This window comes from [Clostridium] hylemonae DSM 15053, assembly GCF_008281175.1.
Lineage (GTDB): Bacteria > Bacillota > Clostridia > Lachnospirales > Lachnospiraceae > Extibacter > Extibacter hylemonae.
Genome location: NZ_CP036524.1, coordinates 1,726,000 through 1,841,342 on the forward strand (window position 1 = coordinate 1,726,000; position 115,343 = coordinate 1,841,342).

General features: G+C 49.6%; 104 protein-coding genes and 1 tRNA gene (2 of these 105 only partly in view). 97 read left to right on the plus strand and 8 right to left on the minus strand.

Annotation, left to right across the window (positions count from 1 at the left end):
- From LAJLEIBI_RS07910 to LAJLEIBI_RS07930, 5 genes are all read left to right on the plus strand, one after another.
- Positions 1-912, plus strand: the 3' portion of a protein-coding gene (locus tag LAJLEIBI_RS07910) for a hypothetical protein (protein ID WP_147570395.1). The gene continues 570 nt to the left of window position 1, outside the view; 912 of the gene's 1,482 nt are visible here — the last part of the coding sequence; the start codon falls outside the window, past its left edge; its stop codon occupies positions 910-912.
- 114 nt (positions 913-1,026) lie between these two features.
- Positions 1,027-1,743 carry a TrmB family transcriptional regulator gene (locus tag LAJLEIBI_RS07915; RefSeq protein WP_040435236.1) on the plus strand — a complete coding sequence of 239 codons (717 nt, stop codon included), beginning with the start codon at positions 1,027-1,029 and terminating at the stop codon, positions 1,741-1,743.
- The gene (locus LAJLEIBI_RS07920) at positions 1,740-3,017 is read left to right on the plus strand and encodes a diaminopimelate decarboxylase (RefSeq protein WP_006444158.1); all 1,278 of its coding nucleotides are present in this window, start codon (positions 1,740-1,742) and stop codon (positions 3,015-3,017) included. Before LAJLEIBI_RS07915 ends, LAJLEIBI_RS07920 begins: the two co-directional genes overlap by 4 nt.
- A gap of 65 nt (positions 3,018-3,082) precedes the next feature.
- Entirely contained in the window at positions 3,083-3,721 is a 639-nt protein-coding gene (locus LAJLEIBI_RS07925) for a hypothetical protein (RefSeq protein WP_227055195.1), read from the plus strand.
- Between the two features lie 65 nt (positions 3,722-3,786).
- A tRNA-Leu gene (locus LAJLEIBI_RS07930) sits at positions 3,787-3,869 on the plus strand.
- 250 nt (positions 3,870-4,119) lie between these two features.
- Here the strand turns inward: LAJLEIBI_RS07930 and LAJLEIBI_RS07935 are convergent.
- Positions 4,120-7,353, minus strand: a complete 3,234-nt coding sequence (locus LAJLEIBI_RS07935; RefSeq protein ID WP_006444161.1) for a DUF6273 domain-containing protein — start codon at positions 7,351-7,353, stop codon at positions 4,120-4,122.
- A 160-nt stretch (positions 7,354-7,513) separates the two neighbouring features.
- Between LAJLEIBI_RS07935 and LAJLEIBI_RS18685 the strand changes: the two genes are divergently transcribed.
- The 4 genes from LAJLEIBI_RS18685 to LAJLEIBI_RS07950 all read left to right on the plus strand — a co-directional run bounded on the left by LAJLEIBI_RS18685 (position 7,514) and on the right by LAJLEIBI_RS07950 (position 10,081).
- Positions 7,514-7,648 carry a hypothetical protein gene (locus LAJLEIBI_RS18685; protein WP_279230151.1) on the plus strand — a complete coding sequence of 45 codons (135 nt, stop codon included), beginning with the start codon at positions 7,514-7,516 and terminating at the stop codon, positions 7,646-7,648.
- 94 nt (positions 7,649-7,742) lie between these two features.
- Entirely contained in the window at positions 7,743-8,258 is a 516-nt protein-coding gene (locus tag LAJLEIBI_RS07940; protein WP_006444163.1) for a hypothetical protein, read from the plus strand.
- Between the two features lie 163 nt (positions 8,259-8,421).
- The gene (locus LAJLEIBI_RS18690; RefSeq protein ID WP_050765526.1) at positions 8,422-9,312 is read left to right on the plus strand and encodes a collagen-like domain-containing protein; all 891 of its coding nucleotides are present in this window, start codon (positions 8,422-8,424) and stop codon (positions 9,310-9,312) included.
- Between the two features lie 139 nt (positions 9,313-9,451).
- The gene (locus LAJLEIBI_RS07950) at positions 9,452-10,081 is read left to right on the plus strand and encodes a CatB-related O-acetyltransferase (RefSeq protein WP_006444165.1); all 630 of its coding nucleotides are present in this window, start codon (positions 9,452-9,454) and stop codon (positions 10,079-10,081) included.
- Positions 10,082-10,149: 68 nt separating this feature from the next.
- Here the strand turns inward: LAJLEIBI_RS07950 and LAJLEIBI_RS07955 are convergent, their stop codons facing one another.
- Positions 10,150-12,426, minus strand: coding sequence for a bifunctional diguanylate cyclase/phosphodiesterase (locus LAJLEIBI_RS07955; RefSeq protein ID WP_006444166.1), 2,277 nt, complete (start codon positions 12,424-12,426; stop codon positions 10,150-10,152).
- 252 nt (positions 12,427-12,678) lie between these two features.
- Here LAJLEIBI_RS07955 and polA point away from each other — a divergent pair, with 252 nt between their 5' ends.
- From polA to LAJLEIBI_RS07985, 6 genes are read left to right on the plus strand one after another with little or no spacing between them, the layout of a single operon-like run.
- Entirely contained in the window at positions 12,679-15,294 is a 2,616-nt protein-coding gene (gene polA / locus LAJLEIBI_RS07960) for a DNA polymerase I (RefSeq protein ID WP_006444168.1), read from the plus strand.
- A 15-nt stretch (positions 15,295-15,309) separates the two neighbouring features.
- On the plus strand, positions 15,310-15,903 hold the full coding sequence (gene coaE / locus LAJLEIBI_RS07965) for a dephospho-CoA kinase (RefSeq protein ID WP_006444169.1): 594 nt from the start codon (positions 15,310-15,312) through the stop codon (positions 15,901-15,903).
- A 51-nt stretch (positions 15,904-15,954) separates the two neighbouring features.
- On the plus strand, positions 15,955-16,752 hold the full coding sequence (locus LAJLEIBI_RS07970) for an MBL fold metallo-hydrolase (RefSeq protein ID WP_006444170.1): 798 nt from the start codon (positions 15,955-15,957) through the stop codon (positions 16,750-16,752).
- A gap of 18 nt (positions 16,753-16,770) precedes the next feature.
- On the plus strand, positions 16,771-17,043 hold the full coding sequence (locus tag LAJLEIBI_RS07975; protein ID WP_006444171.1) for an ACT domain-containing protein: 273 nt from the start codon (positions 16,771-16,773) through the stop codon (positions 17,041-17,043).
- A gap of 30 nt (positions 17,044-17,073) precedes the next feature.
- The gene (locus tag LAJLEIBI_RS07980) at positions 17,074-18,438 is read left to right on the plus strand and encodes a PFL family protein (RefSeq protein ID WP_006444172.1); all 1,365 of its coding nucleotides are present in this window, start codon (positions 17,074-17,076) and stop codon (positions 18,436-18,438) included.
- A gap of 12 nt (positions 18,439-18,450) precedes the next feature.
- Positions 18,451-19,302: a DegV family protein gene (locus tag LAJLEIBI_RS07985; RefSeq protein WP_006444173.1), complete on the plus strand. Its 852-nt coding sequence runs from the start codon at positions 18,451-18,453 to the stop codon at positions 19,300-19,302.
- A 751-nt stretch (positions 19,303-20,053) separates the two neighbouring features.
- Here LAJLEIBI_RS07985 and LAJLEIBI_RS07990 read toward each other — a convergent pair.
- Positions 20,054-21,337, minus strand: a complete 1,284-nt coding sequence (locus LAJLEIBI_RS07990; RefSeq protein ID WP_040435238.1) for a nucleotidyltransferase — start codon at positions 21,335-21,337, stop codon at positions 20,054-20,056.
- A gap of 195 nt (positions 21,338-21,532) precedes the next feature.
- On the opposite strand from LAJLEIBI_RS07990, the gene mgtE reads away from it, so the two are divergent.
- From mgtE to LAJLEIBI_RS08110, 24 genes are all read left to right on the plus strand, one after another.
- The gene (mgtE, locus tag LAJLEIBI_RS07995) at positions 21,533-22,888 is read left to right on the plus strand and encodes a magnesium transporter (protein WP_040435708.1); all 1,356 of its coding nucleotides are present in this window, start codon (positions 21,533-21,535) and stop codon (positions 22,886-22,888) included.
- A 165-nt stretch (positions 22,889-23,053) separates the two neighbouring features.
- Entirely contained in the window at positions 23,054-24,055 is a 1,002-nt protein-coding gene (pta, locus tag LAJLEIBI_RS08000) for a phosphate acetyltransferase (protein ID WP_040435240.1), read from the plus strand.
- Between the two features lie 35 nt (positions 24,056-24,090).
- Entirely contained in the window at positions 24,091-25,281 is a 1,191-nt protein-coding gene (locus tag LAJLEIBI_RS08005; protein ID WP_006444182.1) for an acetate kinase, read from the plus strand.
- A 103-nt stretch (positions 25,282-25,384) separates the two neighbouring features.
- Entirely contained in the window at positions 25,385-25,918 is a 534-nt protein-coding gene (locus tag LAJLEIBI_RS08010) for a YceD family protein (RefSeq protein WP_040435242.1), read from the plus strand.
- Positions 25,919-25,921: 3 nt separating this feature from the next.
- Complete coding sequence (rpmF, locus tag LAJLEIBI_RS08015) at positions 25,922-26,101, plus strand: 50S ribosomal protein L32 (RefSeq protein WP_005332600.1); 180 nt, start codon at positions 25,922-25,924, stop codon at positions 26,099-26,101.
- 326 nt (positions 26,102-26,427) lie between these two features.
- Positions 26,428-26,505: a potassium-transporting ATPase subunit F gene (locus tag LAJLEIBI_RS19755; RefSeq protein ID WP_083790643.1), complete on the plus strand. Its 78-nt coding sequence runs from the start codon at positions 26,428-26,430 to the stop codon at positions 26,503-26,505.
- 43 nt (positions 26,506-26,548) lie between these two features.
- Positions 26,549-28,276, plus strand: a complete 1,728-nt coding sequence (kdpA, locus tag LAJLEIBI_RS08025; RefSeq protein WP_040435246.1) for a potassium-transporting ATPase subunit KdpA — start codon at positions 26,549-26,551, stop codon at positions 28,274-28,276.
- A gap of 27 nt (positions 28,277-28,303) precedes the next feature.
- A complete protein-coding gene (gene kdpB / locus LAJLEIBI_RS08030) occupies positions 28,304-30,370 on the plus strand; it encodes a potassium-transporting ATPase subunit KdpB (RefSeq protein WP_006444185.1) in 2,067 nt (688 codons plus the stop codon).
- Between the two features lie 12 nt (positions 30,371-30,382).
- Positions 30,383-31,030: a K(+)-transporting ATPase subunit C gene (kdpC, locus tag LAJLEIBI_RS08035; protein ID WP_006444186.1), complete on the plus strand. Its 648-nt coding sequence runs from the start codon at positions 30,383-30,385 to the stop codon at positions 31,028-31,030.
- Between the two features lie 99 nt (positions 31,031-31,129).
- Positions 31,130-33,169: a DUF4118 domain-containing protein gene (locus tag LAJLEIBI_RS08040; RefSeq protein WP_006444187.1), complete on the plus strand. Its 2,040-nt coding sequence runs from the start codon at positions 31,130-31,132 to the stop codon at positions 33,167-33,169.
- Between the two features lie 59 nt (positions 33,170-33,228).
- Positions 33,229-34,251: a phosphate acyltransferase PlsX gene (gene plsX, locus LAJLEIBI_RS08045; RefSeq protein ID WP_006444188.1), complete on the plus strand. Its 1,023-nt coding sequence runs from the start codon at positions 33,229-33,231 to the stop codon at positions 34,249-34,251.
- A gap of 35 nt (positions 34,252-34,286) precedes the next feature.
- The gene (acpP, locus tag LAJLEIBI_RS08050) at positions 34,287-34,520 is read left to right on the plus strand and encodes an acyl carrier protein (RefSeq protein ID WP_006444189.1); all 234 of its coding nucleotides are present in this window, start codon (positions 34,287-34,289) and stop codon (positions 34,518-34,520) included.
- A 59-nt stretch (positions 34,521-34,579) separates the two neighbouring features.
- A complete protein-coding gene (gene rnc, locus LAJLEIBI_RS08055; RefSeq protein ID WP_006444190.1) occupies positions 34,580-35,275 on the plus strand; it encodes a ribonuclease III in 696 nt (231 codons plus the stop codon).
- 7 nt (positions 35,276-35,282) lie between these two features.
- Positions 35,283-38,843 (plus strand): chromosome segregation protein SMC, encoded by a 3,561-nt coding sequence (gene smc / locus LAJLEIBI_RS08060; protein ID WP_149301910.1) that lies wholly within the window; start codon positions 35,283-35,285, stop codon positions 38,841-38,843.
- Between the two features lie 8 nt (positions 38,844-38,851).
- A complete protein-coding gene (gene ftsY / locus LAJLEIBI_RS08065) occupies positions 38,852-39,829 on the plus strand; it encodes a signal recognition particle-docking protein FtsY (RefSeq protein ID WP_006441287.1) in 978 nt (325 codons plus the stop codon).
- A 26-nt stretch (positions 39,830-39,855) separates the two neighbouring features.
- Positions 39,856-41,070 carry a threonine ammonia-lyase gene (gene ilvA, locus LAJLEIBI_RS08070; RefSeq protein WP_006441288.1) on the plus strand — a complete coding sequence of 405 codons (1,215 nt, stop codon included), beginning with the start codon at positions 39,856-39,858 and terminating at the stop codon, positions 41,068-41,070.
- Between the two features lie 18 nt (positions 41,071-41,088).
- Positions 41,089-41,553: a DUF1653 domain-containing protein gene (locus tag LAJLEIBI_RS08075; protein ID WP_040434506.1), complete on the plus strand. Its 465-nt coding sequence runs from the start codon at positions 41,089-41,091 to the stop codon at positions 41,551-41,553.
- Between the two features lie 116 nt (positions 41,554-41,669).
- Positions 41,670-42,098: a tetratricopeptide repeat protein gene (locus tag LAJLEIBI_RS08080; protein WP_242654891.1), complete on the plus strand. Its 429-nt coding sequence runs from the start codon at positions 41,670-41,672 to the stop codon at positions 42,096-42,098.
- Positions 42,099-42,177: 79 nt separating this feature from the next.
- Positions 42,178-44,847 (plus strand): sensor histidine kinase, encoded by a 2,670-nt coding sequence (locus tag LAJLEIBI_RS08085; RefSeq protein ID WP_006441291.1) that lies wholly within the window; start codon positions 42,178-42,180, stop codon positions 44,845-44,847.
- A complete protein-coding gene (locus LAJLEIBI_RS08090; RefSeq protein WP_006441292.1) occupies positions 44,844-45,554 on the plus strand; it encodes a response regulator in 711 nt (236 codons plus the stop codon). Before LAJLEIBI_RS08085 ends, LAJLEIBI_RS08090 begins: the two co-directional genes overlap by 4 nt.
- A 200-nt stretch (positions 45,555-45,754) precedes the next feature.
- A complete protein-coding gene (locus LAJLEIBI_RS08095) occupies positions 45,755-47,146 on the plus strand; it encodes a beta/alpha barrel domain-containing protein (RefSeq protein ID WP_040434512.1) in 1,392 nt (463 codons plus the stop codon).
- 23 nt (positions 47,147-47,169) lie between these two features.
- Positions 47,170-47,823 (plus strand): GntR family transcriptional regulator, encoded by a 654-nt coding sequence (locus LAJLEIBI_RS08100; RefSeq protein WP_006441294.1) that lies wholly within the window; start codon positions 47,170-47,172, stop codon positions 47,821-47,823.
- 23 nt (positions 47,824-47,846) lie between these two features.
- Entirely contained in the window at positions 47,847-49,046 is a 1,200-nt protein-coding gene (locus tag LAJLEIBI_RS08105) for an NADP-dependent isocitrate dehydrogenase (protein ID WP_006441295.1), read from the plus strand.
- 161 nt (positions 49,047-49,207) lie between these two features.
- The gene (locus LAJLEIBI_RS08110; protein ID WP_006441296.1) at positions 49,208-49,900 is read left to right on the plus strand and encodes a flavodoxin family protein; all 693 of its coding nucleotides are present in this window, start codon (positions 49,208-49,210) and stop codon (positions 49,898-49,900) included.
- Between the two features lie 54 nt (positions 49,901-49,954).
- Here the strand turns inward: LAJLEIBI_RS08110 and LAJLEIBI_RS08115 are convergent, their stop codons facing one another.
- Positions 49,955-50,815, minus strand: a complete 861-nt coding sequence (locus tag LAJLEIBI_RS08115) for a helix-turn-helix domain-containing protein (RefSeq protein WP_040434514.1) — start codon at positions 50,813-50,815, stop codon at positions 49,955-49,957.
- Between the two features lie 153 nt (positions 50,816-50,968).
- Positions 50,969-52,888 carry an ABC-F family ATP-binding cassette domain-containing protein gene (locus LAJLEIBI_RS08120; RefSeq protein WP_006441298.1) on the minus strand — a complete coding sequence of 640 codons (1,920 nt, stop codon included), beginning with the start codon at positions 52,886-52,888 and terminating at the stop codon, positions 50,969-50,971.
- Between the two features lie 153 nt (positions 52,889-53,041).
- Between LAJLEIBI_RS08120 and LAJLEIBI_RS08125 the strand changes: the two genes are divergently transcribed.
- From LAJLEIBI_RS08125 to rlmH, 18 genes are all read left to right on the plus strand, one after another.
- A complete protein-coding gene (locus LAJLEIBI_RS08125) occupies positions 53,042-53,692 on the plus strand; it encodes a redox-sensing transcriptional repressor Rex (RefSeq protein ID WP_040434516.1) in 651 nt (216 codons plus the stop codon).
- Between the two features lie 121 nt (positions 53,693-53,813).
- Positions 53,814-55,313 (plus strand): bifunctional ADP-dependent NAD(P)H-hydrate dehydratase/NAD(P)H-hydrate epimerase, encoded by a 1,500-nt coding sequence (locus LAJLEIBI_RS08130; RefSeq protein ID WP_006441300.1) that lies wholly within the window; start codon positions 53,814-53,816, stop codon positions 55,311-55,313.
- Complete coding sequence (gene alr / locus LAJLEIBI_RS08135; RefSeq protein ID WP_006441301.1) at positions 55,314-56,480, plus strand: alanine racemase; 1,167 nt, start codon at positions 55,314-55,316, stop codon at positions 56,478-56,480. It abuts the gene before it with no gap.
- Positions 56,481-56,567: 87 nt separating this feature from the next.
- On the plus strand, positions 56,568-56,915 hold the full coding sequence (locus LAJLEIBI_RS08140; protein ID WP_006441302.1) for a type II toxin-antitoxin system PemK/MazF family toxin: 348 nt from the start codon (positions 56,568-56,570) through the stop codon (positions 56,913-56,915).
- Between the two features lie 24 nt (positions 56,916-56,939).
- Positions 56,940-57,740, plus strand: coding sequence for a hemolysin family protein (locus LAJLEIBI_RS08145; protein ID WP_006441303.1), 801 nt, complete (start codon positions 56,940-56,942; stop codon positions 57,738-57,740).
- Positions 57,741-57,796: 56 nt separating this feature from the next.
- Entirely contained in the window at positions 57,797-58,528 is a 732-nt protein-coding gene (locus LAJLEIBI_RS08150; RefSeq protein WP_138263604.1) for a YebC/PmpR family DNA-binding transcriptional regulator, read from the plus strand.
- Between the two features lie 62 nt (positions 58,529-58,590).
- Positions 58,591-59,355 carry a CFI-box-CTERM domain-containing protein gene (locus tag LAJLEIBI_RS08155; RefSeq protein ID WP_040434519.1) on the plus strand — a complete coding sequence of 255 codons (765 nt, stop codon included), beginning with the start codon at positions 58,591-58,593 and terminating at the stop codon, positions 59,353-59,355.
- Between the two features lie 10 nt (positions 59,356-59,365).
- A complete protein-coding gene (locus tag LAJLEIBI_RS08160) occupies positions 59,366-60,646 on the plus strand; it encodes an O-acetylhomoserine aminocarboxypropyltransferase/cysteine synthase family protein (RefSeq protein WP_006441306.1) in 1,281 nt (426 codons plus the stop codon).
- Between the two features lie 52 nt (positions 60,647-60,698).
- Complete coding sequence (locus LAJLEIBI_RS08165) at positions 60,699-61,397, plus strand: ClpP family protease (protein WP_006441307.1); 699 nt, start codon at positions 60,699-60,701, stop codon at positions 61,395-61,397.
- A gap of 65 nt (positions 61,398-61,462) precedes the next feature.
- Positions 61,463-63,844, plus strand: a complete 2,382-nt coding sequence (locus tag LAJLEIBI_RS08170) for an FtsK/SpoIIIE family DNA translocase (protein WP_006441308.1) — start codon at positions 61,463-61,465, stop codon at positions 63,842-63,844.
- A gap of 35 nt (positions 63,845-63,879) precedes the next feature.
- Positions 63,880-65,550, plus strand: a complete 1,671-nt coding sequence (locus tag LAJLEIBI_RS08175; protein WP_006441309.1) for a formate--tetrahydrofolate ligase — start codon at positions 63,880-63,882, stop codon at positions 65,548-65,550.
- 13 nt (positions 65,551-65,563) lie between these two features.
- Positions 65,564-66,403 (plus strand): bifunctional methylenetetrahydrofolate dehydrogenase/methenyltetrahydrofolate cyclohydrolase FolD, encoded by an 840-nt coding sequence (gene folD, locus LAJLEIBI_RS08180; protein WP_006441310.1) that lies wholly within the window; start codon positions 65,564-65,566, stop codon positions 66,401-66,403.
- A gap of 15 nt (positions 66,404-66,418) precedes the next feature.
- Positions 66,419-67,708, plus strand: coding sequence for a DUF515 domain-containing protein (locus LAJLEIBI_RS08185; RefSeq protein ID WP_040434521.1), 1,290 nt, complete (start codon positions 66,419-66,421; stop codon positions 67,706-67,708).
- 198 nt (positions 67,709-67,906) lie between these two features.
- Entirely contained in the window at positions 67,907-69,088 is a 1,182-nt protein-coding gene (locus LAJLEIBI_RS08190) for an iron-containing alcohol dehydrogenase (protein WP_040434523.1), read from the plus strand.
- 141 nt (positions 69,089-69,229) lie between these two features.
- Positions 69,230-70,117, plus strand: coding sequence for a sulfide/dihydroorotate dehydrogenase-like FAD/NAD-binding protein (locus LAJLEIBI_RS08195; RefSeq protein ID WP_006441314.1), 888 nt, complete (start codon positions 69,230-69,232; stop codon positions 70,115-70,117).
- Positions 70,117-71,505 (plus strand): NADPH-dependent glutamate synthase, encoded by a 1,389-nt coding sequence (gene gltA / locus LAJLEIBI_RS08200; RefSeq protein ID WP_006441315.1) that lies wholly within the window; start codon positions 70,117-70,119, stop codon positions 71,503-71,505. Before LAJLEIBI_RS08195 ends, gltA begins: the two co-directional genes overlap by 1 nt.
- 150 nt (positions 71,506-71,655) lie before the next feature.
- Complete coding sequence (locus tag LAJLEIBI_RS08205; RefSeq protein ID WP_040435256.1) at positions 71,656-72,432, plus strand: ZIP family metal transporter; 777 nt, start codon at positions 71,656-71,658, stop codon at positions 72,430-72,432.
- 57 nt (positions 72,433-72,489) lie between these two features.
- Positions 72,490-72,969: a 23S rRNA (pseudouridine(1915)-N(3))-methyltransferase RlmH gene (rlmH, locus tag LAJLEIBI_RS08210; protein WP_040435258.1), complete on the plus strand. Its 480-nt coding sequence runs from the start codon at positions 72,490-72,492 to the stop codon at positions 72,967-72,969.
- On the opposite strand, the gene LAJLEIBI_RS08215 is transcribed toward rlmH, so the two are convergent.
- On the minus strand, positions 72,941-73,942 hold the full coding sequence (locus tag LAJLEIBI_RS08215) for a helix-turn-helix transcriptional regulator (RefSeq protein WP_006441319.1): 1,002 nt from the start codon (positions 73,940-73,942) through the stop codon (positions 72,941-72,943). The two genes, rlmH and LAJLEIBI_RS08215, sit on opposite strands and share 29 nt — an antisense overlap.
- A 366-nt stretch (positions 73,943-74,308) precedes the next feature.
- Between LAJLEIBI_RS08215 and LAJLEIBI_RS08220 the strand changes: the two genes are divergently transcribed.
- From LAJLEIBI_RS08220 to LAJLEIBI_RS08240, 5 genes are all read left to right on the plus strand, one after another.
- Positions 74,309-76,615 carry an ABC transporter permease gene (locus LAJLEIBI_RS08220; RefSeq protein ID WP_243132936.1) on the plus strand — a complete coding sequence of 769 codons (2,307 nt, stop codon included), beginning with the start codon at positions 74,309-74,311 and terminating at the stop codon, positions 76,613-76,615.
- Between the two features lie 12 nt (positions 76,616-76,627).
- Positions 76,628-77,398: an ABC transporter ATP-binding protein gene (locus LAJLEIBI_RS08225; RefSeq protein ID WP_006441322.1), complete on the plus strand. Its 771-nt coding sequence runs from the start codon at positions 76,628-76,630 to the stop codon at positions 77,396-77,398.
- 7 nt (positions 77,399-77,405) lie between these two features.
- On the plus strand, positions 77,406-78,083 hold the full coding sequence (locus LAJLEIBI_RS08230) for a response regulator transcription factor (protein ID WP_006441323.1): 678 nt from the start codon (positions 77,406-77,408) through the stop codon (positions 78,081-78,083).
- The gene (locus tag LAJLEIBI_RS08235) at positions 78,070-79,344 is read left to right on the plus strand and encodes a sensor histidine kinase (RefSeq protein WP_006441324.1); all 1,275 of its coding nucleotides are present in this window, start codon (positions 78,070-78,072) and stop codon (positions 79,342-79,344) included. The genes LAJLEIBI_RS08230 and LAJLEIBI_RS08235 overlap by 14 nt, the downstream gene beginning before the upstream one ends.
- A gap of 120 nt (positions 79,345-79,464) precedes the next feature.
- Positions 79,465-80,298, plus strand: coding sequence for a CAP domain-containing protein (locus tag LAJLEIBI_RS08240; protein WP_006441325.1), 834 nt, complete (start codon positions 79,465-79,467; stop codon positions 80,296-80,298).
- 122 nt (positions 80,299-80,420) lie between these two features.
- Here LAJLEIBI_RS08240 and LAJLEIBI_RS08245 read toward each other — a convergent pair whose 3' ends face one another.
- Positions 80,421-80,987 carry a ferritin-like domain-containing protein gene (locus tag LAJLEIBI_RS08245; protein WP_147570398.1) on the minus strand — a complete coding sequence of 189 codons (567 nt, stop codon included), beginning with the start codon at positions 80,985-80,987 and terminating at the stop codon, positions 80,421-80,423.
- Between the two features lie 171 nt (positions 80,988-81,158).
- Between LAJLEIBI_RS08245 and LAJLEIBI_RS08250 the strand changes: the two genes are divergently transcribed.
- From LAJLEIBI_RS08250 to LAJLEIBI_RS08415, 34 genes are all read left to right on the plus strand, one after another.
- Positions 81,159-82,598 (plus strand): phospholipase D family protein, encoded by a 1,440-nt coding sequence (locus LAJLEIBI_RS08250; protein WP_006441328.1) that lies wholly within the window; start codon positions 81,159-81,161, stop codon positions 82,596-82,598.
- 57 nt (positions 82,599-82,655) lie between these two features.
- The gene (locus tag LAJLEIBI_RS08255; protein ID WP_006441329.1) at positions 82,656-83,708 is read left to right on the plus strand and encodes an endonuclease/exonuclease/phosphatase family protein; all 1,053 of its coding nucleotides are present in this window, start codon (positions 82,656-82,658) and stop codon (positions 83,706-83,708) included.
- A gap of 138 nt (positions 83,709-83,846) precedes the next feature.
- Entirely contained in the window at positions 83,847-84,392 is a 546-nt protein-coding gene (locus tag LAJLEIBI_RS08260; RefSeq protein WP_006441330.1) for a DUF6323 family protein, read from the plus strand.
- 36 nt (positions 84,393-84,428) lie between these two features.
- Positions 84,429-85,262 (plus strand): DUF6179 domain-containing protein, encoded by an 834-nt coding sequence (locus LAJLEIBI_RS08265; RefSeq protein ID WP_006441331.1) that lies wholly within the window; start codon positions 84,429-84,431, stop codon positions 85,260-85,262.
- A 93-nt stretch (positions 85,263-85,355) separates the two neighbouring features.
- Entirely contained in the window at positions 85,356-85,661 is a 306-nt protein-coding gene (gene yqfC / locus LAJLEIBI_RS08270) for a sporulation protein YqfC (protein WP_040435259.1), read from the plus strand.
- A gap of 26 nt (positions 85,662-85,687) precedes the next feature.
- A complete protein-coding gene (locus tag LAJLEIBI_RS08275; protein WP_006441333.1) occupies positions 85,688-86,989 on the plus strand; it encodes a sporulation protein YqfD in 1,302 nt (433 codons plus the stop codon).
- A complete protein-coding gene (locus LAJLEIBI_RS08280) occupies positions 86,964-87,953 on the plus strand; it encodes a PhoH family protein (RefSeq protein ID WP_006441334.1) in 990 nt (329 codons plus the stop codon). The genes LAJLEIBI_RS08275 and LAJLEIBI_RS08280 overlap by 26 nt, the downstream gene beginning before the upstream one ends.
- Before the next feature lie 5 nt (positions 87,954-87,958).
- Positions 87,959-88,453, plus strand: a complete 495-nt coding sequence (gene ybeY, locus LAJLEIBI_RS08285; protein WP_040434534.1) for an rRNA maturation RNase YbeY — start codon at positions 87,959-87,961, stop codon at positions 88,451-88,453.
- 14 nt (positions 88,454-88,467) lie between these two features.
- Positions 88,468-90,138, plus strand: a complete 1,671-nt coding sequence (locus LAJLEIBI_RS08290) for a putative polysaccharide biosynthesis protein (protein WP_006441336.1) — start codon at positions 88,468-88,470, stop codon at positions 90,136-90,138.
- Positions 90,139-90,208: 70 nt separating this feature from the next.
- A complete protein-coding gene (locus LAJLEIBI_RS08295) occupies positions 90,209-90,592 on the plus strand; it encodes a hypothetical protein (RefSeq protein ID WP_006441337.1) in 384 nt (127 codons plus the stop codon).
- Between the two features lie 81 nt (positions 90,593-90,673).
- A complete protein-coding gene (locus LAJLEIBI_RS08300) occupies positions 90,674-90,895 on the plus strand; it encodes a DUF896 domain-containing protein (protein WP_040434536.1) in 222 nt (73 codons plus the stop codon).
- On the plus strand, positions 90,864-91,418 hold the full coding sequence (locus LAJLEIBI_RS08305) for a 5-formyltetrahydrofolate cyclo-ligase (protein ID WP_242654893.1): 555 nt from the start codon (positions 90,864-90,866) through the stop codon (positions 91,416-91,418). Before LAJLEIBI_RS08300 ends, LAJLEIBI_RS08305 begins: the two co-directional genes overlap by 32 nt.
- Before the next feature lie 21 nt (positions 91,419-91,439).
- Positions 91,440-91,622, plus strand: a complete 183-nt coding sequence (locus LAJLEIBI_RS08310) for a DUF4250 domain-containing protein (RefSeq protein ID WP_006441340.1) — start codon at positions 91,440-91,442, stop codon at positions 91,620-91,622.
- Complete coding sequence (miaB, locus tag LAJLEIBI_RS08315) at positions 91,597-93,030, plus strand: tRNA (N6-isopentenyl adenosine(37)-C2)-methylthiotransferase MiaB (protein ID WP_006441341.1); 1,434 nt, start codon at positions 91,597-91,599, stop codon at positions 93,028-93,030. The genes LAJLEIBI_RS08310 and miaB overlap by 26 nt, the downstream gene beginning before the upstream one ends.
- A gap of 77 nt (positions 93,031-93,107) precedes the next feature.
- Complete coding sequence (locus LAJLEIBI_RS08320; RefSeq protein ID WP_006441342.1) at positions 93,108-93,524, plus strand: putative ABC transporter permease; 417 nt, start codon at positions 93,108-93,110, stop codon at positions 93,522-93,524.
- A 79-nt stretch (positions 93,525-93,603) separates the two neighbouring features.
- On the plus strand, positions 93,604-96,249 hold the full coding sequence (gene mutS / locus LAJLEIBI_RS08325) for a DNA mismatch repair protein MutS (protein ID WP_330362711.1): 2,646 nt from the start codon (positions 93,604-93,606) through the stop codon (positions 96,247-96,249).
- Position 96,250: 1 nt separating this feature from the next.
- Positions 96,251-98,338 carry a DNA mismatch repair endonuclease MutL gene (gene mutL / locus LAJLEIBI_RS08330; protein ID WP_006441344.1) on the plus strand — a complete coding sequence of 696 codons (2,088 nt, stop codon included), beginning with the start codon at positions 96,251-96,253 and terminating at the stop codon, positions 98,336-98,338.
- A gap of 2 nt (positions 98,339-98,340) precedes the next feature.
- Positions 98,341-99,312: a tRNA (adenosine(37)-N6)-dimethylallyltransferase MiaA gene (gene miaA, locus LAJLEIBI_RS08335; RefSeq protein ID WP_006441345.1), complete on the plus strand. Its 972-nt coding sequence runs from the start codon at positions 98,341-98,343 to the stop codon at positions 99,310-99,312.
- Positions 99,276-99,587, plus strand: coding sequence for a hypothetical protein (locus tag LAJLEIBI_RS08340; protein WP_006441346.1), 312 nt, complete (start codon positions 99,276-99,278; stop codon positions 99,585-99,587). Before miaA ends, LAJLEIBI_RS08340 begins: the two co-directional genes overlap by 37 nt.
- A 1-nt stretch (position 99,588) precedes the next feature.
- Positions 99,589-100,872: a methionine gamma-lyase family protein gene (locus tag LAJLEIBI_RS08345; protein ID WP_040434540.1), complete on the plus strand. Its 1,284-nt coding sequence runs from the start codon at positions 99,589-99,591 to the stop codon at positions 100,870-100,872.
- 22 nt (positions 100,873-100,894) lie between these two features.
- Positions 100,895-102,124, plus strand: coding sequence for an aminoacetone oxidase family FAD-binding enzyme (locus LAJLEIBI_RS08350; RefSeq protein ID WP_006441348.1), 1,230 nt, complete (start codon positions 100,895-100,897; stop codon positions 102,122-102,124).
- Between the two features lie 85 nt (positions 102,125-102,209).
- The gene (locus LAJLEIBI_RS08355; RefSeq protein ID WP_006441349.1) at positions 102,210-103,859 is read left to right on the plus strand and encodes an NAD(P)/FAD-dependent oxidoreductase; all 1,650 of its coding nucleotides are present in this window, start codon (positions 102,210-102,212) and stop codon (positions 103,857-103,859) included.
- 81 nt (positions 103,860-103,940) lie between these two features.
- Entirely contained in the window at positions 103,941-104,201 is a 261-nt protein-coding gene (locus tag LAJLEIBI_RS08360) for a DUF4321 domain-containing protein (RefSeq protein ID WP_006441350.1), read from the plus strand.
- Between the two features lie 37 nt (positions 104,202-104,238).
- Complete coding sequence (radC, locus tag LAJLEIBI_RS08365) at positions 104,239-104,931, plus strand: RadC family protein (protein ID WP_006441351.1); 693 nt, start codon at positions 104,239-104,241, stop codon at positions 104,929-104,931.
- Between the two features lie 16 nt (positions 104,932-104,947).
- Entirely contained in the window at positions 104,948-105,970 is a 1,023-nt protein-coding gene (locus LAJLEIBI_RS08370; RefSeq protein ID WP_006441352.1) for a rod shape-determining protein, read from the plus strand.
- 1 nt (position 105,971) lies between these two features.
- Entirely contained in the window at positions 105,972-106,853 is an 882-nt protein-coding gene (gene mreC, locus LAJLEIBI_RS08375) for a rod shape-determining protein MreC (RefSeq protein ID WP_006441353.1), read from the plus strand.
- 2 nt (positions 106,854-106,855) lie between these two features.
- Positions 106,856-107,374: a rod shape-determining protein MreD gene (gene mreD, locus LAJLEIBI_RS08380; RefSeq protein WP_040434542.1), complete on the plus strand. Its 519-nt coding sequence runs from the start codon at positions 106,856-106,858 to the stop codon at positions 107,372-107,374.
- Positions 107,367-110,297 (plus strand): penicillin-binding transpeptidase domain-containing protein, encoded by a 2,931-nt coding sequence (locus tag LAJLEIBI_RS08385; RefSeq protein ID WP_040434547.1) that lies wholly within the window; start codon positions 107,367-107,369, stop codon positions 110,295-110,297. The genes mreD and LAJLEIBI_RS08385 overlap by 8 nt, the downstream gene beginning before the upstream one ends.
- Before the next feature lie 18 nt (positions 110,298-110,315).
- Positions 110,316-110,906, plus strand: a complete 591-nt coding sequence (locus tag LAJLEIBI_RS08390; protein ID WP_040435260.1) for a septum site-determining protein MinC — start codon at positions 110,316-110,318, stop codon at positions 110,904-110,906.
- Positions 110,888-111,679 (plus strand): septum site-determining protein MinD, encoded by a 792-nt coding sequence (minD, locus tag LAJLEIBI_RS08395; protein WP_006441357.1) that lies wholly within the window; start codon positions 110,888-110,890, stop codon positions 111,677-111,679. The genes LAJLEIBI_RS08390 and minD overlap by 19 nt, the downstream gene beginning before the upstream one ends.
- A gap of 12 nt (positions 111,680-111,691) precedes the next feature.
- A complete protein-coding gene (locus LAJLEIBI_RS08400; protein WP_006441358.1) occupies positions 111,692-111,904 on the plus strand; it encodes a cell division topological specificity factor MinE in 213 nt (70 codons plus the stop codon).
- Positions 111,901-113,025 (plus strand): FtsW/RodA/SpoVE family cell cycle protein, encoded by a 1,125-nt coding sequence (locus LAJLEIBI_RS08405; RefSeq protein WP_006441359.1) that lies wholly within the window; start codon positions 111,901-111,903, stop codon positions 113,023-113,025. The genes LAJLEIBI_RS08400 and LAJLEIBI_RS08405 overlap by 4 nt, the downstream gene beginning before the upstream one ends.
- A 12-nt stretch (positions 113,026-113,037) precedes the next feature.
- Entirely contained in the window at positions 113,038-113,433 is a 396-nt protein-coding gene (locus tag LAJLEIBI_RS08410) for a methylglyoxal synthase (protein ID WP_006441360.1), read from the plus strand.
- A gap of 25 nt (positions 113,434-113,458) precedes the next feature.
- Positions 113,459-114,394, plus strand: a complete 936-nt coding sequence (locus LAJLEIBI_RS08415) for a D-alanyl-D-alanine carboxypeptidase family protein (protein WP_006441361.1) — start codon at positions 113,459-113,461, stop codon at positions 114,392-114,394.
- A 39-nt stretch (positions 114,395-114,433) separates the two neighbouring features.
- On the opposite strand, the gene LAJLEIBI_RS08420 is transcribed toward LAJLEIBI_RS08415, so the two are convergent.
- On the minus strand, positions 114,434-114,646 hold the full coding sequence (locus tag LAJLEIBI_RS08420) for a DUF378 domain-containing protein (RefSeq protein ID WP_006441362.1): 213 nt from the start codon (positions 114,644-114,646) through the stop codon (positions 114,434-114,436).
- Positions 114,647-114,728: 82 nt separating this feature from the next.
- Between LAJLEIBI_RS08420 and mnmL the strand changes: the two genes are divergently transcribed.
- On the plus strand, positions 114,729-115,343 hold the 5' portion of the coding sequence (gene mnmL, locus LAJLEIBI_RS08425; RefSeq protein ID WP_006441364.1) for a tRNA modification radical SAM protein MnmL/YtqA. Its footprint extends 342 nt past the window's final position; only the first 615 of its 957 coding nucleotides appear in the window; its start codon is at positions 114,729-114,731; the stop codon falls past the right edge of the window.

Below are 115,343 nucleotides of genomic sequence, written 5' to 3' on the forward strand. Positions count from 1 at the left end.
AGGCAGAAAAATGATTGCAGACTGATCATGGATGTGGTCCGCAGTGAATTAGAACTGCGCATGTCGCAGGTGACAATGGAATGTCTGTATATCCCGTTTAAGCCCGAGTTCCCGACAGGATGCGCCATGTCAGCCAATAAGCGGAGCATATTGCTCAGCGGCGGCGCCGACATTTGTGAAGCGGCGGATTTCAGCATAAGCCCTGGGAGCCCGCTGAATGAGGAAATTGGATGGAAAGGGCACCTGGCTACGAGGATCAATGTGGATCCTATTACGAGAGACTCTTTATTTATTGAAGATGCTGTCGGTAAATCACTGATAGATAATGAAGCTTCAAATGCGCATTGGTATGCGAACCTATATGGGATACAGGAGGACAGGGTAAAAACGGAGCCGGACGCAAACATTAAGTCACTTATGCAGCCAAAACCGCAGTGTATCTTCAATAGACTGAGTTATGAGTTCAGATCAAATTACTTTAGAATGACAGGAATCAGGCCAGGAGAGTCATGGAAAATAGATTACTTAAGGAGTAGAGAAGGGCAGAAGAGAAAAAAGCTGGGCACACTTTATATACATATTACATCTGATTTCATGTTTGGTTATGACTTTAATAATACATCTTCGGGTGAGAGTTTTTTTGCATTTGATTTTTCCGATTTTCTGCGGGAAACAGCGGATTCTGTGATCGACGGACTGATACTGCAGCAACAGGCAGTTGCGGCATACCGCCGGGAGCAGGGGAGTTTTGGGATAGGAAAGCGGCACTCTGATTTAAAGACACAGATGAATAGACAGTATATTTTGAACACAAAGACAGAAGATTTTGCTGATTGCTCAGAAATATATCTGTTTGGGCTGGAGGATATCAGTCTGCCGGAGCCGGTTATGGAGCCGGAGGATATCTGTTAATAAGATTTTTATATGGAATCTTGTTTTTATATAAATTTTAATATTGACAGAAAAAATGGAATGTACTATAGTGTTCCTATGGAGAACTACTAGAAGAAAGTGAAGGACAAAATGATGGAAAGTACGACATTTGTGGAGCGTCTGCTGGAGTTTGGTCTTACGAGGCAGGAGGCCGCCATCTACCAGTGCCTTTTGGGCGAAGGCAAGACGACAGGGTATGAGGTGGCTAAGTTAATAGGAATTTCCAGATCCAATGCATATAATTCTCTGGCCAGCCTTACGGAGAAAGGCGGGGCGTATCTGGTGGAAGAAGGTACTACGAGAAAGTACGTGCCGGTGCCGCTCAGAGAGTTCTGTAAAAACCATCTGAGGATGCTTGAGGAATCCAGAAACTGGCTCATATCCCATCTGCCCACGGAAAAGAGCAGTGCGGAAGGATATATAACGATAGAAGGAGCCCGCCATATACTTGATAAGATGAAGAACCTGCTTGCCCAGGCGGAGAGCAGAGTGTACATATCATGTACGAGAAATTATCTGCTCCTTTTTGTGCGTGAACTGGAGGACCTTGTCGCTGCCCGCAGGAAGGTAGTGATCATCACGGACCGTCCGGTCCATCTTGCCAATGTGAAGGTATATCTCGGAGAGGACAGAGGGATGCAGATAGGACTTATTACAGATTCAAAGTATGTACTCACAGGAGAATATGGGGAAGGGAGCCTGAACACGTGCCTGTATTCCGGTCAGAAGAATTTTGTGGAGCTGTACAAGAGAGCTCTGGGAAATGAGATAAAATTACTTGCGTTACGGGAGGAGAACAGAGAATCATGAAAAAAGAAACATTTGTGACAAAAGAGCAGTTGGACGAGATCATCAAAGACTATCCGACGCCGTTTCATTTATATGATGAGAAAGGAATACGCAGGAATATGCAGGCACTGCGGGATGCGTTTTCATGGAATAAAGGATACAAAGAATATTTTGCCGTAAAGGCGACTCCAAATCCGTACCTTATCGATATACTCAGAGAGTATGGCTGCGGCTGCGACTGTTCCTCTTATACGGAACTTATGCTGTCTGAGGCGGTAGGAGCGACAGGGGACGACATCATGTTTTCCTCAAATGATACACCGGCGGAAGAGTTCATATACGCGGAGAAGCTGGGGGCGATCATCAACCTGGATGATATTACACATATAGAGTTTCTGGAGGAGACGATCGGTTATATCCCGAAGACGATCAGCTGCCGTTATAATCCGGGAGGACTGTTTAAGATCAGTAATGACATCATGGATAATCCGGGCGACTCCAAATACGGTATGACGACAGAGCAGCTGTTTGAAGCGTTTAAGATATTAAAGTCCAAAGGGGCCGAGGAATTTGGAATTCATGCATTTCTTGCCAGCAACACGGTGACGAACGAATATTATCCGATGCTTGCCAAGATATTATTTGAAGAAGCCGTCCGGCTTCAGAAGGAGACAGGCGTACACATTAAGTTCATCAACCTTTCGGGAGGAATCGGCATCCCCTACACGCCGGATCAGGAACCGAATGATATAAGGATCATCGGGGACGGTGTGCGGCGCGTATATGAAGAAGTCCTCGTCCCGGCAGGAATGGGAGATGTGGAGATATATACAGAACTCGGACGTTTTATGCTCGGTCCATATGGATGTCTTGTGACAGAGGCGATCCACGAAAAGCACACACACAAAGAGTACATCGGTGTGGATGCCTGCGCTGTGAATCTCATGCGCCCGGCAATGTACGGAGCATATCACCATGTAACTGTGATGGGCAGGGAGGACTGCCCATGTGACCACAAGTATGATGTTGTCGGTTCCCTCTGCGAGAATAATGATAAATTTGCGATCGACCGTATGCTCCCTAAAGTTGAGATGGGTGACATTCTCGTGATCCACGATACGGGGGCCCATGGCTTCTCCATGGGGTACAATTATAACGGCAAACTGAAATCAGCGGAACTTCTATTGAAAGAAGACGGGAGCGCGCAGCTTATAAGACGCGCAGAGACACCGGCCGATTACTTTGCAACCTTTGACTGCTTTGATATCGGTAAGAAACTGCTGAATATGAGATGAAAATTGCTTTTTCCGGGGTGCTGATATATAATGGTATCATTAATACTTTATGTAGGAGGGTAACAATGATGAAAACTAAGAAAAAGAGCCTGCTTGCGCTTTTGCTCGTACTTGTTATGGTATTACTGAGCGGCTGCCAGGGCATGTCCAAGGAAGATGCAAAGGCGTACGCCCAGTCGGTGCTGGACGCCCAATACAAAGGTGAGTTCAAAGCTTACATGGAGCAGACGGATACCACGGAGAAGGAAGCGAAAGAAATGTATGAGGGCAATCTGGACGAGCTCCTTGCAGACGCCGGGATTGATGAGTCTACCTTATCTGAGGACATGGTCAAAAATTACAGAGATCTTTTCCTTGAGGTCGGTAAGCAGGTGAATTATAAGCTTGGCGACGCCAAGGAAGCGGATGATGATTCCTTTACTGTCGATGTAAAGATTAAGCCGCTGAATGCGTTTGAAGGGCTTGACGATGAGGTGCTCAGCGCAGTGCAGGCAGAACTTGGCGATGCGGACGAGATTCCGAGCGAGGATAAGATCAATGAGATGGTCTATGGCAAGATGTACGATATTCTTTCAGAAAAAATCGCCAATCCGACTTACGGAGATGAGCAGGTCGTGACTATCCATGTGAAGCCGGACAAAGACGGTGTTTATTATATTCCGGACGATGATTTGACCGCATTGGACAATGCATCACTTTTATAAAAAAATTATTGTAATTATCGAAACAATATGATACAATAAATCTCGGCTTGGAAAAGCCGGGATGAGCGGATGTGGCGGAATGGCAGACGCACAAGACTCAAAATCTTGCGGGGGCGACCTCGTGTGGGTTCAAGTCCCACCATCCGCAGTTAACTTAAAACACCGGATACTGTGATACCAACGGTTTCCGGTGTTTTTTTGTTTGTCAGGCCCTGCGCCAGACAAACAAAAATGGGTGAAGGAATCTCATCCCTTCACCCTACAGCCGCAGAAAAAACCGTTGCTGAAGCCGGTAAATAAATCTTGCAGACGAAGTTGGGCACTTTCGTCTGACGCCTATATTCTGCCCGTGTGTATCCAAGACCAAAAGCTGGATACTTCATGTGCGCTCCTCCCTTTTAATCCTTTGTGTTTCTTTTCCGATAGAGCAGCAGGAGGGCGCAGCCTGCAAGGACCGACAGCATTGTCAGCAGCCAGGGCAGCAGATTCGCCGTATCGCCGGTCTGCGAAGCGGTGGAAGCGTTGATGGCGGCCGTACCGCTGGGCGGAACCGCCACCGCGAAGGGAGACAGGCTGAAAAATGAGCCTTTTGCCACGCCGTTCTCCACCTTGACAGTCCGGCGCTCCAGCACCTTGTCCTTGCAGTGGATCATCAACACTTCCCGGCCGTTGTGTTTGCTGCCCACGGGAATCTCCACAATGAGGCCGCCGATATATTTGCCGGAGGACAGGCTGATGTCGTGCAGCACGATCAGCCCGCCTCCGTTCTGTCTCTCGCGGATATCGCCGCACGCCGCGTAGGAGCCTTTTTCATGCAGGCTGCTCTTTTTCACTGCCAGAACCGCGTTGCTGGTGAAAGAGCCGCTCACCTTCACGCGTGTAATGGGATCCGTGAGCGTGCGGTAGGAATAGGTTGGGCCGCTGACCGGCGTCCACTTGGCGTACAGGGTCACATCGCCATTGATGGGCGTCGTTTTCGTATATTGGATGCCTGCTCCGTTTTGCCCGGTGAACCAGCCACCAAAGGTATTTCCGCTCTTGAAAGGGGTGTCGGGCCACTCGCTGCCTACTGTCTGGTTCGGCTGGATGCCGGGCACCTCCTTGACTGTCGTGCTGCCGCTGATAAAGGTGACGGTATAGGTGGCGGCAGGGGTGTTCTCCTTGACCGTAAGGGGAATATTCACCGGTCTGCTGGCGTAATCGGTCTTCTTACCGCCGCTTAACTGCTCATTGTACACCTGCAAGGTATAGAGCGCCGGCGGCAGGTCAGCGGGGATGGAAAGAAGAGCGCTGCCGCTTTCTTTGTCGGACAGCTTGGCATAGTGGGTCACCTTTCCGCTTTCGTCCGCCAGCACACAGGAAACCACCTTGCCGCCGCCGATTTTTGCGCCTGCAAAGGTAATCTCCACCGTATCGCCGGGGCTTACCGTCTTTTCCCCGGCGTCGGCGTTCGTCAGGCTCAGATTACCGGTATCATTGTCCAAAATCGTCAATTTCCAATCCCCTGCCGGCGCGCCTGCGTCTATGAAGCCGTCGCCCACGTTCACGGATTTGCCGCCCTCGGCGGCGGATGGGAAGAGTACAGAGGACAGCCTCAGCTTGAAAGCGGGGCGAATGGCGGTCGGAGAAGTCGTGATTTTGCTCCACCCCGTACCACCGTCTGCGTTCACCATATGGGCGAAGAGAGACGATTCACTCAGGGGCGTTCTCAGGCTCCATTCCGAACTGTCGGATGGTCTCGCATAAATGCGCGCGCGCCTGTCCGCATGCCCACTGGGGAAATACTTCTCATTCTCGGCTTCACTGCGGGAGAGCAGCCAGAAAAAGTCGCCGTCATTATCCGCTGTAACCGTTTCTGTTGCCACGCCATCTTTATCATATACTCTTTGCTTATTGATAGCCGAAAGCTCCGCTGCCGTGAAGTTGTTCAGAAATTCCCGGCTGGTAGACATAACAGCAGCATCACCGTTCAGCCAGCTCCGAATATCGGAGGTCGCATAATTATTACCGCCATCAGGATAAGTGAACATTCGATAAGCGGGAAAAAACTCCGGCATCATCATCAATTCCCCGTTACTGTTGTCAAGTACCCGCCACAGGATTTGATCGGTATACTCACCGTCCCGATTTCCGTGATCGTCTTTATCGGTTCTTTGAACATCTCCGAAGTAGATATGCTGGTAGGCGGTGGGGATCGCCACCTCCAGCGGAATATCCTTTGGCGTGCTGGCGTAATCGGTCTGTTTGTCGCCGCCTAATTGCTCGTTGTATACCCGCAGGGTATAGCTGCCTGCCGGCAGGTCGGCGGGAATGGTAATGGAGGCGCTGCCGCTTTCTTTGTCGGACAGCCTTGCATAGTGGGTCACATTTCCGTCACTGTCGAGCAACACACAGGAAACTACTTTATCGCCGCCGGTTTTCGCGCCTTCAAAGGTAATCTTCGCCGCAGTGCCGGGGATTACATTTTCCGTATCAACGTAGGCACGCGTCAGATTCAGGTTATCTGTATCACTGTCCAAAATCGTCAATTTCCAGTCCCCCGCCGGTGTGCCTGCGTCTATGAAACCGTCGCCCACATTCACGGATTTGCCGCCTACGGCGGCGGATGGGAAGAGCACAGAAGACAGCCTCAGCTTGAAGGCGGGACGAACGCCAAAGTAGTTGCTGATAGATTCGCCGTCATCATCGACGCCGCCGTCAAGGTTGACATACGCCGCATTGTTGTATTTGCTGCCGCCGGGCGAACGGAGCCACCAATTTGCACCCTTTGAAGGATCGGCATATACTGGAGCCCTCCTGTCCGCGTTACCACCGGAGAACCACGTGCCCTTAACTTCCTCACTGGAGGGCAGCCAGAAATAGTCGCCGGAAGCGTCGGACGTCACACTTGCCGCAGCCTCGCCGGTTCCGCTGTCGAAAGCCCGCTGCCTGTTAATAGCAGCCAACTCCGCATCTGTGAAGTTACCCAAAAACTCGCGGGTGTTGCCGGTTACGGTTCTGCCGGTCAGCCAGCGCCGGATGTCGGAATCCCGATAGTTATTATTGCCGGCAGCGGGCGCGAATCTTCTCCAGGCCGGATAATATTCCGCCAGCAGTACCATTTCACTGCTGCTGTTTTCCAGCACCCGCCACAGGATCTGGTCGGAATATTCGCCGTCTCTGTTACCGTTCATAACATCGGTTTTCACCACGCCGCCAAAATAGATGTGCCGGCAGGCGGGGGTCGTGCCACCTTCTGTCCCCTTCACACCGCCAGGGATTCCAATATCCGATGTCGGTGCGGCAGCATCGGCACTTACTGAGCACAAGTTGCAGCTATGGGTGCATGGGCTGCCGGCCACCGCCTTTGAAAAGCCGCATCCGCTGTCATGCACATGGGCCGCCTCCACCGCGCATGGCACGGCGTCCTGGGTCTTGTCCCAGCCGCAAGTGTCGTCGTGCTGGTGAGCAAAGGTGCAGGGCAGTGCGTCTTTTGCCTCCGCGTAGCCACAGGTGTCATCATGCGCCGTGTGCGCAGGACAGTGCGAGGGCGAGTCGTCCGTGCCTTCGGCAGACACGGCGGCCGGCATGAGCGGGTACAGCATCATCACCGCCAGCAGCAGTGCCCAAAAACTTTTCCTCATTTTTTTCATATAGATTCCCCCTTTGTTTGTACGTCCAAAACTGTTTCAATCTGCCGCGTCTCTCACAGGTAAAAAGCCGTCCCTGTGGAAGAACTGCCGGCGTCCTGCTGTATCCTGCTTGATAGATAAAAATAGTATATCACACCGAAATGGAAACTGGAACAGAGGAATGAATAAGAAAAAAGTTGACGCTTTTTTTCTCGTGTGTTATACGATTGTTGTGACGCTGTATGTGCAGATCAACGGAGGGATATCAGGAAACGGCGGTGCAGGAGAGCCTGGGAACAGGCTCTCTTTTTGGTAAAAATGATTTTGTGACAATATAGGATAAAGCGTGAATTAAAACTTTAAAGTTTTTTTAATTATGATAACCTTATTGATCATAGGAGGGAAAAACCATGTATTGTTATGATCATAAAAGGAAAGATATAAGATGTAATACGGGAATCTGTGTGAAGAAGATGAATGTAATCCAACGCGTGGGAGCAGCTTATGCAGGAATTGCCCGGAGTGTGCATTATAACACTCCGCGGGATGAGTCACATGTAAAGGGGAGTGCGTTATTAGATGACCGGATAAGAACTTCAGTCATACATCCGGAAAATTTGTATGATCATATTTCAGATAGCGGGGCAAATGGAGCAATGTTTTACTTCAGTATTTTGTGCACGGATCACGCAAATTATAATACTTTAGTGCAGGCAGTAAACAGGGCTCAGCAAGTCGCGGATGCGCACCGGGGAAATAAATTCTATCAAAGGCCATTGGAAGATGCGAGGGCGCGTTTGAGGGCGATAGTTAACCGCTATTTATCTATTCATGCATATGCAGACGTAGAATCAGGCGTATTGATACTTGACACTGCTTATATTAGTGATCGCCGGCCTTACGGGGGAAAAATATGGGGAATCTGACTGCGGCCAGAGCAGAAGTATATTAGGTGTTGTAAAATTCACAATTCACAGATTTCGCGGTATTTCATTTATTGAAAATATATGAAAAAAATTAAAAGTGTCCCTCTATGTCCCTGTGTGAACTGTTAAGATGCATTTACAAAAACATAAGGAGGAACACAAAATGGAAGAAAACAAGAATTTTATACCGGAGATCTATATCGGTGAAAACGGCAACTGGTTTATCAACAACTATGATACAGGAGTCAAAGCAAGAGGGGATGACGGCATTACGCCGCACATCGGGGCGAACGGCAACTGGTTTCTCGGTGACACTGACACAGGTGTAGAGGCCACCGGCCCCAAAGGAGACAAAGGTGATCCCGGTCCGGCAGGCCCTCAGGGTCTGACAGGAGCTGCAGGCCCACAGGGGGCTACGGGACCTCAGGGACTGACAGGCCCGCAGGGCCCGACAGGAGCCACAGGCCCGCAGGGCGCTACAGGTCCAAAAGGCGACACCGGAGCCGCCGGTCCTCAGGGGCCAATCGGGGCGGCAGGACCTAAAGGTGATCCGGGAGCCGCCGGTGTGCAGGGACCTGCAGGAGCAGCCGGCCCCCAGGGGCCAAAGGGAGAAAAAGGCGACACCGGAGCTGTCGGTCCGGCAGGCCCGAAAGGCGATAAAGGAGAGCAGGGCCCGGCAGGTCCGGTGCATATCGCAAACAACCTGATTACAGATACAGAAGGGTTTGCGCTTGACGCGCGGCAGGGCAGAGAGCTGAATGAAGAGCTGCAGGCCATAAGCGGCCGGGTGAACAGTGGTGTGCTTAATATCGGTTCCTATCTGAAGCCGTCTAATGATATTCTGGCGGAAGCGTTAAATACAGAATATATGTTTTCGCTCATTTCATCCGGAGAATTTACGACGAATGTACCGAATACGTATTACAGATACACGCTCGGTATTGTGCTGAGGCGCAAGAGTGACCAGATCACGGTCATTTTGTTTGGGCGTGACAATGGATTGGCCACAAACAGATGGGACGGCACGAGCTGGAGCGGCTGGAAAATAAGGTAATTATTTACATATATTGAGTTTCGGCGTCTCACGGTGTATAATTCTTTTATACTTAAAAAAGGGGTGTTTTCATTGAAGCGCTGTATTGCAATGACTGGAATAGTTTAAGAGGATACATTAAAATGAAGGAGGACTTCACATGACTATTCCAGAGAAACTCATATATCCACGTACGGGGGACAAAGCGACCATATATTTGAAGAATGTAATCAGCAGCCCCAATATAATGGTTGGAGATTACACGATGTACAATGATTTTGTCCAGGACCCGGTTCTGTTCGAGAAGAACAACGTTTTATACCACTATCCGATCAATCACGATAAGCTCGTGATCGGCAAGTTCTGTTCCATTGCGTGCGGCGCCCGCTTCCTTTTTAACAGCGCCAACCACAGAATGAATGCATTGTCAACGTATCCGTTTCCGCTCTTCTTTGAGGAGTGGGGACTGGACCAGAAAGATGTCACTGATTCGTGGGACAACAAAGGCGATATCGTTGTCGGAAATGATGTGTGGATCGGATATGAAGCTGTCATTCTGGCAGGCGTCACGATAGGCGACGGAGCGATCATCGGGACACGGGCGCTTGTGACGAAAGATGTGCCGCCCTACACGGTAGTAGGAGGCGTGCCCGCAAGACCGATAAAGAAGCGCTTTTCTGATGAAACAGTCTCTGAACTGCTGGAAATCAAGTGGTGGGACTGGCCGAAAGAGAAGATTGCAGATAATATAGAGGCAATTAAATCAGGCAGCATAGAAAAGTTGAGATGAACAGCATATGATGCCGGCAGATAATGTGACCCGGACCGTCTTCCCAGTATGGAAGACGGTCCGGGTTATTATGTTGCGGTATTATGCTGCGGACTGCCAATTTCGGATACAGTCTGTAAAAAAATGTCGGCCGGCACAGGCTTTGAAAAATAGTAACCTTGTCCAATGTCACAGGAGAGCGACTTTAAAAATTCAAGCTGTTGTTTTGTCTCGATCCCCTCAGCTACCGTTGCGGCGCAAAGATCCTTCGCCAGATGGATGACATTGCGGATGATCGCTTCGCCTCTTGTCGTATCTGACTGGGTGGAGAGGAATTCCCTGTCCAGCTTGATCTCATCAACATCCAGTTCCCTCAGTGTATTGAGGGAAGAGTAACCGCTTCCGAAATCGTCCATGGATATTTTGAATCCCATCCCGTGGAGTCTGGCGATCACATCTTTGATCTGCTCCAGGTTGTTCATGGCGACTGTTTCCGTCACCTCCAGAAGAATGAGAGAAGGGTCGATCTCGTAGTGGCGGACGATCTGTTCCAGCTTGTTCAGGTATTTTGCGTCGTAAAAAAAGATTCTCGACTGGTTTACCGCCACCGGTACGGCGGCATACCCCTTATCCCGCCAGCCGGCCAGACAGCGGCACGCTTCTTCCAGCATGTACATATCCAGTCTTGTAATGAACCCGTTCTGTTCAAACACCGGGATGAATTCGTCCGGATAAAGCATCTTCCCGTCGCCGGGCATCCAGCGCACGAGCGCCTCGGCACTGTGGAGAACGCCGTCTTTTAATGAAAACTTCGGCTGAAGGTACATGACAAATTCGCGGCGTTCCAACGCACTCCACATTCTGTTTTCTATTTCTGTTCTCCTGGCGGCTTTTTCGTGCAGAGCACTGTCATAGAAAGCGATGGAATCCATTTCATTTCCCTTCACGCTCTCAAGCGCGAGCAGCGCGCCGTTCATAACAGTGTCAAAATCTGCATTCACGTCGGACATACCGTTCTTTTCTATGATCATCACGCCGAAGTTGCAGAGAATGTGGTAGTCCTGATTGCTGTTCAGCCGGAATTTGTGGATCTGTTCCTGGATCATTTTAAGACGCACGCTTAACTTTTCCCGGCTGCGGTATTTCAGGAGCATGCCAAACTGGTCCGCATTATCGCGGTAGCACAGTTCGTGTTCCCGGACATTTTCTGCGAGCACTGCGGCAATATGGCGCAGGAGCATGTTGCCGGCATCGTAGCCATAGAATTCATTCACAAATTTAAAGCCGTTGATATTCAGAAGCACCATGGCATAATGGCCGGATTCTTTTATGAGCCGCTGCATTTCAAGAATGAATTTATTACGGTTGTCGGAGCCGGTGAGAACATCTGTGTAGGCAAGCCTGGCTATTTCCTCTCTGCTTTTTCTGATCACACGGTATATGTAGATAAAGAGAATGGTGAACAAGGCGGTGATACAGAGCATAATCACAGCAAAAACGGTCATAAGCGTGCCGAAATTTTCGCTCAGGTAGTCCTGTGGTACGACACAGAACAAGTTCCAGTCGTTGATTCCAAGCGGTACGATGGTAGTCCAGTATTTTTCATTTTTATACTCAAAGGTAGAGAAGGAGCTTCGGCCTGCTTTGGCAGACTTTTGTATGTATTCCTTATCCTCGGGCGAAACGGTCCCCTCATCAAAGATATTGCCGATATTATCCTGGATCACGGCATGGGAAGAGCGTATGACGAAATCGCCGTTGCTGCGGATAATGTGTGTATATGCGTTCCCTCCAAACAGCTTCTGTTCAATGATAGAAGAGAAACCAGATGCGCTTGTTGTGGCAGTCAAAGCACCGATGACAGCGCCGTCCTGATACACGGGGACACTGTAACAGTTGATCTTTGCATCTGAAAACCGGTCTGTCATCGTGTCAGATACAGAATCTTCCCCTGTAAGAGCTTTGCGGACAAAAGATTCGTTGCCCACATTGACATCATAATGCTCCGTTCCGTCTGTGTCGATAAAATATCCTGTCCCGTCCGCCGTTATATAACCCATCCGCAGAAAGTCATTCTGTCTGCTTTCCGATCTGAGATGGGCCAGTATCTGTTCACGGCTGATGTCCTCGCTTTTCTCGATAAAAGTAGACAGCGCCCGAAGAGTCTGGAGGTTGCCGTCGATTTTAATGCCTATCGCGTTCTTATATTGGGATACGACTTCGTTCAGATACTGCTTCGCCTCCTGCTCCTGTGTATGCTTAAGCCCTCTGTAGGAAAAGGTACTGATGACAGCCAGTATGACTGTGATGACAATACCGAGTATCCCGGCGGCAGTTATCTGTTTGTTCAGATTTTTGGAATTCATTTGTTTCAACGTGGATTCCCTTCTTTTAAGATGAATTTTTGTATCTTATCCGGACTGATATATAGTGGCGCTATCACTTTTTGAACCGGAAGGACTTGCAATTTAAATTATATAAGATTGTTGGAAATGTGACAAGCAGTTTAGGAAAAAGAACAAACCGGACAGATAAAAGAAATAAAAGGATATGCCTTTTAAAAAATAAGACTTTGGTGTATAGTATTAAAGTAGGTTTAGCAGATTGGAGAACTATATATGGCTGAAAAGATAGTATTGATAGACGGACACAGTATACTGAACAGGGCTTTTTACGGACTTCCCGACCTTACCAATTCGGAAGGCCTTCATACAAATGCCGTCTATGGATTTCTGAATATTATGTTTAAAATATTAGATGAAGAGGCGCCGGAGTATCTTACGGTTGCCTTTGATGTGCATGCTCCCACGTTCCGTCATGAGATGTACGCGGACTATAAGGGGACGAGAAAACCGATGGCGGAAGAGCTCAGACAGCAGGTGCCGGTCATCAAAGATGTCCTGAAGGCTATGGGCATCAACATTATAGAACAGGCGGGCCTCGAGGCGGATGATCTTCTCGGGACGATATCAAAGCGCTGCGGACGGCAGGGGATGGACGTGTCTGTCATAAGCGGCGACCGGGATCTTCTGCAGCTTGCGACGAAGCGCGTGAAGATCCGTATCCCAAAGACAAAGCAGGGGAGAACGGAGATAGAAGATTACTACGCGGAGGATGTGAAGGAACGGTATCAGGTGACTCCGGAGGAATTTATTGATCTGAAAGCGCTGATGGGCGATGCCTCAGATAATATTCCGGGTGTTCCGAGCATCGGAGAGAAGACTGCGACAAAAATCATAACAGAGTATCATTCCATTGAAAATGCATATGAGCATGTGGAGGAGCTGAAGCCGCCGAGAGCTGCCAAAGCGCTGAAGGAACATTGGGATATGGCGGTTATGAGCAGGAAGCTGGCAAAGATCAATGTAGACGCAGGCGTTGCATTCAGGCTAGACGAGGCGAAGCTTGGCAATGTATTTACAGAGGAAGCCTACGGATGGTTCCAGCGGCTTCAATTTAAGAACCTGCTCGGCAGGTTTGATGTGAAAGCGCCGTCAAACTCGGTGGAAGACTGCTTCAGGGAGATCGCGTCACCGGAGGAAGCCGGGAAGATACTGGCAGAGGCCAAAAAAGCAGCCCTTGCAGGGGCGGTCATCTTTAAGGATACGAAGAACACACTGCCGCTTTTTGCGGGACAGGCAGATATCGGCGGGATCGGCCTGTGCTATGGGGCAGACAAGATATTCTGTATCCGGGCGGACGGTGATATAACGGCAGAATATCTGCTCCGCGAATTGAAGGAGGTGTCCGGCAGCGTTCAGACATTTTCCATGTTTGATATAAAAGAGTCCATGCAGTATTTTACTGTCGCAGAACCTTCCGCCTGCTTTGATGTGACGATCGCGGCATACCTTCTGAATCCGCTGAAAAACGATTATACGTATGAGGATGTGGCGCGGGAGCAGCTCGGGCTCCTGCTTGAGGATAAAGTAGAAGATCATGTGAAAGTATGCTATGAGGCGTACACGGCATATGCGTCGGTGGAACCGCTCAGACAGAAGCTTAAAGAGACACAGATGGAGCATCTGTTCACAGATATAGAGATGCCCCTTGTGTTCACGTTGTACGATATGGAACAAAACGGCGTCAGGATCGAGGCCGAAGCGCTGAAGTTTTACGGGGAGCAGCTGGGGATCAAGATCGAGGAGCTGGAAAAAGAGATCTATGAGGCTGCAGGGGAAGAATTCAATATTAATTCTCCGAAACAGCTCGGGGTCATCTTATTTGACAAGATGGGGCTGAAAGGCGGCAAGAAGACGAAGACAGGTTATTCTACGGCGGCGGATGTACTTGACAAGCTGGCTCCGGATTATCCGGTCGTGGCGCAGATACTGGAATACCGGCAGCTTACAAAGCTCAAGTCCACTTATGCGGACGGACTGTCAAATTATATCAGCGGGGACGGAAGGATCCACGGGAAATTCAACCAGACGATCACAGCCACAGGGAGGATCAGCAGTACAGAGCCGAACCTGCAGAATATCCCGGTGCGCATGGAACTTGGCAGACTGATCCGCAAAGTATTTATCCCGGAGGACGGATATGTGTTTATCGATGCGGATTATTCCCAGATAGAGCTTCGTGTGCTTGCGCACTGCTCCGGCGATGAACAGCTCATCAATGCATATAAAGAGCAGAAGGATATTCACCGCATCACCGCCTCCCAGGTGTTCCACGTCCCGTTCGGGGAAGTGACGGATCTTCAGAGGAGGAACGCGAAAGCGGTCAATTTCGGTATTGTATATGGTATCAGTTCTTTTGGCCTGAGTCAGGATTTGAGTATCACGAGAAAAGAAGCGGCCAAATATATTGACGATTATTTTAAGACTTATCCCGGCATCAAGCTGTTTCTTGATGACACGGTGGCGCACGCAAAGGAGATGGGGTATGTAGTGACGCTTTTTGGCAGGCGGCGCCCTGTGCCGGAGCTTTCCTCAAGCAACTTTATGCAGCGTTCTTTCGGAGAGCGGGTAGCCATGAACTCTCCGATACAGGGGACGGCGGCGGATATCATAAAGATAGCGATGATAGGCGTGAACAGGCGTCTCAAGGAGAAGCATATGAGATCAAGACTCGTACTGCAGGTGCACGATGAACTGCTCATAGAGGCTTATGGGCCGGAGCTTGAAGAGGTGAAGGCGATCCTGAAGGATGAGATGGAGCATGCGGCATCCCTGGAGGTACCGCTTGAAATAGATATGCATACAGGAGATAACTGGTACGAAGCAAAATAACAGAGGGATAAAAATATGAAAATTATAGGCATCACAGGCGGCGTAGGGGCAGGAAAAACACAGATACTGGAATACTTGAACGACAAATACGGTGCCACCGTATGTCAGGCCGACGAGGTGGCAAAGAAGCTGCAGAAGAAAGGAACAGACTGCCACCGGGCTATTGTTGAGCATTTCGGCGCGGACATTCTGGATCCGAAAGGAGAGCTGAACAGGGAAAAACTGGCGCAGATCATATTTACCGATAAGGAAGAGCGTGCCGTTTTGAATGGAATCGTCCATCCGGCCGTAAAAGAGGAGATACGAAAGATCATAAAGAAAGAAGAGCGGAAGCATACGAGCCTTTTTCTCCTGGAGGCGGCCCTTCTCATAGATGACCATTACGAGCAGATCTGCGATGAGATATGGTATGTCTATGTGGAGGACGCCATCCGGAAAAAACGGCTCATCTATGCGAGAGGATACGACGCGGAAAAAGTGGACGACATTATTGCGTCCCAGCTCCCAAAGGACGTTTTTCTGCGAAACAGCGACAGAGTCATCGACAACAGCGGCATTTTTGAGGAGACAAAGATACAGCTGGATGAGATGATCCGAAATCTCTGGTGATCAGGACAGATGATGTACTAATATATATAATTGACAGGAGTGTATACATACATGAGACTATGCAGCATAGCAAGCGGAAGCAGCGGGAACTGTATCTATGTGGGAGATGACAACACACATCTGCTCGTAGATACAGGAATCAGTAAAAAGAGGATAGACCAGGGCTTACATACACTGGGGATCAAAGGGGAAGAGATCGAGGGTATCCTCATCACCCATGAACATATTGACCACATACAGGGACTCGGCGTATTCAGCAGAAAATACGAAGTGCCTATCTATGCCACCGGCGGAACGATCGAAGGGATCAAATGCACGAACAGCATCGGCAGAATGCCGGAAGGACTGCTCCATGAAATAGAGGTGGACGATGAGTTTCTGCTCGGCAGCCTGAAAATACAGCCGTTTGCCATTTCACATGATGCCCGGCAGCCGTCCGGTTACCGGATAGAAGGAGACAATAAAGCGGTTGCGGTCGCCACTGACCTGGGAAAATATGACGAATACACGGTAGAGCATCTGAGAGAGCTTGACGCAGTGCTTCTTGAGGCAAACCATGACATTCACATGCTGGAGGTAGGCCCTTACCCATATCCGCTGAAACGCAGGGTGATGGGGGAAAAGGGACATCTCTCGAATGAATTGTCAGGCAGACTTCTTTGTGATATACTACATGACAATCTCAAATACGTAATGCTCGGACATCTGAGTAAAGAAAACAATTACGAAGAGCTGGCTTACGAGACGGTCAAGCTTGAGGTCAGCCTCGGGGACAATCCTTATAAAGGAGAAGATATCCCGGTGATGGTGGCAAAAAGGGATACAGTATCAGAAATCATAACAGTGTAGGAAGACAGGAGGAAGAACATGAAGAAATGTATCATTACAGTAGTCGGAAAAGACACCGTCGGTATCATTGCCAGAGTATGTACCTATCTCGCAGAGACGAACATCAATGTGCTGGACATCTCACAGACGATCGTCAACGGATATTTTAATATGATGGCAGTGGTCGATGTGACAAACGCAACGAAAGAAATTGCTGCCGTTTCAAAAGAGCTTGAGGAAGTGGGGCTTGGGATCGGCGTGACGATCCACTGTCAGAGAGAAGAGATATTTGAAAAGATGCACCGTTTATAAGCAAAGACAGAAAGGACAGGAAGACAGCCCATGATCAATATATATGAAGTCAATGAGACAAACCAGATGATCGAACAGGAGAACCTGGATGTGAGGACGATAACACTTGGCATCAGCCTTATGGATTGTATCGACTCAGATCTGGACGCGCTCAATGAAAAGATATACAGGAAGATCACATCCATGGCGGAACATCTCGTCTCAACCGGCGAGCAGATCGAGAGAGAATACGGGATACCGATCGTAAATAAAAGGATATCCGTCACACCGGCAGCGCTGGTCGGCGGCGCCGCGTGCAAGACAGAGGAGGATTTTGTCACCATCGCCCGTACGTTTGACAAAGCGGCGAAGGAAGTCGGAGTCAACTTTATCGGCGGTTATTCCGCGCTCGTATCGAAAGCGATGACAAAGAGCGACGAGGCCCTCATACGGTCCATACCGCAGGCGCTGGCGTGTACGGAACGGGTGTGCAGTTCCGTCAATGTCGGTTCAACGAGGACCGGGATCAATATGGATGCGGTGCGGCTGTGCGGAGAGATCGTAAAACAGACAGCCGAGGCCACGAAGGAAGACGATTCCATTGGCTGCGCCAAGCTTGTCATCTTCTGCAATGCGCCGGACGATAATCCGTTTATGGCGGGAGCGTTTCTCGGAGTTACAGAGGGCGACGCCGTCATCAATGTCGGAGTCAGCGGTCCAGGCGTAGTGAAGCATGCCATTGAACAGGTGCGCGGAAAAGGATTTGAAGAATTGTGCGAGACGATAAAGAAGACGGCCTTCAAGGTGACCCGTGTCGGCCAGCTTGTGGCGGGAGAGGCATCCAGGAGAATGGGGGTTCCGTTCGGTATTGTCGATCTGTCCCTGGCCCCGACACCGTCTGTGGGGGACAGCGTGGCAGAGATCCTGGAGGAGATCGGCCTGGAGCGTACAGGCGCGCCCGGAACGACCGCTGCGCTCGCCATGCTGAACGATCAGGTCAAGAAAGGCGGCGTTATGGCATCGTCCTATGTAGGCGGCTTAAGCGGCGCTTTCATACCGGTCAGTGAAGACCAGGGGATGATCGATGCGGTAAATGCAGGCGCTCTTACGCTGGAGAAGCTGGAGGCCATGACATGCGTCTGCTCGGTGGGGCTTGACATGATAGCGATTCCCGGCAAGACGAAAGCATCTACTATTTCCGGGATCATCGCGGATGAGATGGCACTCGGAATGGTCAATCAGAAGACAACGGCGGTCCGTCTCATACCGGTCATCGGCAAAGATGTCGGTGATACGGCACAATTCGGCGGTCTGCTCGGTTATGCGCCGATCATGCCGGTCAATGAATTTGACTGCAGTGTGTTTGTGAACAGGAAAGGAAGAATTCCGGCTCCGATACACAGTTTTAAAAATTAGAGAGGTAAATAAATGGGAAAAGTAGCAGTTGTGACCGACAGCAACAGCGGGATCACACAGGAAGAAGGAAAAAAACTCGGCATACGCATACTGCCGATGCCGTTTTATATCAACGGAGAGCTGTTCTATGAGGACATAACACTCAGCCAGGAAGAGTTCTATCAGAAGCTTGGGGAGGACGCGGAGATATCTACTTCGCAGCCGTCCCCCGCAGATGTGATGGAGCTGTGGGAGGAACTGCTGTCCGAGTACGATGAAGTCATCCATATCCCCATGTCCAGCGGGCTGAGCAGCTCATGCCAGACGGCAAAGATGCTCTCCGCAGAATTTGACGGAAAAGTGCGTGTCATCGACAACCAGAGAGTCTCTGTCACACAGCGCCAGTCTGCCCTGGATGCCGTCGAGATGGTACGCCGCGGCATGACGGCGTCGGAGATAGAAGAGGTGCTGATGCAGGAAAGGCTGGAAGCGAGCATCTATATCACAGTGGATACGCTGAAGTATCTGAAGAAAGGCGGCCGCATCACTCCTGCGGCGGCAGCGCTCGGAACGGTGCTGAACTTAAAGCCTGTGCTCCAGATCCAGGGTGAAAAACTGGATGCCTTCGCCAAAGTGCGCGGCATAAAGGCGGCAAAGAGAACGATGCTGAATGCGATGGAAAAAGATATAGAAGAGCGGTTCAAAGGCAGGAGAGTGAACCTGGAAGCCGCCTATACGTGCACAGAGGAAGAAGCCCGAGCATGGAAGGAAGAGATAGAGGAAAGATTCCCCGGTTACGAGGTGCACATGGACAAGCTGTCCCTGAGCGTCGCCTGCCACATAGGCCCCGGAGCGCTGGCAGTCGCCTGCAGCAGGGAGATCTAAATGGGGGTTTTTGTTGGGAATGTTTGAGCTTGTTGGCGGTGGACGGCGGAGGGGCCGGGTGCGCGGGGGTGTAAAAGAGCGCTCCGGCAGCCGGGTATCCGTAACTGCAGAAAGAGCCGGAATCAGACAACCGAGCCTATTCGGTATGAAATCCTGAAAGGATTTCCTGCCTCAGAGGCTCTCGGGAATGTTATTTGTGATAACATTCCCGTGTCTGATTCCGGCTCTTTCTGCAGCAACGGCTCCCACGTCTGCCTCCGAACGCCCTTTTACACCCCCGCGCACCCGGCCCCTCTGCCTGTTCATCGCTCAGGATGATAAACATTCCAAGCAAAAGGAAGTTCCCAGGCCTTCTCAATGGATAGACTCTTATCCAGGAAACTACGGCCGCAGTGTAGATCCATTGTGGCTCGACCAGGGAATCCCACGCGTTGAAGAAATTTGAGCTTTGTGAGGGAACAGGCAGAGGAATGGCGGGAGGGGGATGTGGGGCGTTGGAGGGAGCTTTGTCAAGCAGTTAGGGAAGAAGCCGTGGCAGGGACAGACCAGAAACCGCACTACAAGTGCGGTTTCTGAGACAGCTGAAATAGGAAATCATCCAGATTTCCTATTGAATTCTGTCGGTGTCTGTTCCTGCCGCGGCTTCTTCCCTTACAGCTTGCAAGCGCACCGACCGTCCCACATCCCCCTCCCGCCGTTCCTCTGCCGTACGCTTACCACCCTCCCAAATTCCTCCAACAAAAATTCCCATTTATAAAATAACAATAGACTGCTGGTATTCGTTCACAAACGGAAGTTTAAACTTATTCGTTATGATCGCCTCATACAGGTTGGATGCAAATATGTCCTGCGTCAGCATCCGGGCTCCGGTTTCGCTCAGTGTATCTGTCTGTGTCAGCTTCGTGACAAGCGGCACGTTCGAGTGGGCTTTCAGATGAGACAGGACATGGGCCGCGTCTTTTCTGAAACCTAGGATATGTGCGTAATGACAGCAGCCGTCATCCCGGCAGGAGAGCATATCGTATTTAGTGATCCCGAGCAGGATGTGGAACAGGCTTCTGCTTATGCGGGTGTAAGTCATGTCTCTCGTTTTCAGCAGGTCACAGAACTGGTCAAATGTGATGAAGTCATTGGCGTGGTTTATGATCCGGTTTGCCAGGTCCTCGGTGATATCCACATATTTGACAAGTGTGTCCTTTGTCTCTGTCAGCAGCTTATACTTGAGCAGAAGCGAGAAATCGTTGGAATAGATCGGGTAGCGCGTGCGGTGTGTCTCCTCCAGAAGGCGTATGCAGGAAGGCGGAACCTGCCCTTCCAGCCTTGTGAGCACTTCCGACATGACCGGTTCGTCAAACATGCCTTCATCCTCCAGATGGATGGAGTTGCTCGCATAAGCGAGCAGCTTTCGGATGGCTGACGCGGAACTGTAGCTCTCGGAGAGGGATTCGTCGTGGTAGCCTGAGACCATACGCTTGATCGTATACGTCCTTATGGGGCTTTTCTTTAAGTACAGCGCTTTGATATATTCAATACCGAGAATATTGTTCGGCTGCTCCAGTATGGCATCGAGGGAATCGTCTTTAAAGTAAGCTTTCAGCGCCAGCTGCCGGGCCCGCGGAAAAGAAAGCCCTTTGCGGAGTCCTTCCTGAAGTGAGAACTTGTATTCCTCCGGTTCGTCCGCAACGACATGCGCGATCCGCTCCAGCACGCCGTGATCCCCGCATTCGCTTCCGAAGCAGATAGAATCGATGCAGCCGAGCTGTTCAAATAGAGAAATGGCGCCTGCCGCGAAGTATTCGGCGCTGCCGGTGGCAAAGCAGACAGGAAGTTCCATGACCACAGGAACGCCGGCTTCCAGTGCCACCTCGGCGCGCAGATGCTTCGGCATGATGGCGGGCGCTCCTCTCTGTACGTAATTTCCGCTCATGACGACGACCGCAGCGTCCGCTCCGGTTATCTCTTTCGCTTTCTCTATATGGTATAAATGCCCGTTGTGAAACGGGTTGTATTCCGTGATCAAACCTACTATTTTCATAAGAATCTCCTTGTATATCCTTCTGAAATTGATTATACTATAAAAAGACCGGGTGCGCAAAATGAATTGGGTCATTTGGGGAGAAAGCCTTGGGAGAGGAGGGGTACGATGGGTGAAGAGTTCAGCCGCAGCGATGCAGATTTATTGCATAATGCAGAGGACATCTGTGATCCGCCGCAGGAGACTGAAGATTACATGGAAGAGCGGGAAGAACTGACGGAAGAACGTATCCTTGAAATGCTGGAAAACCGCCAGTATAAAGAACTCAAGGAAGAACTTGAAAATAATATGTACCCTGTTGACCTGGCAGATATCCTGGCGGATTTTGAACAGAAGCAGCTTGTCATGGTGTTCCGGCTTCTGGCCAAGGAAGAGGCGGCGGAGACATTCACATATATGAACAGCGATCTGAGGGAACTTCTCATCAATGCTCTGACTGATTCCGAGCTGGAAGAAGTCATGGAAGAGATGTACCTGGACGATACGGTGGATGTTCTGGAGGAGATGCCCGCGAATGTGGTGGACAGGCTCCTCATGGCGACAGACGAGGAGACGAGACAGCAGATCAACGCCCTGCTCCAGTATCCGGAGGACAGCGCCGGCAGCGTGATGAACGTGGATTATATCGCGCTCAGAAAAGAGATGACGGTGGCGGAATCCATACTGAAGATCAGGCAGGTCGGTTTAAATAAAGAGACGATATATACGTGTTACGTGACAGAGAAACGCCGTCTGGTCGGCGTGGTGGATGTAAAAGAGCTTTTAACGACAAGTGAGTCGAAGACTGTGGAAGAGATCATGGATACGAATATGCTCTACGCCCACACGACGGACGACCAGGAAGAGGTGGCCCGGACAATTACGAAGTACGGTCTTATCGCGCTTCCCATCGTAGATCATGAGATGTGCATGGTAGGTATCGTCACGGTTGACGATGCCATGTACGTACTGCAGGAAGAGGTGACGGAAGATATCAGTATCATGGCCGGTGTAAGCCCCAATGAGGAGTCTTACTTTGGGACGGGCGTCATAAGCCATGTGAAGAACAGACTGCCGTGGCTTTTGTTTCTTATGCTGTCCGCAACGATCACGCAGATGATCATGAACCACTATGAATCTGCGCTTGCGGTCATGCCCCAGCTTGCAGGATTTATCCCGATGCTGATGGGGACGGGCGGAAACTGCGGTTCCCAGAGTTCTACACTTGTGATCCGCGGACTGGCAGTGGGAGAGATCGAATTCGGAGATATTGTAAAAGTGATCTTTAAAGAGATAAGAGTCGCGCTTCTTATAAGCGTCATACTGTCTACCGTAAATGGAATACGTATACTCGTTATGGGACAGGGGGATGTGATGATCGCGGTCACGATAGGGCTTACGATGGCCTGCACGATCATACTTGCCAAGATCGTGGGCTGCACACTTCCGCTCGTAGCCAAGAAGATAGGGCTCGACCCCGCCATAATGGCGACGCCGCTCATCTCTACACTCGTGGATATCAGCACGGTGACGGTGTATTTTGCGATCGTCAGTCTTGTGTTTTCCATCTAGCCTGGAGAACAGACGAATGTTTGGGCATATTTACCAAGATGTTAAAAAAATAACGGTTATTGTATTGAAAAATAGACATAAGATTACGGGAAGAGACCTTGTTTACGAGGTCTCTTTGTATTATAATAGAAATACTGAGAATAAATGGAAAGGAGTCTATTGATCATGGGATTTATAGATGAAATCAAGGCGAAAGCCAAGACAAGCAGAAAGACGATCGTGCTTCCGGAGACAGAGGATATCAGAACTTATGAGGCGGCAGAGGCAGTGATAAAAGAAGGCACAGCCAACGTGGTACTTGTAGGGAGCAAAGAGGAGATCGAGAAGAACAGAGGCTCTTTCGATGTCAGCGGAGCGACTGTCGTGGATCCGGCCACGAGTGAAAAGACGGACGGCTATATCGCCAAACTCGTTGAACTGAGACAGAAGAAAGGAATGACGGAAGAGCAGGCAAGAGAGCTGCTCCTTACGAACTATCTGTACTATGGGGTCATGATGGTCAAGATGAAGGATGCAGACGGCATGGTATCAGGAGCATGCCACTCTACGGCCGACACTTTGAGGCCATGCCTTCAGATACTGAAGACGAAACCGGGAACAAAGCTCGTGTCAGCGTTTTTCGTCATGGTAGTGCCGGACTGCGATATGGGTGCGGACGGAACATTTGTATTTGCAGACGCAGGACTTGAGCAGAATCCGGATCCGGAGAAGCTTGCGGCTATCGCGCTTTCCTCCGCAGATTCTTTCCGGCTTCTGACAGGAGAGGAGCCGGTGGTGGCGCTCCTTTCACACTCTACAAAGGGAAGTGCAAAGCACGCGGACGTGGACAAGGTAGTGGAAGCTGCGCGTATCGCAAAAGAAGCTGCGCCTGAGGGACTTATGATCGACGGTGAATTCCAGCTTGACGCAGCTATCGTTCCGGAGATCGGCGCGTCCAAAGCGCCGGGCAGCCCGGTGGCAGGGAAAGCAAACGTACTCGTATTTCCTGACCTGGATGCCGGAAATATCGGCTACAAGCTGGTGCAGAGGCTTGCAAAGGCAGAGGCATACGGACCGCTGACACAGGGGATCGCGGCTCCGGTCAATGACCTGTCACGCGGATGCAGCGCCAAAGATATCGAAGGCGTAGTGGCGATCACTGCAGTTCAGTGTATGGCTGAAAACTAGAACGTGAAAAAAGAATAAAAGAGAGGTAAATTCAAATGAATGTATTAGTAATCAACTGTGGCAGTTCATCTTTAAAGTTCCAGTTAATCAACTCCGATACAGAGCAGGTGCTGGCAAAGGGACTCTGCGAGAGGATCGGGATCGACGGAAGTCTTACTTATCAGCCGGAAGGCGGGGAGAAGGTAAAGTCAGACAAGCCTATGCCGACACATACGGAGGCGATCCAGTACGTCATTGACGCCCTCACAGATGCCGGTACAGGTGTTGTAAAGAGCCTGGACGAGATCGGTGCGGTGGGACACCGTGTCGTACATGGAGGCGAGAAGTTTGCAAGCTCTGTTGTGATCACAGATGAAGTGCTTCAGGCGATCGAGGAATGCAATGACCTGGCGCCGCTTCACAATCCGGCAAACTTGATCGGGATCAACGCGTGCCAGAAACTGATGCCGGGTACTCCGATGGTGGCAGTGTTTGACACAGCCTTCCATCAGACGATGCCGGAGGAAGCCTACATGTATGGGCTTCCGTACGAATATTATGAAAAATACAAAGTGAGACGTTACGGCTTCCACGGGACAAGCCACAGCTTTGTATCCAAAAGAGCAGCTGAGATCGTAGGGAAACCTTACGAAGAACTCCGCACGATCGTATGCCACCTTGGAAACGGTGCCAGCATCTGTGCCGTTAAAAACGGCAGATCTGTGGACACATCCATGGGTCTTACTCCTCTGGAGGGACTTGTGATGGGAACACGTTCCGGCGACATCGACCCGGCCATCATGGAGTTTATCGCAAAAAAAGAGGGACTTGACATTGCGGGACTTATGAACATGCTCAATAAAAAATCCGGCGTGCTCGGACTTTCCAACAATCTGTCCAGTGATTTCCGCGATCTGGATGCCGGAGCAAAAGAAGGCAATAAGCAGGCTGCTGTGGCGCTTAAAGTGTTTGCCTACAGAGTTGCCAAATATGTCGGCGCATATGCCGCCGCCATGAACGGTGTGGATGTCATCGCGTTCACAGCGGGAGTGGGAGAAAATTCCGGGCCGGTGCGCGCCGATGTCCTCGGCTATCTCGGCTATCTTGGGATCGAAGTGGATGAAGAGGCAAACAACACGCGCGGTGAGGAGATCACGATCTCAACACCGGATTCCAAAGTAAAAGTGATGGTGATTCCGACGAACGAAGAACTTGCGATCGCGCGGGAGACTGTTGCGCTTGTGTAGGCAGAAACGCGGCGGCACAATATCTATGAAAAATGACGAATTATAGGTTGACAAACCTCTTTTACACGGATATAATAGTCTAGGTATGAATAGGGGTGACTATATGTTGATTGACCTATCCGAAGTATTGTCTGAACCGCATAAGCCGCTGGATGTGACGGCAGCGTGTACGATGCGTACATTTCAGGGAAAGGCGGGCGTATATCCGGTCGTACCGGAAGAAGATGCCCACATAACCGCAGAGTACCGGGGAAGCGGAAAGCTTCTGATCAACGGTGAGTGCAGACTTAAAGTGCTTATCCCGTGCGACCGGTGTCTCAAAGAAATACCGGTGGAGTTTGACCTGAATTTTACGAAGCGTGTGCTGGTGTCTGAGCCGGAAGAGGACAGCGGACAGACAGAAGAGTATGACGAAGCAAATTATATTGACGGATATCATCTTGACGTAGATAAATTACTCTATAATGAGATATTAATAGGATGGCCGATGAAAGTTCTATGCTGTGAAGACTGTAAAGGGATGTGCAGCGTATGTGGTCAAAACCTAAATGAGGGGACCTGTGACTGTGAAGACCCAGGTCTTGACCCCAGAATGTCAGTTATCCGCGATGTGTTTAAGAATTTTAAGGAGGTGTAACCTATGTCAATTTGTCCAAAGAATAAATCTTCCAAAGCAAGAAGAGACAAAAGAAGAGCTAACTGGAAGATGAGCGCTCCAAACCTGGTAAAATGCAGCAAGTGCGGCGAATTAATGATGCCTCACAGAGTTTGCAAGGCTTGTGGCTCTTACAACAAAAAAGAAATTATCGCTCAGGACTAGTGAGTGGAAGCAAAGGCTTTCCGGGAAACCGGGAGGCCTTTTTCATTTGCGCAAAAAAGAAGCGTGATCTGATGTTTTAATACTGTTTTAATATGAACCTCCGTCTTTTAACACAGCTTTAAGACAGAGCGTGTTAGGATGAATTCAGCTTAATTGAAAAGGAGGTTACAGCTGTGATGGATATAGCGATGGCGGCAGTTCTGCTCGGATGCTTTGGACTCATGAAAGCGTTTACAGAATGGTGCTCGAGACAGGTAGATATAGATATCCATGAGAAGGGATAGGCAGAGGTACTGCCGGATCCAGGGAGAGAAAGGAGAAGCAGGATGATATTACTTGGAATTATCATATTGCTGATTGCAGCATATTTACTTTATGCTCTCGTTCACCCGGAGAAATTATAACATCGATCAAACTGAGAGCAGGAACAGGAGGACAAAAAAAGTCATGTTACAGATTGCGCTGACTTTAGCGATATTTATTTTGGCAGTGATACCGATGGGAAGGTACATGTACCATATAGCTGCCAATAAAAAAACGTTCGCGGACCCTTTATTTGACAGGGTTGACAACGGCATTTACAAAATATGCCGGATAGACAGAAAGGGAATGAACTGGAAGACCTATGCGTTAAGTCTTCTCATGACCAATGCGGTCATGATACTCGTTGGATATCTCGTGTTGAGACTCCAGCACTCATTGTTTTTAAATCCAAACGGAATCGAGGGGATGGAGCCAACCCTCTCATTCAACACGATCATCAGCTTTATGACAAATACAAACCTGCAGCATTACTCAGGAGAGTCAGGACTCTCTTATCTGAGTCAGATGCTTGTGATCATTTTCATGATGTTCACTTCAGCGGCATCCGGATATGCCGGGTGTATGGCGTTCTGCAGAGGACTTGCGGGCAGGAAGAAGGATCTGGGCAATTTTTATGAGGACATGGTGCGGATCACGACCCGTATCCTGATCCCGTGGTCTCTCATATTCGGCCTCGTACTTATTTGGCAGGGGTGTCCGGAGACATTCGGGGCCAACATAACTGTGGAAACGATTCAAGGAAAACTGCAGGACTTTGCGGTGGGCCCGGTGGCCGCGCTGGAGATCATAAAACATCTCGGGACGAACGGAGGAGGTTTTCTGGGCGCAAACTCGGCCACACCGTTTGAAAATCCGACGATAATAACGAACATGATCGAACTTATATCCATGATGATCCTTCCGGGGGCATGTGTGCTGACATTTGGTAAAATGTGTCAGGATCGGAAAAAAGAGGAAACAGCGGCCGCAGTAAAAGTAAAAGAGCCTCTGTTCGGCAGACAGGGCAGGACGATATTCGCAGCTATGTCCATCATATTCCTTGTGGGACTGACTACTTGCTTCCTGTCCGAAAAAGCCGGCAATCCGGTTCTTGAGGCGTCAGGGATCAGCCAGGACATGGGAAGCATGGAAGGAAAGGAAGTAAGGTTCGGCGCAGACCAGTCGGCGTTGTTCACAACGGTCACGACTTCATTTACTACGGGTACGGTCAATAATATGCACGATACCCTTACGCCTCTCGGGGGAATGGTGCCGCTCTTACATATGATGCTGAACTGCGTATTCGGCGGAAAAGGTGTAGGCCTTATGAACATGCTGATGTACGCCATCCTCGCCGTCTTTATATGCGGACTCATGGTAGGGCGGACACCGGAATATCTGGGAAAGAAAATAGAAGGGCGGGAGATGAAGCTGGTCGCACTCGTGCTGATCATACACCCGCTTCTGATCCTTGGATTTTCCGCGCTGGCAGTCTCAATACAGCCAGGACTGGACGGCATAACGAATGATGGATTCCATGGTCTGTCACAGGTGCTGTATGAATACTCATCTGCGTCGGCCAACAATGGTTCAGGCTTTGAAGGATTATCGGACAACACGTATTTCTGGAATATCACGACCGGGCTTGCCATGTTCTTCGGGCGGTATATTGCGATCATCGCCCAGCTGGCCGTTGCAGGTTCGCTGATGGCCAAGAAGCGTGTGAAAGCATCAGCGGGAACGATGCGCACTGATAATGTGATCTTTGCGGTGCTGCTCGTGTTTATCGTTTATATCTTTGCCGCGCTGACATTTTTCCCGGCGCTTGCACTGGGGCCGATCGCAGAACATCTGACCTTATGGTTTTCATAAAATGAAGAAAGGGATGTAAGAGAAGAAATGTCTAAGAAACAACAAAAAACAAAGTTCGTGACAAAGGATATTCTGAAAAGTTCCGTTATCGGAGCGTTTCAGAAGCTCAATCCGGTATACATGATAAAAAATCCGGTCATGTTCATCGTAGAGACAGGATTCGTACTGACACTTATTATGACGGCCGTTCCGACAATATTTGGAGATGACGCATCACTTGGTAATCTCAGGGTCTATAACGGGATTGTCTCTGTCATACTTTTTATTACCGTGCTGTTTGCAAATTTTGCCGAATCCGTCGCGGAAGGCCGGGGAAAAGCCCAGGCTGCGTCGCTTAAGAAGACTAAGCAGGATACGCAGTCGAGACTTATAGGGAGAGACAACACGGAACGCATCGTGAATGCCTCTCAACTTAAGAAGGATGATATTGTACTAGTAAAGGCAGGGGAAATAATCCCAAATGACGGTGAAGTCATCGAAGGCATCGCATCTGTGGATGAATCTGCCATAACAGGGGAGTCCGCGCCTGTCACACGGGAAGCCGGCACTGATTTTTCCTCTGTGACCGGGGGCACGACAGTCGTGAGCGACTGGCTGAAGATCCGTATCACATCCAGACCGGGCGAGTCTTTTCTTGACAAGATGATCGCTCTTGTGGAAGGGGCCTCACGGCAAAAGACGCCGAATGAGATCGCGCTGAACACCCTGCTCGTAGGATTGACTGTCATATTTCTCATCGTAGTCGTATGTCTGTATCCCTTTGCTACATATTCAGGCGTGCAGATACCAGTTTCTACCATGATAGCGCTGCTCATCTGCCTGATCCCGACGACGATCGGCGGGCTTCTGTCAGCGATCGGTATCGCCGGAATGGACCGGGTGACAAGATTCAATGTCATTGCCATGTCCGGGAAGGCTGTGGAGGCGTGCGGTGACGTAGATACGATGATTCTTGACAAGACGGGGACGATCACATTTGGAAACAGGCTGGCCGCAGAATTTTATCCGGTAAAAGGAAGAGAAAAAGAGGATCTGATCGACTATGCGGTAATGACGTCCCTCTGTGATCCGACGCCGGAAGGGAAGTCTACGGTAGAGCTCGCCCGGAGTATGGGGACGATGATCGATGAAAGTGCTGCCTCACAGATGGAATTTATCGAATTTACAGCGCAGTCCAAGATGTCAGGCGTGAATCTCCCGGATGGGACAAAGATAAGAAAAGGTGCGGCCGACGCCATAAAGGCAATGGTGACGGAACAGGGCGGCAGTATTCCCAAGGATCTGGACGGCCTTGTGGAAAAGATAGCCGGACTTGGGGGAACACCTCTTGTCGTGGCAGCCGGTAATGTGATCTGCGGGGTGATCTATCTGAAGGATACAGTGAAGCCGGGACTTGTGGAACGGTTCCAGAGACTTCGCGACATCGGCATCAAGACGATCATGTGTACCGGTGACAATCCTCTCACAGCGGCGACGATAGCAAAAGAAGCCGGTGTCGACGGATTTATCGCAGAGTGTAAGCCGGAAGATAAGATCGAGGCGATAAAGAGTGAGCAGGCCGAAGGAAAGCTGGTAGCCATGACCGGAGACGGCACAAATGACGCTCCGGCGCTGGCTCAGGCCGATGTGGGCCTTGCCATGAACTCCGGCACCTCGGCGGCAAAAGAGGCGGCCAATATGGTGGATCTCGATTCCGACCCGACCAAGATCCTGGAAGTGGTGGAGATAGGGAAACAACTCTTGATCACAAGAGGTTCGCTGACTACATTCAGTATAGCAAACGATGTGGCAAAATATTTTGCGATCATACCGGCCATGTTTACATTGGTCATACCGCAGATGCAGATGCTGAATATCATGCATCTTGCAACGCCTATGTCGGCAATACTCTCAGCCCTGATCTTCAACGCCGTCATCATACCGTGCCTGATTCCCATCGCCATGCGCGGCGTAAAGTATAAGCCTATGAGCGCAGAGCGGATGCTTCTGAAAAATATGGGAATATACGGGCTGGGCGGTATCATCGTGCCGTTTGCCGGAATTAAAATTATAGACTGTCTTGTGGCGCCGTTGTTGTCGGTGCTTGGTATATAGGAGGGAAGTAAGATGAAATCATTTTTAAAATATGTAAGATGCGCCGCTGTTTTAACCGTGCTTATGCTTGTTGTCTGCGGTCTTGCATATCCGGCCGCCCTGACAGGCCTTGGACAGGCGCTCTTTGCGCATCAGGCGAACGGAAGTCTCATTACGGCGGAAGGAGAAAAGACGACAGACCCCGACAAAGCGGTCGGCTCCGCCATAGCCGGACAGGACTTTTCCGGCAGCCCCGAATACGTTCAGAGCCGCGTGTCGGGAGTAAATTACAATACGTATACAAAGGAAGAGAAAGAGGACGGTTCGTATTCCGGTGTGGCATCCGGCGGATCAAATCTGGCCCCTTCAAGTGAAGAACTGAAGAAACGTGTAGAAGAATCGGTGGAGCAGTTTCTAAAGGAGCATCCAGACGTAGAGAAAGGGGATATACCCGCGGATCTTCTGACGGCGTCCGGTTCCGGCCTGGATCCCGATATTACACCGGAGGCGGCCAGGATACAGATACCGGCCATCGCGGCCGAGACAGGGCTCAGCGAACAGGAACTGGAAGAAATCGTCAGCCGCAGCACGGACGGTAAAGTGTTCGGGGTATTCGGACACGAGCGGGTAAATGTCCTGAAGTGCAACCTTGAGATCGCAGAAGCACTCGGCGAATTATAAGCCCGCGGAAAACACATCAAGATCATGAGACAGGGAACTGCCGGCAGCCATGGGATGGCCTGACGGCGGTTCCCTGTCCGTGCAAGAAGGAGAGATCTTATGGACAGAGATAAAAGGCCGGATCCCCGGGAAGTGCTTGAAAAGATTCAGGCAGAGGAGGATAAGATACGAAGAAAGGAATACGGAAAGCTCAAGATTTTTCTCGGGTACGCGGCAGGTACCGGTAAGACATATGCGATGCTTGAGGAGGCGTTAGAACTCAGGAAAAATAACATAGACGTGGTCGCGGGGTATATCGAGCCCCACGCGCGTCCGGAGACGGCTGCTCTCCAGGAGGGATTGGAGCACATTCCATTCCTCATGAAAGAGTACAAAGGCGTGAACATACGGGAATTTGATCTGGACGCCGCGCTGGCGCGCAGACCGAAGGTCCTTCTCGTAGATGAGCTGGCTCATACGAATGTGAAGGGATGCCGTCATGAAAAACGATATCAGGATATCGAGGAGCTGCTGGAACACGGGATCAACGTCTATACGACCGTAAATATACAGCATCTGGAGAGTCTGAACGACAATATCGCCGGCATCACGTCGATACAGATGAAGGAGAGGATCCCCGACAGCATCTTTGACAGGGCAGATCAGGTAAAGCTTGTGGACATTGAACCGGAAGAGCTGATCGAACGCATGAGAGAAGGGAAGATATACGGCGGGATACAGGCAGAGCGCGCCCTGCAGAATTTCTTTACAATGGATAAGCTGACGGCGCTGCGGGAAACAGCGCTGCGCCGTATGGCGGACAGAGTGAACCACCTTGCAAAGGAGGAAAAGAAGCTTTTGGGGAGAGGAGAATACTCTGCAGGAGAACATGTTCTCACCTGTATCTCTCCGGCTCCGTCAAACGCAAAAGTCATCCGTGCGGCGGCGCGCCTTGCATATGCGTTTCATGCAGAATTTACGGCTCTCTATGTAGAGACGAAAACGATTCAGAATGCGTCGGAGAAGGTGAAGAAAATGAGGGATGAGAACATCCGTCTGGCAAGAACACTCGGCGCAAAGATAACGACAGTCAGTGGTGAGGATGTGGCGAGGCAGATCGCGGAATATGCGAAAGTCAGCAATGTGACGAAGATCGTGATGGGCAGGACCGCACATAAAATCTTTTTCGGACAGACGAGAAAGACGCTCGTTGAGAGTCTGAATCACTATGCCCCGAATCTGGATGTCTATATCATACCTGACCTGCAGAGCGGCAACGGGCAGAAACCTCCGTCGTTCCTGAAGACAGAACATTGTCTGAAGGGGCTTAAGAAGACAGATGTTCTCATACTGCTTTTCATGCTGGCGCTTGGCACGGCGGCGGGTTTTGCCTTCAGTGCGTTTCATATGTCGGAAGCCAATATCATAATGGCGTATCTGCTCTGCGTTATGCTCACAGCCATCAATACAGAAGGGTATATCTGTTCCGTGCTCTCGTCGGTGTTCAGTGTGCTGCTGTTCAATTACTTTTTTATCAAACCGCTTCACAGTCTGCAGGCCTATGATACAGGGTATGTGTTTACCTTTGTCATGATGCTTTCCGTGAGCCTTCTGACGTCGTGGAATATGTCCAATATACAGAAGCAGAGCAAGGAGAATGCCAAGCGCGCATACCGGACGGAGATCCTGCTTATGAACAGCAAGAAACTGAGGCGTGTGAAGGGACGCAGAGATATTGGCGATGAGCTGGCTTCCCAGATACAGAAGTTGATGAACTTCACCGTAATCATATATATGAAAACAGGCGGTCGTATCCAGCAGCCGGATGTCTATTTGAGAGAGGGGATACGGAAAGAGAACAGGGCTTCGCTCATACAGGACTATACTTCCACAGAGGAGCGTGCCGTTGTCTCATGGGTGTTTGAAAACGGACACAGAGCCGGCTGTACGACACATACACTACCGTATGCGAAGGCTATCTATCTCCCGGTCATGGATGACGACAATGTATCGGCGGTCGTCGGGATGGTATTGGAGGAGAGGCGGGAGATCGCGGCCTTTGAATATGATTTGATAAATGCGATGCTCGGGGAGGCGGCCCTGGTGTTTGAGCGGTTTCAGAAAATGGAGGATAAGACGGGTGATTCTTTAACAAAATGATTGATTTTTACAGGAATGTCTAGTAGAATTAATCCTAGTAGTGCTGGGAGGAAGAAAGAATGACTGAAATTACAAGAGTAGCGCTGGATGCCATGGGCGGTGACAACGCCCCGGGCGAGATGGTAAAGGGTGCTGTTGACGCTGTGGCGAGAGAAAAAAGCATCAAGGTTTTTCTTGTCGGTAAGGAAGAGGCCATACGCAGGGAACTGGAAGGCTGTACTTACAACAGCGAACAGATTGAGATCGTGAACGCCACAGAGGTGATCGAGACGGCAGAACCTCCTGTCAATGCCATTCGGAGGAAGAAGGATTCCTCTATTGTCGTAGGCATGAAGATGGTGAAGGCCGGCGAGGCAGACGCGTTTGTGTCAGCGGGGAGTTCAGGGGCCATCCTTGTCGGAGGCCAGACGCTTGTAGGCAGGATCAAGGGTGTGGAGAGGCCGCCGCTCGCGCCGCTCATCCCGACCAAGACAGGAGTATCTCTTCTGGTAGACTGCGGAGCCAATGTTGACGCGAGAGCGTCCCATCTTGTTCAGTTTGCAAAGATGGGTTCCATATATATGGAGAATATCATGGGAGTAAAGAACCCCAGGGTCGGCATTGTCAATATCGGCGCAGAGGAAGAAAAAGGGAATGCGCTCGTCAAAGAGACGTTTCCGCTTTTAAAAGAGACAGAAGGAATCAATTTTATCGGCAGCGTAGAAGCGAGAGATATCCCTCACGGAGCAGCGGATGTCATCGTGTGCGAGGCGTTTGCGGGTAACATAATACTTAAGCTTTACGAAGGGGTCGGGGATGTCCTGATCAAAAAAGTAAAGGCGGGTATGATGACGAGTCTGCGCAGTAAGATCGGAGCGCTGCTTGTAAAGCCTGCTTTAAAGGAGACGCTGAAAGCTTTTGACGCCAGCGAGCACGGCGGAGCGCCGCTGCTTGGACTCAACGGGCTTGTGGTGAAGACACACGGAAGCTCAAGGTCCAAGGAAGTTACGAATACACTCATACAATGTGTGACATTTAAGCAGCAGAGAATTAATGAAAAGATCAAAAATTGTATTCAAACGGATGCTGCATCCGCTGAATAAAGATTACTCAATGGATTAAGAAAGGAAGAAATGGTATGGAATTTGAAAAGTTGCAGGAAATCATTGCAGATGTGTTGAATGTTGAGGCAGGGGACATTACAATGGAGACTACTTTTGTAGATGATTTGGGGGCTGATTCCTTAGATATTTTCCAGATAATTATGGGAATAGAAGAGACCTTTGATATCGAGATCGATAATGACGATGCTGAGAAGATCGTATCGGTAGGCGATGCGGTGGAACAGATTAAAAACGCGACAAATAACTAGGTATAAAAGATGCGGAAAAGCCCGGCAGGGCTTTTTCGCATTATGAGGAGTGTAACTTTATGAATCAGGATTTAAAACAACTGGAAAAAAGGATCGGCTACACATTTAAGGAATTCGGACTGCTTAAAAAGGCGATGATGCACAGCTCATATGCCAATGAACAGCATCTGCACAAGTACGAGTGCAATGAACGGCTGGAGTTCCTCGGAGATGCCGTGCTGGAACTTGTGTCCAGCGAGTTTTTGTTCTATGAGCACGCAAAGATGCCGGAGGGAGAGCTGACGAAGACGAGGGCGAGCATGGTATGTGAGCCGGCGCTGGCATTTTGTGCCAGAGAGCTGCAGATCGGTGATTTTCTGCTGCTTGGAAAAGGGGAAGACGCTACAGGAGGGCGAAAGAGGGAGTCTATCACATCGGACGCGATGGAAGCGCTGATCGGAGCGATATATATAGATGGTGGTTTTGCTAATGCAAAAGAGTTTATCGAACGGTTTATTCTGAAAGACCTGGAGAACAGAAAACTCTTTTTTGATAGCAAGACTATCCTGCAGGAGATCGTACAGGCTAATTTTAAAGACGCGATCACCTATCATCTCATAGGGGAAGAAGGGCCTGACCACGACAAATCATTTCTGGTAGCCGTGCACATAGGGGAAGATGAATACGGCATTGGCCGCGGGAGGACAAAGAAGGCGGCAGAGCAGGAGGCTGCGTATCAAAGTATTCTGAAGCTGCACAAGAAGAATATAAAGTAGGTGGAGTATGTATTTAAAAAGCATAGAAGTGCAGGGATTCAAGTCATTTGCACATAAGATAAAATTTGATTTCCATAACGGCATAACTGCCATTGTAGGGCCGAACGGAAGCGGGAAGAGCAATGTCGCAGACGCGGTGCGCTGGGTGCTCGGTGAACAGAGAGTGAAGCAGCTGCGCGGCGGCAGCATGCAGGACGTCATATTTTCCGGCACGGAGAACAGAAAGCCTCTGAGTTATGCGTCTGTGGCGATCACGCTGGATAATTCAGACCATCATCTTCCAATAGACTATGAGGAAGTGACGGTGGCCAGAAAGCTTTACCGTTCCGGGGAGAGTGAATATCTGATCAACGGAAGCGGCTGCAGGCTGAAAGATGTCAATGAGCTGTTCTATGATACCGGCATCGGAAAAGAAGGCTACTCGATCATCGGACAGGGCCAGATAGATAAGATATTAAGCGGAAAACCGGAAGAGCGCAGGGAATTGTTCGACGAGGCCGCCGGTATCGTGAAGTTCAAACGGCGGAAGAACATGTCGGTAAAGAAGCTGGAGGAGGAAAGGCAGAATCTGCTCCGGGTAAACGATATCCTCTCGGAGCTTGAAAAACAGGTCGGCCCGCTTGAAAAGCAGGCCGAGAAGGCAAGGGAGTTCCTGAAGAAAAAAGAAGAGCTGAAAAAATATGACATCAATATGTTTCTGCTGGAGACGAAGCGGCTGAGCGATCAGATACAAAGCATTGACGGCAGACTCGATACCACGCGGGCAGAACTGGATGAGGCGAACAGCCGTTATGAGGACATGAAGACAGAATACGAGTCCGTGGAAGAGCAGGTCGACAGCATCGACGCGTCGGTAGAAAAGGCAAAAAGCCAGCTGAATGAGACAAATATGCTGAAACAGCAGCTGGAGAACCAGATAGCGCTCCTAAAAGAACAGATCCACAGCGCGCATATGAACGACGAGCACTATGACCAGCGTGCGAAAACGATCGACAGTGAGATAGCAGAAAGAGAAAAGCAGCTGACGGAACTTGTCACGGAACAGGAGAGTATTCAGGCGGAGCTGGATGAAAAGGGGAAGCTTGAACGCCTGGCCAGGGCAGAGCTGATCGAGGTGGAGACGCGCATCGCCACGCTGACGGCATCCGTCGAGAGCAATAAGAAGGATATTATCGAACTGCTGAACAGCAGGGCATCTACGAAAGCCAAGATCCAGCGCTATGACACGATGCTGGAACAGATCGAGGTGCGAAAGAGCCAGATGAACAAGCAGGTCATCGAGTGTGAGAGCGAAGCCGCAAAGCAGGAAGTACATCTGGAAACGTTCCAGAAGGAACTCAGAGAGATATCCGGACAGATCATAGAGCTGACAGAAGAGAGCAGTACATACGAAGACAAGATCAAGGTGGTCCAGGATAAGCTTGCCGGCCAGAACGAACAGTTCCGCATCGGCCAGACAGCATATCACAGGGAGCAGTCGAGGCTTGAGTCTCTGAAGAACATCACGGAGCGGTATGACGGTTACGGCAACAGTATCCGTAAAGTTATGGACAACAGGGAGAAGGAAAAAGGACTTCTCGGAGTCGTGGCCGATATTATAAAAGTGGATAAAGACTATGAGATCGCGGTGGAGACAGCTCTCGGAGGAAGCATTCAGAATATCGTGACTTCTGATGAGGACACTGCAAAGCGTATGATTCAGTTTCTGAAACAGAACAAGTACGGGCGAGCAACGTTCCTTCCGCTTACGGCCATTAAGGCAAACGGGGGCATCTACAGGCAGGAGGCGCTGAAGGAGCCGGGCGTGGTCGGCACGGCGGACAAGCTGGTCACGACAGGAGAAAAGTTCAAAGGACTGGCAGAATATCTCCTCGGAAGGACTCTCGTTGTGGATCACATAGATCACGGGATCGCCATAGCGAGGAAATACAGGCAGTCCATCCGCATCGTTACACTTGAGGGAGAACTGATCAATCCGGGAGGCTCCATGACCGGAGGCGCATTCAGGAATTCAAGCAATCTGCTGAGCAGACGCCGTGAGATAGAAGAATTTGAAAAGACGGTCAGACAGCTCAAACGGGAGATCGACGAGCTGGAGGCAGCGTCCGACGCACTGCGTCAGGAGCGCACCGGATATTATGATAAGCTGGAAGAATTGAAAAGCCGGCTGCAGAAAGCATACGTCATCCAGAATACGGCAAAGATGAATGTGGACCAGGCGGAGGCCAGAATACGGACCGCCAGAAACTCGGCGTCCGGTCTTAAGAGAGAAGCCGACGAGCTGGACAGCCAGATCACAGATATCATTGACAACCAGGAGTCCATCAATGTAGAACTGGATACATCGGAGAGTCTTGAGAAGGAACTTACAGACAAGATAGAAAAAGAACAGAAGATATTGGAGGCTGAACGGGAAGAAGAGGGGCGGAAGCAGAAAGCCGCGGAAGAGATCCATCTGTCCTATGCCGGATTAGAGCAGAAGTATACGTTCCTGCTTGAAAATACAGAACGTATCCAGGAAGAGATCGCCAAATTCCAGGAGGAGCTCAGTGAGCTGGAAGCCAGCAAAGGCGGTACCTCCAGGGAAATCGAGGAAAAAGAAGAGCAGATAGAGGATCTGAAAAATACGATCATCAACTCAAAAGAACTGTTTGCCGAGATCCAGCAGGAGATTGAACGGCTGAAGCAGGAGCGGGAAGAACTGAACAGAAAACATAAGGTATTTCTGCAGAAGCGGGAAGAGCTGTCCCGGCATATGTCGGAGCTGGATAAAGAGATATTCCGGCTCGAAAGCCAGAAAGAGGGCTACGAGGAAGCTTCTGAGAAGCAGATGAATTATATGTGGGAAGAATATGAGGTCACATATAACCATGCGCTGGAAATAAGGGATGAATCACTGACAGACCTTGCGCGGATGAAGAAGCAGATCCAGACGTTAAAGGGCGAGATAAAGGGACTCGGAGATGTCAATGTCAACGCGATCGAGGATTATAAAATTCTGTCCGAGCGGTATGAATTTCTTAAAAACCAGCACGATGACCTCGTGGAGGCAGAGGCCACGCTCGTGCAGATCATCGAGGAACTGGATGAAGCGATGCGCAAGCAGTTCAGGGAACAGTTTGACCTTATAAGCGGGGAATTTGACCATGTGTTCAAGGAGTTGTTCGGCGGGGGAAAGGGTACGCTTGAGCTGATGGAGGATGAGGATATTCTGGAGGCAGGCATCCGGATCATCGCACAGCCGCCGGGGAAGAAGCTGCAGAATATGATGCAGCTGTCTGGCGGGGAGAAGGCGCTCACCGCAATCGCCCTTCTTTTTGCCATCCAGAACCTGAAACCGTCACCGTTCTGTCTGCTGGATGAGATCGAAGCGGCGCTGGATGACAGCAATGTTGTAAGATTTGCAAAATATCTGCATAAACTGACGAAGAATACACAGTTTATAGTTATCACACATAGAAGAGGAACAATGACGGCTGCAGACAGGCTCTATGGAATCACCATGCAGGAAAAAGGTGTATCTACCATGGTCTCTGTGAGCTTACTCGAAGAGCAGCTGGATAAATAGGAGGGGTTATGTCCGAGGAAGTTAAAATGGAAGAAGTGAAGCAGGAATCCGGGGAAAAGCAAGGATTTTTCCGGCGGCTCGTCTCCGGTCTTACGAAGACGAGAGATAATATCATTTCCGGCATGGACAATATATTCAGCGGATTCTCCAGGATCGATGAAGAGTTTTATGAAGAACTGGAAGAAGTTCTCATAATGGGAGATCTCGGTGTCCAGGCGACCGACAATATACTGGAAGACTTGAAAGAGAAGGTCAGAGCCAGACATATCAAGGAGCCGTCCGAGTGCCGGCAGCTTCTGATAGACAGTATCAAGGAGCAGATGGATATCGGTGAAACGGCCTACGAGTTTGAGGACAGGACTTCTGTCGTGATGGTCATCGGTGTAAACGGGGTCGGAAAGACAACGACAATAGGAAAACTGGCAGGGAAACTGAGAAGCCGCCATAAAAAAGTCGTGCTTGCGGCGGCGGATACCTTCCGCGCGGCGGCGGGGGAACAGTTGAAGGAATGGGCAGACCGGGCTCAGGCCGAGCTTATCGGCGGCCAGGAGGGGTCAGACCCGGCTTCGGTCGTATATGATGCTGTGGCGGCCGCAAAGGCACGTCATGCAGACGTGCTGCTCTGTGATACGGCAGGACGGCTGCACAATAAGAAGAACCTGATGGAAGAACTGAAGAAAATGAACCGTATCATAGACAGAGAATTTCCGGATGCCTACAGGGAAACGCTTGTTGTCCTCGATGCGACGACAGGACAGAATGCTCTTATGCAGGCGAAGGAATTTAATGAAGTTGCCGATATCACCGGAATCATCCTGACGAAGATGGACGGGACGGCAAAAGGCGGCATAGCAGTCGCCATCCAGGCGGAGCTCGGAATTCCGGTGAAGTATATCGGGGTTGGAGAGACGATAGAAGATCTGCAGAAGTTTGATGCGGACGAATTTGTTAATGCGTTATTCACGACTGAAAAGCCGGAAGAATAAATAGGAGAAAAAAGGGAGGTATTCATATGATGACACTAGAAAAATTCGAGCAGGCAAGTGAGCTCGTAAAAAAAGTAACCAATCCCACCAAGCTGGTCTACAGTGAGTATTTAAGCCAGCAAAGCGGCGGAAAGATATATCTGAAGCCGGAGAATATGCAGTACACAGGTGCTTACAAAGTCAGGGGCGCTTATTATAAAATCAGCACTCTGTCGGAAGAAGAACGCGGGAAGGGCCTCATTACGGCCTCTGCCGGCAATCACGCCCAGGGAGTCGCCTATGCGGCCCAGAAGTATGGCTGCAAAGCTACGATCGTGATGCCTACAGTGACTCCGCTCATCAAAGTGAACCGGACAAAGAGCTACGGGGCGGAAGTCATTCTCCACGGCGACGTGTACGACGATGCATGTGACTATGCGCTTAAGCTTGCGGAAGAAAACGGATATACATTTGTCCATCCGTTTGATGATCTCGATGTGGCTACGGGGCAGGGAAGCATTGCAATGGAAATCGTGCAGGAACTGCCTACGGTAGATTACATACTCGCGCCGATCGGCGGCGGCGGCCTTATCTCAGGCGTATCTACCCTGGCAAAGATGCTGAATCCGAAGATCCAGATCATCGGTGTGGAGCCGGCCCAGGCAGCCAGTATGACAGCCGCGCTCGCCAACGAAGGTCCGGTCACGCTTCCGAGCGCCAACACAATTGCGGACGGTACGGCTGTAAAGCGGGTCGGTGAGAAAATATTCCCGTATGTACAGGAGAATGTAGACAGGATCGTCACGGTAGAAGACGATGAGCTCATAGGGGCTTTTCTCGATCTCGTGGAGAACCACAAGATGGTCGTGGAAAATTCAGGCCTGCTCACTGTAGCTGCGCTGAAGCAGCTGGACTTAAAAGGAAAGAAAGCGGTAGCGATCTTAAGCGGCGGCAATATGGACGTGATCACGATGTCCTCTATCGTACAGCACGGACTGATACAGAGAGACCGTATCTTCTCCGTGTCCGTGCTTCTGCCTGATAAGCCGGGTGAGCTTGTACGTGTAGCGGCTACGATCGCGGACGCCCAGGGTAATGTCATCAAGCTTGAGCATAACCAGTTCGTAAGTACGAACCGCAACGCCGCGGTGGAGCTTCGTATCACAATGGAAGCATTCGGGACAGAGCATAAGCATGAGATCATGCAGGCGCTGGAGGATGAAGGATTCCGTCCGAGGGAGATCGGAGCAAAATTATATTAGTGTAAAGGGGAGATGCATATGGAACATCACATTCCTCAGAAAGGAGAACGTTACCGCCATTTTAAGGGGAACCTGTATGAGGTTCTGGCGGTGGCGTCGCATTCTGAAACGGCACAGCAGCTTGTCATTTATGAAGGCCTTTACAGGGAACATCCGGTATACGCCAGGCCGCTTGAGCAGTTTATGGGCAGAGTAGACGCGGAGAAATATCCGGACAGGGGACAGGAGTACCGTTTTGAGCTGGAGGAAGAGAGTGAGGCCGGAAACGGACAGAGTCTGATCATGGAGTTTCTCGATCTGGATACAAAAGAGGAGAAGGTTGAATTCCTGCAGCGGGAGAGGATGAACATAACGGAGGACTTTTTATGTGCGGCGGCCATGAGTCTGGACTATGTGGAGAGCAAGGAGGATCCAGACCTGCGTTATGAAGACCTGATGCATTATCTGAAAACGTTGATACGCTATGAAAACAGGAGAAGATGAAAGTCTTCTTCTTTTTTTATTTTATTTTAATACAGGCGGCACATCCTTTAACACCTATTTTATATGACGACTGTTATGATGAGTTTAGAAAGGAAGAAGAATCAAGGAGGCAGTGGATGATGAAAAACAGAGAAAAAGATCAGGCCGGTACAGACGGTCCGCAGATGGCAGAGCTTTGCGCGAAGGTAAAGGAATATGTCGAGAATGAAGACTGGGAAAGCTGTATGGAACTGATACCAAAATATATGGAGCAATATCCGGACAGCGCAGTGCCCCATAATCTGATGGGCATTGTGCTGGAAAGCCAGGGAAAACACCCGGAGGCGATGCGGCATTTTCGCGCGGCATGGTCGCTGGACTCTACGTTTGTGCCGGCAAACCGCAATATGGACGCATATGCTGTCTATGACAGGACGCAGAAAGTAGAGCCGGCTTATACGATGGAAGACTGTATGCCAAAGACGGAACCGGGGGCCTTGCAGAAGACAAGTTTTTTTCTGCGCAGCCTGCTTGCGAACCACTCGAAGAAAGCAGGCGCGGCATAAGAGAGTGAAACGCTGCGTATGCGCGTAAGCTAAATCTTGCATTGGACGACATTTTGAAGTAAGATATACGCAGGTGAAAATGATGGATTTAGAAGAAAACAAAATAATTCCGGATGCGCGCGCAAAGCGGCACGGAAGAGGAAAACTTAAGATTTTTTTCGGATATGCGGCAGGCACAGGGAAAACGTATGCCATGCTGCAGTCTGCCCAGAAAGCAAAAGAGGCGGGTATTGACGTCGTCGCCGGCTATATCGAACCCCATACAAGGCCGGAGACGATGGCGCTGGCCCAAGGGCTGGAAATGCTTCCGGCAAAAGAGCTGCCGCGCCGCAATATGATCCTGCGGGAATTTGATCTGGAAGCAGCGCTTGAACGCAGACCGGAACTGATTCTCATAGATGAGCTTGCACACGCGAATGCTGCGGGGTGCCGCCATGAAAAGCGGTACCAGGATATAAGAGAGCTGCTGAAAGCAGGTATTAACGTGCATACGACTGTAAATGTACAGCACCTGGAAAGCCTGAACGATCTGATCGCCGGAATTACGGGCGTCATTGTGAAGGAACGGATTCCGGATTCAGTGTTTGACGGGGCGGATCAGGCAGAACTGGTCGACATAGAACCGGAAGAACTGCTGGAACGGATGAAAGAGGGGAAAATTTACGGGAAAAGCGGGGCGGACCGGGCAATGGGTAATTTTTTCACAGAAGAGAATCTCGTCTCACTGAGAGAAATTGCCCTGCGAAGAATGGCCGACCGTGTGAACCGCGCACGGGATACGATGACTCCTTTAAGGAACGGGACGGCGGAACATATCCTCATCTGTCTGTCTCCGTCTCCCTCCAACGGAACGGTCATCCGCCAGGCGGCCAGAATGGCGGCGGCCTTCCACGGCGATTTTACGGCGCTGTACGTTGAGACGCCGGAAGCCTCTGACCGGTCCAGAGCGGATATACGGCAGATGAATGAAAATATGCGGCTGGCAGAACAGCTCGGCGCGAAGATCGTCACTTCGTATGGGAGTGATATTGTAGAAGAGATCGCGGCTTACGCCAAGGTGGCCCGGGTCACGAAGATCGTACTTGGCAGGACATATACACGGCGCAGGCTTCTGTTTATCAAAGACAGTTTTTCAGAGCAGCTGAGCAGGCTGGCGCCGACGCTGGAGATTTTCCTTATCCCGGATACTTATGACAAATCGTACAGAGCGGAAAAAAGGAGAAAAAAACCGGCGGATGTGCAGAGCAGTACGGCCAAGGATGCCGTTGTATGTGTGCTGAGCCTTATATGCTCCACAGCTATCGCGTTTCTGCTGAACCGTTTCTTTGGTTTCAGCGCGGCCAATATCGTGATGGTCTATATGCTCAGTGTGCTCATGTCCGCCGTGTTTACAAGCCGTCAGGTCTGGGGGATCATCGCAAGTGTAATGAGCATTCTCATATTCAACTTTTTCTTCACAGAGCCGTACCGTACGCTGCAGGTAAATGACCCCGGATATCTGATCACTTTCTGTGTTATGTTTATTACAGCTGTCATCAGTTCAGCCCTGACGAAAAAGGTAAAAAACTATGCGAGGCAGAACGCAAAAAAGGCGTACCGGACGGAGATCCTTCTGGAGACGAGCCGAAAGCTCCAGGATGCAGGGACGCTTGAGAATATAGCAAAGAAGACGGCCGAGCAGCTCAATATGCTGCTGGAACGGAATGTTTATTTCTATCTCGGGAGGCCGGAGAAGAAAAACAGGCCGGTCGTGTGCAAGGCAGATGAGACCGCGCCTGATATGCTGGAGGATGACGAGCTTGCCGTGGCACAATGGACATACCAGAATAATAAGCATGCAGGATACTCCACGCAGACGCTTCCGGGGGCGCGGTGCCTCTGTATGGCAGTGCGCAGCGCAGATAAAGTGTTTGCGGTCGTGGCGATAGATATGCAGCTAAGAGAGATCCCTGCTTTCGAGGAGGGGATCATGGGTGCGATACTGAACGAATGTGCGTTTGCTCTGGAGAAGGAAGAATTGATCATAGAACGGAAAGAGGCAGACGTAAAGCTTCAGAAGGAACAGCTCAGGGCGAATCTGCTACGGTCTATCTCGCATGATCTGCGCACGCCTCTGACGAGTATTTCGGGAAACGCAGAGACTTTGATGGGAAATGACAGTGAATTGAGCCGGCAGCAGAGGAATGCCATTTATAAGGATATATACGATGATTCCATGTGGCTCGTCAATCTTGTGGAGAACCTGCTGTCTGTCACAAGAATTGAGAATGGCTCGATGGAGCTCAATATACAGGGAGAGATACTGGAGGATGTCATAACCGAGGCGCTCAGGCACGTAAACCGCAGGGGACGGGAACAGGTCATCACAGTTGAGTGCGATGAACTTCTCATGGCCCGGATGGACGTCAAACTGATGCTGCAGGTAATTATCAATCTGACGGACAATGCGGTCAAATATACGCCGCCCCACTCTGAGATCATGATAAAGGCCAGGCGTCATGGTGACAAGGCGGTCGTCACTGTCGCGGATAATGGTCCGGGTATAAAGGAGGACGAAAAGGACCGCCTGTTCCAGATGTTTTATACGTCCAGCAATACGGTGTCGGACGGCCGGCGCGGAATGGGACTTGGCCTTACGCTCTGCCAGGCGGTGGTAGGAGCACACGGCAGTGAGATAAAAGTGTATGACAATGTGCCGCATGGTGCGGTATTTAGATTTGAACTTGAAGTGGAGGAAGTAATATTATGACAGCGAACGGAAAACCGTACGTCCTTGTAGTGGAAGATGACGCGCCGGTCAGAAATCTCATAACAACAACGCTGGAATCCCAGAATTATAAATACATGACGTCTGCAAACGGGAGTCAGGCAGTCATGTCGGCGGCCTCCGGGAATCCTGATATCATATTGATGGATCTGGGACTCCCCGATATGGACGGTGTGGATGTGATCAAGAAGATACGCACATGGTCGGTGGCCCCTATAATTGTGATCAGTGCCAGAAGTGATGATAAAGATAAAGTAGACGCCCTTGATGCAGGGGCAGACGATTATCTGACGAAACCGTTCAGCGTGGAGGAACTGCTCGCAAGACTCCGGTCAACGCTGCGGCGGATCCAGTATCTGACACAAAAAGGGGAGGAGGAGCCGAGCGTATTTCACAATGGCAGCCTTACTATTGACTACGGTGCGGGCACAGTGTATGTAGGTGAGCAGGAGATCCATCTGATGCCGCTCGAATACAGCCTGCTCTGCCTTCTGGCCCAGAATGTCGGAAAGGTGCTGACATACCAGTTTATTCTCGATAAGGTATGGGTCAATGCCATTGAGAGCGACATGTCGTCACTTCGCGTCTATATGGCTTCTCTCAGAAAGAAAATTGAAAAGAACAGCAGTCAGCCGCAGTGTATTCAGACTCATATCGGAATCGGATACCGGATGGTCCGGCTGAATTAAGGAGACAGTTCTTAAGTGATAATACAGAGTCAGTTCCCTGCAACGTGAAGAGAACGGGTGAGTTCATCTTCCGTCGCAGAGAACGGGCTCTTTTTTGGAATAATTTTCTTGACAATGAATGTATAATTGTATACAATTATACATATTAAGGCGGCACTGCGCTGAAGCGCCGCACTATTTATTCAGAAGGAGAGATAATGATGGAAGACAGGAAAGTATATCTTGATAAACATTCAAATCTGCTGCAGCTGGAGGAGCATATGTATCCGCTTGTGGACGTGGAAAAACCGAATGTGTTCCGCAACCTTTTTCATTATGATGAGATACCGAAGATCGCGTTTAATGACCGTATCGTGCCGCACAGCATGCCGGATGAGATATGGATCACGGATACGACTTTCCGGGACGGGCAGCAGTCACGGGCTCCTTACAGTACAGAACAGATCGTGACCATGTACGATTATTTTCACAGGCTGAGCGGACCGAAGGGGAAGATCCGGCAGTGTGAGTTTTTCTTATACAGCGGCAAAGACCGGGACGCTGTGTACAAATGTCTTGAACGGGGGTATGAGTTTCCGGAAGTGACGAGCTGGATCAGGGCCAGCAGGAAAGACTTTGAACTTGTAAAAGAGATCGGGCTGAAAGAGACGGGCATTCTCGTAAGCTGCTCTGACTATCATATTTTTTACAAGCTGAAGATGACGAGGCGGGAGGCAATGGAACATTATCTGTCCGTGATACGCGAGTGCCTGGAGACGGGGATCCGTCCGCGCTGTCATCTGGAGGATATCACAAGATCAGATATTTATGGTTTCGTCATTCCGTTCTGTCTTGAGCTGATGCATCTGATGGAAGAATATAAGATACCGATCAAGATCCGCGTGTGCGATACGATGGGTTACGGGGTGAACTATCCGGGGGCTGTGATTCCCCGCTCTGTTCCGGGAATCATCTACGGCCTGCGCGTCCATGCCGGCGTGCCGAGCAGTCTCATAGAGTTCCACGGGCACAATGATTTTTACAAGGCGGTCAGCAATTCAACAACGGCATGGCTGTACGGGGCAAGCGGCGTAAACTGTTCTTTGTTTGGCATAGGGGAGAGGACCGGGAACACGCCTCTGGAGGCGATGGTATTTGAGTATGCCCAGATCCGGGGGACGCTGGATGGGATGGATACGACAGCCATCACGGAGCTGGCAGAATATTACGAGAAAGAGATCGGATACAGGGTTCCCTCCAGGACGCCCTTTGTCGGGAGAAATTTTAATGTGACACGAGCCGGAATTCATGCAGACGGGCTCTTGAAAAATGAAGAGATTTATAATATATTTGATACGGAGAAGTTTTTAAACCGGCCGGCGCTCGTGGCCGTATCCAACACGTCGGGCCTTGCGGGCATCGCCCACTGGATCAATACATACTACCGGCTGCGAAAGGATGAGCAGGTGGATAAAAGTTCTGAACTTGTGGCGATGGTAAAAGCGTGGGTCGACAGGGAATATGAGGACGGCCGCGTCACTGTTCTGACTGACGAGGAACTTACAGGCGTCATAGAAACGGCCTGTAAACAGCTTGGAATATGTCTTAAATAAATCATTGGGGGTAAACAGAAGTAATGGAAGAGTATCAGGACAGGTCTCTGCGGGGCAGGGTTTTCCAGAAGCTGAGGGAGGATATCCTCTCCGGCGTGTATAAAGAACACGATGAACTGCGGGAGATCACGCTTGGGGAGACGCTGGGGGTCAGCAGGACGCCGGTCCGGGAGGCGCTGCGGCAGCTCGAACTGGAAGGGCTTGTGACGATCGTTCCGAACAAGGGAGCATATGTCACCGGGATAACACAGAAGGATGTGCACGACATCTACAAAATACGTTCTATGCTGGAAGGTCTGTGCGCTCATTGGGCGACAGAGCATATTACGGACAGGCAGATAGAAGAGCTGGAAGAGATCATCCTGCTGTCGGAATTTCATCTCGGAAAGAAAGGAAGCGAGCAGGCAGAGCAGGTGAGCGAACTGGACGGAAAGTTCCATAAAGTCTTGTATGAAGCGTCGGATAGTCGTATACTGGAACATGTATTATCTGATTTTCACAAATACGTGCAGATGGCGAGAACGATGTCCGTAGGCGCAAAGGAAAGGGCGGAAAAGTCCATAGAGGAACACCGCGCGATACTCGAGGCGATCAAGCTTAAGGATGCCGACAGGGCGGAACGGCTTGCCAACGCGCATATTATGAAAGTGATGGAAAACCTTCACATAGAGGAGTAAAAAGAAAAGGAGAGTTACAGAAAATGGCAAAAATCAAGATGGCAACACCAATCGTAGAGATGGACGGGGACGAGATGACAAGAATCCTCTGGCAGATGATCAAGGAGAATCTGCTGGAACCGTTTATTGAATTAAATACAGAATACTACGATCTCGGCCTTGAACACAGGAATGAGACAGACGATCAGGTGACGGTCGACTCTGCAAATGCGACGAAGAAGTATAAAGTGGCTGTAAAATGCGCGACCATCACACCGAATGCCGCCCGTATGGAGGAATACGATCTGAAAGAGATGTGGAAGAGCCCTAACGGAACGATCCGTGCTATCCTTGACGGTACTGTATTCCGCGCTCCGATCGTAGTCAAAGGGATCGAGCCGTGTGTGAAGAACTGGAAAAAGCCGATCACAATTGCAAGACATGCGTACGGAGACGTCTACAAAGGTACGGAGATGAAGATCCCGGGCGAGGGAAAAGTAGAACTCGTATATACGGCCAAAGACGGATCGAAGAGCAGGGAACTCGTACATGATTTCACCGGCGCGGGTATTGTACAGGGGATGCACAATGTCAATGAGTCGATAGAGAGTTTTGCGCGGAGCTGCTTTAATTATGCACTCGATATCGGGCAGGATCTCTGGTTTGCCACAAAGGATACGATCTCTAAAAAATATGACCATACATTCAAGGACATTTTCCAGGAGATCTTTGAGGAAGAGTACGAGAACAAATTTAAAGAGGCTGGCATTACATATTTTTACACGCTGATCGACGATGCGGTGGCCCGCGTCATGAAGTCAGAAGGCGGCTATATATGGGCGTGCAAGAATTACGACGGGGATGTGATGAGCGATATGATATCGTCTGCATTCGGTTCTCTTGCCATGATGACATCTGTCCTTGTATCGCCGGAAGGATACTATGAATACGAGGCGGCACACGGCACCGTTCAGAGACATTATTATAAACATCTGAAGGGCGAAGAGACATCCACAAACTCCGTGGCCACCATATTCGCATGGTCCGGCGCGCTCAGAAAGCGCGGAGAGCTGGACGGCAGCAGAGAGCTTATGGAATTCGCCGACAGACTGGAAAAAGCGACCATAGACACGATAGAAGAGGGAAAAATGACAAAAGACCTGGCACTCATCACGACCGTGGAGAAACCAGTGGTGTTAAATAGTGAAGAATTTATAAAGGCAATAGCAGAAAAACTCGCATAGACGAATATGTACGGCACGTTTTGGTACGCAGCACATGAAAAAGGCTGGGTGCCAAATTGTGTTTTCGCGTGTACGAGGTTAAAATACGGTCTGTACTGATAATAAGGTGAGTATACCATAGTGAGACACCAGATGTAAGGACGATAAAGGGGAGAACTAAAATGAAGATACTGATGATCAACGGAACCATGCAGAAGGGCTCCACATATACGATTGGAAAGATGTTTATTGAGAGGACAGCGTCTGAGGAAGATTCAGTTAAGGAACTGTTTCTTCCGAAAGATATGCCGGAATTCTGCCGCGGCTGCGCGGTGTGTATCCGCCAGGATGAAAAGAAGTGTCCGGATTATCTCATATATATGCGGCGGATCACAGAGATGATAGACGAAGCAGATCTGCTCGTGTTCACGTCACCTGTTCTGGTGTACCATGTGTCAGGGCAGATGAAAGCACTTCTGGATCATTACGGTTACCGGTGGATGGTACACCGCCCGGACGCATCCATGTTTCGCAAGCAGGCTGTCTGTATCACAACAGCAGCGGGCGCCGGAATGAAAAAGGCGCTGCGGGACATGACGGACAGTCTCAGATACTGGGGGGTGGCCAGAATATATACGTACGGCGTCGCTGTAGGTGGCGGGATAGACGACACGAACAGAGAGAAGATAGAGACAGCGGTCCATAATCTTGCCGAAAAAATAGAGCATGATGCGTCGAAAGTTACGCCGGGACTGCGGGTAAGGATTCTGTTCTATATCATGAGATTTATGCAGAAACGAACAGGCACGACAGAAACAGACAAGAACTATTGGGAAGAAAAAGGATGGCTTGGAAGAAACCGTCCATGGAAATAAACCGCCATAACAGCAGATACATGAGGCTGCCGCACTATGCGGCAGCCTCATGTATTACAGACCAGGCAATGACAGATGATTTTGTTTTTGCAGAATGAACTTTTGTGTGGGATAACCAAACTCTATGAGCAGTTCTGCCTCGGAAAAGCCTAATTGCCGGAATACTTTTCTATATCCGGTGTCGGCTTTATCGCCCTCTCTGAAAGTTGTAATACTTATCGGAACATCGGTCAAGAGTTCACCCCTTACCTTTTGCAAAAAAGCTTTGGCAATATCATTTTTTCTGTATTGCGGGTGTATTCCTAAGAAATCAATGCTCCCTGCCGCATTGTTAAATATCATTGCGCCGATGATAATATTTTTGTCTTTCATTATGAGCGCCTGCTTTTTTTGGACACTTTGTTTTAACCGCTCCAAATATTCATCTTCATTCAAGTAAGGAAAACCATCTACAACAAGACAAAGCAGATCCATCCAGGCCGGAATATCGTTTTCCACAGCATAAACAATGTCTGCCTGCCAATCAATATCTGTGCTGGTCTTTGTGGGATTATCATTCAGAATATATGTAAGCTGTAATGGGTAAAACTCCTCTGCCTCTCGATACTGGTTTGGAGTTTTTTTGTACATGTGCTTAAATACAGTGGTAAATGACTGCTGACTTTTGTAACCCGCGGTCAAAGCGATCTCAATAATAGGTTTATCGGAGAACACAAGCAGTTTAGCAGCTTCAGTCAATCTGCGCCGCTGCACATAGTCATGAATTGTCAGACCGACTGTGTCTATAAACACACGGTGCAGATGATACTTGGAATAATGGACCGCATTGGCTACTATTTCCAAATCCAGTTTGCCGGCTAAATTGCTTTCAATGTAGTCTATTGCTGCTTTTACACTTATAATGTTGATCTGCATTGCGGTCCCCTCCTTTCTCTGCAATATTATATCAGGTATTTTACACGAATCTTTCATTATTCTTGCTGTTATTATTTAATACAGGGAAAATACACGGGGCGCACATTAAGTAATCAATGCGCGCCCCGTTCTCTGGCGGGAGAGTGTCCGGGATCAATCAGCCAGCTCTTCCCATCTTATATACAATTCTTCAAGCTCTGTGTGGATTGCGGCTTTCTCTGCCGCCAGCTCCTGACATTGTACGGAATTCGTGTATACCTCTTCCTGTGTCATGAGGATGTCTATCTCAGTGTCGCGCTCTTCCAGAGCAGTGATCCGTTCTTCTGTCTTTTTCAGATCATTCTGGCGTTTCCGTTCCTTCGCCTGGGCTTCCTTTTGTTCCTGCCAGCTCAGTTTAGATTCGGACACGGCCTCCTGCGCCCGGGATAAATCTTCAGACTGCCCGGATCCGGCATATACGGCGGTAAGCTCTTCTTTCTTTTCAAGGTAGTAATCGTAATTCCCAATATAATTGACAAAGGTCTGATTCACGAGGTCAAGGATTCTTGTGGCCGTCTCGTTGATAAAGTACCGGTCATGCGACACATAAAGCACAGTGCCGGTGTAATCGTTCAAGGCTTTTTCCAGAATCTCCTTGGACGTAATATCGAGATGGTTGGTCGGCTCGTCGAGGATGAGAAAATTTGCTTCCGAGAGCATGAGCTTGGCCAGTGACACACGTCCCCGCTCGCCGCCGCTTAAGTCCCCGATCATCTTGAACACGTCGTCGCCTGTGAAGAGGAAGGCGGCCAGCATATTGCGGATCTGCGTGTTTGTGAGATGCGGATAGTCGTCGGAGATCTCTTCAAAGATCGTCTTGTCCATGTGGAGCACGTGGTGTTCCTGATCATAGTATCCTATCTCTACATTGGTTCCGAGCGTAAAGGTCCCGCTGTCGGCAGGCACTACGTTGTTCAGTATCTTAAGAAGCGTCGTCTTGCCCGTTCCGTTGTCACCGATGACGGCAACATGTTCGCCTCTTTTTATCTCAAAGCTGACATCGGAAAACAGACGCTGGGACGGAAAGGACTTGCCCAGATGCTCCACGCTCAGCACATCATTTCCACTGATGCAGGACGGCTCCAGCGACAGATGTATCTCTGTGTTCGTCTCCTTTGGTTTTTCGACCGGCTGCAGTTTGGATAGCATTTTCTCGCGGCTTTCGGCCCGTTTGACAGATTTCTCCCGGTTAAAGGAGCGGAGCTTTTCGATCACTGCCTCCTGATGTTTGATCTCCTGCTGCTGGTTCATATATTCTTTCAGCTTCGCGTCCCGTATCATCTTTTTTTTCTCGGCATACTGGCTGTAATTGCCCATGTAGACGGAGAGTGTGCCAAGTTCGATCTCAAGCACCTTCGTCACGACTCTGTTCAGAAAATAACGGTCATGTGAGACGATAAGTACGGCGCCCTGATAATTTAACAGATAGGTTTCAAGCCATGCGATGGAGTTGAGGTCCAGATGGTTCGTCGGCTCATCCAGAAGAAGAATGTCAGGCTTTGTCAAAAGAAGCTTGCCGAGAGAGACCCTGGTTTTCTGCCCTCCGGACAGTGTGTCAACGCTCTTGGCAAAATCCGATTCGTCAAACCCGAGACCTTTTAAAACCCCGGTGATCTCACTTTCATAGGCATAGCCGTTGGCCCGCTCAAAGGCAGCGGTCAGACGGTTATATGTGTCAAGGCGCGCTTTTAAAGCATCTCCTTCGAGATGCTTTAATTCCAGTTCGATCGTGCGTATCTGGCGTTCGGTCTCGATGATATCCGCCTTTGCCGTCCTCACCTCTTCATATATAGTATTGCCGCCTGTCATTTCCTGGTGCTGTGCCAGATAGCCGAGCGTCTTTCCTTTTGTGAGTATGACTTCTCCGGCGTCAGCCGGAAGCTCGCCGACCATCATTTTCAGTATGGTCGATTTTCCGGCGCCGTTTGGCCCTACGAGGGCGGCTTTCTCATAGTCTTCTATATGAAAAGACGCATCTCTTACGATGACATCTTCTCCAAATGCTTTACTTATTCCGTGACATGCCAGTATCATAACTTCCTCCCACGCCGCGCCTGCAATGCTTCAAAAGCGGGCGCTGCTACCATTCATTATATCGAAAATAGGACAAAATACAACTAAAAGTTTGACTTTGAAGTGACAATTCTATATAATATTTTTTAGAACGTAACAGGAAGGTGAGTGCTAGTGGAAGAAAGAGAAATCTCTCAGGCGGTGATACGCAGGCTGCCAAGATATTACAGATATTTGGGGGAACTGCTGGAAAACGGGGTCGAAAGAATCTCCTCCAACGATTTGAGCAAGAGAATGAAAGTTACTGCATCTCAGATTCGTCAGGACCTTAACAATTTCGGCGGTTTCGGACAGCAGGGATACGGTTACAATGTAAAGTATTTATATACAGAGATAGGCAAGATTCTCGGTCTGGAGGAAGACCACAATATTGTCATCATCGGAGCAGGTAATCTGGGACAGGCGCTTGCCAATTATGCGGCTTTTGAAAAAAGAGGGTTTATCTTAAAGGGCATTTTCGATGTGAACCCGAGGCTGAACGGTGTTTCGATCAGAGGCGTGCCGATACGCATGATGGACGAACTCAAAGACTTTGTCCAGAATAATAATGTAGAGATCGCCGTACTTACGATTCCGAAGGAAAAGGCGATCGAGGTGGCAAACATGCTTGTAGAAAATGGTGTGCGCGCGATCTGGAATTTTGCGCATACCGATCTGAATCTGCCTGACCACATTATCGTCGAGAATGTTCACCTGTCTGAAAGCCTCATGAGGCTGTCTTACAATATCAGCCGTTACAACGATGAGCACAGCGGCAAAAAATAAGGAAGTATAAAAACGTGTAACGATGGGCATGTGAAGAACAGGCTTGTCTTTACACGTTCTTTTATATACCGGGGAGCTTTGGGTGAAAAAGGTTCCGGGAAAATAACAGGAGGTGAGAGGTATGAAATATTTACTGAATGCATCCCAGATGAAGCGCGCAGACGAGTATACGACCGGCCGGCTTCGGATTCCGTCACTGGAACTGATGGAGCGTGCCGCGGCCGGGTGTGTGGATCACATGGAAGAAAGCGGCCTGGACCTGACAAATGTGTGCGTAGTATGCGGGACCGGAAACAATGGCGGCGACGGCTTTGCGGCCGCAAGGATGCTGACAGAAAAAGGGCACAGGGTCACGGCTGTTCTCTGCGGGGAAGAAGAACACTGCACAAAGGAGACAAAGGAGCAGATAAAGCGGCTGAGGCAGACGGGCGCCGCAATCACTACGGAATTCAGGGAAGACAGCTACAGTGTGGTCATTGATGCACTGTTCGGCGTCGGATTAAACCGTGAGATCGAAGGAAAACGCAGGGAGCTTATTGACGCCATGAACCGCTCCGGGGGATTTAAGCTGGCGGTCGACATTCCGTCCGGCGTGTGCGCGGACAGCGGCGCTGTCATGGGGACTGCCTTTCGGGCGGACGCGACAGTGACGTTCCAGGAGATGAAGCTTGGCATGGAATTATATCCGGGAAAAGAGTATGCTGGTAAGACAGTGACAGTCAATATAGGGATAGATACGTCAGAGATAAAAAAGGAAAAAGACGCGGCATTTACGTATGAATGCGGTGAGTATAAAAGCCTGCTTCCGGTGCGCAGGGCGGATTCCAACAAAGGTACTTATGGCAGGGTGCTGGTCATCGCGGGAAGCAGGGGCATGTCGGGGGCGGCTTACCTGAATGCCAGAGCAGCGTATACGGCGGGCGCGGGACTCGTTCAGATCTATACGTCGGAGGATAACCGCGTGATACTGCAGACGCAGCTGCCCGAGGCCATCATCAGGACATATGACTTTTACGATGAAGTGGAATTGTTAAAGCTCCTGAACTGGGCTGATGTCGTAAGTGTCGGTTCAGGGATCGGAACGAGTGACAAATCACGAAAGATACTCAGGACGGTTATGGAGAATGTGGAGGTGCCGTGTGTGATAGACGCGGACGGACTGAATCTGATAGCAGACCATAAGAAGTATCTTGACCGGCTGAGGCATGAAAACTTTATATTCACCCCCCACATGAAAGAAATGTCCCGTATGACAGGCAAAGATATTCCGCAGCTGAGAGCGCGCAGAATAGAGATACTGCGTGAATTTGCAGAAGAGTACAGTGTCACGTGTGTGCTTAAGGATGCCCGGACAGTTACCATGCCTGCGGGAGGCCGTCCTTATGTGAATCTGTCCGGAAATGCATCTATGGCCAAGGCCGGTTCAGGTGATGTGCTCGCCGGTATAATTGCCGGTCTGCTCGCGCAGGGACTGGACCTGACAGACGCCGCAGTGCTTGGGACATATCTTCACGGCAGGGCGGGAGAACTGGCAAGCCGTGACAAGGGGAGTTACAGTGTCATGGCCTCTGACCTGATCGAATACACAGGGAGAGCCATGAAGGAAGAGGAGGACAGATAGATGAAAGCGTATAACAGAGTATGTGCCAGGATAGACCTGGATGCAGTGGAATATAATATAGAAATGATGAAGAATAACGTCCGGGACGGCGCAAAGATGCTCGGTGTTGTCAAGACAGACGGTTACGGACACGGTGCGGTACAGATCGCAAAGATGCTCTCGCCGAAGGATTATATGTGGGGATTTGCGGTTGCCACACTTGACGAGGCTGTTGTCCTTCGCCATGGAGGGATCGAAAAACCGATCCTCGTTCTCGGATGCATTTTCCCCGATCAGCGGGAGGATATGATAAAACACGACATCCGTATGACTTTGTACACCGAAGAAATGGCCCGCGAAGTGTCTGAGCTTGCGGTCAAAATAGGAAAGCAGGCATATATTCATATTAAGCTTGATACTGGAATGTCAAGACTTGGGTTCCTGATCGGGGAAGAAGCGGCGGACATCATAGAGCGCATCAGCAAAATGCCGAATCTCGTCATGGAGGGCATGTATACACATTTTGCGAAAGCGGATGAGATCGATAAGTCTTTCACCGGGAAGCAGATCAGGAACTATGTGTGGATGAAGGAAACACTCGAAAAGAGAGGGGTGGCCTTCACGTATTACCACTGCTCCAACAGTGCGGGAATCATCGATGTCCCGGAGGCGAACATGGACCTGGTGCGGGCCGGTATCTCTACTTACGGCCTGTATCCGTCCGAAGAAGTACATAAAGAAAATGTTCCGCTTAAGCCGGCTATGGAGCTTATCAGCCATGTGGCGCACGTTAAATGGGTAGATGCGGGGACGCCGGTAAGCTACGGCGGCACGTACATTACAGACAGGAGAACAAAGATAGCCACGATCCCGGTAGGGTACGGTGACGGCTATCCGAGAAGTCTCTCCAACAAGGGATATGTCCTGATCCACGGGAAAAAGGCACCTATTCTCGGGCGCGTGTGCATGGACCAGTTCATGGTCGACGCGACAGAGATAGATGATGTAAAGTATGCAGATAAAGTGACACTGGTAGGAAATGACGGCGGTGAAAAGCTTCCGGTGGAAGTCTTAAGCGGACTGTCCGGAAGATTCAACTATGAATTCGTGTGCGATCTCGGCAAAAGAATACCGAGAGAGTTCATCCGTCACGGTGAAATCGTGGAACAGATGGATTATTTCGTATAAATCACGGTATTACTGCAGCTCTATAGAATACATTTGAAAAAGATGGAAATACTAATTTTATCTTAAGTAAATGGAGTGTGAAATAGAGTGCAGGTTAGACGTGGAGATATATATTATGCGGACTTAAGTCCGGTAGTCGGATCAGAACAGGGCGGCATCAGGCCTGTATTGATAATACAGAACGATATAGGGAACAAACACAGCCCTACGGTCATCTGTGCCGCCATCACATCAAAGATGAACAAGGCGAAGCTGCCGACACACGTGGAGATCGATGCGAAAAAATACCAGATAGTGAAAAATTCAGTCATATTGCTGGAACAGGTGAGGACAATTGACAAACAGAGACTCAAAGACCTTGTCTGCCACCTTGACAAACAAATAATGAACAAAGTAGATGAGGCGCTGAAGATCAGCTTCGAGCTTCATACATAGTAAAAGGAGTTTAGAAAAACAGTTATGGAAGAAGGCAGTTTGTTTCAGAGAATGAAACAGATATTTCAGATCAAAGAGGATGTTGAAGACGAAGGTGTCTGGAAAGAAGCGGCGGAATTGATCCGCAATATATTCCGTTATATGGATAAAGACGCAAAGGACATTATGACACACAGAAAAAATATCGTGGCTATCGACGGAAATGAAAAGCTCGCGGATGCCCTCAGGTTCATGCTTGATGAGAGCTATTCCCGTTTTCCGATATATGAGGAGGGCATTGACGAGATCATCGGCACGATACATCTCCGGGAGGCGATGACCTGCTATTTTAACGAAGACCTGCGCCAGATGCCGGTCAAGCAGCTTGACGACTACATAAGGCCGGTGGCGTTTATTCCGGAGACAAAAAGTATTGATACCTTATTTAAAGAGATGCAGGCGGAGAAAAATCACATCGCGATCGTGCTGGATGAATATGGGCAGACATCCGGACTTGTGGCTATGGAAGATATTCTGGAAGAGATCGTCGGCAATATTCTCGACGAATATGACGAAGAAGAAGAGCTGATCGAGATACTTCCGGACGGCAGATGTATTGCGAGCGGTATGACAGATCTGGAGGATCTGGAAGATATGCTGCCGATGACATTTGAAAAAGAAGAATACGAGACACTCAACGGTTTCCTTGTTGACCAGCTGGACAGGATCCCGTCTGAGGAGGAGACATGCATCGTGGAATACGATGGATACCGGTTCACTGTTCTTTCCGTAGATAATAATACGATCGAAAGAGTTAAGATTGAAAAACTAAACGAAGAGTGCTAGAATAGAAAAAGTGCGGGAAACAGCGAAAAGATAAGGTATAAGGAGAGATTTAGAACATGTCAGGACATTCAAAATTTGCAAATATCAAGCATAAGAAAGAAAAAAATGATGCCGCCAAGGGCAAGATTTTCACCAAGATCGGTAAGGAACTTGCCGTGGCGGTAAAAGAAGGCGGAAGCGCCGACCCGGCAAACAACAGCCGTCTGCGTGACGTCATAGCAAAGGCTAAGGCAAACAACATGCCGAACGACACGATCGACAGGAATATCAAGAAGGCGGACGGAGACGCAAACGCCGCCAATTACGAATATATTACATATGAAGGCTACGGGCCGAACGGAACAGCTATTATCGTTGAGGCGCTCACCGACAACCGGAACAGAACTGCTACAAACGTAAAGAACGCATTTACGAAAGGAAGCGGCAACGTCGGAACACCGGGATGCGTGTCCTTTATGTTTGACAAAAAGGGACAGATCATCGTGTCAAAAGAGGAATATGAAGGCGATGCGGACGACCTGATGATGCAGGCGCTCGATGCCGGGGCGGAAGATTTCGCGGAAGAAGAGGACAGCTATGAGATCGTCACCACGCCGGAGGACTTCAGTACAGTCAGGCTGGCGCTCGAAGAGGCCGGCATTCCCATGGCGGCGGCGGAAGTGACGATGATTCCGCAGACATACGTGGAACTCACTGATCCGAAAGACATCCAGAATATCCAGAAGACTCTGGACATGCTCGACGATGACGACGACGTACAAGACGTATACCATAACTGGGACGAATGATGGACGAAGTCTGTGCGGGGACGAAGGATAATGCGCTGCTGTGCAGACAATGGAGGAGACATATGGAACAGACGAAGCAGGAATTGATCCAGCTCTTTGAAGAGATGCTGACGCAGATCAAACATTTTAAACGCAAGACATACGAAGGCATATTTAAAGACTGTTATGACAAGTATAAAGGTACGGTGGCGGCCGTCGCCCGGCTGTGCGAGGAAGCGCCGGAGGATGAGAGGGAAGCGGTGGCGGCGGAACTTGCGCTTGTCATTCCGGACTATGCTTTTGAAAAAATGCAGGCATTGTCAAAGGGAAAGAAGGAACGGTTTTCTGTAGACTACAATATGAACATGGCAGTCTACGTCGTGCCGATGCTTACATACACACATAACGAATACTGTGAAAAGATCGCCTCCAAAATGGTGGAAGCCTGGAATGAAAAGGGTGTCACAACGCTCACACTCGGGCAGTCGAGTTATGATGATATCGCGGGGGGCTTTAAAAAAGGCTTCTGCTTTATCACAACAGCGGTCTGTGAACAGCAGGACAAGCCGGACGACTGTTATGAGCTCAGGACACTCCGCGCCTACAGAGATGATTATATGATGAGTACAGAGGACGGGAAAGCTCTCGTGGAAGAGTATTATGACATAGCGCCCGGTATCGTGCAGATCATCAATATGCAGAAAGACGCAGAACATATATATGAAGCACTGTACAGAGACTGCCTTGCCCCGTGTATCAGCTGTATCGAGGCAGGGGAAAAAGAACGGTGCAAAGAGCTGTACACGCGTATGGTCCGCGGCTTACAGAAAAAATATTTATATTCATAGGAGGACTTGTATGAGCAATTATAAAATGGAAACAAAATGTATCCAGTCAGGATACCAGCCTGGAAACGGAGAGCCTAGAATTCTTCCGATCTACCAGAGCACGACGTTTAAGTATGACAACAGCGAGCAGATGGGACGTCTGTTTGATCTGGAGGAATCCGGCTATTTCTATACAAGACTTCAGAATCCGACCAATGACGCCGTGGCGGCTAAAATCTGTGATATGGAGGGCGGTGTGGCCGCGATGCTCACATCTTCCGGTCAGGCGGCCAGTTTCTATGCCATCATGAATATCGTGGAGGCGGGGGACCATATCGTATGCACGTCAGCGCTTTACGGAGGTACATATAATCTGTATGCCCACACGATCAGAAAGATGGGTGTGGAGGCTACGTTTGTAGATCCGGATTGCACGGAAGAAGAACTGGACGGGGCGTTCCGGGACAATACGAAAGCCGTTTTCGGGGAGACGATCGCCAATCCTGCGCTTGTAGTCCTTGATCTTGAAAAGTTTGCGAAGGCGGCTCACACACACGGAGTGCCGTTTATCGTTGACAATACATTTGCCACGCCGGTCAACTGCCGCCCGTTCGAGTGGGGAGCGGATATCGTCACACACTCTACGACGAAGTATATGGACGGACATGCGACAAGTGTGGGAGGGGCCATCGTGGATAGCGGTAATTTTGACTGGGAAGCACATGCCGGGAAGTTCCCGGGGCTTACGACTCCTGATGAGACTTATCACGGCATCGTCTACACCGAACGCTTTGGCAAAGGCGCATATATCACAAAAGCGACCGCTCAGCTCATGAGAGACCTCGGTTCGATCCAGGCGCCGCAGAATGCCTTTTTGCTTAACATCGGTCTTGAGACGCTGGCGCTTCGCATGGAACGCCACTGCCAAAATGCGCTGGCGGCTGCAATGTATCTTAAGAACCATGAAAAAGTCGCATGGGTAAGCTGCCCGGCGCTGCCGGGTGACAAATATTATGATCTGGCGCAGAAGTATATGCCGGACGGTACATGCGGCGTTATCACATTCGGACTGAAAAAGGGAAGAGACGCGGCCGTGAGGATGATGGACAGTCTCAAGATGATCGCGATCGTGACACATGTGGCGGATGCGAGAAGCTGCGTTCTTCACCCGGCGAGCCATACCCACCGCCAGATGAATGAACAGGAGCTTCTGGAAGCTGGCGTCCAGCCGGATCTGATCCGGTTCAGCGTGGGAATAGAAAATATCGATGACATTACCGCAGATTTGGAACAGGCATTAATGCAAGTATAAAATATGCAAAACACCTTCATACTATTAAAAATGGTATGGAGGTGTTTTTTACATGGCAGATCAAGAGAAAGAAGAACAGAAAAATAATGAGATAAAAGAGATGGGAAGCATAAACCTGGATGAAAACAAAAGCAGCCACCGGATCAAGCTTCTGACGATCATCGGAGAGATCGAGGGCCACGAGGCGGTATCAGGCAATACAAAGGCCACAAAATACGAACATTTACTGCCGATGCTTGCCGAGGTGGAGGACAGTGAGGAGATAGAAGGCATGCTCATTCTGCTGAATACGCTTGGCGGAGATGTTGAGGCAGGACTCTCTATAGCGGAGATGATCGCATCACTGAGCAAGCCGACCGTGTCGCTCGTACTGGGAGGAAGCCACTCGATCGGCGGTCCTCTGGCAGTGTCCGCACAGTATTCATTTATCGTGCCGAGCGGAACGATGATCATACATCCGGTACGTTCCAGCGGTATGTTCATAGGGGTAGAACAAAGCCTGCGCAATATGCTGCGCACACAGGACAGAATAACCCGTTTCCTTTCCAAACATTCCAATATGAGCCAGGAACGCATTGAGAAGCTCATGCTGAATCCGACAGAACTCGTAAAAGACGTAGGCACGCTGCTGGAAGGCGAGGACGCTGTGAAGGAAGGGCTTATAGATGAAGTCGGCGGTATGAGCCAGGCGTTGCATAAATTGCACGAAATGATAGACGGGGAACGGCAGAAAAAGCATAAAAATATGTAATGACAGCCCTTTTTAAAGATGCTATACTATATATAGTATGTGCCAATAAATAAGGGGGAAATAGTATGGCTGCAAAGTCAAAAAAAAGGAAGAGTACGCGGCAGACAAAGAAGAAAAATAATGAGCAGAGCTTTGTGAGGGATGAGATCATCATTTGGTCCGCGCTTGCCGTCAGCATCCTGATTCTGATCAGTAATTTTGGAATGGGCGGACTTGTGGGAGCGGCCATTTCGTCATTTCTTATAGATGTATTTGGATGGGCGGCATATGTGATCCCATTTGTATTGTTTGGATTTGTTGCCTTTATTGTGTCCAATAAAGGCAATTTTTCCGCGTATATGAAAGCAGCGGCCGGGTTAGTGCTGCTCGTTCTCGTATGTATGCTGCTCCACCTGATCGACGGCCGCGGCGGAGACCTCGGAGAGGTTCTCGCGGGAGCGCTCGTGCCGGCCATCGGAACAGCAGGTACATATGTGGTGGATATCATTCTCATCATCATCTGCCTTGTGATCATCACGGGAAAGTCGGCGCTGAAAGGCGTGAAAAAGCACAGTGATAAGGCATATGACAAGGCAAAGAAAGATGCACAGAGAAGACGGGAGCAGGCAGAAGAGAGAAAGGCTGAACGGGAAACCAGACGCGATGCGCGCAGGGAGGATAAAAAGCGGACAGCCCACCATGTGGAAGGAGTATCGTTTGATACCACTATCGCGAAAAAATCTCCGGAATTAAAAGAGCTGACAGCCGCCCCGCCGGATCTCTCTGTTCAGGAGAAGGCAGAAGAACCGCAGTTTGTCATTAACCGCGGTGAGATGCCAAGGATGGCTGAAGTACAGGAAGAGCAGGTTCCTGAGGCAGAGGAAGAACCGGCCATACCTGTAAGATCTGCAAACGCGGCGGGAAAAGGACAGGACAGGGCAGGCATTGCGGCAGAGGCGGCCGGAGTGGCAGCCAGCGTGGCTGCTGCTGAGGCGAGGCCGAAGAAAGCATATAAGTATCCGCCCATTTCACTGCTCACGAAAGGGAAGAAGAATTCCGGGGAGTCGGACGCCGCTCTGCGCGAGACAGCGATGAAGCTGCAGCAGACGCTCCAGAACTTCGGGGTCAACGTAACAGTCACAAATGTAAGCTGTGGTCCTGCAGTGACGCGGTATGAACTTCAGCCGGAAATGGGGGTCAAAGTGAGCAAGATCGTAGGTCTGGCGGACGATATCAAGCTCAACCTGGCGGCCGCTGATATTCGGATCGAAGCGCCGATACCGGGAAAGGCGGCTGTCGGGATCGAGGTTCCGAACAAGGAGAATGCGGCGGTCATGCTCAGAGACCTGCTGGAAACCGCGGAATTTAAAAACAGCGCGTCAAAGCTTTCATTTGCGGCGGGTAAAGATATAGGAGGAAAGGCAGTCGTAACAGATATTGCCAGGATGCCTCATCTGCTTGTGGCAGGCGCTACAGGCTCCGGAAAGTCTGTGTGCATCAACACACTTATTATGAGCATATTGTATAAGGCGGCTCCGGATGAGGTGAAACTGATCATGGTGGATCCCAAGGTCGTTGAGCTGAGTGTATATAACGGCATCCCCCACCTGATGATCCCGGTCGTCACAGACCCGAAGAAGGCGGCCGGCGCCCTGAACTGGGCGGTGGCTGAGATGGAGCGCCGGTACAAGGCATTTGCGGAATATAACGTGCGTGATATCAAAGGATATAATGATAAAGTACCGGAGATGCCGGTGATAGAAGGCAGGAAGCCTGAGAAGATGCCTCAGATCGTGATCATCGTGGACGAGCTGGCTGATCTGATGATGGTGGCGCCCGGAGAGGTGGAGGAGGCAATCTGCCGTCTCGCACAGCTGGCGAGAGCGGCGGGGATCCATCTTGTCATAGCGACGCAGAGGCCGTCTGTCAACGTTATCACAGGGCTGATAAAGGCAAACATGCCTTCCAGGATCGCATTTTCCGTGTCCTCCGGTGTGGATTCCAGGACGATCATAGATATGAACGGCGCGGAGAAGCTGCTCGGGAAAGGGGATATGCTTTTTTATCCGTCCGGATACCAGAAGCCTGCCAGGGTGCAGGGAGCCTTTGTATCAGACAAGGAAGTGCAGAGCGTCGTAGAGTACCTGAAGGATCACAACGGAGATGCTACATACAGTGAAGAGATAGAAAATCACGTAAATACGAGTGCGGCCGGCGGAAATGCCGGACCTGGCTCAGCGGACGGTGAGGAACGCGACCTGTATTTTGCAGATGCGGGACGCCTCATTATAGAGAAAGAGAAAGCATCCATCGGCATGCTGCAGCGGACGTTTAAGATCGGATTCAACCGGGCTGCCCGGATCATGGACCAGCTGTGCGAAGCTGGTGTTGTGGGCGGTGAAGAAGGGACAAAACCGAGAAAGATACTTATGACGGCCGAAGAGTTTGAACGCTATATGGAAGAATAAGCCTGAAGAATCAGAGGAAAGGAAAGGGTTGACAAATGAAAACAGATATTCAGATTGCACAGGAAGCAGAAATGGCGCACATCAAAGAGGTTGCGGCCCAGGTTGGAATTGAGGAAGATGAGCTTGAGTTCTACGGAAAGTATAAAGCGAAACTGTCCGACGATGTGTGGGAGAAGATAAAGGACAGGCCGGACGGAAAGCTTGTTCTCGTTACAGCCATAAACCCGACGCCTGCCGGTGAAGGAAAAACAACGACGACGGTAGGTCTTGGAGAAGCGATGGCCAGGCTGGATAAAAAAGCAATCATCGCGCTCAGAGAACCGTCTCTTGGCCCGTGTTTCGGGATCAAGGGCGGGGCGGCCGGCGGAGGATATGCACAGGTCGTGCCTATGGAAGATTTGAATCTGCATTTTACCGGAGATTTTCACGCGATCACTTCTGCGAATAATCTGCTGGCTGCTCTTCTGGACAATCACATCCAGCAGGGTAATGCGCTCCAGATCGATCCGAGACAGGTCGTCTGGAAGAGATGCCTGGACATGAATGATAGAAATCTTCGCAATATCGTGGTGGGACTCGGCAGCAAAATGGACGGAATGGTGCGGGAAGATCATTTCGTGATCACGGTGGCGTCTGAGATCATGGCGATCCTCTGTCTGGCGGACGACATTCACGATCTGAAGAAAAGGCTTGGAAGGATCATCGTGGCTTATGATTTTGCGGGGGAACCGGTCACAGCAGATGATCTGGAGGCGACCGGCGCCATGACCGCGCTTTTGAAGGATGCGATCAAACCGAATCTGATCCAGACGCTGGAGCATACGCCGGCGCTTGTGCACGGAGGACCTTTTGCCAACATCGCTCACGGATGTAACAGTGTGCGGGCGACGAAGATGGCGCTGAAACTGAGCGATATCACGATAACAGAAGCAGGCTTCGGCGCGGATCTCGGCGCGGAAAAATTTCTGGATATCAAGTGCAGAAAAGCAGGATTTAAACCAGACGCGGTAGTTTTGGTTGCAACTGTGCGCGCTTTGAAGTATAATGGTGGAGTTGCTAAAAATGATTTGTCAAAAGAGAATATAGAAGCCCTGAAAAGGGGAATCGTAAATCTTGAGAAACATATAGAGAATATTCAGAAATATGATATTCCTGTAGTTGTCACCCTGAATTCCTTTATCACAGATACGGATGCCGAGAATGAGTTCATCCGGAAGTTCTGCGAGCAAAAGGGCTGTGAGTTCGCACTGTCAGAAGTGTGGGAGAAGGGTGGAGAAGGCGGCGTCGCGCTGGCAGAAAAGGTGCTGGATACGCTGGAGAATAAAGAGAGCAACTTCCATACGCTGTACGAAGATGAGCTGTCACTGGAAGAGAAGATCGAGACGATATCACGGGAAATCTACGGAGCACGTGGTGTTGTATACGAACCGGCCGCCCAGAAGCAGCTTGCGAAGATCGCGTCGATGGGATTTGGGAATCTGCCGGTCTGTATGGCAAAGAACCAGTATTCCCTTTCTGACGATGCCAAGAAGCTTGGACGTCCGACGGATTTCGACATTCATATCAGGGAAGTCTATGTAAGCGCAGGCGCTGGTTTCGTGGTCGCGCTCACAGGAGCGGTGATGACGATGCCCGGGCTTCCGAAGGTGCCGGCGGCAAACGGCATCGATGTATCTGAATCAGGCAGTATAACAGGATTATTCTAAGGAGATATGTAATATGGCCATGTTAATTGACGGGAAAGCAATTTCCGCACAGATAAAGGAGGAACTGAAGAAGGAGACCGCACTGCTTGCAGAAGAAGGCAGGCACGTCTGTCTTGCAGTCGTACAGGTCGGCGGTGATCCGGCTTCGTCCATCTATGTCGGGAATAAGAAAAAGGCATGTGATCAGGTTGGGATCGAATCACTGTCATATGAGCTTGAGGAGCAGACTTCTGAGGCAGAGCTGCTGTCCCTGATCGACAGGCTGAACCGGGACGATAAGGTGAACGGGATTCTCGTTCAGCTTCCGCTGCCGGGGCATATCAACGAAGATGCCGTGATCCGTGCCATACATCCGGACAAGGATGTGGATGGGTTTCACCCGGAGAGTGTGGGAAGGCTCTGCATCGGAGAGAAGGGCTTTGTACCCTGCACACCGGCGGGGATCATCCAGATGCTGAAGCGGTCCGGTATTGAGATCGAGGGGAAGGAGTGCGTCGTCGTAGGCAGGAGCAATATCGTGGGTAAGCCTATGGCCATGCTTCTGCTGCGGGAAAATGGAACCGTCACAGTGGCACACTCGAGAACAAAACAGTTGAGGGAAGTGACAAAGAGGGCAGATATTCTGGTCGCTGCAGTCGGGAAACCGAAGTTTATAACGGCAGAATATATAAAAGAAGGGGCAGTCGTCGTTGATGTCGGAATACACAGGAATGAGAATAACAAACTGTGCGGAGATGTGGACTTTGACGGCGTAAAAGAGAAAGCGGCGGCAATCACACCAGTTCCAGGAGGAGTTGGGCCGATGACAATAGCCATGCTGATGAGCAATTGTGTTGAGGCTGCAAGGAAGTAGGAGGTTAACGTAAAGATGAAATGTAGGTATTGCGGGCACGAAATACCGGAGGGTATGTTATATTGCGGGGAGTGCGGAAAGGAAGTACGTATTGTTCCCGACTATAATCCTTTAGATGATATGCTCACGGCACAGATAAAGGTGTCTATCAATGAGGAAGACGGCGCTTTATCCGGAAGTGATTACGATATGTTTACGGGAGACATACCCGCAAGGCGCAGAAATACAGGCACCGGGCGGAATACAAACGCAAGGCGGAACACAAATACCGGAAGAAATACCGGAAGAAGCTCTGTGGGCAGAAACACGGGGCGCAATACAGGCAGAAATACGACAGGCAGAATGATGTCAGAGAAAGAACAGCGCAGAAGACAGATGGAACGGCGGAAAGCCCTGAAACGGAAAAAGCGCAGGAAGGTTCTTATCATTCTGGCTGTACTTGTCGTTGCCGCTGTGGCGGCCGGAGTCGTATGCTATCAGAATTCTTACAACGGCATTGTAAATAAAGGTTACAGCGCGCAGAAGGAAAAAGCTTACGAGAAGGCGGAGACTTATTTTAAGAAGGCCATCTCAAAGAAGCCGGAAAAAGCAGAGGCATATACGGGACTGTCCAAAGTATATATCGCCCAGGACGATCTGGAGAAGGCGGAGGACGTATTTTTGAATGCCATCGATAAGCAGACGAAAAACGCGGACCTCTATGAAGCGTGTGTAAGTTTTTATATGGACACAGACCAGAAGATGGAGATTCCCGTACTTCTTGAGGATGTGGATGACAGCGTGGCAGAAAGGCTGGGCGGGTTCATCATAGACGGTCCGTCCTTCAGTCTGGACGACAAGGAGACGTACGAGGAAGTACAGGAACTTACGCTTAAGTCTGACGAGGCGGCAATTTATTACACGACAGACGGAAGCGAACCGAGTACGAAAAGTGAGAAGTACAAAGAACCGATCCAGCTTGGCGAAGGCGAAAACATTATCACGGCCATAGCCGTGAACAAAGAGGGTGTGCCGAGCCTTCCGGTGAAGAAGACATTTACTATTGAACTGCCGGTAGAGGACGCCCCTGCCGTATCTCCGTCCACGGGCCAGTACGATACGGCCGCGCAGATAGAGATCAAAGTGCCTGACGGTTATGAGGCCTACTATACGATGGATAAGAGCGATCCGACTACCGCCTCCACAAAATATGAGGGACCGATCGACATGCCGCAGGGCGAGACAATATTCAAGGCTGTTCTTGTTAACGCCAAAGGACGGATGAGCGGGATCACAACGAGAAATTATATGTACGAACCAGAATAAATTGTCAGAAAATATAAAGAATTTTGAAGGGGGTCAGACCCCTCCGCTTGCGGGGGTCTGACCCCTTTCAAAATTCATCGAATTGTACGTAAATAAATACAAAATTTTCCTTTTATTCTATTGCGTTAATTATTTAACAGGATTATAATAACTATATTGATAAATTATTAACAAATAATTCAAAAGGAGATGCGGAAAATGAGCAGATTTACATTACCAAGAGACGTATATCATGGAAAAGGCTGTATGGAGGAGTTGAAGAATCTAAAGGGCAAAAAGGCGATCCTTGTCGTGGGCGGAGGTTCCATGAAGCGTCAGGGCTTTCTGGACAAAGCTGCCGGATATCTGAAGGAAGCGGGTATGGAGGTTGAGCTGTTTGAAGGCGTCGAGCCTGACCCATCTGTGGAGACTGTAATGAAAGGCGCAGAGGCGATGCGCAAGTTTGAGCCTGACTGGATCGTGGCCATGGGCGGAGGTTCACCGATCGACGCCGCTAAGGCGATGTGGGCATTTTATGAATATCCGGAAACAACATTTGAGGATCTGTGCATCCCGTTTAACTTCCCGGAATTGAGGCAGAAGGCAAAATTTGCTGCGATTCCGTCTACATCCGGTACTGCGACTGAGGTTACGGCTTTTTCTGTCATCACAAACTATGAGACCGGAGTGAAATATCCGCTTGCGGACTTTAACATCACGCCGGATGTTGCGATCGTTGACCCTGAACTGGTAGAAGCACTTCCGGTAAAGCAGGTGGCCTACACAGGTATGGACGCACTGACACATGCGATAGAAGCATATGTCTCTACACTTAACTGTGCATTTACCGATCCGCTTGCCCTGCAGGCCATAGAGATGGTACTCGATCATCTGCCGGCTTCCTATCACGGCAATATGGATGCAAGAGAACAGATGCACTACGCACAGTGCCTCGCAGGAATGGCCTTCTCAAATGCTTTGCTTGGTATTGTACATTCTATGGCGCACAAAACTGGCGCGGCATTTTCCACCGGTCATATCACACACGGATGTGCCAATGCAATGTATCTGCCATACGTGATCAAATACAATGCTAAAGATGCCACAGCAGCATCCCGCTATGCTGAGATCGCCCGCAGGATGGGACTTGACGGTACGTCGGAAAGGTCGCTTATCAACAGCCTCTGCAAGAAGATAGACGCTATGAACGCAGAATTTGACATTCCGAAAACGTTAAAAGATTTTGGGATCATAGAGAATGAATTTAAAGAAAAGATCGCAAAGATCTCTGAACTTGCCGTCGGCGATGCATGTACCGGCTCCAACCCACGTTCGATAGACCCGGCTGCCATGGAAAAATTATTTACGTGCATTTATTACGGAACAGAAGTTGATTTTTAATAATCTTACATATAAAAACAGGTGCCGTAAAGCGCCTGTTTTTTAGTGGTTAATATTTGGCTTTGCGGAAAATAAGTTACTTGATATTTTGTAATATATGCATTATTATGGAATAAGTATTAAATATTAGGAGGAAATGAGATGTACAAGATATTAAAAGCCGAAAATCCGGCTGATAAGATTTATCTTATGGACGTAGAAGCGCCCCGTGTCGCGAGACATTGTGAGCCAGGCCAGTTTGTCATCGTAAAAATGGATGAAAAAGGGGAAAGAATCCCACTTACGATATGTGACTATGACAGAGAAGCAGGTACGATCACGATCGTATTCCAGACGGTCGGCGCGTCCACAGAAAAGATGGCCGGACTGAAAGCCGGAGATTATTTCAGAGATTTCACAGGCCCTCTCGGCTGTCCGTCTGAATTCATTCACGAGGACATTGAGAGCCTGAAGAATAAAAAGATGCTGTTCGTTGGCGGCGGTGTCGGCGCCGCGCCTGTATATCCTCAGGTCAAATGGCTTCATGAGCACGGAGTGGATGTGGATGTCATCGTAGGTTCCAAGACAAAAGACATGCTTATTCTGGAAGACGAGATGGAATCTGTGGCGGGCAATTATTATCCTTGTACAGATGACGGTACATACGGCCATGCGGGTATGGTCACCACGAAGATAGAAAAGCTGGTGGAAGAAGGAAATAAATATGACGTCTGCGTGGCGATCGGACCGATGATCATGATGAAGTTCGTCTGTCTGCTGACGAAGAAGCTCGGGATCCCGACTATCGTGAGCATGAACCCGATAATGGTAGACGGGACCGGAATGTGCGGGGCGTGCCGTCTCCATGTTGGGGAAGACATTAAATTCGCATGCGTTGACGGTCCGGAATTTGACGGACACCTTGTCAACTTTGACGAGGCAATGAAGAGACAGCAGATGTACAAAACTCAGGAGGGACGTGCGCTGCTGAAAATACAAGAAGGCGACACCCATCACGGCGGATGTGGCAACTGCGGAGGTGACAACTAATGGCTGATGTATTAAAGAAAGTTCCTGTGAGAGAGCAGGAGGCAAAAGTAAGAGCGGCAAACTTTGAAGAAGTCTGCTACGGATATAATAAAGAGGAGGCAATGGAAGAAGCTGTCCGCTGTCTGAACTGTAAAAACGCAAAGTGTATCCAGGGCTGTCCGGTTGCGATCAATATCCCCGGATTTATCTCAAAAGTAAAAGAAGGGGACATTGAGGGCGCCTACAAGGTGATTGGAGAATCCTCAGCGCTTCCGGCCATCTGCGGACGTGTGTGCCCGCAGGAATCCCAGTGTGAGTGCAAGTGTATCCGCGGGATCAAAGGGGAACCGGTATCTATCGGAAAGCTGGAGCGTTTTGTTGCCGATTATGCGCTGGAACATGATATCAAACCTCAGAAGGCTGAGAAGATGAACGGACATAAGGTGGCCGTCATCGGTTCCGGACCGTCCGGTCTTACATGCGCAGGCGATCTGGCAAAGCTTGGATATGATGTCACTGTATTTGAGGCGCTTCACGAACTGGGTGGAGTTCTTGTATACGGTATTCCGGAGTTCCGTCTTCCGAAAGAAAAGGTCGTAAAGAAAGAGATCGAGAAGGTAAAAGAGCTTGGAGTAAAATTTGAGACAAATGTTGTGATCGGTAAATCAACAACGATCGACCAGCTGATGGAAGAGGAAGAATTCGAGGCAGTATTTATCGGTTCCGGTGCAGGGCTTCCAATGTTCATGGGTATACCGGGAGAGACGGCGAACGGTGTGTTCTCCGCAAATGAATACCTGACGAGAAGCAATCTGATGAAAGCATTTGATGACAACTATGACACTCCGATCGCGGCCGGTAAGAAGGTTGCTGTCGTAGGCGGCGGCAACGTGGCGATGGACGCGGCGAGGACCGCACTTCGTCTCGGCGCTGAAGTACATATCGTTTACAGAAGAAGTGAGGCTGAACTTCCGGCCAGAGTGGAAGAAGTACACCATGCAATGGAAGAAGGCATCATCTTCAATCTGCTCACCAATCCGAAAGAGATCCTTGTGGATGAAAACGGATGGGTACGCGGCATGAGAGTGATAAAGATGGAGCTCGGCGAGCCTGACGCTTCCGGAAGAAGACGCCCGGTAGAGATCCCGGGTTCTGAGTATGAGATTGAACTCGATACAGTTATCATGTCACTTGGAACTTCTCCAAATCCATTGATCGCGTCCACGACAAAAGGTCTGGAGACAAACAGGAGAAAATGTATCGTGGCAGAGGAAGAGAACGGGCAGACATCCAAAGCTTGTGTATACGCGGGAGGAGACGCCGTTACCGGAGCAGCTACGGTTATTCTTGCCATGGGCGCCGGAAAAGCAGGTGCAAAAGGGATACATGAACTGCTCAGCAGTAAATAGACACATATATACAGAACCGCAGCCTTACAATGTGCTGCGGTTCTTTTTCTGTATCGTGGATCTCCGGCTCAATTTTACCCTATACCGCAGTCGGCGGATATGGTATGATAATGAGGAAATTTACAATATATGAAAGAAGGGTTTATATATATGACTATATTTTGGGGCTTAATGATACCATTTATCGGCACGACGGCAGGAGCGGCGTGCGTACTGTTCATGCGCAGGGAACTGAAACCATTGATCCAGAAAGCGCTGCTTGGATTTGCGGCAGGCGTCATGGTCGCCGCTTCTGTCTGGTCGCTTCTCATACCGGCGATGGATATGTCAGAGGACATGGGAAAATTCGCCTTCATGCCCGCAGCGGTTGGCTTTATTATCGGTATCGCGTTTTTGCTGTTTCTGGACAAGGCGATCCCACATCTGCATATCGGATGTGACGAGTCTGAAGGACCGAAGTGTACGCTGAAAAAATCCACCATGCTCGTGCTGGCGGTCACCATACATAATATACCGGAAGGTATATCAAGTGGTGCCGTGTTTGCAGGGCTGCTCACAAATAATGCCAATGTAACAGTTGCGGGGGCGTTTGCCCTGTCCATCGGTATCGCGATCCAGAACCTGCCTGAAGGCTTTATCGTATCCCTGCCGATTCGGAGTGAGGGAAACGGAAGAGGAAAGGCGTTCCTCTATGGAACCTTATCCGGCGTCGTGGAGCCGATCGCGGGAGGGATCACGGTCCTTCTGGCCGCTTACATCACGCCGATACTGCCGTATCTGCTGGCGTTCGCAGCCGGCGCCATGATATATGTTGTTGTGGAGGAATTGATCCCTGAGTCTGCGGAAGGGAGCCACAGCAATATCGGCACAGTAGGTTTTGCGTTGGGTTTCGTCCTGATGATGGTGCTGGATGTCGCATTGGGATAGTGTTCCGGTGATATGAAGGCGTGTGAATGTGTTATTTTTGGGAAGGGAAAAGAGAAAATGAATATTACGATTCTTGCCGTAGGTAAAGTAAAAGAGTCATTTTACCGACAGGCGGTAGAAGAATTCAAAAAGCGGCTGAGCCGCTACTGCAGGCTGCAGATCGTTGAGGTACAGGACGAGAAGACGCCGGACAATGCCGGGGATGCGCTGGAGCGCCAGATCAAGGCAAAGGAGGCCGCGCGGTTGCAGAAGTATATAAAGGACACGGATTATGTGGTAACGCTGGAGATCGAGGGACAGCAGCCGGATTCTGTCGCGCTGGCGGACAAACTTCAAAGACTCGGCGTTGACGGGACGAGCAGTATTGTATTTGCCATAGGAGGTTCTCTCGGTCTCCATGAAGATATTACAAAGCGTTCAAATTACAGGCTCAGCTTTTCCAACATGACATTTCCGCACCAGATGATGCGGGTGATTCTGCTGGAGCAGATATACCGGAGTTACCGGATCATAAATGGGGAACCGTATCACAAATAAGTGTTTCCGACTTTCTGATCGGTCTGATATACTTCCAGAATTTCTCCGGGTTGTGATAAAAATAGATTATTCTGCCGGGAGAAGTATCATAGCAGTAACCTGTGCCTTCAAAGTCGAAGTCTGCCATTGCCTTCTCCACTTTTTCTTCTACGCTGCGGTTTTCCTGTTCATAATCAAAAGGCCCGTGTTCAAAGACGATATATTCAGCTTCGGGGATATCGATCATAAGCATCTGCGCAGGCACTTCACCTTTATGATCAGCCGGAAGCCGCGCTCCATAACATTCGGTCCGCAAAATTCCCCAATCGCAGAGCCTGCCGTCCGGGTCGTTGATGTATGCCATCACCTGTCCGTTTCCGCTGTTGGAATCGCTCCCGCCGTCGTCATCCAATTTGCCCTTGATGCTGTCGAGCAGACCGCAGATCGTTTCGATGTCCTGCCCCGGAATCTGATTCTGTTTCTGCCAGAAATCCCAATATCCATTGCTTTCATAGTTTTTGATGTGCAGAAATTTGTGTGCTGGAATCGTTACGAAATAAATTTTGACATCATCTGTAGATTTTATCATGCCAATCTCTCCTAATCCTAAAAAGTAACGGTCAAAAGGATTTATTTTTGTGCGAAGTACGACAGGCTTTGGATTCTTCCGGTATTCGCTTGGCGTTACCCCATATGTTCCTTTAAAAGCTCTTGTAAAAGCTTCATGTGAAGAAAAACCATAGTCAAAAGCAATATCCAGAATACTTTTTTCGCTGTCCCGGATCTCTTTCAGCGCAAAGGCCAGTTTTCTCAGTCTAAGATAGTCTCTGAACTGGATTCCCAAAATCTCTTTGAATTTCCTCGTTGTATAGAATTCGGAATAACCGAGTCTGCGGGAAAGAAAGCGAAGTGTTAAGTCCTCGCCGTTATAATTCTTAATGCAGCTGTCGATCTCATCAACGATCATCTGAATTTGTTTCTGCCATTCGTACATTCGTCTGTTCCCCCGTTTCTACCGTTCTTCCCTTATTATAAATAAAGACAGAGAGTGCCGCTTGATCTTACTTGCTGTAATTATTTTACCGAATCCCGTGGTCATGTGTCCGGACGCCAGAATGATTATACCACGCGGCCGGAACTTCACGGATAATATTTTAATGCTGCGCCATCGGAATTTTTTCGCGATTTAAGGATTTTTTAATAATCTGTCCGTTATACTGTTCACAACGGACAGGGGCAGAAAATGGAGACAGCTGCTGTTCCACAAAAGGAAAGGAAACTTGTTATGATACGAAACATATTAAAAAAAGATATGAGGCGGAGAAAAAGCGTGAATATAATTCTTTTTCTTTTCATCACTATGGCAACTGTATTTCTGGCCAGCAGTGTCAATAATATCCTCGTCGTAACCTCTTCTGTAGAGTATTATATGGATTATGCCAATGTGCCTGATGTCAACCTCATTGTAATTGGTGACAGCGAGAGGACAGAGATTGAAAGCTGGATCAAAAAGAACGGACCAGGCGTAAAAGAATACGATTACAATACGCTGATGGCTCTCATTAATAAAAATATCACCGTAGAAAAAGACGGGAAGGACGGACCGCTCGACTCCGGCGGAGGCGGAATGTATCTTGGTACGACAGACGCCGGATACTGCAGAGTGTATGACCGAAACGGAGCGCCTTTTGTATTGAACGACAATGAGGCGGCGGTAAGCAAATCCATTATGGAGAGGAACGGCCTCAAGGAAGGAGATACGGTAACAGTACGTCTGGGAGATGAAAACAGAGAATATCGGATCAAGGCAGAGACAAAAGATGCCGCGTTTGGAAACGAGATGGTTGGAATGAGCAGGATTCTCGTAAACGAGGATGAGTACGCACATTTTACCGATAAGAATGACAGTGATATATTCGGCTTATATTATGTAGATACGGATAAGGTAAATCCATTCATCAAGGAACTGAACGATCAGAACTTTGGTACAGTCATCAATGCCATAACAAAAGATACATACTCCCTCGTATATTCTTTTGATATGATCATGGCGGCGCTGCTGATCCTGATCGGAATCTGTCTCATACTGGTAGCGCTTCTGCTTCTGCGGTTCACACTTGTATTTACGATCGAGGAGGATTACAGGGAAATCGGCATTATGAAGGCAATCGGTATGAAAGAATCTGCCATTCAGAAAATTTATCTGGCAAAATATTTTGTGCTCGTGTGCGCCGGGGCTCTGACCGGATTTGCGGCAAGTGTTCCGGTGAGCAGGCAGATGGTGGCCGGGGTAAGTAATAACATGATCATGGAAGACAGCAGCGCAAATCTGGGCGTCAACATTGTGTGCACACTTTCGGTCGTGTTCTTTGTACTGCTTTTCTGTTATAAATGTACGAGCAGAGTAAATAAGATATCAGCCATAGCAGCCATACGGGGCGGACATACAGGCGAAAATTACAAAAGGAAAAGAGGACTTACCCTGCATCTTCGGAAAAAACTGCCTGTGCCGGTTTATCTGGGCCTGAATGATATATGCAGACAAACCAGAAGATACCTCATACTCATGATCGCTTTCTGTCTCAGCTTTATTTTGATAACAATTCCCCTAAATACGCTCAATACGATGCGAAGCCGGGAGATGGCGGCTAAGTTCGCTATTGATCCGGACAGCGCCGTGTATGTAGGCGGCATCGAGCGTCCGGGAGAGAGCAGTTACAAGACGGGACGGGAACTTGAAAAAGGGATGAAGCGTGTGGAGGAGGAGCTGGCAGAGAAAGGATATGATGCATCCCTCACCGGACTTCCGATCTACTTTTTTTCCTACGGGGAACCCGGAAAAAAGGGGCGGAATAAAATCATGACGGTCCAGACGCTTGGAGAGAACAATAAGTATATGACATATATAGACGGAGAGGCGCCTGTACTGCAAAACGAGATCGCTTTTTCTCAAAAAATAATGGAGGAGAATGGCTGGGAGATCGGAGACAAGGTGGAGACTGAGATCGGTGGTGAGAAGTTCAGCTTTCTCATTACAGGAACGTATTCTGATTACATGCAGCTTGGAAGGAGCGCCCGGTTAAATCCGGGTACAGACCTTAGAGACGAGGCAATGTTCGGCTGGTGGAATATCATGGTGGATATGGAGACGGACAACTCACAGGCCAAGACGGCTGAGATACTTGAAAAAGAACTGCCCGGTTACGACTGGTCAACTGCCCAGGAAGCTGTTGACAGCAATGTAGGAGGAATACAGGATTCACTTCACGATCTGGTAATGCCGATGACAGCCATGCTCTGTGGTGTGATCATGCTGATCACCCTGCTGATGGAACGGCTTTTCATCGTGAGGGAAAAAGGCGAGATCGCCATGATGAAAAGTACGGGATTCAGAAATGGAAGCATAAGATCGTGGCAGGTGCTCCGCATGACAGGCGTCGCGCTCGTCTCCATGGCAGCTGCAGTTCCGCTCTCTCTCGCCAGCAACCAGTGGGTGCTGAAGCCTATATTTGCGGTCATGGGCGCTGATGTGGATATACAGGTCGTGCCATGGCAGATATACGGCGTATATCCGGGTATACTTCTGGCGGGAATAATAGCCGCGTCTTATCTGGCGGCAAGGAAGATCAAAAAAATAGATATCAGGGAATTAAATAACCTGGAATAGGAGGAAAGTAATATGAGAGCCTTGAATGTCAGAAATCTGTGTAAAACATATATAAATAACAAACGTCAGATCAACGTGCTCAGGAACGTTGATCTGGAGATAGAGGAAGGTGAGATGGTAGGGATCATGGGCCCCTCCGGATCGGGCAAGACGACGCTGCTTTATACTGTGAGCGGAATGGACAGTGCCACTGCCGGAAACGTAGAGTTCTTCGGCCGGAATATGTCCGGCCTGACGGCGGGCGAGATGAGCGATCTAAGGCTTACAGAGATGGGATTTGTGTTCCAGCAGATGTATATGCTGAAAAATCTCTCCATATATGATAATATTATCCTGCCGGCATGCCAGTCGCCGGAAGGAAGAAGCAGAGAGGGCAGAGAGCGCATCAACGACCGCGCGAAAGTATTGATGCACAAGCTTGGCATCAGTGAGATCGCCGGCAATGATATCAATGAGGTATCGGGCGGACAGCTTCAGAGGGCCTGCATCTGCCGGAGCCTTATAAACTGTCCGAAGATCATTTTTGCCGATGAACCTACCGGCTCGCTGAATAAACAGAATTCTATAGAAGTGATGGAGGAGCTGAACCACATCCACGCGGAAGGAACGAGTATTCTGCTCGTGACGCACGACATGAAGGTGGCGTCCAGATGCAGCAGGGTTCTGTATATTGAAGATGGAAATATAAGGGATGAGATCGCGCTCGGCGGATGGAAGGAAACAGAAGATCCCAGACAAAGAGAACGAGTTTTGAATGACTGGCTGATCAAATTAGGATGGTAATTGATGGATGTACGATATATTACTTGTTGAAGATAATGAAGAACTGGCCGGGCTGCTGCGGGACTTTCTCGTGGACAGAGGCTACAGTGTGCTGCGTGCCGCCCGAGGGGATGATGCCGTCCGGTATGCAGAAAGAGGAGAGGTACGCCTGGTGCTTCTGGATATCATGCTTCCGGGTATGGACGGTTTTGCCGTGTGCAGGCAGATACGTAAGAGTCAGAACGTACCTGTTCTCATCATGAGCGCAAAATCGGGAAAGCAGAATAAGCTTACAGGTTATGAACTCGGGGCGGATGATTATATGGAGAAGCCTGTGGACCCTGAGATTCTAAGTGCGAAAGTGAATGCGCTGCTTAAGCGTTCCGGCAGAGCACAGGAGGAAATGCTGCTCGTATCGGGGGAGATCACGCTCAACCGCAAGGCACGGACCGTGAATCTCAGGGGAAAGCCTCTGGAACTGAATGTGAAGGAGTATGAGCTGCTCCTTCTGTTTGTCCGCAATCCGGGGAAAACACTCCGTAAAGAGTATATTTTTGGAAATGTATGGGGGACAGACAGTTTCAGTGAAAGTCAGACGCTGACTGTACACATCAAGATGCTGCGCGCGAAGATCGAAGAAAACCCGAGGGAACCGAAGCGGATTCTGACAGTCTGGGGAGTAGGTTACAGATATGAGGAAATTTAATACAGTCATTGCGGCAGCAGTCCTTTTTTATCTTCTGACGGCCGCTGCGGCAGGATACGGAATACACAACGCGGCCACGGTACAGGAACAGGTCCATAAAATAGAGATCAACAGGATATACAGCAGTCTGCGGGATGGAGTCCCGCAGGAGAACATAGACCTGTCCGAATTTCGGTATGTGAAAGGAATCTCTTATCTTCCGGCCGGACAGATGGAGGAAGAAGACATGGCTGCGGCATTCTATGAAGAGAAAAATCATCTGGGCAGCCAGGTCATACCTGTATTCACAGACGGAAGCCTGGAAGGCTTATGGAGGTTCGACTACGAAAAACCGGTATTCCAGGCGGAGAATATTCTTTTGATTACGGAAGTATGTCTTGGGATCATGGGGGCGGTCCTTATTTCTGTATTGTGTTATCTGAGATCACAGCTGATCGGGCCGTTTCTCCGTCTGAAAACGCTGCCGTACGAGCTGGCAAACGGACATCTGTCCGGGGAGGTGCCGGAAGAAAAGAGCCGGTTCTTCGGAGACTTCTTCTGGGGGATGAGCCAGTTGAAGGATACGCTGGCTCTGTCGAGGAAGAGACGGCTGGAGCTTGAGAAGGAGAAGAAGACAATGCTGCTGTCTCTGTCCCATGATATAAAAACTCCGCTTCACGCGATCCGGCTGTACGGCAGAGCCCTGGAGGAGGATCTGTATCACGGAGAAGCACAGCGCAGACATGCCGCGCGGCAGATCGGTGAGAAGGCTTCGGAAATCGAGCGGCATGTAGAGGAAATCATGAGAAATTCCAGAGAAGATATTCTGGATATCCATGTGGACAACGGGGAATTTTATCAGGCAGAACTGGTCAAAAGGATACTGGATACTTATGAGGAGAAATGCAAGATCCGTATGGTGGATCTGGAGGTTGGCCCGTATGACGATCTGCTTCTGAAAGGGGATATGGAACGAACGCTGGAAGTGATCGGCAATCTGTTTGAAAACGCGTTCAAGTATGGAGACGGAAGAAGCATCACACTTACCTTTTATGAGGAAGATTACTGTCATCTGGTCCGCGTGTACAGCAGCGGCAACCCGGTGACGGACAATGAGTTCAACCATATTTTTGAAAGCTTTTTCAGAGCCTCCAACAGCAGAGGCCTGGAGGGGAACGGGCTGGGTCTCTACATCTGCCGGGAGATCATGAGAAAGATGGACGGCGAAATATTCGCCCAGAAGGAGGAAGAAGGTATGGCGTTTGTTCTTGTATTCCGGTAAGAGGGGGGCATTGATTCCATATATTGCATGTTGCACAGTCTTCTTTTTGTGTTAGGATATAAAACGTAACAAATATGTAACATATTTGTAATAAATATCTTGACCAGAAGGAGGAGGAAAATGAAAAACAGAATTTTCATTACATTGGCTGCGGCAGCAGTCGCGACAAGTATGGCAGCGCCGGTTGTATCACAGGCTGCGGAAGGAAACGGGCCTGTCAGGAAAGGATACATAATCGCAGGGAACGGCAGTAGTGTCAGCGTGAACGAGATCACGAACGAAGAGCTCAAGCAGAAGCTTAACATAGAAGAGATCATAAACAAACTCTGTCCCGGCGGCACCGGAGGCGGACAGAATAAGCCGGACAACAAGCCCGACAACAGACCGGACAACAACAAGCCGGACAACAACAAGCCGGACAACAACAAGCCGGATAACAACAAGCCGGACAACAACAAGCCGGATAACAACAAACCGGACACAAATGTTCCGGAGACGCCGGATAAACCGGGGACTCCCGAAAAACCGGAGACGCCGGATACACCGGACGGCCAGCCTGACCAGGGTGAAAACAGCGGCAAGTCATTTGCGGAGCAGGTAGCTGTGCTTGTCAACAAGGAGAGAGCAAAGGAAGGTCTCCCAGCGTTGAAGATGGATGCTTCCGTATCAAAAGCCGCTTTCGTGCGCGCAAAAGAAACGGAGATCTCTTTTTCGCATACAAGACCTGACGGCAGAGGGTTTAACACTGCACTTACCGAACAGGGCGTAAAATTCCGGGGTGCCGGTGAGAATATCGCGTGGGGACAGAAGTCTCCGGAAGAAGTCATGAAAGGCTGGATGAACAGTCCGGGACACAGAGCGAATATAATGAATTCCAAATATACAACCATCGGAGTCGGATACTACCAGAACGCGAAGGGGACAAATTACTGGACGCAGCTGTTCACTTATTAATGCATATACGTATAGAGGAAAAGGGCCGGGAGATATCAGATGTATCTCCCGGCCCTGCCTGTATGCCGGCCTGCGCCGCCTGCACGTACAGCTCAGATCGAACAGGAAGAGCCAACATGATCTCAGCGGCAGTATTCCTCCAGAAGAGTTTCAAAAATATGAATGTGTATCTCCTCGTCCTGGATGATTCGTTTCAGACATTCTACAATATGTATATCCTTTATCCTGCGGCACTGCTCTTCATACTTCTGCACTGTTTTCCGTTCGCCGTTGAGCGCGTTTGTGAGCAGAGGACGAATCTCGATCGGGTAGTTGTTGTAGGAAGGACTCCAGTATGTCATCTGATTTCCTCTGTAAGTCCAGAGACGGGGATTTTCTCCCATCATTCTCGCGATCTCTCCGAAGATATGCAGGTGGTGCATTTCCACAATGCTTATCTTGTGAAAAATACCGGACAGGCGCGCGTCTTCGTCGATGAGCAGGTTGTTGTACACATACAGGCTCACCGCGGACATCTCGGAGTTCTGGCCGCCCATATTATCGAGCATCATTCTTCCGTATGCTCTGTTGCGCTCACAGATACGGACCGGAGGATAAGGCCCTGAAGCGGCGTACGAAGGCTCTTTTGACGCCTGTGGTTTTACGTCATTACATTCACATTCACAGTTGCGGTTTAGTTCGTTATTCATATAATACACTCCTTTTAATTTAAGGCTGCTGACAAAACAATCTATGAATAAAGAATGGAATATATACGGATATTTGAAGAATAAAGACGGCGCCGGGTGGCAAAAAAATACACTTAGTGGTATGATAGACCGATACATGAAAGTTGGAAGAAAAGAGGAAGCGCAAAACGTATGAAGAAGAGAACTTCTGAAAAAACGGTATTTAAATGGAGATATCTGCTGGCTGTGATCATACTTTTTATATCATATGTCTTTCTCGGGACGGTGCTGTCTTACGTGAGACAGCCCGGTGTGAGCCGGGCATATGAGAAGGAATTCGACCCAAAAGACTGTTATTGTGACGAAGTGTCCTGTGACCGGGCGTGTGTGATAGAGGACAATGAAAGGGCGCTTGAGGAGCGGCTCAGAATGATCGGACAGGCGAAGGAACGCATCATATTATCCACCTTTGATTTCCATGACGACAGCAGCGGAAAAGATGTGATAGCCGCGCTCATCGACGCTGCAAAGCGGGGCGTGGATATAAAGATACTTGTGGACGGATTTTCGGCGCTGCAGCAGATGGACGGCAGCGAATATTTCTATGCCCTCTCTACTATGGACAATGTGGAAATCAGGATATACAATAGAATTAACTTACTGACACCGTGGAAAAGTATGGGGCGGCTTCACGACAAATATGTTATCGTTGATGCCGGACTGTACCTGCTCGGCGGCAGAAATACATATGACTATTTTCTCGGGGACAACGGATACAAGAATTATGACAGGGACGTACTCGTATACAGTCAGGACCCGGAAAATGAGGAAAGTTCCATCCATCAGCTGGAAGCATATTTTGAATCCGTCTGGAACCTGGAAGACTGCAAAGTATTTCATGACGATGAGGAGGATGCGTCACGGCCGGATACGGTCAAGGCGAAAAGAGAACTTGAAGGGCGTTACCGCAGGCTGCTGCAACAATATCCGGCGATCGGCGAAAGTGCAGACTATGTAAGTATGACTTTTGAAGTCAATAAGATCACACTGTTGTCTAATCCTGTCCACGTATATTCCAAAGAGCCCCGGGTATTTTATTCACTTGTACAGCTCATGAAGGAGACAGAGGAAGAGATAGACATACATACCCCCTACATCATCTGCAATGACTGGATGTATGACTCACTCGAAGAGGTATGTAAAGGCGGCGGCAAAGCCGCGCTCATGACGAACTCCGCCGCAAATAACGGAAATCCGTTCGGGGCGTCAGATTATGTGAAAAACAAGGGAAGGCTGCTGGAAACAGGCATCACGGTATACGAATATGAAGGCGGTGTATCCTACCACGGAAAGAGTATTACGATAGGAGACGAGCTGGCGGTCGTCGGTTCGTTCAACATGGATATGCGCAGCGCATATCTGGATACAGAACTTATGCTTGTCATTGACAGTAAAGAGGTGACCGGACAGCTGAAAGGTTATATGAAGGAGTATGAGGCAGATTCGGTCAAGGTACTGGATGAGAAGCATTATGAAGTGCCGGAAGGCGTCGAGAGACAGAAGATCAGCGGAAAAAGAGAATTCAGAGTCAAAGTCCTGGCTTTGTTCAACTGGCTTCGTTTTCTTATGTAGGCATGTTGATGGTCAGGCGGTCAGGCCAAAGAGGCCGGTCATCAGGGAGGGATACTTATGAAGAAGGTTTTAAAAGCAGTTGTTGTCATCTTACTCGTTATTGCCGCCGTCATAGCCGCGGCGCTCATATTACTGACGGTGAGAGAATACCGTCCGGAGGCGGTGGAGACTTTGAAGCCGGCGGACGGAACAGAGACACTGAAGGCGGGAGATACATTTACCGTGCTCACATACAATACGGGATATGCAGGCCTGAGCAGGGACGAAGACTTCTTTATGGACGGCGGGGAAAAAGTCATGCCGGACAGCCGGGAACTGGTAGAGCATAATCTGAAAGGGATAACGTCAGTTTTAAGAGAACAGAAGGCAGACGTATATTTTCTGCAGGAAGTAGATTTGGACTCCAAGCGTTCCTATCATCTGAATGAAAAGGAATATTACGAAAAGGAGCTGGGGCTGCCGGGGATATTCGCATACAATTTCAAGTGTGATTATGTGCCGTATCCTCTGCCGCCGATCGGTAAGGTAGAAAGCGGCCTTTTGACAATGACCGGCATCGGCATGAGCGAAGCGTCCCGCATATCGCTGCCGGAATCTTTTACATGGCCGGTCAAGACGTGTAATCTGAAGCGCTGCATGCTGGAAACAAGGATCCCTGTCGGCGGCGGGGACAAGGAACTCGTACTCATCAATTTTCATCTGGAAGCTTACGACAGCGGGGAAGGAAAGATCGCCCAGAGCAAAATGCTCGCCCAAAAGCTGGAGACAGAATATAAAAAAGGAAATTATGTCATCGCGGGCGGCGACTTTAACCAGACGTTTGAAGACATGGACAAATACCCGGTCCACAGCCGGGATAACTGGACGCCGGGTGTGGTCGGCAAGGATGATATTCCGGAAGGGTTTTCCTTTGCCGTCTCAGATAATGCGCCGACGTGCCGGCTCTTGAACGGGCCGTACAGCGGAAACTATGAAGATTCACAGGTGTACGTGCTTGATGGGTTTATCGTATCAGACAATGTTGAAGTAAAAGAATTGGAGAATATTGACACACAATTTGAATATACAGACCATCAGCCTGTCAGGATGGAAGCCGTATTGATACAGTAGAAGACAGAAAAAAGGAGCAGATTATAAATCCGCTCCTTTTTCTGTCTTAATAATACCACAAAACAGCCGGTTTTTCAAGTCTTGTAATGTGTCCCGCCCGGTCCTATAATAGACGACTAAGGCAAAGGAGGGTGCAGTATGGACAACGAGTTATACGAACTTCTGGCAGTGAACAGGAACAGGGAAGAACTGGCCGCGATAAATTCTCGTAACGAGAAGATAGGGGCACAGTTCGGCCTCGGTCTTACAGCGGAGGAAACAAAAGCTTTGATCGAGGCAAAAAATGTAAGTCTCAAAAGGCATCAGAGGGTGGAATTCGGCAGAGGGATACTGGATCATATTATGTTTACGTTTTGTGATTCACAGTACATCAGCCGGGAGAATTATGCCGGGACATTGATGAAGCTTCAGGATATCTTCTATAAGTTTAAAAATGAAGCGCAGGACAGACTGACAGACGAGGAACTGCTCACGTTCATGAAAGAGCAGTTTGAAGGCGTCTGCTTTGGAGATACGGAATATCTGGAGGGAACCTGCCTTGAGCGTTTTGCGGCTGCAGTGCGTGCCGGATACCGCGGGTATGAATCAGACGGAGGTAAAGGAGAGTATGAGAGGTTAAGCTGTGAGAAACGGTGGGACAGTGAACTGTATATGGAGGTGCTAAGAGAGTTGTTCTGGGAATAGTTTTCAGATGTGAAAAGAGTAAAGGAGAGCGTATATATGGAATATAAGATGGAAGAACTCATACCGGTCACTGCTGTGCTGGCAGAGAAGTACACGTCAAAAGAGAGCAGTTCTGTGACTTATGAGACGGCCAGGATGCTTTTGGAAGCGGTGGTATATTGTATAGAAGAGCCGGGACTGCCCGGTTCATTTGTTCCGGCAAAACGTAAGAGGCCGGAAGCGCCGGAGGCTTACGCCAGAGGATATAAAAGAGTGCTGGATAAGGTATACAGCGCAAAAGAAGTCTATGACAGGCTGACAGAAGCGTTTGAAGATTATGGATGCGGCAACTACAGAGATACCATCATCAAAGGTATGCCCCGCTTTTTTCTCTATTATGATGCAAGATTCCAGCCGCACGATCATATCCTTACACTGGATTACCCTACGGTCAACCATTACGGAAATCTGTGCGGAATAGATCTCATTTACGAATATCTGTGTGACATTGAGACGGAGAGCAGGCTTTTAAGCTGCTTCGAGACCGCTGCTGTGAAGGAACTGCTTGGAAGGACGGAGGAACGCTTTGGCATCCGATATATGGAGAATCTGTGTGCGCTTGTGCTGCTCAATGCCATCGGATGCGTTATTGCAGAGCGTCCGCTGCAAAGCCTGACGCTTGCAGACAATGAGATCGAAAAAATCCGGCGGTACTTTCAGGAGGATGACCTGCAGACGGTCGGGCAAAAGACAGGCGCATATATCCGGATCATCACGGAGGCAGCCGGATGTGGGGAGATACAGGATTATTTTCAGGTTTTGAGGAGAGAGTATGCGCTTCGTATTTTTAACGGTGTGGAACACCGGTCGCTTGGAGGGGTATTTATGTGAACGTCTGCCGCGGGGCGAATAATTCCGGGGACAATGTATAAAGGACAGCTGCCGCTCATAGATTACTATAAAACTATGTGTGGCAGTGTTTTTATGAAGGCAAGAAAGAAAGAACGCAGACAGGATATAGAAAGCCAGTCGTTTAAGAATAAAGTTGCAGAGGCCTCCGAGATGCCAAAAGACGTAGTGCTTGGAATGCCTGTACTCACTATAACGGGGCAGCTGGAGATGAGCCTGGAGAATTACAGGGGCATTCTGGAATATACCGATGCTCTCGTCCGCATACAGACGAAGATCGGGCAGATCCGCATCGGCGGAAAGAACCTGCAGGTCGCATATTATACAAATGATGAGATGAAAGTGACAGGGCGGATAGAGTCCATAGAATATCATCACTAAAGGGGGATAAAGATTTGCTTTTATCCATGATTCGGTATATAAAGGGATATGTACAGATTCGGGTTATCGGTTATTCGGCAGAACGGTTTTTAAATGCCTGCAGCCACAGAGGCATCTACATATGGGGACTTAGACCGTCAAACGGGGCGTATGAGATGTACATGTCTGTTGACGGTTTCCGCAGGTTAAAACCGATTATCAAGAAGACCGGAACAAGAGTAGTGATAGTAAGGCGGTTCGGTCTTCCTTTTTTTTTACACAGATACCGGAAAAGGAAGTTGTTTTTTATCGGGGCATTTTTAAGTGTTGCGCTCATATACATATTATCTCTTTTTATATGGGATATTGATATAGAGGGAAACCTTTCGCAGACAGATGAAAATATTCTGGAATTCCTTCAGACGAAAGAAGTAGAGCACGGAATGAAGAAATCAAATGTGGACTGTGCCAGGATTGTAAAGGATATCCGAAAAGAATACGACGGGATCATCTGGGTGTCCGCCTCCATACAGGGTTCCAGACTGCTCATTCAGGTGAAGGAGAATGAAGACTCCCTGCCTGCCGCCGGGGGAGATGAGGAGATAGAAGAAGGAGCGGACAAAGAGAGCGCGGAAACAGAAGAGGAGCCTCAGGATATTGTGGCCGACCGGGACTGCACGATAACGGAGATGATCACACGGAAAGGGATACCGGTGGTGAAAGAAGGCGACGCGGTCAAAAAAGGAGATATTCTTGTGTGCGGCAGGGTGCCGGTGAACAATGACGCGGGGGAGACGACCGGCTACCACTACAACAGGTCGGACGCCGACATTAAAGGCAAGACCGTTCTGCCATATGAACAGGAACAGGACCTTACCTATATTGAGAAGGAATTCCCTGCTGTCACAAGGGAAGAGTTGTATCTCAAGGTAGGAAAGTACCGGTTCGGGCTTGGGAGCAGAAATCACGATTATGAAAATTATGAAGTAACTTCCCATGAAAAGCGTTGGAAGATCGGGGAGGAATTCTACCTGCCGGTCTCCACGGGTACCCGGACGATACAGCCGTATACGCCGAAGAAGCACAAATACAGTGAGAAACAGCTGCAGAGCATACTGAGCGCGCGGTTTAACAAGTATTGTGAAGATTTAGAGAAAAAAGGGGTAGAAATTATTGAGAATGATGTTAAAATATACACAGGGTCCGAAGAAGCCAGAGCGAAGGGGAATCTTACGGTCATCATGCCGATAGGGACGCCGGCGCCGACGGAAGTTATCGATGTGCCAAAAGAAAAAGAGAATGAAACGACAGGAGAAAATATAGATGGGAATGATGGAGACAGTCATTGACATACCGGCAGAGCATGAACAGAATGTGTTCGGTCAGTTCGACGCATTTGCCAAAAAGATCGAGCGCACGCTGCACGTGACGCTTATCGCGCGGGACGGCAGCGTAAAGATCATGGGGGAAGCGGTTCAGACAGAACGGGCAAAGAAAGTATTGGAACAGCTCACAGGCCTGTCTGTGAGAGGCAATACGATTCAGGAACAGAATGTCGATTATACATTATCTCTCGTGATGGAGGACAGCGCGGAGAGCGTTGTGGAGATGGATAAGGAGCTGATCTGCCATACACTGCAGGGCAAGCCGATCCGCCCGAAGACACTGGGACAGAAAAAATACGTGGATGCCATACGGAGTAAGATGATCGTGTTCGGACTCGGTCCGGCAGGCACAGGAAAGACGTATCTGGCCATGGCGATGGCGATCACTGCATTTAAGAACAATGAGGTGGGCAGGATCATACTGACGAGACCTGCCATTGAAGCAGGGGAGAAGCTCGGGTTTCTGCCCGGCGACCTGCAGAGTAAGATAGACCCATACCTGAGACCGCTGTATGACGCGCTTTATCAGATCATGGGAGCAGAAAGCTTTTTGAAAAATTCGGAAAAAGGGCTGATCGAAGTGGCTCCTCTTGCCTATATGAGGGGGCGCACGCTCGACAATGCCTTTATCATACTTGACGAAGCGCAGAATACGACCCCGGCCCAGATGAAGATGTTTCTGACGAGGATCGGTTTCGGCTCCAAAGTGGTGGTTACCGGAGACGCCACCCAGAAAGACCTGCCGTCCGGGCAGGTATCCGGGCTTGACGTGGCCGTATCCGTAGTAAAACATATCGAGGATATCAGCGTCTGCCAGCTGACGAGCAGAGATGTTGTCCGCCATCCGCTCGTGCAGAAGATCGTCAAGGCATACGAAGACTATGAGAGCAGAGGCAGGGCAAAAGGAAAAGACCGAAGGAGAAAATGAGAAGAATGACACTTTATTTTGAGGAAGAAGGGGAGACCGTTCTGCCTATACCTTGTGAAGAACTGGCACGAAAGGTGGCAGAGGAGGCACTTGACTATACAGGCTGTCCGTATGAGGCACAGGTGAACCTGCTGCTTACGACAAACTTACAGATTCAGGAAATGAATGAAGAATTCCGGGGAATAGACCGTCCGACGGACGTACTTTCATTTCCTATGGCAGAATATGAGCACCCGGGAGATTTCGGGTGTCTTAAGGAACAGGAAGACTGTTTTGATCCGGAGTCCGGGGAACTGCTCCTCGGCGATATCGTGATATCAAAAGATAAGGTGATATCTCAGGCAGAAGAGTTTGGACATTCTCTCAAAAGAGAATACGCTTTTTTAATTGCACATTCTATGTTACACTTAACTGGATATGACCATATGGAGGAGAAAGAACGCCTCGATATGGAAGCAAAGCAGAGAGAGATTCTGAACAGATTAAATATATTACGATAAACGGAGCATGAAGTATGGCTGAAAAACGCAGAAAAAAAGAAGCCAATTTCCTGATACAAGGATCTATTCTTGCCATTGCAGGGGTAGTTACAAAGATAATTGGTGTTATATATCGTATTCCGCTGCGCAATATCGCAGGACAGGAAGGGATGGGCTACTACGGCGTAGCCTTTTCCATCTATATCGTGGCGCTTACCCTGACATCTTACAGCCTTCCGCTGGCTGTGTCCAAGCTCGTGTCAGCCCGTGTCGCGGTAGGAGAATATAAAAATGCATACAAAGTGTTCAGGGGAGCATTGATGTTTGCCGTAATGGCAGGCGGATTTGTCGCGCTTCTTATCTTTTTTGGCGCAGGCTTTATCGCGAACAATATCATGTCTATTGACATGAGCGTATATGCGCTTCGCGTGCTGGCCCCGTGTATACTCATAGCGGCAGTGCTCGGAGTCATGCGGGGATTCTTCCAGGGCATCGGTTCCATGGTGCCGACCGCCATCTCACAGATCATCGAGCAGATCGTAAACGCAGTCATATCTGTGACGGGAGCTTACGTATTGTTCAGCGTAGGAAAGGGAATCGCCAAGACGAGAGGCAATGATTCCTATGGTCCTGCATACAGCGCGGCCGGAGGCACACTCGGCACTGTGGCGGGAGCGCTGACGGCGCTGCTCTTCGTAGTGTTTATCTTCATGGCCTACAAAAAAGTCTTCCGGCGGAAGATGCGCAGAGACAGAAGCCGGCACAAAGAGTCGTACAACCGGATATATAAGGTGCTGTTAGTCACGATCGCCCCGGTCATACTGAGCGCTACGGTCTATAACATCTGTGATTTCGTGGACAGCGCCATGTTCAGTAATATCATGGCAGCGCAGGGGGAGAAAAAGATCGTATATACGAAGCTGCTCGGAATACTGACCGGGGACTACACGACGCTGATCAACGTGCCCCTTTCCATTGCAAGTGCGTTCGCCTCTTCGCTCATACCGAGTCTCGTTGCAACGGCGCAGACAGGCAGCCGCAAGCAGATACATAGCAAGATAAACATGGTAACGCGCTTCAACATGATGATCGCCATTCCGTGCGCGGTTGGTTTTCTCGTACTCGCAAAGCCGATACTGGATCTGCTGTTTTATGGCTCGGACAATACGACTTCCGCATATATGCTGCAGCTTGGAGCGATCTCTGTCGTGTTCTTCTGTCTGTCCACAGTGACCAATTCCGTGCTTCAGGGTCTGGATGACATGATGACGCCGGTGAAGAATGCGGCAATATCTCTTGTTATTCATGTTATCTCACTGTTTTTGTTCATGGTTATCTTCAAATGGAACATTTATGCGGTGATTTTGAGTAAGATCGTTTTTTCCGGCGCTATCTGCATTCTGAATTCACATGCGCTGCGCAGCCGGATAGGATATGTACAGGAACAGAAGAGGACATTTATCATACCGGCCATTTCAGCGGCAGTCATGGGCGTGATTACCGTTGTCGTACATCTGGTGGTCGAACTCTTTATCGGCAGTAAGGCCGCGACTATACTCGCGCTTGTAGCAGCGCTTATCTCATACGGGATCACACTTATCCTGCTCGGAGGGCTGACGGAGGAAGAGATGCTCCAAATGCCGAAGGGCGCTGCCATCGTGACTGTCTGCCGGAAATTACATTTGATCCGGGGAGAGTACAGATAACACAAATTACCACTGGAAGTATAAATAATTGAAAAACGGCCAATACTGTACTTAAAAAGGAGTTGTCCTTATGAAAAATAAGTATGGTATTGGCTTTTTTGCGGCGGCTATTATAACGGTACTGGCAGTGTCCAGTGCATATCAGCTCAGTTATCAGAAAGCAAAAGAACGGGCGGAGGCAGAGACAAAGATCGAAAAAGAGCAGGAAACTGCCAAAGCCAGAACGGAGCCTTCGGTGAGAACAGAAGGTTCCGCACTGAAGGAGGACTGCTATTACCTCATGGAGGTAAATGGTTATATCGTCGTCTACTTAAGCGACAAGAAGACCCCGTATGAGTACACGAATATACAGTACGATGAGCTCCCGGCGGCTGTGCGGGAGGAGATACGCAACGGCAAATATATAGAGGACACAGAAACATTGTACGGCTTCCTGGAAAATTATTCGAGTTAGAAATAAGAAGTAGACTTTACACATTTTATAGTGTATTATAAAATTCGTAATTTCCATGATTTCAGGAAGGACGAAAGAGAAATGGATGAAAAGAAGATAGCAAGAATCAATGAACTGTATCACAAGTCCAAGGCGGAAGGGCTTACGGAAGCTGAGCGGAAGGAGCAGCAGGTTCTGAGAAGGGAGTATGTAGATGCTTTCAAGCAGAACCTGCGCAGCCAGCTGAATCAGATCTCGATAGAAGAGGCAGACGGAACGATAACAGAACTGGGTGAGAAATTTGGCAAAAAAAGAGGAAATTAGACAGGAAATTCTGAAGAAAAGGCTGGATATCAGTCCGGTCGAGTGGCAGAACGGCACGGAGTCCATCACAAAAGAAGTGACGGCACATGCCTGGTTTCGGGAAGCGACAGATATTTATTGTTATGTGGACTGCAGAAAAGAAGCGGGAACGAAACTGATAATAGAAGAGGCATGGAGGCTTGGAAAGACTGTCTGGGTGCCGAGAACTGCAGGAGAAGAGATGGATTTCTATGAGATTCATTCGTTTACAGAGCTTTCCAGGGGATGTTTCGGTGTTCTGGAACCGGAGGGAACAACTGCGGCTGACGGCAGCGACGGTCTGATGATCATGCCGGGAGTCGTTTTTGACGAACACCGCGGACGGCTTGGATACGGGAAGGGATATTACGACCGTTACCTCGGTAAGCATCCGGGTCTTCACACGATAGCGGCTGCGTTTGACCTGCAGATCGTAGATGAAGTGCCGCAGGAAGACGAGGACGTAAGGCCCCAGCTGATCATAACGGAAACGAGGACTATTTAGACGCGGAAAGGAAGGATACGGATGCAGTTTGGACTGCCGAAAGATCCCATGCTCCTTTTGAGCGTGGTGAACACGAAGATAAGAGACTATTACCACACGCTGGACGCAATGTGTGAAGATATGCAGATAGATAAAAATACGATTGTAGATACATTGAAAGGGATCGATTATGAATACGATGAATCCAGACATCAGTTTGTCTAGTGAGATACCGGAGACGGAGCCTCAGAGACAATACTATTACATAGAAAAGGCAAAACAGTATGTGACGGAAAAGGCAAGGGAGATCGCAAGGCCGCTTACCTTCTGTGTAACGACCTTCGGCTGCCAGATGAATGCCCGCGATTCCGAAAAACTGAGGGGGATCCTTGAGCGTATCGGTTATGAGGAGGCTGCGGAGGACGAGGCGGATTTTGTCATCTATAACACGTGCACGGTCCGGGAGAACGCGAATACGAGAGTGTACGGGAGACTTGGACAGCTCAAGCCGCGAAAGAGCAGGAATCCTCATATGATGATCGGACTGTGCGGCTGTATGATGCAGGAGCCGGAAGTGGTGGAGAAGCTGAAAAAGAGCTACCGCTTTGTCGATCTGGTCTTCGGTACACATAACATTTACAAATTTGCAGAACTCATTGTCTCACGTTTTGAGTCGGGAGGCATGGTCATCGATATATGGAAAGATACGGATAAGATCGTGGAGGATCTGCCGAACGAGAGAAAATATTCGTTCAAGTCCGGCGTCAATATCATGTTTGGATGCAACAATTTCTGCAGCTACTGCATCGTACCGTATGTGCGGGGAAGAGAGCGCAGCCGTGCTCCGGAGGCTATTATCCGGGAGATAGAACATCTTGTTGAGGACGGTGTGACCGAAGTCATGCTTCTCGGGCAGAATGTCAATTCTTACGGCAAGACACTGGATACTCCGGTCACTTTTGCGGCGCTCCTTAAGGAAATTGAAAAGATAGAGGGCCTTGAGCGCATCCGGTTTATGACGTCACATCCGAAGGATCTGTCCGATGAGCTGATCGAAGTGATGGGCAGTTCGCACAAGATATGCAGACATCTTCATCTGCCCGTACAATCCGGAAGTACGGACATCTTAAAAAAGATGAACCGGCATTATACAAAGGAACAGTATCTGGAGCTCGTGAGAAAGATAAGAGAAGCAGTGCCCGGCATCTCACTTACGACGGATATCATCGTCGGGTTCCCGGGAGAGACGGAAGAAGACTTCCAGGAGACGCTGGATGTAGTGCGCAGAGTCCGTTATGACAGCGCGTTTACTTTCATCTACTCAAAGCGCACAGGAACACCTGCCGCCGTCATGGAAGAGCAGGTTCCCGGGGAGGTCGTAAAAGACCGGTTCGACCGGCTGCTCGGCGAAGTCCAGTCTATCGCGCGGGAAGTCTGTTCTGTACATGAAGGCAGCGTACAGCGCGCACTTGTAGAGTCGGTAAGCGATCACGACAGCACGCTTGTCACCGGAAGGCTTGGCAATAATCTGCTCGTTCATTTTCCGGGCAGCCCGGACCTGATCGGGACGTATGCGGACGTGGAGCTAACGGAATGTAAAGGTTTTTACTATATTGGCAAAGCATGCCGATAAAGAAATATATACCACCCATATTATAAGCCAGAAACGCTCAAACTATAATTAAGAACATATAGTGAGGGCGTTTTTACATGAAGAAAATCAGTGAGTATTTATTTTTTATCAGCGCGGGAGGCTGTATTTATTATACATTTGAAGTCATATTCCGGGGGTTTTCACATTGGACGATGTTTCTGCTTGGAGGCATCTGCTTCCTGTTTTTTGAGATACAGGGCAGAATGGTACACTGGGAGGACGCTTTGTGGCTTCAGCTTGTAAGATGTATCGTATTTGTCACTTCCATGGAATTTATCACCGGAATTATCGTGAACAAATGGATGCGCCTTGGGGTGTGGGATTATACGGGACAGCCGTTCCAGCTGTTCGGGCAGATCTGTCTTCCCTTTGTCGTCATCTTTTCGGGACTCAGTGTGATCGGCATCATCGTGAGCGGTTATCTGTCGCACTGGCTCTATAACGAACCAAAACCACATTTTCATGTGCTGTGATGAGAATTTTAAGTCTTTAATATTTTGAAGATTAATGATATAATTAAATGTAAAATTTTAGACAAAAGAGGAGAGAATTGTGGCTGAATTAACACCCATGATGCAGCAGTACGTAGATACGAAAAAAGAGTATCCTGACTGTATCTTATTTTATAGATTAGGCGATTTTTATGAGATGTTTTTTGAGGATGCGCTGACGGCGTCGCGGGAGCTGGAGATCACGCTTACAGGAAAGAACTGCGGGCTTGAGGAACGGGCGCCCATGTGCGGCATCCCGTACCACGCTGTGGACGGTTACCTGAACCGGCTCGTATCCAAAGGGTATAAAGTGGCCATCTGCGAACAGATGGAGGACCCGGCGGCCGCAAAGGGACTTGTGAGGCGCGAGGTAGTCCGCATCGTAACGCCGGGGACAAACCTGGATACGCAGGCGCTCGATGAGACAAAAAATAATTATATCATGTGCGTCGTATATATCGCGGACCGCTACGGTCTGTCGGTGGCGGATGTCACGACAGGCGATTATTTTGTGACAGAACTTGAGACAAGCGAGAAATTATTTGACGAGATCTATAAATTCATGCCCTCAGAGCTTATTTGCAATGAGGCTTTTTATATGAGCGGTATGGATATGGACTTGCTGAAGGAACGGCTCGGCATTGCCATCTACGCCCTCGATGCGTGGTACTTTGACGACGCGCTCTGCCAGAGGACGCTGAAAGAACATTTTAAAGTGAGTTCGATGGAGAGCCTCGGTCTTGGAGATTATGACTGCGGGGTTATCGGAGCGGGTGCGCTGCTTACGTATCTGACAGAGACACAGAAGACCGATCTGACGCATCTGTCGAAACTGACCGGATACGCCGCCGGAAAGTATATGATGCTGGACAGTTCTACAAGAAGGAACCTGGAGCTCTGTGAGACATTGCGTGAAAAGCAGAAGAGGGGTTCCCTTCTGTGGGTGCTGGACAAGACGAAGACAGCCATGGGAGCCAGAACACTGCGCAAATATATCGAACAGCCGCTCATAGACAAGGAAGAGATAGAACGGCGTCTCGACGCGGTGGAAGAATTTAAGGAAGGGGCGATCGCCAGGGAGGAGATCCGGGAGTATCTAAGTCCGGTCTACGATCTGGAGCGGCTTGTCTGCAAGATCACATATAAGTCCGCCAACCCGAGGGACTTGACTGCATTTAAGAGTTCTCTTGCCATGCTGCCGCACATCCGCTGTATACTCGGCGATATGAAGAGCCCCCTTCTGCGCGGGCTGTTTGACAGCCTGGATACGCTGGAAGATCTGTGCAGTCTCATCACAGACGCCATTTTGGAAGAACCGCCGATCGCCATGAAAGAGGGCGGCATCATAAGGGAAGGCTACAACGAAGAAGTGGACCGTCTGCGGGCGGCAAAGTCGGACGGAAAAGAATGGCTTGCAAAGCTGGAGGAACAGGAGCGGGAAAAAACCGGGATAAAGAACCTGCGGATCCGTTTCAACAAAGTGTTCGGCTACTATCTGGAAGTCACGAACTCATTCAAGAACCTTGTGCCGGATTATTATACGAGAAAGCAGACGCTTGCCAATGCCGAGCGGTATATCATTCCGGAGCTGAAAGAACTGGAGGATACGATCCTCGGCGCGGAGGACAAGCTTTACGCGCTGGAATACGAACTGTACTGCCAGGTGCGCGACGCGATCGCGGCGGAGATCGTACGGATCCAGACGACGGCCAAGGCGGTCGCGCAGATTGATGTCTTTACCTCGCTGGCACTTGTGGCGGAGCGCAATAATTACGTGCGGCCGAAAATAAATGAGCGGGGGATCATTGACATCAAGGACGGAAGACATCCGGTCGTGGAGAAGATGATCCCGAACGATATGTTTATCGCCAATGATACGTTCCTGAATGACAGGAAAAACAGGATATCCGTCATCACGGGGCCGAATATGGCAGGAAAGTCTACATATATGCGTCAGACGGCGCTCATCGTGCTTATGTCACAGATTGGTTCCTTCGTGCCTGCTTCCTCTGCGGACGTGGGGCTTGTGGACCGTATATTTACGAGGGTCGGGGCCTCGGATGACCTCGCCTCCGGACAGAGCACGTTCATGGTAGAGATGACGGAGGTTGCCAACATTCTGAGGAATGCCACGGGCAGGAGCCTTCTTATACTTGATGAGATCGGCCGGGGGACCAGTACATTTGACGGCCTCAGTATAGCCTGGGCGGTGATCGAACATATCAGCAACAGCCGGCTGCTCGGAGCAAAAACATTGTTTGCCACCCACTATCATGAACTGACAGAGCTGGAAGGCAAGATCGACAATGTGAACAATTACTGTATCGCAGTCAAGGAAAAGGGCGACGACATCGTGTTTCTGCGCAAGATCGTCAAAGGCGGGGCAGATAAAAGCTACGGCATACAGGTGGCAAAGCTCGCAGGAGTGCCGGATACGGTGATCGAGCGCGCCAAAGAGATCGTGGAAGAACTGAGCCACGCGGACATCACAGCCAGGGTGAAGGATATCGCTGTAAACGGCCACGAGGCAAAGATCAAGACGAAAAAATATGATGAGGTTGACCTGGCCCAGATGTCACTGTTTGATACGGTGAAGGATGATGATGTCATCGCTGAGATCAAGAATCTGGATGTGAGCAACCTGACGCCGATCGACGCGCTGAACACACTGTATCAGCTGCAGAACAAACTGAAAAACAGGTGGTAAGATGAATAAGATACAAGTACTTGACCAAGTTACAATAGACAAGATCGCGGCCGGAGAGGTGATCGAGCGGCCGGCTTCCGTCGTAAAGGAACTGGCAGAAAACGCCATAGACGCGGGCGCGACATCCATAACTGTGGAGATCAAAGAAGGAGGTATCTCCTTTATCCGTATCGCGGACAACGGCTGCGGCATCGGAAGGGAAGATGTGCCGTCCGCCTTTCTGCGGCATTCTACAAGTAAGATCCGCTCTGTGGAGGATCTTGTACATATCGGTTCCCTCGGCTTCCGGGGAGAAGCGCTCTCCAGCATCGCGGCAGTTTCGCAGGTGGAGCTGGTGACGAAGACAAAAGCCGACACGTTCGGTACAAGCTACCGCATCGCAGGCGGAAAAGAGGAAGCGCTGGAAGATACAGGAGCGCCGGACGGAACTACCTTTCTTATCCGGCAGCTGTTCTATAATACTCCGGCCAGAAGGAAGTTTTTGAAAACGCCGATGACGGAGGCGAGCCATGTGGGAGAACTGGTGACACGGCTGGCGCTGTCCCATCCGGAGATCTCGTTTCAGTTTATCAATAATGGACAGTCGAAAGTCCACACTTCGGGAAACGGAAGTCTGAAGGACGTCATTTATCACGTGTACGGCAGAGAGATCGCCGCGAACCTGCTCGCCGTAAACTACGAGCGAACCGGGATGAAGATCACCGGGTTTCTCGGCAAACCGCTCATATCAAGGGGCAACCGCAATTTTGAAAATTATTTTATCAATGGACGGTATGTGAAGAGCAATATGATCGCGAAAGCCATTGAAGATGCGTATAAGGATTTCACCATGCAGCACAAGTATCCGTTTGTCGTACTGCATATGGAGATTGACGGGGAACATATTGATGTCAATGTTCATCCGACAAAGATGGAACTGAGGTTTAACAATCAGCAGGATGTCTATAATTCTGTATATGAGGCGGTGGACAGAGGACTTCACGCGGAGGAAATGATCCCTCATGTGGAGCTCCCTGAGCCTCCCGGAGGGGAGACGCCGTCCGTGCGCCCGGCAGAGCAAAAGCCGGAGCCGTCGCCGGAGAAGGAGTATGCGGCGCAGAGACCGCCGGTGAAGGAGCCGATACAGCAGGCGCAGCCGATGCGGGAAACGCCCCGGCAGACGCAGCCGGTAAAAGAGCAGCCGGTACGGGCAGAGGCACCGTCTGGAAAGGGAACTGCGCAGAGAGATGTGAATTATTTCCTGGAGGAGATGAAGAAGAGAGTACGCTCCTACCATGAACAGAATTCTTCTGCGGAAGTACAGGATAAAAATGCCATATTTAAGCCGGGCATCCAGGCTGACCGGATACGGGAGGCTGCAGCGTACGCCAAAACAGACGCGAAAGCAGACGACGTGCAGAGGAACAGCGCCCCACTCAAGGAGACAGACAGTGCAGGGAAACAGATGGAGAGCGGGACCGCGAAGCAGATGGATATGTTCGAGGAAAAGTTTCTTGACCGTGAACGGAAGGCGGAATACAAGCTTGTCGGCCAGGTGTTTGACACATACTGGATCGTGGAATTCCATGACAGCCTCTACATTATCGATCAGCACGCAGCCCATGAGCGGGTGCTCTATGAGCGCACGCTGAAGAATATGAAGACAAGAGAATTTACGTCCCAGTATATCAGTCCGCCGATCATTCTTGACTTGACGATGCAGGAGGCAGAGCTTCTGACTATGTACATGGAACAGTTTACAAAAGTCGGTTTTGAGATCGAAGAATTCGGACAAGATTCCTATGCGGTGAGGGCGGTGCCCGATAATCTGTTCAGTATTGCCAAGAAGGAACTGCTCATGGAGATGATCGACAGCCTTTCTGACGAGATCAGCCGGACACTTTCACCGGACCTCATCGATGAGAAAGTGGCATCTATGTCATGCAAGGCTGCGGTCAAGGGGAATATGAAGCTTTCAGCGGCTGAGGTGGACACTCTGATAAACGAGCTTCTCATGCTGGAGAATCCGTATCACTGCCCGCACGGGCGTCCGACGATCATTGCCATGACGAAGCGGGAGCTTGAAAAAAAGTTTAAAAGGATAGTATAAATATGAAGAAGCCATTAGTGGTACTGACAGGGCCTACTGCGGTGGGCAAGACAAAAGCGTCCATCGCTCTGGCAAAAGCGATCGGCGGAGAGATCATATCCGCCGATTCCATGCAGGTGTATAAATATATGGATATCGGTTCTGCGAAGATACGGCCTGAGGAGATGGAAGGGATTCCCCACTATCTTGTAGATGAGCTGATGCCGTCGGAGGAATTCAATGTAGTCCGTTTTCAGAAAATGGCAAGACAGGCGGCCGAGTGCATTTATGAAAAAGGCCGGATCCCCATTGTTGTCGGAGGGACCGGCTTTTACATCCAGGCGCTGCTCTATGATATTGATTTTACAGAGACGGAAGCAGGAACGGACATCCGGAACAGACTTGCCGGGTACGCGCAGAGATACGGGGCGGATAAGCTGCATGAACGGCTTGCCGAAGTAGATGAGGCATCGGCTGCCAAGATACATCCGAACAATGTCAAACGGGTCATCCGGGCGCTGGAGTATTATGAACAGACCGGGAAGCGGATTTCAGAGCACAATGAACGGGAGCGGATGAAGGAATCCCCTTACAGCGCAGTATACTTTGTGCTGACCGATGACAGGGAAACGCTCTATGACCGGATCAACAGGCGGGTGGACAAAATGATGGAGGACGGACTTGTCGGCGAGGTGCGCAGGCTGAGACAGATGGGGTATACGAAAGAGCTTGTCTCCATGCAGGGCCTTGGATATAAAGAAATACTTGACTATCTTGACGGAAGCTGTACACTGGAAGAAGCGGTCTATACGATAAAAAGGGATACAAGACATTTTGCCAAACGGCAGATCACATGGTTTAAGAGGGAGAGAGATGTGATCTGGATAGACAAGGGGGCGTACGGACATGATGAAGAAAAAATTCTGCACGCGATGATAAAGCATTTGGAGGGAGTACTATGTTTAGAAAATTATTCGGGGGGAACCAGTTCCTGAAGAAGATGAACACATTGATGGAACTTTATTCGCGCAGCCATAACGCGGCTGCTACATACAAACAGCTGCTGGAGCTTGCGCCGCTCATACGCACGAACGGGGAGGAAGCGCTGTATGATCTGAACCGCGCTGCACTTCTGTACGATATGAAGCGTTACCGGGAGTCGGCAGATATAGTGCTTGAGATAAAGCCGTTAAATCCGGAATTTGACGCCAGGTGCGCGTCTTTAAAGACTAAGATCATGAATGCCTGGCAGGGAGGGGACAGTTATTAAGATGCAGGATATAACAAAGCTGTATGAAGAGATGGGAATAAGGGAAACGGTTCTTGCATTTGGGCGGGAGACAGAGACCGCGCTGAAAGATCGTTTCGATGAGATAGACAGAACCGCAGAATATAATCAGCTGAAAGTGATCCGTGCCATGCAGGAAAACCGCGTATGCGAGGCATGCTTTAACTACGCGAGCGGATACGGATACAGTGACCAGGGCAGAGATACGCTGGAGGAAGTGTATGCCTCTGTGTTCCACACGGACAGCGCGCTCGTGCGTCCGCAGATCACATGTGGCACTCACGCGCTTTCTCTTGCGCTCGGCGCCTGCCTGCGCCCGGGGGATGAGCTGCTCTCCCCGGTGGGGAAACCGTATGATACACTGGAGGAGGTGATCGGCATCCGCCCGTCAAAAGGTTCACTTGCGGAATACGGCATCACCTATTCGCAGGTGGAACTGCTGGAAGACGGGACGTTTGACTATGATAGGATCAGAGCTGCTCTCAATGACAGGACGAAGCTTGTCACCATTCAGCGTTCCAAAGGATACCAGACACGTCCAAGCTTTTCGGTCCGGCAGATCGGAGAACTGATCGCCTTTGTAAAGCGGCTCAGGCCGGATGTGATCTGCATGGTAGACAACTGTTACGGGGAATTCGTGGAGACGCTTGAGCCTAGCGATGTCGGAGCGGACATGGTGGTCGGTTCCCTCATAAAGAATCCCGGAGGGGGACTTGCCCCTATAGGCGGATATATCGCGGGCAGACAGGACTTGATCGATGCCTGCGGTTACCGGCTCACCGCGCCTGGACTGGGCAGGGAAGTAGGAGCGTCACTCGGGGTGATGCAGTCTTTCTATCAGGGGCTTTTTCTGGCGCCTACGGTGGCGGCCAGCGCGCTGAAGGGGGCCGTGTTTGCAGCCAGTCTCTATGAACGGCTCGGTTATGGTGTCGTTCCCGGCGGATCAGAGAGCAGGCATGATATCATTCAGGCCGTAGAACTTGGAACACCGGAAGGAGTGATCGCTTTCTGCCGGGGAATTCAGGCCGCGGCTCCGGTGGACGCTTATGTCACCCCGGAACCATGGGCGATGCCTGGATATGACAGCGACGTGATCATGGCGGCAGGGGCTTTTGTGCAGGGGTCATCCATTGAACTGAGCGCCGACGGGCCCATCAAACCGCCATACGCAGTGTACTTTCAGGGAGGGCTCACATGGCCTCACGCAAAACTGGGGATCCTTATGTCGCTGGAATATATGGCAAGGGAAGGGCTTGTAAAAATATAGGGCGTCAAAGAAGGGAAAAGAGATGGGAACGATAGCAGTGATCGGCGGCGGCGTCTCCGGAATGACGGCCGCGGCAGCGGCAGCCCGTAAGGACCGCCGCGCCGGCGTGTATATACTGGAACATAACGACAGTCTTGGCAAAAAGATACTTTCTACGGGAAACGGGCGGTGTAACCTTACGAACCTGAACATGTCCGCAGCCTGTTTCCGGGGCGGGGACCAGGAGATCGTGGAGGCTGTGCTGCGCCGGTTTGGCGGGAGGCAGACGGAGGAATTTTTTCACAGCGTCGGGGTGCTGACACATGCGAGGGGAGACTATGTCTATCCCCGCTCCGAACAGGCCGCAGATGTCAGGGAGAGTCTGCAGATGGAACTTGCGCGCCTTCGGGTCGGCTGCCATATGAATAAACATGTAAAAAAGATACGAAAAGAAGGACAGGAATTTATCATAGAGAGCGGAGGTAAACAATTCCGGGCGGACAAGGTGATCCTCGCCTGCGGAAGCCGCGCCTCTAAGATCGCCGGCTCGGACGGAAGCGGCTATACTCTGGCAAGGGAGCTGGGCCATACGCTGGAGCCGGTCGTTCCGGCGCTTGTCCAGCTGAAAGTCCGCGGCAATCCTTTCGCCAAAGCGGCAGGGGTGAGGACAGAGGCAAGAATTGCCGCCATAGTCGGAGGAAGAGAGGCGGCTTCCGATACTGGAGAGCTGCAGATCACCAGTTACGGCGTCTCCGGTATTCCGGTTTTTCAGGTCAGCCGTTTTATTTCAAGGGGACTATATGAAAAACGCCGTGTACAGACAGAGATCGACTTTCTGCCGGAGATGTCCCTGCAGGAGACGGAACGTCTGTTTATAGAGAGGAGACAGCAGTTCAGGGGGCGCAGCGCCGGGGAATTCCTTACCGGTGTATTCAGCCGGAAACTCATCCCAAGGCTGCTGGAGCTTGCAGGCATCCGGCTGAATACACCGGCAGAAGGCATTACGCCAAAACAGCTTAAGTCGCTCTCTTATGTATGCAAGCGGACAGTCCTTGACATTGAAGATACGAATGGATTTGAACAGGCGCAGATATGCGCGGGAGGAGTGAAGACTTCCGAGATATGTCCGGATACGATGGAATCTCTCCTTATGCCCGGCGTGTATATCGTTGGGGAACTTATGGATGTGGATGGTATGTGCGGAGGGTATAATATCACCTATGCTGTCGCGACCGGATATATCGCCGGCTGCCATGCGGCTGATGCCGTATAGCTTCTGCCGGAAGCTGCCTGTTTGTAAAATTACGGAACAGCACAATATATTCTGCGCTGTTCCAAAGTAAGAAAGGAAGAGTCAGATGATACGTATGACCCAGCTTAAGCTGCCGGCAGATCACACGAGGGATGAATTGAAGGATAAGATTTTAAAACTGCTGCGCATTGATACTCATGCGCTTCTTTCTTATGCGGTAATAAAACAGTCGCTGGACGCGAGAAAGAAGCCGGAACTTTATTACGTCTATACGGTAGATGTACACGTATCGGATGAGCAGGCTGTAAAAAGACGGACAAGACATAAAAACATCATGTTCTGCAGACCGGAACCTGACTACGTGTTAAGAGCCCGGGGCGATCAGGCGCCGGCGCACCGCCCGGTCATCATAGGGACAGGCCCCGCCGGCCTTTTCTGCGGATATGAGCTTGCGCTGCTCGGATACCGCCCGATTCTTCTTGAGCGGGGGGCAGACGTTGACAGGCGGCTTGCGGATGTAAAGCAGTTCTGGGAAGAAGGAAAGCTTAATATCCATTCAAATGTCCAGTTCGGCGAGGGCGGCGCAGGTACGTTCTCAGACGGGAAACTGAACACGCTTGTGAAGGACCCGCAAAGGCGCAATGCAAGAGTGCTTAAGGTGTTTACGGAACACGGGGCGCCGGAGGAGATCCGGTATCAGAACAAGCCCCATCTCGGCACGGATATGCTGACCGGGATCGTAAAGAATATGCGGAAGTCCATAGAAAAGCTGGGGGGCGAAGTGCGTTTCGACTCCCTCGTCAAAGACATCCGGACAGTCATAGAAGGAGACGCACGGCGGCTCGCCGGACTGCTCGTCGAGGATCTGCGGTCAGGGGAGCGGTACTGGCTTGAGACCGAAACTGCAGTTTTTGCCATCGGACACAGTGCAAGGGATACGTTTGCCATGCTTGAGAAACAAGGACTGCCCATGGAGGCAAAATCATTTGCGGTCGGAGTGCGCATTGAGCATGCCCAGACAATGGTGGACAAAGAACAGTACGGGGAGGCGAATGCCGGGAAACTGCCGCCGGCTGCTTACAAACTCACCGCATCCGCCTCTGACGGGAGAGGGGTATATACGTTCTGCATGTGCCCGGGCGGATATGTGGTCAATGCGTCTTCCGAGGAGGGAAGACTTGCGGTGAATGGAATGAGTTACCATGACAGGGGCGGAGAGAATGCCAACAGCGCGGTCATCGTGACCGTGTCCCCGGACGATTACGGAGCAGACGGGCCGCTATCCGGAGTGGAATTCCAGAGAAGGCTTGAGGAGGCCGCTTTCCGGGAGGGAGGCGGAAACGTCCCGGTCCAGCTTTTTAAAGATTTCCGTGAGAACAGGCCGTCCTCCGGCGGCGGAAATGTGTCCCCACAGATAAAAGGAGCGTACCGGTGGGCAAATGTGCGCAGTATATTTCCGACATTTCTCGCGCGGGATATCGAGGAAGGAATCGCGGCATTCGACCGGAAACTACCCGGGTATGCCGGGGACGACGCCGTAGTGTCAGGTGTGGAGAGCCGGACGTCTTCACCGGTGCGGCTCGTGCGCGGAGAGGATATGGAGAGCGGGATAAGAGGGATCTATCCGTGCGGCGAAGGAGCGGGATATGCGGGGGGTATAACTTCCGCCGCTATGGACGGTATCCGGACAGCGGAAGCAATCGTCAGAATATACCGTCCTTTCGACAAACGTGACGAAGCCTTAAGAAATTTTTAATGGGATAAGTATATACACGTATTCTTAAATATGATAAAATATACTGAGTTTTTCTAGTGAGATAAATGAGGAGGAGTACATATGAAGGGAACAGGAAGCAAGAATGCCTGGGCGCTTTTTCTGTTGATCCTGACAGGGATCGTGCTCGGTGGTTTTATCGGAATGCTGGCGGACAAAGTTCCGGCTCTTTCCTGGCTCGGATACGGACAGTCTTTTGGGCTGGATGAACCGGTCGTCATGAATCTGGGACTGCTGGTGATCACGTTCGGGCTGACGATAAAGATCACGATCGCAAGCATCATCGGCGTAATAATATCGATTATCATTTACCGCTTCTTATAAGTTTCTCTGCGAAGTGTCATACGAATCTGCTGATAATATGAATCAAACAAATACCATTCGAGAAATTCCTGAGATGGAACGCCCATATGAAAAATGTGAGCGCAGGGGGGCTGGCAGCCTAAGTGATGTAGAGCTGCTGGCTGTATTGTTACGTACAGGCACGAGAGGTGAAAATGCGCTGACGCTGGCACAGAAGATCCTGTATCATACCGGTGAGACGGGGATATTGAGCATCCATCAGTTCAGCATAGAAAGGCTGATGCAGATAAAAGGGATCGGGAAAGTGAAAGCAGTCCAGATATCCTGTATCTCGGAGCTGGCGAAAAGGCTGGCAAAGGCGTGCGCAGGGGAATCTCTCTGTTTTACCAGGCCGGAGACGATAGCCGGTTATTATATGGAGGATCTAAGACATGAGAAGCAGGAACAGATGAAGCTTTTAATGCTGAATTCAAAATCAAAACTCATCGGTGAGACAGATATATCAAAGGGCACGGTCAATGCCTCCCTGATCACACCGAGGGAGTTGTTCATAGAAGCGCTGCAGAAAAACGCGGTTGCGATCATTGTGCTGCACAACCACCCGAGCGGCGACCCCTCACCTAGCAGGGAAGACAGGCTGCTGACGCAGAGAATCCGTGAAGCGGGAGCTTTGATCGGAATTGACCTGTTAGACCACGTCATCATTGGCAATAATTGTTATATGAGTTTCCGGGAGGAGGGCATACTTTAAGAAAGGGCAAAGTCAAATGGCTAGAAATATATACGGATTGGATCTTGGGTCTTATGAGATCAAGGTCTACGATAAAAAGAAAGATGAGATATGGAAAGAGAAAAACGTGATCGCGATCGCCAATAAAAAAGAGATATTTGCGGTCGGAGACGACGCTTATGAAATGTATGAGAAAGCTCCGGACAACATTGAGGTCATTTTCCCGATGCAGGAAGGTGTCATATCTCATTTTAACAATATGCAGTTCCTGCTGCAGAACCTGCTGAAGAAAGAGCGGCAGTTTGCCAGGGGATCCGAGTATGTTATCGCGGTTCCCACGGACGTGACGGAGGTTGAAAAGAAAGCGTTCTTCGACCTGGTCATACATTCTACCGCAAAGGCAAGGGAAGTCAATATCGTGGAGCGCTCCATAGCCGACGCCGTGGGACTCAATCTGGATGTAAAGAATACAAAGGGACTGTTCATTGCCAATTTCGGCGGTGAGACGACAGAACTGTCTGTTCTGGCAGGCGGAGGTATGGTCTTGAACCGGCTTGTAAAGGTAGGCGGTGTCACCTTTGACCATTCAGTGGCCAATCTTGTCCGCCACAGCCATGACTTTCTCATCGGGAGGCTGACGGCAGAGATGCTCCGCAAGAAATTCGGTGTCTTTACAGAGGATACGTCCTCGACGCTTAGGGTGGCGGGCAGAGATATGATCATGGGAGTGCCGATACAGAAGGACATCTCGATCAGCCTTGTGCGCGCCGCCCTGAAAGAGCCGCTGCAGGAATGCATACGGGCGGTCTACTCACTGCTGGACCGCACGCCGCCGGAAGTGAGAAGGGCGATCTATAAAAACGGCATCTTCCTTACCGGAGGGATCGCCAATACGCCCGGGCTGGAGGATTATATAGAAAAGGCAGTCGGAATACCGGTCAGGACTGCGGTGGAGCCGGATATATGCGCGGTCACCGGTCTTAAGAAGATCATTATGTCAAAAGATCTGAGAAAACTTGCATATTCAATGTTAGACGAAAATTATAGGTGGATGAGATAATATGAAAATCAAAAATCAATCTTCGCTTTCAAGTAAATACTGGCTGCTCATCATAGCTGTCGTCTGTGTGATACTTATGGGTATCGGCAGTCTGCCCGGCGTAAGGGGACCTTTGCGTTTTGTGGCAAACTATACCGTGATACCGATGCAGAAAGGAATCAGCTATGTAGGAATGTGGATGAGTGATTTTTCCAAGAACTTTGAGACGATGAATGATATGAAGAAGGAAAACAGCGAGCTTCAGTCAAAGGTAGACGAGCTGACGATCGACAACACAAGACTCAGGCAGGACCAGTATGAACTGGAGCGGCTCAGAGAGCTTTACAAGCTGGATGAAAATTATTCGGATTATAATAAGATCGGCGCCCATGTCATTGCCAACAACGGGACAAACTGGTTCAGCGACTTTACCATTGACAAGGGAAGTAAAGACGGTATCAAGGTAAACTGTAATGTTATGGCCGGAAGCGGCCTTGTCGGCATTGTAACGGAAGTAGGGCCGAACTATGCGCAGGTGCGTTCTATCATAGACGATGCCAGCAATGTGAGCGGCATGGTGCTTTCTACCTCAGACACGTGTATCGTGCGGGGGGATCTGAAACTGATGTCGGATGGGAGGATCCGGTTTGAAAAGCTGGCGAACAATGACAATAAAATAGAAGTCGGAGAACAGATCGTGACGTCCCACATCGGGGACCGTTTTCTGCAGGGACTGTTTATCGGATATATAAGTGAGATAGAAGTGGATTCCAACAATCTGACACGTTCAGGGTATATTACACCTGCGGCGGACTTCAGCAAGCTGCAGGAGGTGCTCGTCATCACGACGACAAAGCAGGATATGATCAACAAGGATGCCGGCACAAAAGACGGGGGGGAATGATCATGAAACGCAGAGTAATCACCCTTGTCATAATCATCGTCTGTTTTCTGCTTGGAAGTACGGTTTTTCATGTGCTCTCCTTCGCAGAGATCAAGCCGAATCTGCTTATCATCGTCACCGCTTCTTATGGATTTATGCGCGGGAAGAAGGCAGGCATGGCTGTAGGCATGATCTCCGGCCTGCTTATGGATATCTTCTGGGGCGGGACCCTTGGCTTCTACACACTGCTTTTTGCGGTGATCGGTTATGTGAACGGCTGTTTCCGGCGCCTGTTCTACGATGAGGACATCAAACTGCCGATCGCGCTCATTGCCGCAAGTGAGCTTGTGTACGGACTTGTTTTATATATTTGCTTTTATATGCTGCATGGAGATTTTTCTTTTGGAGGGTATCTTACAAAAGTGATCATGCCGGAACTTGTATATACTATTCTGGCAACTCTGGTACTGTATCAGATCATATTACACATTAACCGAAGGCTGGAAACAGAAGAACAAAGGAGTGCAAGTAAATTTGTATAGCTTATGGGACCGGGTGAAATCCGGGATATATGAAGTCGTAAAATCAAGAGTATTTGTAGCCGTCATCATTTTCTGTGTTCTGTCGGCCATCCTTCTGCAGAGAGTATTTTACCTGCAGATCGTAAAGGGACAGAGCTTCGCGGATGAGTACAAGCTCCAGATACAGAAAACAAAAGAGATACAGGGCACGCGCGGGAAAATATATGACCGCAACGGAAACCTGCTCGCCTACAATGAACTTGCCTATTCTGTCACGATAGAGGACAACTGGGAAGACTCAGCTGACAAGAACAAAGAGATCAATAAGGTCATCAATACGGTGATCGATATCGTAGAGTCCAACGGTGATACAGTGATCAATAACTTTGGCGTTATTCTGGACGGTGACGGCAATTATAAGTTTGTGGCTGAAAATGACACGCAGCGTCTCCGCTTTATCGCCGATGTGTACGGCAAAAAGACGATAGACGAGCTCAGTGACAAGCAGAAGAGCAGCACGGCACAGGATATTATCGACTACCTCTGCACGGACAAGCTGTACGGTTATGGCATCAATGAGAAGAAGATGGACAAGGAGGCGGTGCTGAAGCTTGTCAATATAAGGTATGCCATCTCCCTGAACAGCTTCCAGAAGTTCATAGCTACCACGATCGCCGAGGATGTAAGTGATGAGACCGTGGCTGTCATCATGGAGAATCTGGATTCCCTGCAGGGGATCGACATTGAGGAAGAGTCGCTGCGCCGGTATACAGACAGTAAGTGCTTTGCATCTGTCATCGGATACACGGGACAGATATCCCAGGAAGATTATGACGCGCTCAGCAAGAAAGAGCAGGAAGAGTATTCCAAGCAGGATACGGTCGGCAAGGCAGGTCTTGAAAAGACGCTGGATAAGCAGCTCCAGGGGAAAAAGGGACAGGTGAAGCTCTATGTCAACAGTGTCGGCAAGGTGATAGAAACGGTCAAGGGAAAAGACCCTGAGGCAGGAAATGATGTCTATCTTACGCTGAACGCCAACCTGCAGAAGGCGGCCTATCATATTATAGAACAGGAGCTTGCGGGCATTCTGCTCTCCAAGATACAGAATACACTGGACTTTGACAGAACGAAGGTGGAGGACGGCAGTGATGTCATCATACCGATCGGCGATGTCTATAATACGTTCATTTCCAATGATATACTGGATATGAGCCATTTCGGGGAGGAAGATGCGGGAACGACCGAGAAAGAAGTGGCGGCCATCTTCGGTTCAAGGAAGGAAGAAGTGCTGAGCAGTCTCACTTCAGCTCTGACAGATCCCGATGAGAGGGCATATAAAGATATGTCCAAAGAGATGCAGGCGTATATGACATATATCGTATCGGAAATACTGACGAACACGACCGGTGTGATCATGTCAGATGCTATCGATACGAACGACTCGACGTATAAGGCGTGGAAAGATGACGAAACGATCAACGTCTATACTTATCTGAATTATGCCATATCCAAAAACTGGGTGGACACGTCCAAGCTGAAGGAGTTTGTGAAGGACGGCAAATATTCAGACGCAGGAGAACTGTATCAGGGAATGGTAAAGTATATTATCGATTATGTGGAATCCAACAGCGGATTTGACAAACTTATATACAAATATATGATAAAATCAGGAGCAGTGACCGGACGGCAGATATGCCTCATGCTTTACGAGCAGAAAATACTGGAATACGACGAGGCACAGTATAATGGTCTTCTTTCCGGCAGCATAGGAGCCTACGATTTCCTGCGGGGCAAGATACAGGATCTGACGATCACCCCCGGACAGCTTGCGCTTGAGCCGTGTACAGGCTCCATCGTGATGACAGATACGAACAGCGGGCAGGTGCTGGCGTGTGTTTCTTACCCCGGATATGACAATAACCGGCTGGCAAATGCCATGGACTCCGATTATTACAATAAGCTGCTGACAGACCAGTCGAGACCGTTTTACAATAACGCGACACAGGAAAAGACAGCACCCGGTTCGACGTACAAGCCTCTCGTCGCTGTGGCAGGTCTCACGGAAGGTGTTATCAATACGGATTCTTATATTACGTGCCACGGCATCTATGAAAAGATCCAGCCGAGCCCGAAATGCTGGATATATCCGCAGGCGCACGGAACACTTAATGTGGAAGGCGGAATTGAGAATTCCTGCAACAGTTTCTTTTATGAAGTCGGGTACCGCCTTGGCCTGAAAGAAGGAGGACTTAGTCAGGTCGCCTCCGACAATAATGAAGGCAGCGCGACCAACTCATATTATTCCAGTGACCTGGGACTTGACAAACTGAAGAAGTATGCGGAGGCATTCGGCCTGAATGAGACTTCCGGACTTGAGATCGATGAGTCAAGCCCTCAGATATCAGATGAGGATTCTGTACGTTCAGCCATCGGGCAGGGCAGAAACAACTATACAACAAGCCAGCTGGCAAAATATATAACAGCAGTAGCCAACAAAGGAACCGTCTATGATCTGACGCTGCTGAACAAAGTGACTTCCGTAGACGGAAAGACGATAAAAGAATATGAACCTAAGGTCAAAAACAAGCTCTCGGATGTGACCGCCTCCACCTGGAATGCCGTGCACAACGGCATGCGGGCGGTAATTGTTAACCACAGCGCCACATTCTCAGATTTGAATACAAGCAGTTTAAAACTGTCGGGAAAGACAGGAACAGCACAGCAGAGCACGACGCATCCGGACCATGGATTGTTTGTAGGCTTTGCGCCGAGCGACAGCCCGGAGGTGGCATTTGCGATCCGCATTGCAAACGGATACAGTTCTACATTTGCCTCCGAGGTGGGCAGAGATGTCATGAAGTACTACTATGAGATAGTCCCGGAGGATGAGATCATCACCGGTGAAGCCGCAACGATCGGAAGCAGCGCAACAGGAGGGGATTAGCAGAAAGGATGAGTGAATGTGAAAGACCCGGTTCTCATTAAGAGTAATAAATACGGCATCACGATCCGCCTAGACGGGGAGATGCCTTACAGAGATTTGTTACCGGAAGTCAAGACCAGATTCGAGTCTGCCGCGCATTTTTTCAACAATGCACAGATGGCAGTAGAATTTGAAGGACGGACATTTACGGAAGATGAGGAGCGTCTTCTCATAGAGACGATCGAGGACGCTGCGGGAATACACATACTTTGCGTTATCGAGAAAAACACGTACACGGAGCAGATGCACAAAAGAATGCTGGATGAGAGCCTTTCTGAGATCCATGAAAGAGACGGCCAGTTCTATAGAGGTACACTTAGAGGAAGACAGATCTTAGAATCTGAGACGAGCATCGTCATCATCGGGGATGTAGAAGAAGGTGCAAAGGTGGCCGCCAAAGGCAACGTGGTGGTCATCGGCACGATATACGGCACAGTGATAGCAGGTGCCGCGGGTGATGACAGCGCAGTCATAGCAGCACTCCATATGAGCCCCAAAAGGCTTCGCATTGGAGATATTGAAGTAAAACCGAATGTAGGAGGAAGTTTATCATGGGCGAAGTTATCGTAATCACATCAGGAAAAGGCGGGGTCGGAAAGACCACAACAACGGCAAATATTGGAGCTGGATTGTCCCAGTTCGATAAAAAGGTCATAGTGATCGACACAGATCTGGGGCTCAGGAACCTGGATGTTGTCATGGGACTGGAGAATCAGATCGTATATAATCTGGTGGACGTGATCGAGGGCACGTGCAGGCTGAAGCAGGCACTCATAAGAGATAAACGGTATGAAAATCTCTGGCTGCTCCCGTCGGCGCAGACAAAGGACAAGACTGCCATATCACCGGGGCAGATGAAGAAGCTGACATCTGAGCTCAAAGAAGAATTTGATTACATACTTCTGGACTGTCCCGCAGGAATCGAACAGGGATTCCAGAATGCCATTACAGGCGCGGACCGCGCGATCGTAGTGACGACACCGGAAGTATCTGCCATCAGAGACGCCGACAGGATCATCGGGCTGCTGGAGAACAACGGACTGAAGCAGGTAGAGCTCATCATTAACCGCATTCGTATGGATATGGTCAAAAGAGGCGACATGATGTCCGTGGATGACGTCACGGAAATCCTGTCGGTGCCTCTCATCGGAGCGCTACCCGATGATGAACATGTTGTGATCGGCACAAATCAGGGGGAGCCGGTCATCGGTATTGACTCAAAAGCGGGCAGGGCATATCTCAATATATGCAAGAGGATCATGGGAATAGAAGTACCTTTTATGGATTTGAATACAGAATCGGGATTCTTCACTAAACTTTCACATTTATTCAAGAAAGATTAGGGGGGGAGCCATATGTTAAAAAAATCTTCTGTCTCAATAGCCAAGAACCGGCTGAAAGTGCTTGTCACCTCAGACCGTGTACAATGCGCGCCGGCCGCATACGATAATATCTGCCGGGAATTATACAAAGCGTTGTCCAAGTATATGGAACTTACAGAAGATGAATTTGATGTAGAGATAACAAGAACTCGCATATTGATCAAAATAGCAGGAGAAGAGACGTGAAATTACCCAGATTTACAAAACCGTACCGGTTAAAAGATTACAAGTTCACATTAGTCATATCCGTACTGGCCCTGTCAGTGCTCGGCGTTCTCGTAGTCGGCAGCGCCAATGAATCTTATCAGAACAAGCAGATAGTCGGCCTTGTGTTCGGACTGGCCGTCATGGCTGTCGTATCTCTGATCGACTATGTATGGGTGCTGAATATGTACTGGCTCATCTATGGGTTCTCTATACTGAGCCTCCTGCTCGTGCTGTTCATCGGGGATGAAGTCAACGGGGCGACCCGCTGGATCAACCTCGGATTTACGACATTTCAGCCTTCGGAGCTGGCGAAAATACTGCTTATTCTCTTTTTTGCCAAGTTTATCATGAAGCATGAGGAGGACATCAATTATAAGTGGACGATCATAAAGTATGCGGTGCTGGCCGGAATACCGCTGGCGCTGATCATTGTGGAGCCGAACCTTTCCACGACGATCTGTACGGCGCTTGTGATCTGCCTGCTCATCTATATCGGCGGGCTGAGCTATAAATTTATCGGTACGGTGCTGCTCATACTCATACCCGCCGCGATCATATTTCTCAGTATCGTTGTACAGCCGGACCAGAAGATTCTGAAAGATTATCAGCAGGAGCGTATCCTCGCCTTTCTCGAACCGGAGAAATATGCAAGTGACGGCGCGTACCAGCAGAATAACTCCGAGATGGCTATCGGTTCCGGACAACTGACGGGTAAGGGGCTTAATAACAACACGACGACATCGGTTAAAAACGGAAACTTCATTCTGGAGCCTCAGACAGACTTTATATTTGCTATTGTGGGGGAGGAATTAGGGTTTGTAGGTTCTTGTGTTGTTATTGCACTAATATTAATAATTGTGATACAATGTATACTGATAGGGCTTCGATCGCAGGATATGGCGGGGAAGATCATATGCTGCGGCATCGGAGGACTCATCGGGTTTCAGAGCTTCATCAATATCGGGGTCGCGACTAAGGTGCTTCCGAATACAGGAGTTCCGCTGCCGTTTGTAAGTTACGGACTGACATCTCTCGTCAGTTTATATATCGGTATTGGATTTGTTTTAAATGTAGGTCTACAGCCGAAAAAATATCAATAAGGAGTGAATACTATGAATATAGGCCTGATTGCACATGATTCCAAGAAGACGCTGATGCAGAACTTCTGTATCGCTTACAGGGGAATTTTAAGCAAGCATGAATTGTTTGCCACCGGAACGACCGGACGTCTCATCGAAGAGGTGACAAACCTGAATATCCACAAATATCTTGCGGGTCCTCTTGGAGGTATGCAGCAGCTGGGAGCACAGATAGGGCAGAATGATATCGACGCGCTTATTTTTCTCAGAGATCCGCTGACCCCAAAACCGCACGAGCCGGATGTCAATGACGTCGTACAGCTCTGTGACATGCACAATATACCGATGGCCACAAATCTGGCCACCGCGGAGATGATCATTCTAGCAATTGACAGAGGGGACTTGGATTGGCGTGAAATGTACCGTTAAGACTTTAATATGTGTAAGTGCGGTTATGGCAGGCGCGCTTCTTACGGGCTGCTCTCTGCTTGGCGCTCAGGATGTGGCTGCCGGTTATGAGGCGGAACAATATAATAAAAGTATATATAAAGCAGGCCTTTTTGCGGAAGACTTGTGTGTCACTGCAAAGGATGTTCCCCTTGCGGACGCACCGGATACAGGCTCGTTATCTGCGGCGGCTCTGTTCGATGTGGATAAGAGTGACGTTGACTTTGCCTATAATGTACACGAGAGGCTGTATCCTGCAAGCACGACCAAGATCATGACAGCGCTCGTGGCGATCAAAAACGCGGACCTATCCGATGTCGTTACGGTCGGCGCGGATGCGGATGAGAGCAGTTTTGCGGCAGATGAGCAGACGTGCGGCCTGAAGGCGGGCGACAGGCTGACGCTTGAGGCTCTGCTGAACGGACTTCTTCTGTATTCCGGGAATGACAATGCTGTGGCGATCGCAGACTATGTAGGCGGAAGTATGGAAGGGTTTGCAGAAATGATGAACGAGGAAGCCGCCCGGCTTATGGCGACGGAGAGTCATTTTTTGAATTCCAACGGGCTCCATAACGAAGACCACTATACGACCGCATATGATCTGTATCTTATTTTTAACGAATGTATCAAGCATGAAGAATTTCTGGATATCATAAGAGCAAAATCTTACACTGCCGATATTACCGGGGCAGACGGGAATAAACGCCAGATCACATGGGAGCCGACGAGCTTTTATGCACTCGGTGAGGCGGCGCTGCCGCAGAATGCGACGATAATCGGCGGCAAGACCGGCACAACAAAAGAAGCCGGCAACTGCCTCATACTTCTGTCGGAAGACGGGCAGAGCAGGCCATTTATTTCCATTGTCATGGGTGCGGACACCAAAGCGATATTGTATGAAGATATGACCGGGCTTATTGAAGCGATCCCGGCAGATAAATAATAACAGAGGGGCATCTCATGAAAGGGATACCCCTCTTACTTATGAACGGCTGCCTGGTGTGTTGGAAATTCTGCCGTAAAGGCTGATGAGGTATAAGCCGCATAAACCTACGATTGTGTAGATGATTCGTGACAGCCAGGAGAGATTACCAAACAGAAAAGCTACGAGGTCGAATCTGAAGATTCCGACCAGAAGCCAGTTAATTGCACCTATGATGACAAGTGTCAGAGCGGTATTGTCAAACCATTTCATGTGATTTCCTCCTTTTTTCGATGCTAAACATAGTATGTCTGCGGAAATTCAAAATTATACATGAGAAAGGAAAATTTGTCAGATGGGACCGAACATGTATTATTATCCATATTCAGAATTTTTAAAAAATAAATATGGTGAGAAGGTGTATAAGCTTCCGGTAAACCTCCCGGTCACGTGCCCGAACCGCATTGCGGGCAGAGGGTGCATTTTCTGTGCCGAGCCGGGTACGGGCTTTGAAGCGATGGATGCGCAGGTACCGGTAGCAGAGCAGATAATCCGCACGAAGGAGCATATTTCCAAAAAATATAAAGCCCGTCTGTTTATTGCATATTTCCAGAACTACACAAATACGTTCCTGCCGCCGGAATCCTTCCGCGCTTATGTGACCGAGGCGGCTAAGATAAAAGATATCGTTGAGATCGCGGTCTCTACGAGACCGGACTGTATCACGGAAGAATATCTGGACATCCTGCAGAAGGTCAGCAGAGAGCATCAGGTCGAGATCACGGTGGAACTCGGCCTCCAGACCGTCAATTATCATACGCTTGAAAAGATCGGGCGGGGGCATACGCTTGCGGCGTTTATAGACGCGGTGCTCATGATCCGCTCTTACGGCTTTGACATATGCACCCATGTCATCTTAAATCTGCCGTGGGATGACAGGAGCGACTGTCTGGAAACAGCGAGGGTATTG

Bases quoted from the DNA above. Each gene is read 5' to 3' on its own strand.
- LAJLEIBI_RS07915 (WP_040435236.1), top strand. From the start codon at position 1,027: ATGGAAAGTACGACATTTGTGGAGCGTCTGCTGGAGTTTGGTCTTACG.
- LAJLEIBI_RS07920 (WP_006444158.1), top strand. From the start codon at position 1,740: ATGAAAAAAGAAACATTTGTGACAAAAGAGCAGTTGGACGAGATCATC.
- LAJLEIBI_RS07925 (WP_227055195.1), top strand. From the start codon at position 3,083: ATGATGAAAACTAAGAAAAAGAGCCTGCTTGCGCTTTTGCTCGTACTT.
- LAJLEIBI_RS07935 (WP_006444161.1), bottom strand. From the start codon at position 7,353: ATGAAAAAAATGAGGAAAAGTTTTTGGGCACTGCTGCTGGCGGTGATG.
- LAJLEIBI_RS18685 (WP_279230151.1), top strand. From the start codon at position 7,514: ATGAATAAGAAAAAAGTTGACGCTTTTTTTCTCGTGTGTTATACGATT.
- LAJLEIBI_RS07940 (WP_006444163.1), top strand. From the start codon at position 7,743: ATGTATTGTTATGATCATAAAAGGAAAGATATAAGATGTAATACGGGA.
- LAJLEIBI_RS18690 (WP_050765526.1), top strand. From the start codon at position 8,422: ATGGAAGAAAACAAGAATTTTATACCGGAGATCTATATCGGTGAAAAC.
- LAJLEIBI_RS07950 (WP_006444165.1), top strand. From the start codon at position 9,452: ATGACTATTCCAGAGAAACTCATATATCCACGTACGGGGGACAAAGCG.
- LAJLEIBI_RS07955 (WP_006444166.1), bottom strand. From the start codon at position 12,426: ATGAATTCCAAAAATCTGAACAAACAGATAACTGCCGCCGGGATACTC.
- polA (WP_006444168.1), top strand. From the start codon at position 12,679: ATGGCTGAAAAGATAGTATTGATAGACGGACACAGTATACTGAACAGG.
- coaE (WP_006444169.1), top strand. From the start codon at position 15,310: ATGAAAATTATAGGCATCACAGGCGGCGTAGGGGCAGGAAAAACACAG.
- LAJLEIBI_RS07970 (WP_006444170.1), top strand. From the start codon at position 15,955: ATGAGACTATGCAGCATAGCAAGCGGAAGCAGCGGGAACTGTATCTAT.
- LAJLEIBI_RS07975 (WP_006444171.1), top strand. From the start codon at position 16,771: ATGAAGAAATGTATCATTACAGTAGTCGGAAAAGACACCGTCGGTATC.
- LAJLEIBI_RS07980 (WP_006444172.1), top strand. From the start codon at position 17,074: ATGATCAATATATATGAAGTCAATGAGACAAACCAGATGATCGAACAG.
- LAJLEIBI_RS07985 (WP_006444173.1), top strand. From the start codon at position 18,451: ATGGGAAAAGTAGCAGTTGTGACCGACAGCAACAGCGGGATCACACAG.
- LAJLEIBI_RS07990 (WP_040435238.1), bottom strand. From the start codon at position 21,337: ATGAAAATAGTAGGTTTGATCACGGAATACAACCCGTTTCACAACGGG.
- mgtE (WP_040435708.1), top strand. From the start codon at position 21,533: ATGGAAGAGCGGGAAGAACTGACGGAAGAACGTATCCTTGAAATGCTG.
- pta (WP_040435240.1), top strand. From the start codon at position 23,054: ATGGGATTTATAGATGAAATCAAGGCGAAAGCCAAGACAAGCAGAAAG.
- LAJLEIBI_RS08005 (WP_006444182.1), top strand. From the start codon at position 24,091: ATGAATGTATTAGTAATCAACTGTGGCAGTTCATCTTTAAAGTTCCAG.
- LAJLEIBI_RS08010 (WP_040435242.1), top strand. From the start codon at position 25,385: ATGTTGATTGACCTATCCGAAGTATTGTCTGAACCGCATAAGCCGCTG.
- rpmF (WP_005332600.1), top strand. From the start codon at position 25,922: ATGTCAATTTGTCCAAAGAATAAATCTTCCAAAGCAAGAAGAGACAAA.
- LAJLEIBI_RS19755 (WP_083790643.1), top strand. From the start codon at position 26,428: ATGATATTACTTGGAATTATCATATTGCTGATTGCAGCATATTTACTT.
- kdpA (WP_040435246.1), top strand. From the start codon at position 26,549: ATGTTACAGATTGCGCTGACTTTAGCGATATTTATTTTGGCAGTGATA.
- kdpB (WP_006444185.1), top strand. From the start codon at position 28,304: ATGTCTAAGAAACAACAAAAAACAAAGTTCGTGACAAAGGATATTCTG.
- kdpC (WP_006444186.1), top strand. From the start codon at position 30,383: ATGAAATCATTTTTAAAATATGTAAGATGCGCCGCTGTTTTAACCGTG.
- LAJLEIBI_RS08040 (WP_006444187.1), top strand. From the start codon at position 31,130: ATGGACAGAGATAAAAGGCCGGATCCCCGGGAAGTGCTTGAAAAGATT.
- plsX (WP_006444188.1), top strand. From the start codon at position 33,229: ATGACTGAAATTACAAGAGTAGCGCTGGATGCCATGGGCGGTGACAAC.
- acpP (WP_006444189.1), top strand. From the start codon at position 34,287: ATGGAATTTGAAAAGTTGCAGGAAATCATTGCAGATGTGTTGAATGTT.
- rnc (WP_006444190.1), top strand. From the start codon at position 34,580: ATGAATCAGGATTTAAAACAACTGGAAAAAAGGATCGGCTACACATTT.
- smc (WP_149301910.1), top strand. From the start codon at position 35,283: ATGTATTTAAAAAGCATAGAAGTGCAGGGATTCAAGTCATTTGCACAT.
- ftsY (WP_006441287.1), top strand. From the start codon at position 38,852: ATGTCCGAGGAAGTTAAAATGGAAGAAGTGAAGCAGGAATCCGGGGAA.
- ilvA (WP_006441288.1), top strand. From the start codon at position 39,856: ATGATGACACTAGAAAAATTCGAGCAGGCAAGTGAGCTCGTAAAAAAA.
- LAJLEIBI_RS08075 (WP_040434506.1), top strand. From the start codon at position 41,089: ATGGAACATCACATTCCTCAGAAAGGAGAACGTTACCGCCATTTTAAG.
- LAJLEIBI_RS08080 (WP_242654891.1), top strand. From the start codon at position 41,670: ATGATGAAAAACAGAGAAAAAGATCAGGCCGGTACAGACGGTCCGCAG.
- LAJLEIBI_RS08085 (WP_006441291.1), top strand. From the start codon at position 42,178: ATGATGGATTTAGAAGAAAACAAAATAATTCCGGATGCGCGCGCAAAG.
- LAJLEIBI_RS08090 (WP_006441292.1), top strand. From the start codon at position 44,844: ATGACAGCGAACGGAAAACCGTACGTCCTTGTAGTGGAAGATGACGCG.
- LAJLEIBI_RS08095 (WP_040434512.1), top strand. From the start codon at position 45,755: ATGGAAGACAGGAAAGTATATCTTGATAAACATTCAAATCTGCTGCAG.
- LAJLEIBI_RS08100 (WP_006441294.1), top strand. From the start codon at position 47,170: ATGGAAGAGTATCAGGACAGGTCTCTGCGGGGCAGGGTTTTCCAGAAG.
- LAJLEIBI_RS08105 (WP_006441295.1), top strand. From the start codon at position 47,847: ATGGCAAAAATCAAGATGGCAACACCAATCGTAGAGATGGACGGGGAC.
- LAJLEIBI_RS08110 (WP_006441296.1), top strand. From the start codon at position 49,208: ATGAAGATACTGATGATCAACGGAACCATGCAGAAGGGCTCCACATAT.
- LAJLEIBI_RS08115 (WP_040434514.1), bottom strand. From the start codon at position 50,815: ATGCAGATCAACATTATAAGTGTAAAAGCAGCAATAGACTACATTGAA.
- LAJLEIBI_RS08120 (WP_006441298.1), bottom strand. From the start codon at position 52,888: ATGATACTGGCATGTCACGGAATAAGTAAAGCATTTGGAGAAGATGTC.
- LAJLEIBI_RS08130 (WP_006441300.1), top strand. From the start codon at position 53,814: ATGAAATATTTACTGAATGCATCCCAGATGAAGCGCGCAGACGAGTAT.
- alr (WP_006441301.1), top strand. From the start codon at position 55,314: ATGAAAGCGTATAACAGAGTATGTGCCAGGATAGACCTGGATGCAGTG.
- LAJLEIBI_RS08145 (WP_006441303.1), top strand. From the start codon at position 56,940: ATGGAAGAAGGCAGTTTGTTTCAGAGAATGAAACAGATATTTCAGATC.
- LAJLEIBI_RS08150 (WP_138263604.1), top strand. From the start codon at position 57,797: ATGTCAGGACATTCAAAATTTGCAAATATCAAGCATAAGAAAGAAAAA.
- LAJLEIBI_RS08155 (WP_040434519.1), top strand. From the start codon at position 58,591: ATGGAACAGACGAAGCAGGAATTGATCCAGCTCTTTGAAGAGATGCTG.
- LAJLEIBI_RS08160 (WP_006441306.1), top strand. From the start codon at position 59,366: ATGAGCAATTATAAAATGGAAACAAAATGTATCCAGTCAGGATACCAG.
- LAJLEIBI_RS08165 (WP_006441307.1), top strand. From the start codon at position 60,699: ATGGCAGATCAAGAGAAAGAAGAACAGAAAAATAATGAGATAAAAGAG.
- LAJLEIBI_RS08170 (WP_006441308.1), top strand. From the start codon at position 61,463: ATGGCTGCAAAGTCAAAAAAAAGGAAGAGTACGCGGCAGACAAAGAAG.
- LAJLEIBI_RS08175 (WP_006441309.1), top strand. From the start codon at position 63,880: ATGAAAACAGATATTCAGATTGCACAGGAAGCAGAAATGGCGCACATC.
- folD (WP_006441310.1), top strand. From the start codon at position 65,564: ATGGCCATGTTAATTGACGGGAAAGCAATTTCCGCACAGATAAAGGAG.
- LAJLEIBI_RS08185 (WP_040434521.1), top strand. From the start codon at position 66,419: ATGAAATGTAGGTATTGCGGGCACGAAATACCGGAGGGTATGTTATAT.
- LAJLEIBI_RS08190 (WP_040434523.1), top strand. From the start codon at position 67,907: ATGAGCAGATTTACATTACCAAGAGACGTATATCATGGAAAAGGCTGT.
- LAJLEIBI_RS08195 (WP_006441314.1), top strand. From the start codon at position 69,230: ATGTACAAGATATTAAAAGCCGAAAATCCGGCTGATAAGATTTATCTT.
- gltA (WP_006441315.1), top strand. From the start codon at position 70,117: ATGGCTGATGTATTAAAGAAAGTTCCTGTGAGAGAGCAGGAGGCAAAA.
- LAJLEIBI_RS08205 (WP_040435256.1), top strand. From the start codon at position 71,656: ATGACTATATTTTGGGGCTTAATGATACCATTTATCGGCACGACGGCA.
- rlmH (WP_040435258.1), top strand. From the start codon at position 72,490: ATGAATATTACGATTCTTGCCGTAGGTAAAGTAAAAGAGTCATTTTAC.
- LAJLEIBI_RS08215 (WP_006441319.1), bottom strand. From the start codon at position 73,942: ATGTACGAATGGCAGAAACAAATTCAGATGATCGTTGATGAGATCGAC.
- LAJLEIBI_RS08220 (WP_243132936.1), top strand. From the start codon at position 74,309: ATGGCAACTGTATTTCTGGCCAGCAGTGTCAATAATATCCTCGTCGTA.
- LAJLEIBI_RS08225 (WP_006441322.1), top strand. From the start codon at position 76,628: ATGAGAGCCTTGAATGTCAGAAATCTGTGTAAAACATATATAAATAAC.
- LAJLEIBI_RS08230 (WP_006441323.1), top strand. From the start codon at position 77,406: ATGTACGATATATTACTTGTTGAAGATAATGAAGAACTGGCCGGGCTG.
- LAJLEIBI_RS08235 (WP_006441324.1), top strand. From the start codon at position 78,070: ATGAGGAAATTTAATACAGTCATTGCGGCAGCAGTCCTTTTTTATCTT.
- LAJLEIBI_RS08240 (WP_006441325.1), top strand. From the start codon at position 79,465: ATGAAAAACAGAATTTTCATTACATTGGCTGCGGCAGCAGTCGCGACA.
- LAJLEIBI_RS08245 (WP_147570398.1), bottom strand. From the start codon at position 80,987: ATGAATAACGAACTAAACCGCAACTGTGAATGTGAATGTAATGACGTA.
- LAJLEIBI_RS08250 (WP_006441328.1), top strand. From the start codon at position 81,159: ATGAAGAAGAGAACTTCTGAAAAAACGGTATTTAAATGGAGATATCTG.
- LAJLEIBI_RS08255 (WP_006441329.1), top strand. From the start codon at position 82,656: ATGAAGAAGGTTTTAAAAGCAGTTGTTGTCATCTTACTCGTTATTGCC.
- LAJLEIBI_RS08260 (WP_006441330.1), top strand. From the start codon at position 83,847: ATGGACAACGAGTTATACGAACTTCTGGCAGTGAACAGGAACAGGGAA.
- LAJLEIBI_RS08265 (WP_006441331.1), top strand. From the start codon at position 84,429: ATGGAATATAAGATGGAAGAACTCATACCGGTCACTGCTGTGCTGGCA.
- yqfC (WP_040435259.1), top strand. From the start codon at position 85,356: ATGAAGGCAAGAAAGAAAGAACGCAGACAGGATATAGAAAGCCAGTCG.
- LAJLEIBI_RS08275 (WP_006441333.1), top strand. From the start codon at position 85,688: ATGATTCGGTATATAAAGGGATATGTACAGATTCGGGTTATCGGTTAT.
- LAJLEIBI_RS08280 (WP_006441334.1), top strand. From the start codon at position 86,964: ATGGGAATGATGGAGACAGTCATTGACATACCGGCAGAGCATGAACAG.
- ybeY (WP_040434534.1), top strand. From the start codon at position 87,959: ATGACACTTTATTTTGAGGAAGAAGGGGAGACCGTTCTGCCTATACCT.
- LAJLEIBI_RS08290 (WP_006441336.1), top strand. From the start codon at position 88,468: ATGGCTGAAAAACGCAGAAAAAAAGAAGCCAATTTCCTGATACAAGGA.
- LAJLEIBI_RS08295 (WP_006441337.1), top strand. From the start codon at position 90,209: ATGAAAAATAAGTATGGTATTGGCTTTTTTGCGGCGGCTATTATAACG.
- LAJLEIBI_RS08300 (WP_040434536.1), top strand. From the start codon at position 90,674: ATGGATGAAAAGAAGATAGCAAGAATCAATGAACTGTATCACAAGTCC.
- LAJLEIBI_RS08310 (WP_006441340.1), top strand. From the start codon at position 91,440: ATGCAGTTTGGACTGCCGAAAGATCCCATGCTCCTTTTGAGCGTGGTG.
- miaB (WP_006441341.1), top strand. From the start codon at position 91,597: ATGAATCCAGACATCAGTTTGTCTAGTGAGATACCGGAGACGGAGCCT.
- LAJLEIBI_RS08320 (WP_006441342.1), top strand. From the start codon at position 93,108: ATGAAGAAAATCAGTGAGTATTTATTTTTTATCAGCGCGGGAGGCTGT.
- mutL (WP_006441344.1), top strand. From the start codon at position 96,251: ATGAATAAGATACAAGTACTTGACCAAGTTACAATAGACAAGATCGCG.
- miaA (WP_006441345.1), top strand. From the start codon at position 98,341: ATGAAGAAGCCATTAGTGGTACTGACAGGGCCTACTGCGGTGGGCAAG.
- LAJLEIBI_RS08340 (WP_006441346.1), top strand. From the start codon at position 99,276: ATGTTTAGAAAATTATTCGGGGGGAACCAGTTCCTGAAGAAGATGAAC.
- LAJLEIBI_RS08345 (WP_040434540.1), top strand. From the start codon at position 99,589: ATGCAGGATATAACAAAGCTGTATGAAGAGATGGGAATAAGGGAAACG.
- LAJLEIBI_RS08350 (WP_006441348.1), top strand. From the start codon at position 100,895: ATGGGAACGATAGCAGTGATCGGCGGCGGCGTCTCCGGAATGACGGCC.
- LAJLEIBI_RS08355 (WP_006441349.1), top strand. From the start codon at position 102,210: ATGATACGTATGACCCAGCTTAAGCTGCCGGCAGATCACACGAGGGAT.
- LAJLEIBI_RS08360 (WP_006441350.1), top strand. From the start codon at position 103,941: ATGAAGGGAACAGGAAGCAAGAATGCCTGGGCGCTTTTTCTGTTGATC.
- radC (WP_006441351.1), top strand. From the start codon at position 104,239: ATGAATCAAACAAATACCATTCGAGAAATTCCTGAGATGGAACGCCCA.
- LAJLEIBI_RS08370 (WP_006441352.1), top strand. From the start codon at position 104,948: ATGGCTAGAAATATATACGGATTGGATCTTGGGTCTTATGAGATCAAG.
- mreC (WP_006441353.1), top strand. From the start codon at position 105,972: ATGAAAATCAAAAATCAATCTTCGCTTTCAAGTAAATACTGGCTGCTC.
- mreD (WP_040434542.1), top strand. From the start codon at position 106,856: ATGAAACGCAGAGTAATCACCCTTGTCATAATCATCGTCTGTTTTCTG.
- minD (WP_006441357.1), top strand. From the start codon at position 110,888: ATGGGCGAAGTTATCGTAATCACATCAGGAAAAGGCGGGGTCGGAAAG.
- LAJLEIBI_RS08400 (WP_006441358.1), top strand. From the start codon at position 111,692: ATGTTAAAAAAATCTTCTGTCTCAATAGCCAAGAACCGGCTGAAAGTG.
- LAJLEIBI_RS08410 (WP_006441360.1), top strand. From the start codon at position 113,038: ATGAATATAGGCCTGATTGCACATGATTCCAAGAAGACGCTGATGCAG.
- LAJLEIBI_RS08415 (WP_006441361.1), top strand. From the start codon at position 113,459: ATGGCAGGCGCGCTTCTTACGGGCTGCTCTCTGCTTGGCGCTCAGGAT.
- LAJLEIBI_RS08420 (WP_006441362.1), bottom strand. From the start codon at position 114,646: ATGAAATGGTTTGACAATACCGCTCTGACACTTGTCATCATAGGTGCA.